An 84069-nucleotide genomic window follows, 5' to 3' on the forward strand; every position below is an offset into this window, starting at 1 on the left:
TCCTGGGTTTTTGGCTAAATATTGCTGATGGTATTCTTCAGCATAATAAAATTCAGGTGCATCTAAAATTTCTGTGGTAATTTTACCATAACCTGCGCTACTGAGGGCAGCTTGATAGGTGTTACGTGATGCTTGTGCTAGTTGTTTTTGATTTTCGGAATAGACGTAAATTCCTGAACGGTATTGAGTCCCGGTATCATTACCTTGACGCATTCCTTGGGTAGGGTTGTGACTTTCCCAGAAAACTTTCAACAGTTGGGAATAAGGGATGATTTTGGGATCAAACACCACTAATACCACTTCATTGTGACCTGTTAAGCCGCTACAAACTTCTTGATAAGTAGGGTTAGGTGTGTAACCAGCAGCATAACCTACCGCAGTGGTATAAACCCCTTCGAGTTGCCAGAATTTGCGTTCTGCTCCCCAAAAACAGCCTAAACCAAACATGGCAGTTTCCAAGCCTTCGGGAAAAGGTGCTTTCAGAGGATTTTTGTTAACGTAATGATGTGCTGGTACTCGCATTACTTCTGCCCGTCCTGATAAAGCTTCCTCTGGTTTAGGCATAGCTGACTTTTTACCAAATCCGAATATTCCCATGGGTTTAAATTTGTATTATGTATGATTGCTATTCTTTTCTATTGTAAAGATTTTTATCAGATTTTTAGAGGGACATAAGAGTGTTTTGGGCGGTTGGATCTTGAATTATTATTGAGTGAGTAAGGAAACAAACATAGATCCCCAGATCCCGGACTTCTTGAAGAAGTCCGGGATCTAAAGCACGAAGGAAAAATACAGATGAATGTCTCTTTAGAAGTTCTGATCACTAGCGCGAAAGCGGGAAAACTGATTAGTTTTCCTACGGATACAGTCCCCGCACTGGCAACAATACCAACACAAGCGGAATTAATTTATGTTGCTAAACAACGGAGTTTAGACAAACCATTAATTTTAATGGCGGCTACTGCTGAAGATTTATGGGATTATGTTCAGGGTAGTGAATTAGAATATCAGATTTGGCAAGAAGTTGTGAATCAATATTGGCCAGGGGCGTTAACTTTAGTTTTACCAGCTAGTGGAAAAATTCCTCCAGTTATGAATCCTAGGGATCCAAACACGATTGGTATTAGAGTTCCTAATCACGCAGTAACTCAAAGTATTTTAGCCCAAACTGGTCCCATGGCGACAACTAGTGTTAATTTATCAGGTCAACCTGCTTTAGAGAAAAAAGCAGAAATAGAAGCTCAATTTCCAGAAGTTTTAACTTTAGAATCAATAGAATATCAAGGTTTGGGTATACCTTCCACTGTTGCAAAATGGACTGGTAGTAATTGGCAGATTTTAAGACAAGGTAGTATTAAATTGTAAGTAAGAATTCAGGTAAAGCAAAAAGATCCCCGACTTCTATGAGCAATTTATCAATATTAAGAGTTTCAGGATTAAAAAAGTGAATTAGGTGCAAGGATTAAAAGCATATAACTTTCTCAGATTCGAGACTATTCTTATTTCCTCCTAATTCTTCCTCCTAATTCTTCCTCCTGACTCCTAGCCCTCACGAAAAGACTTTTTCAGCAAACCCTAATTAACTGCAATTTTTGTAAATATGAATTTTAACAACTGGTTGTATTTAGGAACGGGAATAGGATTAGGCATAGGTTTTTATAGATTGTTCCTACAGTCTACTAAATCTGCGTTGATTCCTCCTCAAAATTCTCCACAACATGAAGAAAGTCAACTTTTGCAAGAATTGAAACAAACTCAATTAGCTTATTATCAATCGCGAGAAATGAGTCAATTTAAGGCTGGTTTTTTAGCGAGAACTAGCCATGAATTGCGATCGCCATTAGGTGCTGTAATCGGATTACATCAATTAATTTTAGAAGATTTATGTGAAAATCCTGAAGAAGAGAGAGAGTTTATTGAACAAGCTCATGAGAAATCCTTAAAATTACTAAAACTCATTGATGAAATTTTGCATATTTCTAAATTAGAATCTGGGAGAAATAAATTAGATATTGAGACTTTACAATTATCAGAATTTTTACAGGATATTTATGATTTAACTTATTTACTGGCAGCTAATCGCAATTATCCTTTTACTTTATCATTACCAGATCCAGAAATTCATATTTTAGCAGATTCCCGATGGTTGAAACAAGTATTAATAAATTTAATAGATACGACGATTAAGGAAATGGAAGAAGGTAATATTTATCTCTCTAGTAATTTACCTACAGGTAATCATGTAAATATTTGGTTAGATGTCCCAACTGTTGCTGTAGTTACAAGTGAATCTCTAGATTTAATCACAACTGAAAATCCAGAACTTCAGGAAAATATAGATTTATCTCCAGGAATGAAACTTTTACTAAATCAAAGTTTAGTAGAATTGATGGGAGGAAAATTAGAAATTTTGCCTTTACCCACCAATGACGAAAAAGCACAGCAGTTAAGCAGATTGCAAATATCTATACCTATAGAGACTCTTGAAAAGAAATCTCTTCAGTCATGAAAGCATCATAATTAAAGTGATTACGTAAAACCATTGTGGTTGTGTTATTGACTTGAAACCCAATCTTTTCATAAAATTCCTGTTGGTTAGTCGTCATCAAGTATACACGCTCTACTTTTTGCATTCGTGGATGACTTAAAACAGTTTCTACTAACTTACTTCCTAACCCATTACCTTGATAGTCTGGATGAATCACAACATCCCAGATTGTAGCGCGATAGATACCATCAGAAGTCGCTCTAGCAAAGCCAATTAATAATTCCCTATCCCAGATAGAAATAACAGGTTCGCTGTTAACAATAGCTATACCCCAATCCTTAATACTGCGTCCTTTTGCCCAAAAAGCAGTCAGGTTAAAAAGTTCTTGAAGTTGATAAAGATCAATATCCGCATGACTTTGGCTAAACTGAATCTGAGAGTATTTCATTTATAGACACCTAATGATTCTAGTATCTTTGCTTCTGTTATGACATATTTTCAGGAAAATTACCCAAGTTGTATAGATGTATGCGACATTTTATTTAAAAATTCAACTTATACTTAATTGGGAAAATCCTCACCGATTTTTAAAGTCTTCCCAACTAGAACCATTTGTAGGATTTTTTTTGGTAAGCGATCGCTACTAAACTGTTACGCAGCTAAATCAGATAATCCTAATATTTTTAAGTTTTGTGGTGCGCGTATCTTGCCCGCTAGAATTATACAGATATTGAAATAACAACCGATTTTTATTTACAAATCCACTTCCATAGGGGATGGGAAGATCCTTGTTGACGAATACGATAAACTTGCTTTTGTAAATGTTGTTGTTCTTCTAATGGTAATCCCCAAATAATATTCCGACTTTGCCAAACTAAAACAGAAGTTGTCATAGCAATACAAAAACTCAATCCCAGGCTAGATAGCGGATGAAAAATGATTGTATATCGTAATCCTACCCAAGTGAAATATTCATGTAACAAAGAAATTTCTGTCCGCAAGTTCCAGAGGCAAAAAGGCGCAATACATATCCACAAACAGACAACAAGCAACCATCTGCCATATAGTATCAGTCTATGTAGCTTTTGGATTTGTTGAGCAAAATTAGGGTCTAAAACTAATTCTTCTGGTTGAATTTGTGGTTCTTGGGGCTTATCCATAGAAGAGGAAAAAAAGGGTATAAAAGGCAAAGATTATGCAAACAATAAGGCTTGATACTTTTAAAAATCAAACACTTATTGAGATTCGAGACTATTCCTACATCCCTCTAATTCTTACCAAAAAACTTCTGCCCATCATCTATTAATGAATTTAACTTTCCGGCGAATTTGCAGGGTCTTCAACTGGGTAATTTTCGCTGCGTTCTCGCCACCATATCAGTAGTGTACTAGCAATGAAAATACTAGAATAAGCTCCCATAATAAAGCCAACAATTAAGGCTAAGGAGAAATAATGGAGAGTTTCACCTCCAAATAAGAAGATGGCAGTTAATGTCAGTAGAGTTGTTAAAGTAGTGTTAATTGACCTACTTAAAGTTTGGTTAACAGCATCATCAACGACATCAGCAATTGGTTGTTGGGGATGAAGTTTAATAGTTTCCCGAATGCGGTCATAAATAACAACCGTATCATTGACGGAGAAACCCGTGATAGTTAGCAAGGCAACTATAAAGAGGCTATCTACTTCTACACCGAAAACTAAGCCTAAAATTGAGAAAACGCCAGTTGTGATCAGAATATCGTGAAATAAAGCCACTATGGCAAATACGGCATAATCCCACTGAAATCTCACAGCCATGTAGATAGTAATCCCAATAAAGGAAACTATTAAAGCTAACACCCCAGAAGTAAATAACTCTTTACCTAAAGTTGCACCAACAGAGTCAATTTGATTTTTTTCGGGGTCAAAAGCACCAATTTTTTCGCTTAAAGCAGTTTGTAAATTTGTCCGCTGTTCTGTCTCCAAGTTTTTTGTGCGAATAGTAATGCCATTTTCTACATTCTTATCGCCTATTTTTTCAGAGATTAATTGAATGCTACTATCTCCCATGCCTTGAGATTTAGCAACTTCGCGCACAACGTTAATATCTATGGGTTGGTCGCAGTTACCAGGTTTGCTACAGTCCCGGACAAATTGTAACCTTGTGCCGCCGATAAAATCCAAACTGGGACGTAGAGGCGCTTTAATACTGGGGTTCATGTAGGATATCACCATCGAGATAATTCCAGCCAGAATAATACTAGAGGAAATAATCCACCACAGACCCCGTGCTTTGTTAATCTGTAATTTCATTGTGCCACTCCTGTCTTATTTGCTACTGGCACATTAGGAGCATAAAGTTCTGTTTTCCGTAATGAGGGAATAGAAATGACTAAAAACATCAACGTGCGACTACAAGTAATTGCGGTAAACATACTTACCCCTACACCTAAAGCTAAGGTCAGCGCGAAGCCTTTGACTAAACCTGAACCCAGCCAAAATAATGCGGCACAAGCAATCCAGGTAGTAACATTACTATCTAAAATACTAGAAAAAGCGCGATAAAAACCAGATTCCACAGAACGGTATAAAGATTTACCTGCTTGTAGTTCTTCTCTTGTACGTTCAAAAATTAAGACGTTGGCATCAACCGCCATACCAATACTGAGGATAAAACCAGCAATTCCTGGTAATGTGAGGGTGATACTCAATAAACAAAAGGCAGCCCAAGTCAGAATGGAGTAAATCAGTAGTGAAACATTGGCGATCATTCCTGGTAGTCTATAGTACAATACCATAAATATTACTACCAAAGTTAGACCACCGATACCAGCATAGATACTTCTTTGAATACTGTCTTTTCCTAAAGTAGCGCCTACGGTTCTTCTTTCCGCAATTTCTACAGGTACAGGTAATGCACCGCCACGCAACTGTACCCCTAAATCATTGGCTTCTTGGGCTTGAAAATTACCTGTAATGATTGCTGAACCACCAGTAATGCCAGTTTGTGCGTGTTCTACGCCTACTGTGGGTGAACTAATCAATTCATTATCAAGAAAAATTCCGATACTACGGCCAGTCCCAGCCAGGTCTTTTGTTAGTCCAGCAAAGAGTTCACCACCTGTTTGATCAAATCGGATGGCTACATTCCAGTTAGTGCCTTGATTGGGTTCACCGTAGGCATCCTTGAGATATTTACCGGTGAGAGGTGGATTGGTGCTTTCAAATAATTCGGCAATTGCTTGATTATTTTTATCAAACTCTTCTTTATTTTTATCAATCGTTGCTTGGTCTTTGGACTTTCTCGCTTCTTCCCGCTTCTGTTTCAAGTCGTTTCTTGTTACCTGGAAGGCGAAAAGCTGAGTTTCTGTATTCTTTTTCTGGACACGGAACTCTAACTGGGCTGTTCCGCCTAATATCCGTTCTGCTTGTTCTGGGTCGTTGACACCAGGTAATTGTACTAAAATTTTATCAGTACCTACAGTTTGAATTAAGGGTTCGGAAACACCAAGACCATTAATTCGCCCTTCTACAACTCTTTTCACAGCTTCCAATTCTCTTTCAGTGATTTGCTTGATTTCTGCTGTTGGTTTCACCTGAATGGTAAGCTGTGAACCGCCCCGTAAGTCTAGTCCCAAGGGTACGGGATTTGTGGCAATCACCGCTATAGCGGCGATTACCAAAACTATAATTAACGCTAATAGCGATCGCTGTTTTTGCATACCATCACTCACAACTGACAAAGGTTATAATAACGTTCTTTTTGCCAGTTGTGAGTAGAAAATTTCAGAGGCAGGAGGCAGTTGTATAGCTAACGCCACCCTTTGCGAAGGAAGTACAACCGTCACCCATAACCTAAACCCGCAAAGCCACCATTTTCTGCACTGCTTCGATGATTTGCTCTGGTTGGATAATGGTTAACCGTTCCAGATTACCGTTATAAGGCGTGGGGATATCTTGGGAAGAAAGACGCAATACAGGGGCATCCAATTCATCAAATAAGCGGTCATTAATGGAGGCGGTTAATTCTGCACCAATACCGCCTGTTCTCATACACTCTTCCACGACAATGACGCGGTGAGTTTTGCGTATTGATGCGCCAATGGTATCAAAATCTAAAGGTTTGAGAGAAATTAAATCAATCACTTCTGGATCATAACCCTGCTTTTCCAAGAGTTTCACAGCTTGCAGTACATGATATCGCATCCGAGAGTAAGTGAGAATTGTCACGTCCTTACCTTGGCGTACTACTTCCGCTTTATCTAGGGGTAGTACATATTCTGTTTCTGGTAGGTCTTCTTTTAAGTTATAAAGTAAAACGTGTTCAAAAAATAACACAGGGTTATCATCACGGATGGCAGCTTTCAAAAGTCCTTTAGCGTTATATGGCGTAGAGCAAGCTACAATTTTTAAGCCGGGAACAGCCTGGAAATAAGCTTCTAGACGTTGGGAATGTTCTGCTCCTAATTGTCTACCCACACCACCAGGCCCACGAATCACCATAGGGATTTTAAAGTTACCGCCAGAAGTGTAGCGTAACATACCCGCATTATTAGAAATTTGGTTGAAGGCGAGGAGCAAAAAGCCCATATTCATCCCTTCAATAATCGGTCTTAACCCAGTCATAGCCGCACCTACAGCTATCCCAGTAAAGCTGTTTTCGGCAATAGGAGTATCTACAACTCGCAGATCACCATATTTTTGGTGTAAATCTTTAGTAACTTTATAAGAACCGCCGTAGTGTCCTACGTCTTCACCAAGAACGAATACGCTGGAATCGCGTGCCATTTCCTCGTCAATAGCTTCCCGCAGGGCGTTGAAAAATAGTGTTTCTGCCATTTAGACCTTTATTGCAATTTATCGTTATAAAATTTTATCCTGCCATTGTCCCAAATACCGTCAACCGTAGCACTAGATTAGTAATGGAGAATTAGCGAACTGCTTACAGCACAGCTAGTTACCTCTGGGACGCTTTGCGAACGCGATCGCCATTCCCCATTTTCAGTTATCCTTAATCTTAGTCAGAAGACGGTTAAAATCTCCGTACAGTAGATGCAACTAAGTTACAGTGTGGCGAACCCAGACTATATAATATCACTAAAATCCTGACTGTGAAAACAATTTTAAACTCAATTCCCAATGAAGTGAATTGGCAAGATATCGTACAATTTAAAAAATTAGATCAGCGTGTTGCGATAGCTAATGAAATTTGTGCAAATCTCATTGGTGTGAATGAAGGTTATATCGAATGGTGTCCTGATAATGAGCCACCAACGCAGTTAGAAACCTTGCTTTGGTGGTGGGTTATCCGTCCTGATTTGGGAGCGGCTATTGCAAGTGAAGCACCGCAAGAACTAAAGGAAATTATCAGTCAATACATCCTTAATTTATGATCTTATCAGTCCAAGATGCAGAAACTATTATTCTCGATGCTGTCCAACCTTTAAACCAAAAACATGATCTAGAAATTGTTGATTTATCCACAGCATTTCACCGAATTTTAGCAACTCCTGTAATTAGTAATTTAGATTTTCCCCATTGGGATAATTCGGCAATGGATGGTTTTGCAGTGCGTTATGAAGATGTGCAAAATTCCAGTCCTGAAAATCCCACAAGTTTAGAAATTGTTGTAGAAATTCCCGCCGGATATCAACCCCAAATTACTATTAAACCAGGACAAGCAGCACGAATTTTTACTGGTGCAATTATGCCACAGGGTGCGGATACTGTAGTCATGCAGGAAAAAACTAATTTCCAGGAAAATAAAGTTTTTATTCTTGCTGCACCCCAACCCCAAGAATTTGTCAGACATCAAGGAGATTTTTACCAAGCGGGAAAAGAACTTTTACCAGCAGGAATTAAACTAAATGCAACAGAAATTGCCATTTTAGCCGCAGCACAATTATCTAAAATCAGTGTTTTCCGCCGTCCACGGGTGGCAATTTTTTCTAGCGGTGATGAGTTAGTAACACCAGAACAAACCCTAAAACCTGGACAAATTGTAGATTCTAACCAATATGCTTTGGCTGCTTTAGTTAAAGAATTAGGTGCAGAAGTGTTAATGTTAGGAATTGTTAAGGATAATCTCACTGCTTTAACCGAAACTATAAATTATGCTATTAATAATGCAGATATAGTTCTTTCCTCCGGTGGAGTGTCTGTAGGTGATTATGATTATATTGATAAAATCTTAGCATCTCTGGGGGCAAAAATTCATTTTCGGGCTGTGCAAATGCGTCCAGGAAAACCTTTAACTTTTGCCACCTTTCCCAATTCTCTATACTTTGGGTTACCTGGAAATCCGGTTTCTGCTTTGGTGACTTTTTGGCGATTTGTGCAACCTGCAATTAAAAAACTTTCGGGTATTAATAGAGGTTGGGAAGCAAGATTTGTCAATGTAAAATCCCAGAGTGAGTTAAAATCTCAAGGCAAGATGGAAACTTATATTTGGGGTAATTTGACCTTAAATAAGAATATTTATGAATTTCTCCCAACTGATGGTAATTTAAGTTCTGGTAATTTAATTAATTTAGCCCAAACTAATGCTTTAGCCGTTTTACCTGTGGGAAAAACTTTTATTTCTCCAGGTGAGGATGTTTTAGTTTTGCCAGTTGGGTAATTATATCATGTTCAGTATTCAGCTATAGCACTTGTTTCCAGATCCCCGACTTCTTTGATTGATTGTATTCGGAAAGGATAAATCTATCAAAGAAGTCGGGGATCTTATCACCTCACCTGAATTCTGACTCTAGTTGTAGAGACGTTCCGGCAGAACGTCTTTACCAAAGTTATTTGCCACAGCCTCAGTTGAAACTAATAGTTATTTGATATCGTAACCAAATAAGTTAGGATCAACTTCTCCTAATTGCAAATCCGCTAAACCATATTCAGCCCAACGTTTATCTACCATAGCGGCAACATCGGTATCTGATTTTAATGGTTCACCCCATTCATGTTCTGTTTCTGGGGGAATTTTGGTAGTTGCATCTATGCCCATTCTCCCGCCTAAACCCAGTTTTTCACTAGCAAAATCTAAGGTGTCGAAGGGAGTATTCGGTAATATAAATACGTCTCTTGTGGGGTCAACTTTGGAACTAATTGCCCACACGACTTGACGCGGATCACGAACATTGATATCCTTATCAACCACGATCACAAATTTAGTATAGGTGAATTGTGGTAAGGCACTCCAAAATGCTAAAGCTGCCCTTCTGGCTTGTCCAGGATAGGCTTTATCTATGGAAATAATTGCCGCTTTGTAGCTGAGTGCTTCCATGGGCAGGAAGAAATCAACAATTTCGGATACCTGTTGGCGTAAAATCGGGGTATATATGCGGTTGAGTGCGATCGCCATCATCGCTTCTTCTTTGGGTGGTAAGCCGCTAAATGTGGTCAGATAAATGGGATCTTTGCGGTGGGTCATGCACTGAAACCGCACCAAAGGCGAGTCTTCTACACCGCCATAATATCCCATGTGGTCACCAAAGGGGCCATCTGGTAAAACTTCTCCTGGGGTAATTGTTCCTTCTAACACAATTTCTGCATCTGCGGGAACTTCTAAATCTACGGTTTTACATCTGGCTAAATTGACACCAGAACCGCCATATAATCCCGCAAATAACCATTCTGACAAATCTACAGGAATGGGTGTGGCGGCGGCCATGATAATTAAAGGATCAATTCCCAGAGCGATCGCTATTTCTAATTTTTTACCACGTTCTGCCGCCTTGCGTAAATGTCTCGCACCGCCCCGCACCGATAGCCAATGTACGGTCATGGTGTTGTGTGATTGCAGTTGCAAGCGGTACACGCCCACATTGGGGATGCCTGTCTCACAATCTTTAGTAATTACTAATCCTAGTGTGATAATCTTGCCCGCATCTCCCGGATAAGGACGTATTAAAGGTAACTTATTTAAGTCTAAATCATTACCCTCTATCACCACCTGTTGACAAGCGGGGAAAAAGTCCCTTCCTGGTTTGGCTTTAACCACATCAAACAAGACTTTGCCAAAATCTATGGCTTGGGAAATCTTTTTCGGTGGTTTGGGTTGCTGAAGCATACTCAGTTTTTTACCCAGGGTTTCTAACTCCTCTGGGCGTTCCATATTCATTGCCCAGCATATCCTTTCCACAGTTCCCATCAAATTTACCGCGACGGGGAAAGATGCACCTTTAACATTTTCAAACAGCAAGCCTGGGCCACCTTTTTGCAGCATCCGGTTAGAAATCTCTGCAATTTCCATATCTGGATCGACTAAAGCAGAAATTCGCTTTAATTGTCCTCTTTCTTCTAGAATTTTAATAAATCCCCGTAAGTCTCTGGCCATTTTCCCTAAAAATTAAGAACTGTAAAGCTATTTCTCATCTTAGCCTTGAACACGGAAAAATCAGTGCCATCATTCCCTGGCGGGTTATGATTACTATAAAAACCGATACTCCCAATTATAAACCGCTCAGTACAAGCCGCCCAATAACCACCTGATTCTGACAATTGTAAGGGCAAAGGAAAAAGAGTATGAAAGGCTACAACTTCCACGCAGCACCACACAAAACCTGAAAACCGTAGTAGCCCAAGTTGCTAGTTATAGGGAACAGCGATCGCATTGGGTGAATAAAGAATTATCGTAACACTAACTTCACTCAACCTATTGATATAGGATTATATCTATCAATAGATATAAAACCTAATTGTAAGAAAAATATAACCTTTACTTATTCACAAATGGCTCGATATTATCCATTTTTAATTAGAGAGGAATTATGTCAAATACCGATATTAAAAACACTGCTATTAATCAAGAACTTTTGATGGATTTAAATATGCATTTAGGGATTCTCAAGTTGGCATCTACCTTGATGATGTTGGAGCAGCGTGGCAATAATCCTACTAGTTTGGCACAGTCTAGCCAACCCCTTGCAGCAGTGATTTCCAATCACTCGTTTCGCTCAATAATTTGGTAGTGGCGATCGCCTACAGCAAATCCCATCGCTCTTTTTCCCTCAATAACAGTTAAAATCAACTATCTGGTTGTATCCATCCTTTAATAATTGCCTTAACAACTCTCAAATATTTATTTTCAAGAACAAACTCATCAATTGCGGTTTCACCACCAGCTTTAAGAGCACTAGCCGCACGGCGTTGGAATGCAGGAGTAGTGTTATCTTTAATATGATCAATTTGTTCTTTTTCAGTAGGTCTAGGATTGGTTTGTTCTAACTGTTTAAGAAGGTTTTGAATCTCTTCTGCTGCTTTTGCAAGATTTTGTCTTTGTTCTGATGTATAATTATTTTGATTAAATGTAACATTACTACCTGATTCTGCTGTATCTACAAATTGGTTATTTGCCTTACTTTGGTTATATTTTGACATTGTAGTATCTCCTTCATTTTGATAGTTTACAAATAAATATTCTACAAATAATAATATTGGTAAAAATACTTTATCGCTTTGTTTGTGTGAATGTTGCAATTTATTAACTTTTTTATTAAGCACATCTAAAATTTTTCCGTTTATTATTGCGGGAGTAAGCTTGTTCAAAAAAAGCAGTATGGAGAAAGCAAGCAATATACTCACAGCGACAATTTTTATTAAAAATCCCGAATCATAATAATTAAGTTCATCAAGCTTCTCTAAAAAATTATTTTGAGTATCATCTAGATGGTTATTTTTTCTTAATTGTTTAGCTTTTTTTTCTACCAAAAATGCATTTAAGTCACCTAAAAGACTGTGATTTTTAGACGACTTATTATAAATAATCATTCCGTATGCCTCGTGGCTTAATGGTTTAGAATAAGGCACAATAGAATATTGTTGGCTTTTACCTGGATTTTGATTTTTGAGATCTTTTAACATACCTTCTAAAATAATTTCATCAGAGGCATATGCCTTAATATTACCAGAATCTAATTTTTCAAAGGCATCTTTTCTGTCAACTTGTATAATTTCTTGTGCTGATGTATAAATTGAACCTATTAGAGAATTTGTAGTTGTAGTCATCCCATAAACTCCGATTACTTCTCCTTTAAAAGGCTCTAGCTGATAAAAAGATGCTTTGTGTATGTTTTTAAGCAAAAGCTTGGCTCCTGTCCAAGCGAAAGAACCAGAAAAACTAGCATCCCTTTTTTCTAGTGAATCTTGACGTTCATTAGTTATGGTGTTAGGTCCACACTCTCCATCTAAACTTGTCCCATCATCTCCATTACCGGAAAATCTCTTATTAACAGATACTTGTCTGTACTCTATACTTATTTCATCTTTATTCTTTTGTTTCATCCATGTTTCTAAATCTTTTAGTAATTCAGGACAGTAACCATTCCACCCCGAAGATTGATCTCGATAACTTACAGGAGGAGAATCAGTTCTAAGTCCAAATATTACTACTTGATTAGTATTATTGTTTGGAGTCTGGGCAAAATCAGGATAGCTGAGGAACAAAATACTGACTATTACCATAGTACTAAGCAAATAATTTAGTTTCATTTTACGTTTTCAAATATCAATAAAAGTCCTATTGATTTAAAAAGCTGTTTGTTAAAGATTATGAATAAACAGATTAAGATTTTGTAAGTCTTTTTAAGATAAAAAGTTTTAGCTTCTTTGGGTTTTGCTGGTTGTTTTTTTTGGCATGATCAAAAATGTCTACATTTATATTTTGTAATACTGACTTCTAATTAATTAAATACTTCCCTAACAATTCCTTGCCTTGTTCTTCCCATTCCCCAAGCCTCTGCTCAGTCTTATCCATAGCCATAGGTGAAAGTTGCGATTCCTACGAAGAGCTTCGCTATCGCTCAGTTTCCCAACGGTTAATAGTGGCATAGGTTACATCTAGATACACTGCAAACCGTTCTTGAGTCAGTCCAGTTAACAGGCGAAACCCCCAAATTAGCCCCCCAATTTCGGGTTATTTGACCACTAATGGTCTTTTTAACATTTGGTTTATTGCCTAGATGTAACAAGTATCATATTTTTTGATATTATAGGCACATTCAAAAATAAAAGCAATAGCAAAAACCGCTAATTTTCCGAAAATTACCTAGTTTTTTAGTTTTCTTTGATGTTTGAATTGAATAAAGTCGAAATATGCACCAAGTAAATCTATTTTCATCTATCAAAAGTTAGATATTAAATAATGCCTACAGCAATTTCTACACACTGATAGGGGATGGTTTTAGAGGGAACTAGCGTTACTGCAACTAATTCGCTCTTGATGATATCTTCTTTTTTATAGATATTTATATATTTATATATGTATATATGTATATATGCACTAACAGGAATAATGATAAAACCTAATAAAATTAGTATAGGTATTACCCCTAAGATCCAATCATTTTTTTTGTCTCATATATAAATTTCAATTGTCCAGTTTTCTAACTTGTTTCACATCAAGAATGAATTAATTCCTCAATTCATGAAAGTGGATTATGAGGTGAAAATAGTCTAAAATCTCTATCCATCTTCGTTTTGTGCTTATTTAGCCCCCTAAATCCCTCAAGTTTGGGGGACTTTGAAATTCTTATTCCCCCAGAATTGGGGGTTAGGGGGCATTTGGGTAGAAACCTTTACTTTTACCCGAATTTACCCCAATTTTACCCCAAAAAACTTGGGACGAGTATTAAACCCGTCCCTAAGTTACATAAAACCTTGAATTAATCGGTTTTTGTAGATTTTTGTTAAAGGCGACACCCGGATTTGAACCGGGGGATGGAGGTTTTGCAGACCTCTGCCTTACCACTTGGCTATGTCGCCATACTCACATCTACTCATATTAGCACCTTTTTTTCCAAATTGCACCCCTTGGGAAAAATTTTTTAGTAATTGGTAATGGGTAATTGGGAAATATAAATATTAATTACCCAGTCCCCTATTCAGGACAATTTCACCTCATCGGCAAAGTTACCCCAACGGACAAAGTAAAATGGACCGGCGACAGAACCCCAAATATGCTGATCTGTGTCCGGATCTCTACCTCGATCACGGCTGATGAATTTTTCGCCATCAATTTCAAAATCACTATCTAGGTAGGTTGTTTGTCCTTTGCGGACGACAATACAACCCTTACCTGGTTCAACAGTGCCTTTAAAGCATTTACCACTCCACTCAACAATCATGTTACAACCGCAGAGTTTTTCTAGGCGATCGCTTGTTAAAGTCTGCAATCTTCCTACATCACGAGATGCACCGTAAAAATCCTTTTCATCTTTGACTGTGTAGTTTTCAATGACAATCTTTTCATTCTCTATCACTAACTTCAACACCCGCACCCGATAGGGATCTTTGAGATCATAATCATACGCCTGTTCTACAAAAAAACCCACCGCAGACAGCAGCGAATAGGGCAGGGGACGCATACATACACGAATATGGGCATAAAAAGCCGGATTTTCAAACACTTGGGCTTGATTACTAAAATCAGCCGCCATCCACTGCGCTAAAGTGGCAATATCTGTAGAATGAGTCATAGGAATTTGGGATTTTCTTAGTCAATAGCCTGGACACACATTAGCTCATTTTAAACCTTGGTGTGTCATGTCGCTTTGATCCAAAATCTAAAATCCAAAATCCAAAATCCTATTAACCGAACCTGCCAGAAACATAGTCATGGGTGCGGGTATCAAGAGGGTTACGGAAAATTTGGCCAGTATCCCCAAATTCCACCATTTGACCAATGCGACTTTCATCCGTGCTAAAAAAGGCCGTAAAATCAGAAACACGGGTGGCTTGCTGCATATTGTGGGTGACAATCACAATTGTAAATTCTGAGCGCAACTGATGAATTAACTCTTCTACTTTCATAGTTGCGATAGGATCAAGGGCTGAACAAGGTTCATCCATTAATAACACTTTAGGTTTAACAGCTAAAGCTCTCGCTATACATAAACGCTGTTGTTGTCCTCCAGAAAGACCTAAAGCAGATTGGTGAAGCTTACCTTTGACTTCATCCCACAGTGCTGCACCTTTAAGCGCGGATTCGACAATTTCATCTAATTCTACTCTGGGACATCTGCCAGCAATTCTTACACCATAAGCCACATTTTCATAAATACTCATAGGAAAAGGATTCGGTTTTTGAAATACCATGCCAATTTCCCGCCGCAGACGATTGATATTAATGCGAGGATCGTAGATATTTTGACCAAAAAATTCTATTTTACCTTCTACCTTGACCTTGCCTTCTAATTCACTGATCCGATTAATGGTTTTAATAAATGTAGATTTACCGCAACCACTCGGACCAATTAAAGCTGTGACTTTGTTTTTATAGATATCTAATGATATACCTTCAATGGCTTTATAATTTCCGTAGTAGAAGCTGAGATTTTTGACTTTGATGGCAGTAGTTAGATTATTCATGATTGACTAAAGATAAAATTGTAGGAGTTCTGTAGGGGCAAACGGCCGTTTACCTGTTCAGGAGTTCAGAATAAATAAGAAAGAAGTAACTTATTTTTTCCTGGCAATAAAGCGTGATAACAAACTAAAAAACAACACGATAGTCAGAAGAATAATGGCAGTAGTCCAAACCAATTTATTTACTTCTGGATCAGGATTATTGTAAAGATTAAAAATTAATACTGGTAGAGAAGCAGTGGGACTTAATAGACTATCTGACCAATTTTGACTAAATAAGGCGGTAAATAGTAATGGCGCTGTTTCACCCGCAGCACGAGCGATCGCTAAGGAAATACCAGTAGTAATTCCGGGAATAGCAGCATTAACAATAACACGAAAAGTAGTTTGGAATCGAGTACCCCCCAAAGCTGCTGATGCCAAACGTTGAGGAACGGGAATTAGCTTTAAGGCTTCCTCCGTGGTTAAAGTTATTACTGGTAGCATAATTACAGATAAGGCAAAACCGCCAGCAATCGCACTAAACTGTTTGGTAACTAAAACTACTGCCCCATAGGCAAATATCCCGACCACAATGGAAGGAACACCCGTGAGAATAGTGGCAATAAAGCGAACATACTGGGTGAAAGGGTTCGTTTGACTAAATTCTGCTAAAAAAATGCCTGTCATTACCCCTACAGGAATACTGAGTAATGCCCCAATACTCACCATAATTATAGTCCCCAGAATGGCATTAGCGAAGCCATTTTCAATCAAAGGACTAAATAACATCTCTAGCTTAAAACCGGCAATTCCTCGTGAGAGAATTTCCCATAATATAGATAACAATGGTAGCAGTGCTAAAATACTCAAGATGAAGGCAAGGCCATTCATTAAATATGTAAATACTTGCCTAGTTATGGGTAAAGATTGAGATAAATCAGCAGCGATTAATTGATCTATTTCGGAATTGGAATACTCACGCATATTAGTTTTTAAATTTTCAAGTTTTGATTATCTATGCTTTTTACCAACCCACTGTACTAAAAGCACAGCAGCAATGTTGATGGCTAGAGTTAAGGCGAATAAAATTAAGCCTAAATAACTTAATGAACCAATATGTAATCCTTGTTCAGCTTCAGCAAATTCATTCGCTAAAATAGCGGGAATAGTATAAGCTGGATTAAGTAAAGATAGACTAATTTGGGCATAGTTACCAATTACCATGGTTACTGCCATGGTTTCGCCTAAAGCTCGCCCTAGAGATAACATAGCCGCACTAACAATACCAGAAAAAGCTGCTGGTAATAAGACTCGAAACACCGTTTCCCAACGAGTTCCTCCTAAAGCCATGGAACTACTACGCAACTCTTTAGGAATAGCTAATAAGACATCACGAGAAATAGCAGCCATTGATGGCAAAATCATAATCGCCAGAATAATTCCGGCGGTTAACATATTATTGCCGACTGGGTCTTGGGTGTTAAATAGGGGTATAAATCCCAAGTTATTACCTAACCACTTTTCCAACGGTTCGAGAACAGGAATAAAGGTAAAAATTCCCCATAAACCGATAATTACGCTGGGAATGGCAGCAATTAATTCTACAACAAAAGCGATAGTAGTTTTAACCGGATTGGGTAAAAAATCTTCACTGGTGACTAACGCCACAGATAGCCCTACAGGAACAGTTAAAAAAATAGCGATCGCACTCGTTACTACAGTTCCGTAAATATAAGGTAATGCCCCAAAAATCTGATTACCTGTATCCCAATCTTGACCCCAGAGAAAACCTAACCCAAATTTACTAACTGCTGGTTGTGCTTCCTTAAAAATTACCCAAGTCATCAGCAACAAAATACTGACAGTTAACCCAGCAAAAATATAAACTAACCATGTAAATCCCCGATCAAAAGTGAAAGCAATCCCACCTCTAGAGGTTAAATCAACATTCACATCTTCGGAAGGGTTATAATTATTATCTTCTGGTTGCAATCCAAATATATTAGCCATGATCAATACAAAAAATATTAAATCTCATTTACAGTAGATTACCAGTGAACTAAGACAGAAAAATGAATTATCAAACTATTGTGGTGCGGGCATCTTACCCGCTAATTGTCTAAATTGTCTCAAGACGTTCCGCCGGAACGTCTCTACAACAATGTTTAATTAATCGCCCAGATATGAAAAATTACTTCACTGAACTATTAACTGTTTGTAAAACCCGATTGACAACATCACCAGGAATCTTTGTATAGTTGAGGTCATCATTATATTGTTGACCATCTTTAAGAACCCAGTTAATCCATTTTTTAACAGCGTCAGCTTTAGCGGGAGTAGGATACTTTTTGTAAACCATCATCCAAGTTAAACCCACAATAGGATAACCCTGTCCTGGATCTCCCACAAAAACGCGGTAGTTATCAGGGAATTTTACTGTTGATAAAGCTGCATTAGCTCCTGCTAAGGAAGGAGCGACAAATTCGCCTTTTTTGTTTTGTACTTCTGCGGATTTGAGCTTATTTTTAGTTGCATAATCATATTCAACATAACCAATAGCCCCAGGAGTACGAGCTACTAAAGCCGCTACCCCAGGGTTTCCCTTACCTCTGAGAGCATTTGGTAAAGTCCATTTGGGTGCAGTATTCGCGCCAATTCTTCCCTTAAAATAGGGGTCAATAGAGCTTAAATGATTAGTGAAAATGAATGTTGTACCGCTGCCATCAGCGCGAACTGCAAATTTAATGGGTTGGTTGGGAAGATTCACTCCTGGGTTATCTGCTTTAATTTGTGCGTCATCCCAGTTGGTAATTTTTCCTGAAAAAATTGCGGGTAATGTCTTCCGGGATAATCTCAGTTTGTTAACACCAGGCAAGTTATAAACAACGGAAACAGCACCACCAGCAGTGGGGACTAAAATCACACCATTCTTAACTTTAGCGATTTCATCATCTTTCATCGCCGCATCACTAGCACCAAAGTCAACAGTTCCATTAATGGTTTGACGAATACCACCGCCGCTACCAATTGCTTGATAATTAACTTTTAAGTCGGGGTGTTTTTTCTTCACTTCACGCGCATAACGTTCGTAAAGAGGAGCAGGAAAGGTCGCTCCAGCACCGTTTAAAGTTTCAGCTTGTGCAATCACTGTTAAAACCGGACTCAATGCAACAGCCCCGGTGATAAATGAAGTGGCAACAACACGATTCAAAATGGTGGAGAAAAAAGCCATACTGCCTCTTAAGTGTTAAGGAATACTTACATGGGGAATTACATCCTCAGATAAGTATGATTGCTGATGGTTAATAATAAATTAATAACAAGTAAAAAGAAAATTAAACTATGTTTAAATTTATGAAGATAGGTTAATAATTAAGTTTACTTAGTAATCAGGTTGACGGTTGACTGTCACCTCTTCCCCCTGCTCCCTCTTGTATATTACTATAAAATATCCCAGCAGAATCATATCAATAAAGAATCTGCTAGGAGTACTTGACGCCATGCTTAAACAAGTTAAATTTGAATTACATAAGCATAAATAGTTACTTATTACCAACTAGAATAGACAAAAAAAGATGTATAAATTGGTTAAGATTGCTTATTTAATAGATTAACTTGTGATTAAAATAAAGCTTGCTAACTACTAAGATAATGTGTTGTTTTTGAGAGCAATTCCCATCTCAGCCAGGATCGGTAGTTAGATCATACTGACATTTTAGTAATGTAAAATAATTAATTGTCACTTCTGGACTCCTGATGTTTATAGCAGCCTAGACAGTGACAAAATAAGCGATTGAAGAGAATTTTATGGCGCTGATAGTTCAAAAATACGGTGGTACGTCTGTTGGTTCAGTGGAACGCATTCAAGCTGTTGCCCAAAGAGTCGCAACAACGGTGAAAGCAGGAAATTCTGTGGTAGTGGTGGTTTCCGCTATGGGAAAAACCACAGATGGGTTAGTGAAACTAGCTAATGATATCTCTAAAAGCCCCAGCCGTCGGGAAATGGATATGCTGCTTTCCACAGGAGAGCAAGTCACCATTGCTTTATTAAGTATGGCATTACAGGAAATTGGGCAACCAGCGATTTCTATGACTGGCGCTCAGGTAGGCATTGTTACCGAAGCAGAACACACCCGCGCTCGGATTTTACATATTGAAACAGAGCGCTTGATGCGGCAGATAAATCAAGGTAAAGTCGTTGTTGTGGCAGGATTTCAAGGAATTAGCCACACCGAAGAATTAGAAATTACTACTTTAGGTCGTGGTGGTTCTGATACTTCCGCCGTGGCATTAGCCGCCGCCATCGGTGCTGATTTTTGTGAAATTTATACCGATGTACCAGGTATTTTAACTACAGATCCTCGCTTAGTTCCCGAAGCCCAATTAATGTCAGAAATTACCAGCGATGAAATGTTGGAATTGGCTAGTTTAGGGGCGAAAGTGTTACATCCTAGGGCGGTAGAAATTGCCCGTAATTATGGCGTTCCCTTGGTGGTGCGTTCTAGTTGGACAGATCAACCGGGAACTTGGGTGACAACACCGCAAAGACAAGATCGGCCGTTAGTAAATTTAGAATTAGCTCGGCCTGTGGATGCGGTAGAATTTGATATGCAACAAGCCAAGGTGGCTTTATTGCGTGTTCCTGATAGACCTGGGGTAGCAGCCCAATTATTTGGGGAAATTGCTCAACAAGATGTTGATGTGGACTTAATAATTCAGTCTATTCATGAAGGTAATAGTAACGACATTGCTTTTACAGTAAATACATCAATATTAAAACGGGCAGAGTCAGTATCATCAGCTATAGCACCAGCTTTGAGAAAAAATCATGATTCTGATGAAGCCGAAGTATTAGTAGATAAAGATACTGCTAAAGTGAGTATTGTGGGGGCGGGGATGATTGGCCGTCCAGGGGTAGCAGCACAGATGTTTCAAACCTTAGCCGCTGCTGGTGTCAATATTCAGATGATTTCTACCAGTGAAGTTAAGGTAAGTTGTGTAGTTGATGCGGAAGATTGCGATCGCGCTATAGCTGCCCTGTGCAACACCTTTGAAATTAGCTGTTCTTCTACTACCCTAAGTTATGCCAGTGCTAAAGCTCCGGCTGTACGTGGTGTGGCTTTAGACGTGAACCAAGCCCAGATCGCTATTCGCCAATTACCAAACCGTCCTGGTATAGCAGCAAAATTATTCGGATTTTTGGCAGAATCTAACATCAGCGTGGATATGATCATTCAATCCCAACGCTGTCGCATAGTTAATGGTGTCCCCCATCGGGATATTGCCTTTACTGTTGCTCGCATGGACGCAGAAAACGCTCAACAGAAATTGAAACAAGCTGCACAGGAGTTTGGATGGGGTGAAGTAATTTTAGATAGTGCGATCGCTAAGGTGAGTATAGTTGGTTCAGGGATGTTAGGACAACCCGGTATTGCCGCTAAAATGTTTACAGCTTTAGCTCAAAATCACATTAATATTCAAATGATTGCCACATCAGAAATTAAAATTAGTTGTGTTGTCTCACAGGATGAAGGTGTTAAAGCTTTGCAAGTTATTCATACAGCTTTTGAATTAGCTGGAACTGAAAAATTTGTCGTCCCCGCGTGAAGATATAGCAGGGGAGCAGGGGAGAAAATTCTTTTGCTTCTTGCCTATTCCCTAAATTTAAAATATCCAAGTTAAATGTCTCAAAGCTTATCCAACTTTGTTTTTTTCATAATTGCAGCACTCCGAGAAATTTCCGGGTGTTACAGTTTCTGGGCATGGTTAAGATTAGGCAAAAGCATCCTTTGGGTAATTCCCGGAATTTTGACTTTGATGATCTATGCTACTGCCCTAACTAAAATAGATGCAGATTATGCCGGTAGAGTGTATGCTGCTTATGGGGGAATTTATATCCTTTCATCACTATTATGGTTCTGGTTAGTGGAAGGGGTAAAACCCGATAGATGGGATTTATTAGGCGTAATTGTTTCTTTAATAGGGACAATAATTATTATATTTGGTTCACACAGATAATTGTAAGTATTCAGCTATAGCACTTGTTCATGCCCAGATCCCCGACTTCTTTTATTGATTGTGTCCATAAATGATAAATTGCTCATAGAAGTCGGGGATCTTTTTGCCTCACCTGAATTCTTAGAGATAATTCAATAATCAAACGCGGATGGACGCAGATAAACACAGATGAGATCCCCGACTTCTCAGATTAATTTATAATTGACATACCAGATAAAAACAGAAGTCGGGGATCTGAGTTTTTCAACTACCTTCTATACTCATCCCCACAGTCACCAATTAACTGATATAAATCTTTTGACTCTTGAGAAACAGTATCTATTTTCCCTATATCTTCAGCATCCAAACTAAACCCAAACACCCGCGCATTGTCTGACAAATGTTCCGCAATTCCCAACCTGGCACCGACAATTACACCGCCGACTGCTGGCTGATTTAAAATGTAATTTACAGCCACATTTGCAATACTTACTTGATGTTTATCGGCAATGGTTTTTAAAGTATTTAGTAACTCTTGAAATAATCCCCAACCGCCCCAAGCGTCAACCATTTGTTTATATTTTCTCAAGCTGGTGGTGTTAATTTCCAAGCTTTTTGGCTCTGGTTTACCTAAATATTTTTCTGATAATAAACCACCACAAACACTACCATAAGTAAACAATTTAATATCATGCTGTTGACAAAATTTAACCATATTTACTTGGGGTCTTCTGTCAACTAATGAAAACTGCACTTGATTAGAAACAATTTTGATTCCTGCTGCGGTGATAATTTGCAAATGTTCCGTATCAAAATTAGTTAAAGCTAAATGTTTGATTTTTCCTTCAGTTTGCAATTCTGCCATATACTTGAGAGCATCTAAATAATTAGAATCTCGATATTCCCACCAATGAAACTGCATTAAATCTAAGGATTTAACATCCATTCTTCGCAACGATATATCAATATTTTCCTCAACCAGTTTTTTCGTCATCTTTCCAGGACGAGGAACCCATTTTGTAAAAGCTTGAATATTATTTACCGCTTCTTCTCCACGAGTCGCTATGATTTGACGACGAAACTCCCCAATAAAATCCTCCGCAGGTCCATAATGGTCTGCTAAATCCCAAGTTGTAAAACCAGCATCCACATATTGAAACATAGACTCAATCGCAGTTTTCGGGTTAATGCGTCCATGTCCCCCAGAAACTTGCCACATTCCATTTAAAATGCGGCAAATTTTTAAATCAGGAGTAAATTGTAAATAGCTTGATTGAGGTAAAGTCATATTTTTTGTATTATTTCCAATCTTTTTCTGCTTGTTCCAAAACATAAGCGGCAACGGTTTGAATTTCCTCTGTTGTTAAACGATCTTTATAAGCTGACATATTACTTTTACCGTTAGTGACGATATTTGTAATTGCTTCTAAAGAATCCATTCTATATTTTTTTAAGGCATTCTTTTTTAAGTTTTTACCTCGTCTAATTATATTACCGCCATTGATATGACAACCAGCACAATGGAAACTGAAAATTTCTGCACCTTTGGCTGTATCTAAAGCCTTAGCGGGTAAGTTGAAATTAATTGTCCATAAGGAAAATGTACATATTATGAAAATAATTAGTTTTTTCATCAGGTTTAATTTAGTCATTTTATAAGGATTCAAAATCAGCCATAAAACCAGGAAATTTCGCGCTTTTTTCTTGAAATTCCTCTGCGTCACTCACATCTTCTATTTTATATATCATGATGCGTGTACCATCAGGCATTTTTTTAGAACCAATTAATTCTGTTTGATAATTGTCTGCCATTTTCTTAAATTCAGCCCCGCTAACTTTCCAATCTTCGGCTGAACAGGTGATATTAACGCGCCACATAGTTATAGTTTCTTGAGTTTTGACTAATGTTGGTATTTACCTACACTTTATCACAAAAAGCTGTTCAATCTGTGAGGAGGTGTTGTCATAGTATACATTATTAATATCCTATTTTTGCAAAGTTCTCTAGCTGAGGGACATAAAGAAGTAAAACAGGCAATTGAGTCAATAGTGGATAAGAAAGAAGATGAATAAACTCAAGTACCAAATGATTATCCAATGGTCTGACGAAGATAATTGCTTCTTAGTAGGATTCCCTGATTTTCCAGGACAAAAATGGCGCACTCATGGGGATACTTACGAGTTAGCAGTAACGAATGGAATAGAAGCCTTAGACTCTCTAATTATTGGTTACGAAGCTGTGGGTGATCCACTTCCAGAACCTACAGTTTGTAATGCAGCATAGGTAAAGAATTGAAGTAAAATAACCCAACAACGCTGGTTGGATTTTCTGGCCTGGTTTTTGGGTTGATTAAATCATATTATTACGTATAATTACTGTATGTTATTAAGCTAATAGTTTATATATTATATAGCGGTATGCACTTGAATGAGATACAGAATTTACCTAAAAAACTATACACTCTCATGACTTTCAACTCTGTTCCCTGTTCCCTGTTCCCTGCTATAGTCACAGCGTTTGTCTGAAATACAAAATCTGGCGATCATTGGTTACAGAATCCTTAGAGAATAGGACTTACGCACTGTACAAATTCACCATGATGTGCGTGAACGAAAATCCGTCGTTTCAGGCTTTTGGCGATTAACTTCCGATCAATAGCGAACTGCTTGCAGCAGCGCTTCGCTATCGCCCAAAAATAATTAAAAAATCACGTTGAAATGCCCGAAACCCATACCTCATATTTGGTTGATCCTGTCAATGCGTAAGTCCTAGAGAAATAGCAGTTTGGTAGCAATATTGAGGTAATTTACGCTCAGAGTTTAGGAACGGATATTTGATAAAATAAATCAGAACGCATTCTAGTAAGTAGAAAAATTATGGATGAAGTAGTTAGAAAAGTTGCCGCTTTAGGCTTGCCTGGTGTGTTACTTGTAGTTACAATGGCTACTACTGGTCTTGTAGGGGCTGCTGCTATCACAACAGCTTTAGCAACACTGGGTGGTCCATTTGGTATGTTAGGTGGTATTGGTTTACTGGGAATAGCCGCATTAGTTTCTGATTCTCTAGGTAAATATGGTATAGAAGCAATACTTGTTGCAGTTTATAATGAGCGCTGCAAACAAGAGTCTAGAGAAAAGCTGTGTAGAGAAATTGATGGTTTAGCTATTTCTAGTGACTTAGAACGCAGGCTAAAAGAAATTGTTGGTTGTAATTAATTTAAGAGGGAGTGCAATAGTTAAATATGATAAATCCAGGAGTTGCAAATATTCCAAGACGTAGAATTGCAAGAACTAGATTATCAAGAAATATTCAACAATATGAAGAGTTTATGAGTGATGGCTACAACTACATCCTTAATCCAGTAAGCAAAGAATTACATATAGTGGGTCTAAGTAATTTTTTTGGTTCTCACAATCTTACATCCGCAAATTTAGAAGAATACTTGGGTATTTATAATCTAGACAATAATACTCCAATTCACCTTTTTTCCAATGGGACAGAAATCCTACTCTACTGGCATGATACCAATAAGTTAATCGGAAATTATATCCTGAATAAATGGAAATACTGTTTTCCACACTAAATTCGTAGAGCGTGTTAGGGAGCGATACGAATCATCAATTTATAATTAAGATAGAGCAGATGGTACAAAACATGACTGAAATTGCAGAAAAACTCAAAATTGAACTTTCTCAACTCTCTATACAAGATCGTGCAGAACTTGCCTACTTTTTAATTCATTCTCTAGAAGAAAGTAAAGATGATGATATAGAGGTTGCTTGGGATAGAGAATTAACTAGAAGATTAGACGAAATCATAAGCGGAAAAGCTATTGGTGAATCATCGAATCAAGTATTTTCTAAGTTGCGAGAGAAGTATTCGTGAAGCCAATTATTATTCACACCGAAGCTATCAGGGAGTTTGATAGCGCGATCGCTTACTATGAAGATCAAAAGATAGGATTGGGGCTGGATTTACTATCTCAAGTAGAAGAAGCTCTGGGAAAAATCCAACAAAATCCCAATTTAGGAACGCAACACACTATTGCAGGGGTACTTCGTTACGTGATCCAAGGGTTTCCATATCTCATTTTCTACGTAGAATTAGAGGAGTTTATTTGGGTAATTGCGATCGCCCATGGAAAGCGAAGACCAAACTATTGGAAAAAAAGACAACTTGAATAAATATTGTGATGTGGGCAAAATGCCCACCCAAATTACAACTTCAGATATAGAAAAACACATCAATGATGATGAAAATGAACACCTATGAAAACATCATAAATAAACTCAAAGAAATCCTTTTTCTGCAATAATCCTGAAGTTTGGGGACTGCCTTTTTCATCCAATAATGGCTTCATCAAATAATAAGTCGGTTGGTAATTATACCAAGGAATTGAAGGCCAAAGATGATGAATTAAATGATAATTCTGACCCATAATCAGGATATTCAGAACTTTACCAGGATAGACACGAGCATTTTTCCAACGATTTCGTTCCACAAAGGGACGGTGGGGTAAATAATCAAAAAATAACCCCAATGCTATCCCCACTATAAAAGCAGGAATAAACCAAAAGTTAAGAATATAGCCCAAAAAATGATACTGGATAGAGATATAAAAAATACTAACGATAATTAAGCGACTAATGAACCATTCCATTAGTTCATAGTTACGCCATAACCGTCTTTGAAAGAAAAATACTTCATGGTACAAGAATCTTACCGCAATCAACCACAGTGGACCACCCGTAGAAACGTAGTGATCAGGGTCATCTTTAGGGTGATTAACATTACCATGATGTTGTAAATGTACTCGTGTAAATACTGGAAAAGCAAAGGCTAAAATCAAGGCGCTGCAATGTCCTAACACCGCGTTAACAATGGGATTACGATGGGCGGACTGGTGACAAGCATCATGAATTATCGTTCCTGAACAATGTAGCGCTAGAGTATTGATACTAAAACATAACCAATGGGGCCATTCCCACAGCCAGTACCCAAAGTTAGACAAAACTAACATCATCACTACTATGAAAAACATGAGTAGTGTAGGGTTGAAATCACCAGGAGGTGATAAAAGTTCTTTGGGGGGAATTGTCAGTGGCTTTTGTGCCTCCGACGTGAGCATTACTAACTCCTTTCATAATCAATCTCTAGGCATCATACTATTAATCTGAGTCAAGAGTAAAGTTATGTAAAGCAAGATTTATCTATAATCGTGCCTCAGAATCCATAAATGAAGCTATCATTCTTGGCTAAATGAGTGTTTAGACAAAAAAACTCCTGTTTGAGGAAGGTGGCCGATCAGATTAGTGTACGATATCAAATCTATACCATAATCAACTCTTTAACTGCTTATAACATTGATATGGCAGTTCGTTTAATTCATACTATTTGAGCCAAAATCTCAAATTTCAAATGGTATGACAAAACATTACGATTAATTCCCAGGTAGACCAAAAAATCTTGAACCCACCCAGCCCATGACCCAATTAAGAGATTCTCAGCGCCGAACTAAAATTGTTGCTACCATTGGACCTGCTACTAGCAGTCCAGAAATGCTGAAAGCGATTATTCAAGCAGGTGCAACAACCCTGCGGCTCAACTTTTCCCATGGAACTCATGCTGATCATCAGCGTAGTATTCGGCTAATTCGGCAAACCGCTTTTGAACTCAATACACCAGTAGCAATTCTGCAAGACTTACAGGGTCCAAAAATTCGTTTGGGGCGGTTTGAAAATGGTTCTATAATTTTGGCTAAGGGCGATCGCTTCACCTTGACAAATCGCCCAGTAGACGGGACACAGGAAATAAGCTGCGTTACCTACGACTACTTAGCAGAAGAAGTCCCCGTTGGTTCAAACATCCTCCTCGATGATGGCAAAGTCGAAATGGTTGTAGAGGAAATTAACCGCGAAAAAGGCGATTTACATTGTCGGGTTACAGTTCCAGGCAAACTTTCTAATAACAAAGGCGTTAACTTTCCGGGAGTTTACTTATCCATCAAACCCATGACCGACAAAGACCGAGAGGATTTGATGTTTGGTCTAGACCAAGGTGTAGATTGGGTAGCACTTTCCTTTGTCCGTAATCCCCAGGATATTATTGAAATTAAAGAGCTAATTTCCAGCACTGGTAAGAATGTGCCTGTGGTTGCCAAAATCGAAAAGCACGAGGCAATTGAACAAATGGAAGCAGTTCTATCTTTGTGCGATGGGGTCATGGTAGCTAGAGGTGATTTAGGAGTAGAACTACCAGCAGAAGATGTACCCGTACTGCAAAAACGACTCATTGCTACAGCCAACCGTTTGGGTATTCCCATCATTACCGCCACCCAAATGCTAGATAGCATGGTCAATAACCCCCGTCCTACCCGTGCGGAAGTATCCGATGTTGCTAACGCTATTTTAGATGGTACGGACGCGGTAATGCTTTCCAATGAAACCGCCGTTGGTAGTTTCCCGGTGGAAGCTGTAGCCACAATGGCTAGAATTGCCGAACGCATTGAACAGGAAGACGCACAAAATCAAAACTCCCGTCAGTCAAGAGATAACAGGCGTTCTATCCCCAATGCTATCAGCCAGGCCGTTGGTCAAATTGCCGAAAATTTAGGCGCGTCCGCAATTATGACCTTGACGCAAACCGGCGCGACAGCCCGCAACGTCTCTAAATTCCGTCCCAAAACCCCAATTTTAGCCATTACACCCCATGTTAACGTGGCCCGACAATTGCAAATGGTCTGGGGAGTTAGACCGCTATTGGTGCTAGAATTACCATCCACAGGTCAAACATTCCAAGCGGCGATAAATGTAGCCCAGGAGAAAAAGTTGTTAACCGAAGGTGATTTAGTAGTGATGACTGCTGGTACACTTCAGGGCGTTTCCGGGTCAACAGACTTGATTAAAGTGGAAGTGGTGACAGCGATACTAGGCCAGGGAATTGGACTGGGACAAGGTTCTATCAGTGGTCGCGCCCGTGTAGCCCATACAGGCATGGATGTAAGTAATTTTAATAATGGTGATATTTTGGTTGCTTCCCGCACTGGTGTGGATTATGTCGAAGCAATTCGCAAGGCTGGCGGTATTATCACAGAAGATGAAAGTCTCACCAGTCACGCCGCAGTTATCGGTTTACGTCTCGGTGTTCCAGTCATTGTCGGCGTGAAAGATGCCACACAGGTAATTAAAGATGGGGCAATTTTGACTTTAGATATGCAACGGGGCTTAATTTACTCTGGTGCTGTGGGAACTTAAACTATTAAAAGTTCAAAAAAATATTTTGGATTTTTAATTTTTGGGTTTTGAAAACAAGCTACGGTGCAGACTTCTGAAATGGTGTAAAGGGGTTTTTTCACGCAGAGACGCAAAAGGCGCAAAAGGCGTTTTCTGCGTCTTGTTTTTGTGAGAAATCAACCACGTTCGCGTAGCGTCCCGAAGGGATAGAAGCAAAGGACACGAAGGAAGAAGAGGAAGAAGAAGGTTATTTATTCTGCAAACATTTCCGTCAAGATATCCAAAACTGCTTTTTGTTCTTCTGTGGTAATTTGACCGATAAGTTTGACTAATCGGGTTTTATCCCACATTCCGCAGATAAAATCCAATTCTGAATAATTATCACGAAAGATTCAGGGTTGTACAAACTTTACTCCAAAAATATTCTCAATAAATGAGATAAATTCCTAATAAACATTTTATAGTTCCTTTGAACTAAAATCCTGAAAACCCTTACCAAACAATGTTTTTGGAGATAATTATTTTTTTATTCTCCGCTTATGCGGAATGTGAGTTTTATCTATTGTACGAATTTGGTCAAGTACGATTTGCCCCTCTTTTCCTTGAAATTCACAGGTCACTCTTGTAGGGTATAACTGCCCTTTTGTTGTCATTGGTGCAACTATTACGGTAGAAATGTGATGGTTGATTTCGTTGGGTGAGATTATTAAACATGGGCGGGTTTTTTTAATTTCACTACCAATGGTAGGGTCAAGATTAACTAGGAAAACATCAAATCTGTTAACTACCATTGCCATTCATTTTCATCCCATGCTGTTGTGTTGATATCATCTGATAAGATATCATCGCCTTTTTCTGCCATTTCTATAAATGCTTTTTCCCAACCTTTTCTGACTTGTTCAACTGGGCGAATAATGAGATGATTTCCTTGAACTTCTATTTCTACTTCTGAGTTAATTCCACTTTGTTCTAATAGGGTTTTTGGGATGCGTAACCCTTGGGAGTTGCCGATTTTGACTATTCGGGTTTTAATTGCTGTACCCATTTTTGGTGTTTGGGGATAGGGTGGTGTTTACATTGTAATTACAACGATAAAAATAGTCAAGTAGAGGAAGATATGTTTATTTAGTCCTATTAAGATGAGATATGTAAACAGGTTTTTGAGTATAATGAAGTAATGAATAACAAATATTGTTCTATATGAGTAAATTTGCGAGTTCGATTAATTTACAATTATCACCTGATTCTTTAAGTCAGGGTGAGTCGGCTATTCGTCAGGAATTAGCTTTACAGTTATATGCACAGAATATTTTTACTTTTGGTCAAGCGCGACGTTTGGCTAATTTATCTGTTTGGGAATTTCAGCAGCTTTTAGGAGAAAGGAAAATTGAACGACATTATAATGAAGTTGATTTATTGGAAGATGTTAAGACTATTCAAGAAGGTTTTTAATAATTGTGACTGTTATTTGCAATGCTACACCTCTAATTAATTTTGCGGCTATCAATCGTCTAGATATTTTAAAGGAGGTATTTGGACAAGTTATAATTCCTCAAGCTGTTTATATAAACAAAAGATTTTGTACTACAGTCCTGATAAAATATGCTAGATTTAGCATATAAAGGGTGCAAATAAAGCAATTGGAAACAGAACAGATAAAACCCCTGGAATGGGTAGGAAGTTCCCTAGAAGACCTCAAAGACTTTCCTGAAGACGTACAAGGGGAAATAGGATATGCTCTGTATTTAGCTCAAATTGGTGACAAACATCCTAATACCAAACCTTTGAAGGGATTTAAAGGAGCGAGTGTATTAGAGGTTGTAGAGGATTTTGATGGAGACACCTATCGAGCTATTTATACTGTGAAATTACCAAAAGCAGTTTATGTGCTTCATGTCTTCCAGAAAAAATCAAAACATGGTATTGCTACACCCAAGCAAGACATTGACTTAATTGAAGCAAGAGTTGAAAGAGCAAAGCAGCATTATAAACAAGTTTATCAGTAAGAGAAAAGGAAATAATTATGACAGAAAAAATTGAAATAAAAACCAGTAGCGGTAACGTATTTGCTGATTTAGATTTACCCAACCCAGAGGAAATGCTAGTCAAAGCAGAACTAGCACGAAAAATTAGTAACGCTATTACTGCACGTCATATCACCCAAGCAGAAGCGGCTGAATTATTAGGAATTGATCAACCAAAAGTTTCTGCTTTAATGAGAGGAAGACTTACAGGTTTTTCTCTAGAAAGAATGTTTAGATTTCTGAATACTTTGGGAATTGATGTAGAAATTACAGTCAAACCTAAATTGAGAGACAATGCACGGATAACAGTAGTTTAATTATAATCTAATTTTAGTTACACGCAATGCTTATTTTCAGAAAGTTGAAAATTTACAAACAGTTTCTTGGAGATAGTACGCAAATTAGAAGATTAGGACTTACGAAAAACCCTCTCAAACTCTCATTCCTCTGCGATCTCTGTGTTCTCTGTGGTTCGTTTTTAGTAACTTGTGCGTAAGTCCTAAAGATAATAGGACTTACGCATTTTAACGAAACGTAGGGGTTTGAGATTGCTTCCTTACGTCGCAATGACAGTATTTGAAGTAGGTTTTGCGTAAGTCCTAAAGATAAAAATAAATTGCCTTAGACATCTCCGGAAATTAAATGTGCGTTTTCCAGAACCTTTGTAGAGACGTTCCATGGAACGTCTCTACAATCTTTTTCGGAGATGTCTCTTTAAGTCAATTCAATTTGCGAATCATCACCAATTAAAAACCGTAATGCTTTAGGACGACGAGGGGCGATACTTAACTGGGCGCGTTGTCCAATTAAACTATCAATAATTCGTTGTTGAATGCCCGTAATTTTTGCACCTTCTAACACCACACTATGTTCTAAATCTGTTTCTATGAGTGTGGAGTTATCAGCAATACTGCTATAGGGACCGATAAAACAGTTTTCTAAATAACAGTTATGACCAATTACCACCGGACCACGAATTGTACAATTGATAATTTTAGATTCAGCGCCAATTTGCACTCTACCAGTAATTTGGGTTTTACTATCAATATCACCTAAAATTGATTTCTTTAAATAGGTATCCAGAATTAAACGGTTAGCTTCTAATAAATCATCTTTTTTACCTGTATCTAACCACCAACCATCAAGATTACAAGCTGAAACCTGTTTTTCTTGATCTATTAAACACTGAATAGCATCAGTTATTTCTAATTCTCCTCTTAGTGAAGGTTTAATTAAAGAAATAGCATCATGAATAACAGGTGAAAAGAAATAAACCCCTACCAAGGCTAAATTTGAAGGAGGAATTTTAGGCTTTTCAACTAACTGTAATACTCTACCTTGTTCATCAACTGTCGCCACACCAAAAGCACTAGGATTATCTACTTCTCTTAATAAAATTAATGCTTCTGGTTGTTGTTGGGTAAATTTATCTAAAAATGAACTTAAATCACCTTGTTGAATCAAGTTATCTCCTAAATACATGACAAATGGCGAATCCTTTAAAAAAGGCCGCGCCACTTGCACAGCATGGGCTAATCCTGCCGGTTGTTGTTGTAAAATATAGGTGATATTCACACCAAATTTGTCACCATTTCCCGTTTTATTTTTGACTTCTTCCCCGGTTTCTGGGCTGATAATAATTCCAATATCAGTAATTCCAGCATCAGCCATTTCTTGGATGCCGTACCATAAAATTGGTTTGTTGGCAACTGAGACAAGTTGTTTTGCTCCTGTATAGGTTAAAGGGCGTAATCTTGTACCTTTTCCACCAGATAAAATCAATGCTTTCATAGGGATTTCTCTTTTAATTCTTTTAACATTAATATGAGTCTTTGTCGCCAATGTGGAGGGTAAGTTCCCAAAAGTTGCGATATTTTTCTACAAGCGAGAACGGAATAAGCAGGACGTTTTGCTGGTGTGGGATATTCGGGGGTGGTAATGGGAATAACTTGGTTAATTTGCACCGGGAAACCGAGTTTTTGCGCTTCTTCAAAAATAGCTATAGCAAAATCATACCAACTAGCGACACCACTATTTGTATAGTGATAAATTCCCGAAATTTCTGATGTTAATTGGGGGATAATTTTACTAATTGTGTCAGCGATATCATGCGCCCAAGTAGGACTACCAATTTGATCTGCAACTACTCTCACTTCTGGTCTATCTTTACCAACTCGTAACATAGTTTTGACAAAGTTACCTTTACCATACGTTCCATAAACCCAAGCTGTGCGTAAAATTATATAATCAGCACAAGCTTGTTGAATTGCCATTTCTCCCGCTAATTTTGTTTGACCATACATACTCAATGGATTGGTAATATCATTTTCTTGATAGGGATAATTACTATTGCCATCAAATACGTAATCTGTGGAAATGTGAATTAAGAAACTGCCTAGTTTTTGACCTTCTTCAGCGATAATTTGTGGAACGATAGCATTAACCTTATGAGCTATTTCTGCTTCACTTTCAGCTTTATCTACTGCTATATAAGCAGCCGCGTTAATAATTATTTCGGGTTTAACTGCTTGGATAATTTGGCGTAAGTTATGACCTTGAGTTAAATCTATTTCGGGACGTGCTAACCCAATAACTTGATAGTCAGATGAAAGGATCTTTTGTAGTTCTGTACCAACTTGTCCGTTATTACCGATTAATAATATTGATTTATTCATAAACTTCGGCGGTTTTAAATTTCTGCGCGTTGCTGTCTTTAGCTGATAAAATTGGGGCTGTTTTGAGAGGCCAATCTATTGCTAAATCCGGGTCATTCCATAAAATAGAGCGATCGCCTTCTGGTGCATAATAATCTGTAGCTTTATACATAACTTCGGCAACTTCTGAAAGTACCAGAAACCCATGGGCAAAACCTGGCGGTATCCACAATTGGCGTTTGTTTTCCGCGTTGAGTTCACAACCTACCCACTGGCCAAATGTCGGGGATTTTTTTCTAATATCTACAGCAATATCATAAATTGCCCCCACAATGGTGCGAACTAATTTACCTTGAGGTTGGATAATTTGATAATGTAATCCTCTGAGCACATTATATTCAGATTTCGAGTGATTATCTTGGACAAAGTTCGGTGTAATTCCTAGTTTTTCTGTGAATGTTTTTTGGTTGTAAGATTCTAAAAAAAATCCCCGTGAGTCTTGAAAAACTTTCGGTTCAATGATGATAACATCGGGAATAGACGTAGGAATAATGTTCATTATCTAGGGAATTTCTTATAAAAACTACTGAGATAATACTATAAAATGTCCATCCCATAATTTCAGATTACAAGGACTTGTGTTGAATTTAGGGATACAATAGCGATCGCATTCGCTACTAAAAATATTTGCCAAAAAACTCTCTTATGATAGAGATAGCTATCCCCAACCCCAATATTCGCCAACTTCCCACATTCAACTCCATCCCCGAAGAAAGATTACACCGTCAACAGCGACTTGCAGCAGCTTTTCGCCTGTTTTCCCGTTTCGGTTTTGATGAAGGTATTGCTGGACATATTACAGTCCGTGATCCTGAAAACCCTGACAATTTTTGGGTTAACCCCTTGGGAATGCACTTTGGTTTAATTCGTGTTAGCGACCTCCTACTGGTTAATCATAAAGGTGATATAATTTACGGCAATCGTTCAGTAAATGGCGCAGCTTTTGCTATTCATTCTCAAGTTCATGCCGCCCGTCCTGACGTAGTAGCCGCAGCCCACGCCCATTCTATCTACGGTAAAAGCTGGTCTAGTCTGGGACGTTTGCTTGACCCCATCACCCAAGATGCCTGTAGTTTTTACGAAAATCACAGTATATTTACTGAATATACAGGTGTGGTTTTCGACCCATCAGAAGGTAAACGCATTGCCCAAACTCTGGGTAAAAATAAAGCCATCATTCTCCAAAATCACGGCTTATTGACAGTAGGTGAAACCATTGATGCGGCCGCATGGTGGTTCATCACAATGGAGCGTTCCTGTCAAGCCCAATTATTGGCACAAGCAGCCGGAAAACCCCACCTAATTAAACCAGAATATGCCAAAATAGCCTATGGCCAAGTTGGCACTCCTGAAATGGGTTGGTTTAGCTTTCAACCTTTGTATGAGATGATTGTCCAGCAAGAACCAGATTTGCTGAATTAATGGTTTTGCGTTTAATTATTCCTGTCCCACCTAAAGCAGCAATTCCTAACAACCCAACATAAGTAGAGGGTTCAGGAATTGATTTTTCCATCTCCTTCGCTATTAGGATATAGAAAGTAGGGGTAATACTCATCCGGAAGCAAGCTACATGAATTACCCCTACAAAAGAATCAGGTTTTTGATTACTTCGCGCGTAAGTCCTAAAGAAGTTAGAGATATAAATCTTACCCATACCCATTGTTAAATGATACACAAGGACTATCAATTTCTACTGCTGGAGTGAAGGAATTACAGAAAATGATGGTAGCATAATTAACTTCTGATTCGTCAGGGTGAGTACATTCCAAATTAATATAAAAAGCACAGTCTTGACAAATAGTTCTAGATGATACTGGTGTTAATTCCATAGTGTCTAGTTGATATTTAATAAAAATAAATAAAACCCACTACTTTGGATTTTACGTAGTGGGAGATAACAGTAATAAACAATGTCATGTCTATAATGTGTGGTTTTTGTAACAAATTCAATTGTTTAATGTAAAAAACGGATAATTATCTTGCGTTTATAGTAATTTAACAACTAACAGCTAGTCAATAAACTAGATTGTGTTGACTGATATTATTTGAATGAGTTTGTAGTAAACCTATAAATTAATAGTACATTATCCCATACTTGATATCAAATCAACGTGAGTGCTAAACGTCTGCCAGAAACTACTGCCCATGTGAGAGTTACCCGCCAATCTTGGCAACAAGGCTTTCTTGAAGGTGAAGTTAGCGCTGGTAATTTTCAGTGGCATTTCCAGTGGCATTTCCTGCGGGGAGAACTTTCTGTTAAGCCTTCTCAGGGTCGTGCTTTGATTAAAGAACCTCTAGGCCGCTTTTTAGAACAACAAGATTATCAGTTAGAACCTGGAGGAGATTATGCTTTTACAATTCGGGCTGAACTTTAAATTAGTTGTCAGTAAGTCGGTTCAGATATCTTTCAATTAAGAGAATGGCCACAATATCATCTATTGGCCGTGGGGGTTGACGCATACCCTTGGGTAATATTTTAGTAATACCTTGGGGTGGATACATCTCCCAATAGCGATCGCGTGCTTCTAAAGTCGTGTAACGTTCATCAACTAAAATAATATTAATCGGCTGATTTAATTCTTGATGTAATCGTTGTTTCCACTGTTTAGCGGTGGTCTGATCCCCCATCACCATTAAGGATACAGGGAATTGTTGCAGTTGTCTTTCAATATTAGCGATCGCTTCATTCGCTAATACAACTTCATGATATAACAATTGCCGATCTAGTCCCATCACCCCAATCCCACATTTATCACGACCGGGATCAAATCCTAAAATTACAGGTTGTGTATTAGTCATTTGTTAGTTGTCCGTTGACAGTAGAAAAAAATCTTATCCTCTTCTCCCTTGCCTCTTGCCTCTGGTTACCGAGCGAAGTCGTTAGCGTAGCCTGGCGTTTAGCCATAGTATTACTCCTTGCCTCTTGCCTATTATGTAATAAAAAGAATTTTCCCATTTAAAATAGCCACTAATTTAACTCTCAACGGACCTACAGTATAAGTATCTTCTGCGGCTATAGCTTTAACCTCCACTTCTTGTTGTATTTGCTGTAATTGGTTAACAAACCGCAAAAAAGTTCCTTCTATTTGTACATCTTCAACTATTCCAGCATTGCGGGCTCGAAATTGAGACGCAGAAATTACCAACTCTAGGCGTTGACGCACTTGTTCAGATGTCATATTTTTTGAATCGGCTGTGGTCGTGGCCAATACCTCCCTAGCAGAAAATACCAATTGATTTCGGGCTGCATCTGCAAAAAATTCTATTTGCTTTTCTCCTCTGACATAATTACCTGCGGAGAAAATTCGCACCACATATTCTCGACCATCTTTAATTTGTGCAATTAGTTGCCGAATTTGATCTTTAGTGACACGCAAAATTTCTTTATTTGTGGGAGTAGCATCAGGTTCAGACAAGAGAATATTCGCATTGCGGTTAGCTTCCTGGAGAATTTGGATAATTACCGCCTGTGCCGCATTAGGGTTTTCTACAGTAACTAACCCAGCAGCGATGACTTGACCTCTAACTAAAGCTAATTTACCCAATCGCAGATCACGATAGGACTGATAATATTTTTCTAGTCTGGCTACTTCCTGCTCTAAAAATTCTTGTTGTTTCTCTAATTCTTGCAACCGAGATTCTCTCACAGCAATAATTTCCTCTCGCTGTTTAATTTCTAAATTACGATTTTGAATTAACTTATCTAACTTAGCAATTTTGCGATCGCGTTTTTCAATCGCCGTCTTAGCTTGCTCCATTACTACTTTAGCTTCAGTATATAATCTTTCCCGTTCTGCTTTTAAACTGGTTACCGCCTTTTGTAATATCTGGCGCTGATTATATAAAGTTTGTAATTCCGTTCTTGCTTGTTGATACTGAATCACTACATCACCCAAACGTTTTTGATTTTCATTCAATCGTGTTTGGGTTCGAGCTTGTTGGCTCAAAGTTTTATTTAACTGACTTTGGGTGGTTTTTTGTTTAATATTTACTGCTTGTAAAGATTTATTAATAGCTTGTAATTCTTTTTGTGCCTGATTTTGTCGTTCTTTGGCTTGATTTAACTCTATCTCTACCTGACTTTTTTGGCTTTCAGCGATTTTCAGTTGTTCTCGCTTTTGTCCCAAGTCCCGTTGAATATCCTCCAACTCAAATAGGCCCTGGCGTAAACCCTCATCAGCCGCAAATAGAATGGCTAAAGTTGACGCTGAAATTAGACCACCTGTAAAAATAGTGACAATAACAGCAGTTTTTTTCGGGCGTAAGTTGAAAAGTGAGAGGCGTGCCTTACCGACTCGTGTGCCAATGCGATCGCCCACGGTAGCAATTACGCCCCCCAAAATTAAAATTGCTGCAATTAGGATATACCCAGTGGTCATTGTTAGCTATAGCAATGCTTTCAGATCCAGCCTACTACGTTACACCATTTCCTGGGATAAATGGAATTAGGGTGACATACTTCACACACTCCCTTATGCCTTGGGGCACGCTTGCGCTAACAGGTTAGTGTGGGCTTCTCAGGGACTCTTCTTTGAAGACATTAACTGAGCTTTAAAGCCCTATGCCCTAGGGAATTTTGGAGATAATTTTTAACTTTTGTAACAGGCTGCTTTTAGTGCATTTAATTTGGATTACACCTATAACTGAGAATTATATCAGATATTTGGACAAAAACAAAAAAAGTGTTCGTTCCTCTTCGACTAACATTGATGACTTCGCTATGCTTAATTCTTTACTCACGCGTATTGTATTTATCTCATCACCTTCCTATCGGGTAGGTGAGAGGCTTCTACTGTTTAAGCTAAAAGATAACTGAGGTAATTTTTGAGATTTTTCTGTTTGATCATCAAACAGAATACAGGAGTCAGGAGTCGGAAAACAGAAATTCTAGAACTCCTAACGTCATGTACCTTGTTTTTTAAGTAAATTGCTTGCTTAAAGCAATAGGTTTATGCACAGTAATCTTCTTTTTATGAATGGAAATCATTTTTTTCTCGCGCAAATCTCCCAGTAAGCGGGTAACAGTAACGCGAGTAGAACCAATGGCTTCCGCGATCGCCTGATGAGATAACTTCAAATCAATGGTAATGCCATCGGCGCAAGGTACGCCAAAATCTCGACAGAGAATTAATAGAAAACTGATTAACCTTGAACCCATATCGCGGTGAGCCAGAGTTTCAATCATCATCTCCGTCTGAAGAATGCGCGAAGACAGACCTCGCAGCATTAACATTGATAATTCTGGATTATCCTTCAGTGCTTGCTCTACCTGTTCAATCGGCGCGGAAAGCAATTCCACAGTGGTAAAGGCCACTGCATGGTAAAATCGATCAGATTTATTTCCTGTCAGCAATGACAGCACACCAAAAACGCTATTTTCCCGGAGCAGAGCTACCGTTATTTCTTCTCCTGCCTCATACACCCTAGACAGTTTCACCGCACCCTTGAGAAGAAAATAAACTCGTTCAGCAGGATCTCCTGGAAAAAAGATCGTCTTATTGCGTTCAAACGTTTCTACAACCGGAGGAAATGCCCCGGTTGCCATCTGACGAAACACATTTGCTAGGGCTTTGTCTTGTGTCACGATCATCTCCCTTCCCCTACCCAATGCCAGAAAAACAAAAACTAATTACCTAAGAATACACCTGAAAAATCAATAAAGCACCGTCAAGCTTTCTGTTTTTCCTATACTCAAATTTATAATTGCATCTGCTTCGTTTATAATGATACCCAATTATTGTTCCGTTTAGCTAGTAATTATTTATAAGTAGTTTCACAGATAATAGTCAACAGGTTTTGCGCCGAAAATTTATAAATTTTTTGGGAATTTTTGCAAACACCATGATCTTTTTTAGGGTAGTTATTGCACCCTATTCCAGCATCTTGGAAAATCTCTAGCCCAACAAAGTCAAACTAGGGTCAGATTCTAGTATGCTCCTAATGATGAATTAAATTAGCAATTTCTATGCTGGATCTATCTGGAAAAAATGCCCTAGTTACAGGTATTGCCAATAACCGTTCCATTGCTTGGGGAATAGCCCAACAACTCCATAAAGCAGGGGCGAATTTGGGCATTACCTATTTGCCAGATGACAAGGGTAAAATGGAAAAAAAAGTTGCAGAGTTAGTAGAACCTCTTCAACCCAGCTTGTTTTTGCCCTGCAATGTCGAAAATGACGAGCAAATTCAATCCACCTTTGCAACCATCCGGCAAGAATGGGGGAAAATAGATATTTTAGTTCATTGTTTGGCCTTTGCTCAAAGAGAAGATTTGACCGGAGGCTTTAGCGAAACTTCCCGATCTGGCTTTAAAACAGCTTTAGAAGTTAGCACCTACTCACTTGTACAATTAAGCGGTGCAGCGAAACCTTTAATGACCGAAGGTGGAAGTATTATAACTCTTACATATTTAGGTGCAGTTCGTGCAATTCCTAACTATAACGTTATGGGTGTCGCAAAAGCTGGATTAGAAGCTAGTGTCCGTTACCTAGCCGCAGAGCTTGGACCACAAAACATCCGCGTTAATGGCATTTCCGCAGGTCCCATCCGTACCCTTGCCTCCTCCGCCGTCGGTGGTATTCTAGATATGATTCATCATGTCGAGGAAGTAGCCCCTCTACGTCGCACCGTTACACAATTAGAAGTAGGCAACACCGCCGCTTTTTTGTGTAGTGATTTAGCAAGCGGTATCACTGGACAAATCCTGTATGTAGATGCAGGATATGAAATTATGGGAATGTAAGTCAGAGTAGGGGAGCAGGGGAGCAGGGGAGAAGTTTTTTCTACTGACAACTAACAAATGACAACTGGCAAAAGATGACAAATAACCAAACACCTCGGATAGCCTCAGTTCACCGTACCACTGGTGAAACAGATATTCATGTGACTATCAATCTGGATGGTACAGGGATATGCAAAGTTTCTACAGGTATTCCCTTTTTAGATCATATGCTCCATCAAATAGCCTCCCATGGGCTTTTTGACTTGGATATTCAAGCTCAAGGTGACTGGGAAATTGATGATCACCATACCAATGAAGATGTTGGTATTACCTTGGGACAAGCTTTATTTCAGGCTTTGGGTAATAAAAAAGGAATTGTCCGCTTTGGTAATTTTCTTGCTCCTTTGGATGAAGCCTTAGTTCAGGTAGCATTAGACTTTTCTGGACGACCTCACCTGAGTTATGGTTTAGAAATTCCCACACAACGAGTAGGAAATTATGACACACAATTAGTGCGGGAGTTTTTTGTCGCCTTGGTCAATCACAGTCAAATGACATTACACATCCGCCAATTAGATGGCATTAATTCCCATCATATTATTGAAGCGACATTTAAAGCCTTTGCTAGAGCCATGCGAATAGCTGTAGAAATTGATCCTCGTCGTGCAGAAACCATTCCTAGTTCTAAAGGTGTCTTATAAAAATTCTCGGTATGGGTTAAATTGGAGTTAGTTCTAAATAGTCAGTAGTTGGTAGTTTTACGGCCATGAATTCTGTTGTAGATAACCTCGATACTCAACAAAATCCCATAGATAAACAACCAGTAGTTCTGACTTCTGAATTACGCAAGGTCTATCTGACTGGATTTTGGCTCAATCAAAAAGTTGTATCTCTCAAAAATTGTTCTTTACAGGTTTACCAAGGTGAAACCTTTGGTCTGTTGGGTCCTAATGGTGCGGGTAAAACCACATTGTTAAAATTATTGCTGGGAATTATTCGCCCTACATCTGGACGGGGATTATTGTTAGGGAAACCCATAGGTGATGCTAAAGTTAAGCAACATATTGGTTATCTCCCAGAAAATCCCTATTTATACGACTATCTCACTGGTTGGGAATTTTTGCAGTTGGCCGCAGGGCTGTTTCAAATACCACAAAAGTTACAACGTCAACGCATCCCCCAATTATTAGAATTAGTCGGTTTGTCTCAAGCTGATGCGCGGAAAAAGCAAATGCGCCGTTACTCTAAGGGTATGCTGCAACGTGTAGGCATGGCGCAAGCGTTAATTAATGAGCCAGATTTGATTTTTTTAGATGAACCTATGTCTGGACTTGATCCCCTAGGCCGTTATCAAATGCGAGAAATTATTCTCTCTTTGAAAGCATCGGGGAAAACCATATTTTTTAATAGTCATGTGTTGAGTGAAGTGGAACAAATTTGCGATCGCGTGGCTATTCTAGCTAAAGGAGAATTAATCTGTTCTGGTTCTTTAAATGAACTATTAGGTAATAAAAATACATATCATGTCAAAGGTCAAGGAGGAGACGGAGAAATATTGAAAAAATGGATTAGTAATTTAGAATTTGGGGCCGATGGTTATTGGCAAGGTATCCTCCAAGAAGATTACTATGATTTTTTAGCTAGTCTAAGATTGATGGGTGGAAAAATCATCACCATGAATTTATCACGTCAGTCTCTAGAAGACTTTTTTATTCAACAGATTCAAAGCCGAAATCATCCTCTAAATTAGTAAAAATCTAGTAATTTTACAGCATACGTTCATTATCTCAGGAGAAAAATTACATAAAATACACATATACTAGAAGGCAAAAGGCAAGAGTGAAACCCCTGTTATGATTAGGTTTTAATGATCAATAATATCCTAATCAAAAATAGCTACAGCTATAATCAAATCATTATGTATTGGGAAAATTAACCAGGATAAAATTAGTTAAAATTTGGACTAACTTCATAGAAAATTAAAAATCAATATCCTAAATCAAGAAATAATTTATGTCCGGAAAACTAAATATTTATGAGAAAATAAAATTGTTGACCCACTTCGTTGGGCGGCTTTGCTGACTTAAAGCAAATAGCGTGATCTACCGCAATGCTGAACTAGACCCACCGTCAACCACCCATCACTTCCCTTCGGGTAAGTGAGGGCTTGTAAAAGCCTAGTTGATCAGACTCAGTTCTTAACGGAACTACGTTAGAGGTAAGAGTTAAAGACCTACCAGGGAATGCGTAGCTAGTTCCCTGCTCTAGAACTTCAAAGTTAAACAGGCTTAAGGGTTAAACCAGTGCTTTTAAGATAGTTACCGACCTCTAACATTGTCAAAGCTAACATTACCCCAGAAATGGGAGGCTCTTCGGAGCAAAATATTCTGTCCAAAGTATTTGTTTTAGACACTGAAAAAAGACTACTCTTTCCTAATTAATCCAGTAAATCAATTCACAAAGACCGTTACGAATCGAATCGAATATGGAAAATCAAAGATTTGTTAATTGCTCAACTGTCCCTTTCATTGTTTGTGCTGGCGCACAAAATTACTCCAGGGACGTTTCACAATTAACCCTCCATTCCTCCCATCACCAAACTGAGTACAGTTTTGGTGGGGGTCTCCTGGAGGTTTAGATGAAAATGTTCTCAGAATAACTGTAAATATCCTCATCTTCAACTCTTAGGTAAATATGCTTAATAAAGATTTGTCTAAACTTCTCACCCATTCAACTCTGGGTTTAGCATTACTAACAACTATCACTATAAGTTTGCCATCTGTAAGTTTGGCACAAAAACAGCCAGCCAGAGTCAGTATGGTTACAGATTATTTATTAGGCGGTGGCGATCGCATCCGTGTCAATGTATTTGAAGTCCCAGAATACACTGGAGAATATCAAGTTCCTCCCGGTGGTGCAATTAATATGCCCTTAATTGGTAGTGTTCCTGTAGCTGGTTTAACCACAGAACAAGCTGCTGATACCATTGCTAGAAGATACGCTCGGTTTCTCAAACGTCCCCTGATTTCCGTTAACCTCTTATCACCTCGTCCCATAAATGTCTTTGTAGCTGGGGAAGTCACCAGACCAGGAGCTTACACCCTCAGTTTAGAAGGTGGCGCGGGTAATAACCCAGGTGTCCAATATCCCACAGTTTTAGCTGCCATCACCAACGCCCAGGGTGTAACCCTAGCAGCAGACGTGACTCAAGTGCAACTACGTCGCAAAGTGGGACGTTCTGCAGAAGAAAGCGTTTCTCTCAACCTCAAGCAATTGATGCAAACAGGCAGAATATCCGAAGATATCACCCTCAGAGATGGAGATACCATATTTATCCCCACGGCGGCCAGTTTAAATGTGGCTGAAGCCCGCAATTTATTTTCAGCCAATTTCGCTGCTAGCCAAACCACACCCCGTACAGTGGTAGTCATTGGTGAAGTTTATCGCCCTGGTTCTTATCTAGTCACCCCTGGGAATGGAGGAGGAGCACAGGATGGTGGTGCTGGTGGCGGTTTACCCACAGTAATGCGGAGTTTGCAATTAGCAGGGGGAATTACATCACAAGCTGATGTTCGCAAAATTAAATTACGCCGTCCTACCCGCACTGGTACACAACAAAATATAGATATCAACCTGTGGGAATTACTCCAAAATGGTGACATTAATCAAGATATCGTAGTGCAAGATGGCGATACTATCATTATTCCCACCGCTACGGAAATTTCTCCTGCTGAAGCTACCCAATTGGCAACAACCACTTTATCCCCAAATACTATTGAAATTGGTGTAGTTGGTGAGGTGAAGCGTCCAGGTGCAGTTAAGCTACAGCCTAATAGTTCGTTAAATCAGGCACTATTGGCCGCCGGTGGTTTTAATGATGGTAGAGCTAGTAGAGCTACTGTAGAATTGATTCGCCTCAATTCCAATGGTACTGTTAACAAACGTCCAGTTAAAGTGGATTTAGCCAAAGGTATTAATGAAGAAACTAATCCGATTCTACGTAATAATGATATCATTGTAGTTGATCGCAACGGTTTAGCTAAAACAGGCGATCAGGTTAATACTATAGCTGGTCCTCTGGGTACTATCTTAGGGATCGTGAGATTATTCTTTGGATTTTAGATTGATAGCAGTTGTCAGTTGTCAGTTGTTCTTTGTTTCCTGCCTTCTGCCTTCTGCTATCGATTAAAACTCTCTTCTTAAAAATATCAGGATAGCGATCGCTAATAACATAAAACTGTAAAGCAAACCATAACCAGCATTAGTAATTAATGTGATGGTGTCTGGTAGTGCTTGTAAACCATAAACAGCATCATTTTTCAAATCTAATCTGGATAAATCTGGTAATATCAAATATAACCCTTGGGTGATGCGTTCCATGCCAGGGTTACGACTTAATTTACCTAATGCTACCAAGTCTTGAGTAATATTTCCCATTAAATACACAGCAAATGTTAAGGCTGTGGCAATAAGAGAACTGGTAAAAACTCCCAGAGTAATGGCGATCGCAGTGATTAACGATAACTGTAAAAATATAAACAAACTAGCCAGAAAAATACTGCTAATTGAATAGGATACTTTGCCAAATTGCAAAAATCCTAAATAAATAATTGTCATTGCCGTAACTATCACACCTAAAACCGCCGATAATCCTAAATATTTACTAGTAATAAATTCACTGCGGGTAATGGGTTTAGCAATTAATACTAAGATGGTACGTTTTTCAATTTCTTTATTAATTAATCCCGTACCGATAAATGTAGCCACAATTAAACCAATGACGTTCATGGTGGCTAAACCAAAGTCTAAAAATATTTTATCGGATGTGGTAGTAGCAAATTCGGGAATAGCGCGGAAAGCAATAGCCAGAATAATGCCATAAAAACCAATGATGTACAGAATGCGATCGCGGATCACTTCCTGAAACACATTTTTAGCCATGAAAAAAGTTCTAATTACATTCATACCCAGGTAGAAAAATTAAATTTATTAGTGGATTTTGCAAACAGCAATTATCAGCAAATCAGATACAAATGTAAATTACAAAACTCTTATGGTGCGGGCATACTATGGCTAACACCACGCCACGCGAACGACACTCTCAGTACAAGTCTTGCCCGCTAGTTGTATACTTACCCCTGTGGTTGTGGAGGTGGTGAACCAAGGATAAATTTATTGAGGCGATCGCAGGAAATAGTTGCCACCGCGTTTTTATTTTCCGTTTGTTTACTACCACCTGATGGTTGAATTAAACAAGATTTTTTCCAATAATATCCCCGGTTATCGGCACTCGGTCCTGCCCAAATCATCAAAATATCTAGTCTATATCCAGATTTGATACTTACCACACGGGGTTCAATTCGCCAAAGTAGTTTTTCTTTCGATTCACCTAAATTATTTTCAATGCTTCTCCTACCTATATTACCTAGTTGTTCATTAACTTCTATTAACCATTTTTCGACTTCTGACCAAGGTTTTTTGGCAATTTGGCTAGTAACTAAAGGTTGGATTTTATTTAAAATCAAATCACCGTTTTTTGGCTTTTGCTTGGGTGGTTCTAACCTAATGACAAAAGCACTTTTTTGAAAGTTATCTGCGCGTAAACTGGGATATTCTTTCAACCATTTATCTATGACAAAGTAAAACTGAAGCCAACAACTAAGTAACATACACCAGGCTAATAAAACCACAACTTTTTGACGATCTTGAACTTTAGGAAGTTTGGTTTTTGCTGCTGTTCCACCTGTACCTTCAAAAAAGTTAGGGATAGCAGTAACAACTGCGGCTATGGTTGGCCAAATAACTATAGTATTTGATGTTAATACATTTTCCTTGTGTCCAAAGGCAAATACACTAACTAAAAACCCTGTAATTACTGCCCCTACTGGCATAAAAGTTCCCGGAACTCTTAAAGGATCATCGGTAGTATACCAGGCCGTTCCTGCTAATAAAAATAACCAGCCACAAAAGGCAATTACATCTTTAATATAGCCCACTGCCAAAGATGATATTGCCCAAGAAAAAAGACTCAAGTAAATAAATGTTTGCCATGAGTATGCTTTGGTTGGGGTGAAGAGTTTTTGCACAGTGGCAAATAAGCCTTGAATATATGTAAATATGCCTAATATATCCTTAAATAATGATTCCATTCAATTACCTCTAATTTATAAATTTGGTTGATCTGGATTTTTGTTTTAGCGAGATCGAATTAATATGATGACAGTAATAGCAGTGTAACTGAGGGCATTAGCAATTAATGTGGATGTGATCAGATTAGTAGTTTGTAACTTAGCTAGACTCATATAAAAGTATCTTTCTTGGGAAGAAGTAATTTCAGCTTTTTGACCTGCTTCATCCATGAATATGATCAGCAACTTCATGAGTAAGAATTTAACTAAAAAAGTGCTGATGAAAATAGTAAATGATAAGAAAATTATCAGGCTGCTAATATTGGGATCTTTGATTTTATTAAAGAATATATAATTAATCAGTTCTGATTTAATCCCAATTGGTAACATTGGCTCGACCATAAAAAATATAATCCAACCAATCACACTAGAAAAAACGTTGATGGATATAGCATAAAAAACGCTAGTTCTTTTGTCGAATTTCAGCCATTTGTTAAAAACCAAAGCTTCGATGGGAATGGTAGTGAGTAAAAATAAGATTCCAAAAAATATTGCCCCGATAGGCAAAATTATGGGTAGTGATAATTCATCTGACATAATGGTTACAGCTAAAAGACATGAGTTGGTAATTTGTAAATTATTTTTTGTACTGCTATTAGGTTCACCGATGAGCCTTACTCCTGGGGAGTAGGATAATTCTACACAGTATAACTGCAAGTATACGGATCATGGCAAATTATCTCATTGTTCTGGCATTTTCGGATCTGGGTATCTAAGATATTTTCACTAATTTTAATAATACCAGGACTTACGCAACCGGGACATTGGTAGGGTGTGGTTCGACAAGCTCACCAACCACGTCAGACTGCATAAATCCTGCAAATAAATAGATTGTTGATACCTGACGTACTCTATAACTAATAATACATCTATGATACTGCCATACTTAGGGATAAAACCAACAATCTCCAGTCTAGTTTCGCTAAGATAAAGAATTGCTACTTTATAGCTTTTCAAAATTGCAAAATATGACAAGGAACGGCATCGGTATTCGCACAGCGCAAGTGCGTTCTGAACGGCTGACGGGTCAAATTCACGTCTATGATGGTGTGGGCAAAGGTAAGTCCCAAGCGGCTTTAGGGGTGGTTTTGCGCTCGATTGGTTTGGGAATCAAAACACCAGGGGATTCTCACCGTGTGTTACTGCTGCGGTTTTTGAAAGGACCAGAACGGGATTATGATGAAGATGGGGCAATCGCTGCTTTACAACGCGGATTTCCCCATTTAATTGATCAGGTTCGCACCGGTAGGGCAGAATTTTTTAGCCATGATCAAATTACAGCTTTTGACAGAACGGAAGCTGCACGGGGTTGGGATGTGGCTAAAGGGGCGATCGCCTCTGGTTTATACTCCGTTGTCGTCCTGGATGAAATTAACCCGGTTTTGGATTTGGGTTTGCTACCAGTGGATGAAGTGGTGAAAACTTTAAAATTTAAACCCCAGGAATTGGAAATTATCACCACAGGACGCGCTGCACCCCAGGAATTATTAGATATTGCGGATTTGCATTCGGAAATGAAACCCCAACATCACCCGACGGCGGCAGCAATGTTAATTGAAGGTGTAGAAATTTATACGGGTGCTGGCAAGGGAAAATCTACCAGTGCCTTGGGTAAAGCTTTAAAAGCCATTGGTCGGGGGATTAATCATCCTGGGTCTACCCGTGTGTTAATTATGCAGTGGCTCAAGGGTGGTAGTGGATATACTGAAGATGCAGCGATCGCCGCTTTACAGCAATCCTATCCAGAGGTAGTAGATCATCAACGTTGTGGACGGGATGCCATTGTTTGGCGTAATTCTCGTCAAGATTTAGACTATATAGAAGCTCAGAGGGGTTGGGAAATTGCCAAAATAGCGATCGCTTCTGGTGTGTATAAAACCATCATCCTCGATGAACTGAATCCCACCGTTGATTTAGAATTGTTACCAGTTGATCCCATCGTTCAAGCCTTATTACGTAAACCCCGTGATACGGAAGTGATCATCACAGGTCGCTGTCAAAATCATCCCGCTTATTTTGATTTAGCAAGTATTCACTCTGAAGTTTATTGTCATAAACACTACGCTAACCAAGGAGTAGAACTCAAACGCGGCGTAGATTTTTAGAGGAGACAGGAGATAGGAGGCAAGAAAATTTTCTCCTCTGCTCCTCTGCTCCTCTGCTCCTCTGCTCCTCTGCTCCTCTGCTCCCATAATGACAACTTTTAACACCAACTTACTGAATAGATCAATAGGAATAATATGACCATAGATAATAATATTTTAGATTTAGTGGCTGGAGGATTAGCGATCGCAATTCTTTTGGGTGGAATGTTGATGATGTTTACAACTATTTTCACAACTAAAAAATAATTAAGTAGGGGCGAAGCATTCGGAGGATTAGTTATTGGTTTCTAGCAAAGATTATTTTCCGAATGCTTCGCCCTTACCCATGAGACATCGGAGGATTAGTTATTGGTTTCTAGCAAAGATTATTTTCCGAATGCTTCGCCCTTACCCATGAGACATCGGAGGATTAATTAAATGTACATGGTTTGAAACCTTTATAGAGACATTCCCCAGAAAGTCTCTACAATCTTTTTTGGAGATGTCTATTAGACCGTTATGACCATACAGCCATACTTACTACCCCAGCAACATCACCATCTGGCGTTTGACCAATAAAGTAAATATTATAACAGCAACCAATACCAAATAAATAGGTGTGTAAATTGGTTAAGTTTGACTGGAGTAAATCATCTATTCCTTGAGTAGCTTCCATGTATTCCTCCTCAAAATCATCCTCAGAGTCGGTATCTGGAGTTAATTTTTGAAAGGGAAAAGTTCTCGCAAATCCAATTGCATCTAACAAATTATTAAACATTGATTCTCTCGTTTCTCCAAATCTGAGAATAAACCCTGTATCTGTGAAACCTCCTAAAAGATTTATTTCACAAAAATCTAAATCTGCTAATAGAGGTTCTAATTTATTTAATAATTCAAAATTTGTCGCTGTTTGTGGTAGATAAATTGGCAGTAATGGTTCTCCGATGATCATGTCACCCGTGGGAGTATATTCTTCAAAATCCGCTGGTATTTGGGGAGCAATACCAATCCATTCTCCTGATTTTGTTTGTCCTAAAAGGATTTTAAATGTATCCGGTGGGTTATCTAATGATCTAATTTCTGCTACTTCTAAAGATAAAGTATTATTTTTGAGTAATTCGATAGCTTTTTGATGTTTTGGCGTTTTTTGCCAAACCTGCTTTAAATAATCTTCTAAATTTGCCGTTTTCAGAATTTTACCACCTTCTTCATAAGGTTCAAACTGAGGAGTTACTGATCTGAACAAGTTCTCTATGGTAAATTCTCCTGAAACTTCTCTTTCCCACAGAAAAGGATAGATAGGATAATCTGAATCACTCCATGGAAATTCCAAGTCTGCTGTAAATTTTGCCAGTTGCTGTAAAAGTTTGACATTATTGCTTTTCATGATCTTAGCTATTTTTTAACAAAAAATTATCAAGTTAATAGTTATCAAGTTCATCAGGATTAATTCCTAACTCACGCAACTTTTGTGATAGTTTGGCAATTTCTGTTTTTGCTTGGGCAATTTCTGTTTTTGCTTGGGCAATTTCTGTTTTTGCTTGGGTAGCTTCTTCCGTTGGTTCAGGAATTAATTCTCCTGTGAGTGTGAACCACCTTAACCACAATTTGGTAATATCTTGAAATGTACCTTGCCATAATCCTAAACTTAAACCTAATTCTGGCATAGGTAGGCGTTCCTCAATCATATTTATCGGTTCATAATGAGCACCTACTAACTGAAATGCCCGGACTTCGTTAGTGTAGCGGCTAAACACAATATAGTAAGGAATTCTTAAAATGCGTTCATAAACTTCCCATTTTGTTGGAGGTTTATCTATCTTACTTTCCCTATTTCCTAAATCTTCATCTTCTGTACCAGGAGATAATAATTCCACAACAACAAAGGGATTTGCTGGTTCTTGCCAAGTCACATAACTTAAACGCAAATCTTGGCCATTATATAATTTGGAGACTCCAACTGCACCAAACCAATCAGGGCGTTTATACCATAAAGGATGTTGCAGATCATAATAAAGATTGAGATCAGCAGCACTATAAACTAATTCTGGATTCCAGTTTATGGGCTGAAAAGTTAAATATAAAAGTAAGGGTTGTAAAAAATGAAAGTCGTCTGGCAAGCCTTTTTCCTCTGGATTTTCACTAGGTAAATCATACATTGTTGGCAAGGTTTCCCAAGGAGGAAGGGGTGGTTCTGTTTGAGGTATGAGGAAAGTCATTTGATTTGAGATTTTAGATTTTGAATTTGTAAGGATTCAGGTGAGGTGATAAGATCCCCGACTTCTTTGATTGTATTCGCAAAGGATAAATCTATCTTAGAAGTCGGGGATCTGGAAACAAGTGCTATAGCTGAATACTTACTTGAATTTTAGCTTAGGTTGGGGTGTTGCAAATTGTGGATTGTATTACTATTCTCAGATTCACTGAAATTTTTACGCCATTACAAGTAATCTTTGTGGGTCTAAATATACATACCAGGGAAAAGGACGATCTTGAAGATTTATCCACTTTTCTTTATAAATTTCCCCTTGCAAATGATAATCATAAATATCATGAGGGGGAGAATTAAGTTTAATAAATACTGTCATTCTGTGTGGTGTTTCGCTGGTGCGGACTAAATAACAGGGAAATGTATTTACTTGGTCAGGATCTTGAGTGAACATGAGATGATGAGCGCGAATACCAATATGAGATAATTCTGGCGGAATTTTTTCACCCACTTGTAAATTACAACCCCAATCAGTTGCGGTTATTTGTTGAGGTGATAAAATATTAGCACGGGAAAAGTTTTTACAGCCAGTAATTTGAGCGACATTTACAGTAGCAGGATGTTGAAAAATCTCATATTTAGAACCATGATGGGCTTCTTTTCCCTGGTTTAATACTAATAGATTGGGACATAAACGATAGGCTTCTTCCATGTTATGGGTAACGAATAAAGTTACACCACCATAATCATCGAGAATTTCTGTAACTTGTTGTTCTAATTGACTGCGGAGATGGGTATCCAGGGCGGAAAATGGCTCATCTAAAAGTAATGCTTCTGGTTTACTAGCTAAAGCCCTGGCTAATGCTACGCGCTGCTGTTGTCCTCCAGAAAGTTGGTGTGGATAGCGATCGCCAAATCCTTGTAAGTGCATGGCTATTAATTGCTTTTCTATCTCTTCTTTAATATTAACTGATTTCGGTATACCAAAGGCGATATTTTGGGCTACTGTGAGATGGGGAAATAAAGCATAGTTTTGGAATAAAAAACCGATTTTGCGTTGATGAATTGGCTGATTAATTTTCTTTTCTGAATCAAACAATACTCGATTATTTAAAATAATTTGTCCTTTATTTGGTGTTTCTATCCCCGCAATACAACGCAAAATCATACTTTTTCCTGCCCCAGAACTTCCCAATAATCCCAAGGGTTGATGATCAGTATTAAAAGCAACTTGTAGGTGAAAATTATTTAGTCTTTTTTCAATATTTAAAAGTAAGCCAGATGTATCGTAATTATCTAATAATATAGAAGATTTCTGTTCTGATTCTCGTTGCTTAATCTGAGTTTTTATAGGTTTAGATTTAGATTGAAATTCTTGCCAAAAGTTAGCCATCAGTATTCCTGAAAGGGAAATAATCATAATGGCAATTGACCAAAACCAAGCGTCATTAATTGCCCCGGCTTCCACTGCAAAATAAATAGCCATGGGAATAGTTTGTGTTTGTCCAGGAATATTTCCTGCTAACATCAAAGTTGCCCCAAATTCACCTAAAGCACGGGCAAAAGCTAGGGTAGTGGCGGCAATAATTCCGGGAAAGGCTAGGGGTAAACTAATCTGCCAAAAAATAGTTAATTCCTTCGCTCCTAACGTTCTCGCTACTCGTAAAAGATTAGCATCAATTTGACTAAAAGCTCCCAAAGCAGTTTTATACATTAATGGAAATGAAACTACTGTAGCCGCAATGGCCGCACCATACCAAGTAAATACAATTGTCAAATCAAAGGGTTCTAATAATTTACCAATTGGTCCATTTTTCCCAAAAAATATCAGCAGTAAAAACCCCACAACGGTAGGCGGTAAAATCAAAGGAGCAACAAATATACTTTCAATTAAAGCTTTGGCTTTACCCCGATATCCTAACATCCAATAGGCGGCAGATATGCCTAAAAAGAAGGTGATAAAGGTCGCTAATAATGAAGTTTTTAACGATATCCAAAGCGGTGATAAATCCTGCGGCATAGGTTGTTCATCTTTTTACTAAGCTTTCCACATTTATAAATCTGGATGAGAGAGAAAATACATTCTTGCTAATACTATAGGAATCATATTTGTAAACAATAATTGTTAACTAATAATCACAAATAGCTATCTGAGTAAATTCTAGCTTGAACAATTATGATTTTATCACTCTTGTGCCGCTGATAAAGCTTCTTGATAGAGTCGTGAACTAATGTGTTTACCTTCTGAAATTAAACTATCTAAAACATTTTTGATTGCAGGAATTAACCCTTGTTGTTTTGCTACTAATAAAATGCCAATTGTGCCAATAATCTTTAAGTTTCTAGATAAAGCAACTCGTCTAGCATCCAAGTCATCCATTAATAATTGATCAGATGCTAACTCTTCAGCAAGAATCATCGCAGCACATTCACCTGCACCTAGATTTGTTGCCTTTTTGAGATTAGATAGTTTTTCTAAATTCTTAACAGATATTATCTCTATCCAATCTGCTGATTTGACTAATTTAACGGCTGGGTGCGTACCTGTTGTTACTTCATAATAAACTTCTTGCAGAATAATTACTTTACTAAAAATATCCCGCAATAAATTGAGTTGTCCAACTTTTGCTAATTCACTCAAGGGAGTTGTATCGGAGACAATAATCACTTTTTATACTGGCTTAAAATTTCTAGTGTTTGAGTAACTTCTTGCTGTAGTTCTTCCTTTGTTTGACTGGGGAAGGGAGATATTTGGTAAATATCCATTAAATCAGAAAGTTGCCAACGTTCAATTTCTAATAATTCTGCTGCACGTCCAGCACTAATATCTCCATGACGTAATAATGTCATGATGTATGCTTCTTTGGCTTTTTTTTCTGCTTCTAAACGATGAATTTCTGGGACTTCTGGTAAGGTGAGGGTAAATTTGACTTCTGTTGCGGCCATTTTATTTTACCATTACTAAATATTGGGTTTCCTTGCGTCAGTTTAATCTACATCACTTAATTATACAATATAATAGCTGAGTGATCACATTTTGAAAGTCAGAAGTGTTGAATGTTAAGAAAATCCTGATAAAAATAGCCCAAAATATGTTAAATTTTGGGCGAAGGATTAAAATATTTTGATTAACCATAATCATAAACTCATTTCCCAAGATTGTCAAAAATATCCTGGGCGGACTACCCAAAAATTATTATCCTGTTTTAAACAGCCGTCTTTTTGTTGAGTGTTGGTTGGCTTATAGATATTTATCGTTTACAGTGGGGAGTTGAACTGTTATGGAAATTTTTAAAGATGCACTTAAAACTGGATAGATTAATTACCAAAAATGTTAATGGTATTGCCATTCAAATCTATGCTAGTCTCATCGCTTATCTGATTTTACAACTTGTATCTGTTCCGAAAGAATGGGGTGAAAAGATGTTAGATAAATTTCGCTATCTTCAAGCTTGTATGTGTCAACAAATCAGTTATGTTCATTGGATGGAATATATTATGAAATGTTGACATTTTCACTCTTGATAATACTACTATACTTAAATATGTAAAGTTTTGTAACGACATTCAACATTTCTGTTATATCAGATATAGTCATCTTGTCTTCTTAAAATTAAACGATAATTCAGTAATTGTCCCAGGGCTTGATGAAATTCAGAAATTGTGGAATCACCAAGGAAACTTTTAATTTCCACAGCTATTTTTTGATTATCTTTTTCGGCTGCAAGCATTTTTTCTGCACCTAAATCAACATATAAATCTACTCCTCCAAATTGTATAAATAATGGATCATTAGTAATCATCCACCCTTCTTTAATTAAAGCATTTTTGACAGCATCGTGAAATTTGTCTTTAGCCGTTATTTTTATTGAAATATCCAGTAAACTATGATACTTGGCGGGCAAGATGCCCACCCCACAATAGTTTAATCTTAGGCTTCTATTGCCTGTTTAATCCAGTTTTGCAAAGTATTTACAACTTCCTCAATGGCAATTTCTTGAGATTCATGGTTTACCCGTTTAACTACTTCTACTTTACCATTAGTGATGGCTCGACCGGTGACAATTCTAAAGGGAATACCGATTAAATCAGCATCTTTGAATTTAACACCTGCTCGTTCATCTCTATCATCTAATAAAGTTTCTACACCTGCTTTGTTGAGTTCGGTGTAAAGTTTTTCTGCAACTGCGATTTGTTGGGCATCTTTAATGTTAGGAATTGTCACTATGGCGTGATACGGTGCGATCGCTACTGGCCAAATTATCCCATCTTTATCATAGGATTGTTCTACGGCTGATTGTGCTAAACGAGATACACCAACACCGTAACAACCCATAACTAAAGGCTTTTCTTCCCCTTGTTCATTGGTATAGGTTGCACCCATCGCTTGAGAGTATTTTGTACCGAGTTGGAAAATGTGACCAGCTTCTATACCTCTAGCTGTTTGTAGGGTTTGGGTTGAGTCGTGAAGTGAGCGATCGCCTGGTCTAGCTTTCCGAATATCTACGGTTAATGATGGTAATTTAAACTGCTCACCCCAATTTGCCCCCACAACGTGAAAACCGCTTTCATTTGCACCAGTAACAAAGTTCTTTAACTCCACCGCAGTTTGATCAACCAACCGCACAAATTGAGAATTTACCTGTTTACTACCAGTAATATAATCATCACTAAGATCCGGTGCAATATAACCTAAAGGTAAAGATTTTGCTTGCCATGCTTCTTGTGCTTCAGCATTGGGTATAGTTAGACTAAGGATAGTTTTAGCAGCAAATTGAGGAGCTAATTTAGTTAATTCATTTTGTAATTTAACTTCATTAATTTCCTGATCTCCGCGAATATTGATCAATACCAAAACCGTTGAACCATTATCATAAACAGTTTGATATAAAACATTTTTCACAACTTGAGTAGGAGAACATTTCAAGAACTTACAAAGTTTTTCTATTGTATCAGTTCCCGGAGTTTCCCGTTTTTCAAAACTTGTAAAAGGTGAAATTTCCGCATCTGCTGGTAAAGAAACCGCCTTTTCTACGTTTGCTGCATATTTACCATCTTCAGTGTAGAGAACTTCATCTTCTCCCGCATCTGCTAACACCATAAATTCTGTCGAACCAGAACCACCAATAGCGCCAGAGTCAGCTTCCACAGCGCGAAAAGCCAAACCAGAACGCCGCAACATATTACTGTAAGCAGTGTACATATCCTGGTAAGTTTTTTTCAAACTTTCCTCATCAGCATGGAAAGAATAACCATCTTTCATAATAAATTCTCGTCCCCGCATTAAACCAAAACGGGGACGAATTTCATCACGAAATTTAGTTTGCAGTTGATATAAATGTAGAGGTAATTGACGATATGAACGAATCATATCACGGGCAACAGTTGTAATTACTTCCTCATGGGTTGGTCCTAATCCTAATTGTTGTTCCCTTCTATCCACCAGGGAAAACATAATTCCCTCAGCCTTAGTATAAGTGTCCCATCTTCCCGACTCCTGCCATAACTCAGCCGGTTGTAATTGGGGTAATAAACATTCTTGTGCGCCGGTCGCATTCATTTCTTCCCGAACAATTTGGGAAACCTTTTGCAAAACTCGCCACATCAGGGGAAGATAAGCATAAATTCCGCCACCAATACGACGAATATAACCTGCACGCAACAATAATTTATGGCTAGGAATTTCCGCATCAGCCGGATCATCCCGTAGTGTAACAAATAACATTTGTGATAATCGCATTGTTTTTTCCTTTACTTGCTAATTAATGAAAATTAACCTCTGTTAACTGTCACATCAGACCTGCTATAACTTGAAGAGATAACTACTTTGTTTGAAGCAATGTATCAAGCACAACCACCTTTAGAATTTATTCCGCCAGCTTTTAACCCTTTGTTGTTAAAATTGGTACATTTAGTCCTACCAAGCTGGATACGTTTCCAAACGCCAATTAGCAACATTGAGGCAGACAACGTTAAAATTTTAGCGGATTGTTATCAGCGATTTCAGGATGGTAAAATCCGGTTTATGATGGCCTTTCGTCATCCTCAGACAACAGATCCTCTGTGTTTAACCTACTTATTTTCCCAAATCTTGCCTAAAGTAGCACGAGTTGAGGGTAAACAGCTAAAATATCCGCTTCATGCTCATTTTATCTATGATCGGGGCATTCCTCTCTGGGCTGGTTCTCATGTGGGTTGGGTAATTTCCCATTTAGGGGGGACTCCCATTCAACGGGGTAAAGCAGACTGGACTGGGTTGCGTTCAGCGCGGGATTTGTATATTAATGGTCAGTTTCCCATGGCTGCTGCCCCAGAAGGTGCTACAAATGGTTTATCCGAAATTATCAGCCCCTTAGAACCCGGTATCGCACAGATGGGTTTTTGGTGTGCGGAAGATTTGCAAAAAGCCGGCAGAGATGAGGAAGTTTTAATTTTACCAATTGGCATTAAATATAGTTATATCAATGAACCTTGGGATAATATAGCAAATTTATTAACTGAATTAGAAGCGGCCAGTGGTTTATCTCTAAATCAAGAAAAAACAGAAGCTTCTTTTGCTAGTCTTTATCCCCGTTTATTAAGTTTAGCAGAACATTTATTATCGGTAATGGAGAAATTTTATACTAAATTTTATCATCAAACATTACCAGATCAAAAGATTACCAATAAGGAAATTACAGATAGAAATGAAGCTTTAGCTTATCGCTTACAATCTGTCATGAATGTAGCCTTATTTATTGCTGAACAATATTTTGATTTACCCTCAAGAGGCAATTGGAATGATAGATGTAGACGAGTAGAACAATCTGGGTGGAATTATATCTTTAGAGAAGATTTTAAAGATGTTAAAACATTATCATCCATTGATAAGAGTTTAGGGGATAGAGTCGCCGAAGAGGCTTATGTGCGGATGTGGCACATGAGATTAGTTGAAGATTTTGTTGCTGTTTCTGGGATGTATATTCGAGAAAAACCCACCTTAGAAAGATTTGCCGAAACAACCTTAATTTTATGGGATTTAGTGAATAAAATCAAGGGAAATGCTCCTGTAAATCGTCCACAATTGGGTAAGCAGCAAGTCAGGATAACTATAGGTGAACCAATTTCTATTTCTGAACGTTATCCAAATTATAAAAGTAGTCGAGTTGCTGCTAGACAAGCGGTAGCTGAGTTAACAACAGATTTACAGCAGGTATTGGAGGGGTTGATATCTGAGAAAATTTTGTAAAAGTAGTAAGTAGGTCAAAAAATGTATGCAGAAAAGTAAATAAGGCTAAAACCCTTTTTCCTCCTACCTTATCCCAAGGACAATTTTTAACGCCAACCTACTTATGGTTTGCTGAATAAAAGTAAAAGCTGGATAAATCAAGAGTTTAGGTGCGTTACAGCTTTACCTAAAGCACCCTACAAATACTAATATTTGATTTTGAAATATACGTAGGGTGTGTTAGCGATAGCGTAACGCACCCTACAAATACTATTTTTATAGCCATACAACTTGTGTACAACAATAATGATTGAACTATTTATTTATAGATAACATTGTAATTAAGTCAAGGTTTGAACAGCTAAACAGCCGTCATCAACCCTTACAGTCATCTAACTTTTAGGATATTTATACTATGTCTCATACATTGTTCAGTGATGTATCTATTGAACAACAAGAAACTATAGTCGGTGGGGCTAATTTATTTCTTGACCCACTCAATAATGTATTGCCCTTTGCTGGATCATTTTTACCAAATTTGCAGAACTTAAAAGATACTTTGTTACCTCAATTCTTACCTGGTTTGAACATTGGCAACTTGTTAAATAACTTCCTACTCTAATTTTCATCCATTAGAACACTTACTTTTTTATAACCACATCATAGCTATTAATCTGTAGGTTAGCATTATCTACAGATTTTTTTATTGCTTGAACTTATTAGACTTCAAAATCTAATGTTCTTATAATAGCAGAAAATTCTTAATCTATTTAAAATATTAGCCATATTGGCGTGTATTTTTCAGAAATATTTAGTCCTAAATTTGGTAATTAAGTTTGCAGAAAATGAGAATGAATTATCTAGCAATTCCTCGATATTCTATTAACAAGCGAGGGGGAAAGCGGCAAACGAGCAGCAAACAAACCCAAGTGATAATTCAAATCAAGGAGAATTCAGTCATGTCTAATCTATTTACCGCAGTATCTGTTGAGCAACAAGAAATCGTAGCTGGTGGTACCCTTTCACTAGGTCCAACAGCATTATTTGCAACTTTTTTCAAAGGAGCACAGACAGTGCAGAAAGGTGGTGCTAACTCAAACTGGGGCGGTAGCAATGCTGGAGGCGAGCAATATATTCAACGTATCAAAACTGCCGGTGTTTCTTTTTTAACCGCTTAGTATAAACATACAGGCAAGAGAACTATACCTGTGGCAGATAAGTGGTAAAGAGGAATAAAAACATAGAATTATCAAATAGTATTAGATGATTCTCATCGTTTTACTCCTGGCACTTCTATTCACAGCGTAGAAAAAGATTTATGTATCATTTTTTGTGATACATAAATCTTATTTTTTATAAAAGGAGGTCATACTATGTCTGATAATATAAAAAACGGCAACTCTAAGCTATTCATAAATTTATCAGAAAAAGAACAGGAGTCTTTATCTAGTGGGTATGGAATGTTTTATATGTTCTACCAAAATACGAACATATTAACTAGTGCAAGTAATATCATGAATATTTCTCAGGGAGACTTTAGTGGCTATTCAAATAGTCAAACTCAGTATAAACTTTCTCAAACAACCTTTATTTTAGCTTCATTGTTTGGTGAAAGTGGTGGAAGTCGTCGGAATAGGCGAAGGAGAGGTAGTAGCTTATTAGGGAAAATATTTAGTTTCTTTTAGGATAAAAGCAAAATAAACATCACATCGTTTTATATTTCAATATTTAGATCAAATTTACCAGTGTTTACTACAAATTCAAGAAATGTAAAAAATGTCAATCTAATAACAAAAAAATTGGCTTATTTTTCTGACTTTATATGGTTACTTCCTTATGAAATACCAATTTATTAAACAGCATAGCGAAGAAGATTGTGGTGCAGCTTGTTTAGCGGCGATCGCTAAATATTACGGTCAAACATTTACCCTTAACCGTGTGCGGGAAGCCGTAGGAACAGGACAATTTGGTACTACTTTATTAGGATTAAAACGAGGAGCAGAAATCCTCGGTTTTAAAGCCAGTCCTGTCAAAACTTCCCCAGAAATATTAGATAAAATTAAAGAAGCACCCTTACCAGCAATTATTCATTGGCAAGGGAATCATTGGGTTGTTTTATATGGTAAAAAAGGTAAAAAATTTCTAATTGCAGATCCCGCAGTGGGAATGCGTTATCTTTCTAAAGAAGATATAAAAGAAGCTTGGACAGATTGGTTATTATTATTAGTAGAACCAGATCCGATCCGATTTTTTACTCAAAAGCAAGATCAGATCGGTGGTTTTTGGCGTTTCTTCACACGAGTTTGGATTTATCGCGGCATTTTATTCCAAGCTTTACCTCTCAATTTAGTATTGGGTATTCTGTCTTTAGCTTCACCCTTCTTGCTGCAAATTCTCACCGATGATGTATTAGTTAGGGGTGATACAAAATTATTAACTACAGTAGTAATTACTGTAGTAGTCATGAATATTATTTCTCATAGCCTCTCATTTGTCCAATCTAACTTAATTGCCCATTTTGCTCAAAGAATGCAATTAGGATTAGTTCTGGAATTTGGGCGGCAGATTCTGCGTTTACCACTAACTTACTATGAAAGTCGTCGCAGTGGTGAAGTTGTTAGTCGTTTACAAGATATTGACCAAATTAATCAATTAATTGCTCAAGTTATTGTTGGTTTACCCAGTCAATTTTTTATTGCGATTATCTCTTTAGGTTTCATGTTTTTCTATAGCTGGAAACTGACCTCAATAGCTTTATTAATTTCTGTGGTTATGACCATATCTACTTTTATTTTCCAGCCCACATTACAACAAAAAACTAATGAACTGTTAGTTACAGAAGCGGAAACCCAAGGGGTTTTAGTGGAAACTTTTAAAGGTGCATTAACCCTCAAAACAACTGCATCAGGTAGACAATTTTGGGATGAATTACAAAATCGCTTTAATCGTCTAGCTAGGCTAACATTTCAGACTATGCAAATTGGGATTATTAATAATACCTTTTCTGGCTTTGTTTCTGGCATTGGTAGCATAATTTTGCTCTGGTTTGGTGGCTATTTAGTAATTAACCCGGCGGAAAACATTACCATTGGGCAATTACTAGCATTCAACTCAATGAATGGTAACTTTATCTCTTTAATTAGTACAGTTATTAATTTTGTTGATGAATTTACTCGTGCTAAAACTGCTACAAGACGGTTAACAGAAGTAATTGATGCTACTCCAGAAGAAAATGATGATGGTAAAAAACCTTTTGCCACAATTTCTGATAATGCTGATATTATTTGTACAAATTTAACCTTCCATTATCCTGGTCGTATTGACTTATTAGATGATTTTTCTTTAATAATTCCTGGAGGTAAAAATACTGCTTTAATTGGTAAATCTGGCTGTGGTAAAAGTACATTAGCTAAATTAATTTCTGGTTTATATCAACTGCAATCTGGTAATATTAGGATTGGGCTTTATAATCTCCAAGACCTGTCTTTAGAATCTCTGCGTCAACAGGTTGTACTTGTTCCCCAAGATGCCCATTTTTGGAATCGTTCTATTATCGAAAATTTCCGATTAGGATCACCTCATGCTACCTTTGAGGAAATTGTTAAAGCTTGTCAAATTACTGGTGCTGATGAATTTATCAGCAAACTTCCCGAAACATATCAAACTATTTTAGGTGAATTTGGTGCTAATATTTCCGGTGGACAAAAGCAAAGATTAGCATTAGCTAGAGCCATTGTGATAGATCCAGCAATTCTGATTTTAGATGAGTCTACTAGTGGTTTAGACCCCGTTAGCGAAGCCCAAGTTTTAGACCAACTATTTGAACATCGTCAAGGGAAAACAACGATTTTTATTACTCACAGACCGAAAGTAATTAATCGTGCTGATTGGATTGTTTTGATAGATCAAGGTAAGTTGAAATTAGAAGGTTCTTTAGAAGATTTATGTGGTAAATCAGGAGATCATTTAGATTTTGTTATCCCTTAATATTTTCTGATAAAAATATGCTTTACACTCATCAACAAGAATTCAATTCTGTCATTGAACATGATCATTCACTTCCTCCTATCAGTCCTTGGACATCTTTAGCAGGTGTATTTCTGGTCGGTACTGTCATCACTACTATTTCTCTATCTTCATGGGTGAAATATAATGTCACAGTTAAAACTGCCGCTATCATTCGTCCCATTGGGGAAACTCGTGTAGTGCAATCAAAGATAGAAGGAACCATTAAAAATGTTGTCGTTAAAGAAAATCAAACTGTAAAACAAGGAGAAGAAATTGCTGTCTTAGATACAGAACAATTGTTAATTAAAAAAAGCCAATTGGAAGAAAATATCAAACAAAACAAATTACAAATCATTCAAATTTATGCCCAAAATCGCACTTTAAACCATCAAATGATGGCAGAAAAAAAAGCTATAGAAAGAATAATTAATGCTGCTCAACAAGATTTATTAAGAAATCAAAGAGAATATCAAGAGCGTACAATTAATACTGAAGGTGAGTTAAAGACAGCAGAGGTAAATATTCAAAAAGAATTAGTAGATTTACAAAAAGCCCAAGCTGATTTAGAATTTGCCAAAGTAGATCGTGACCGTTATGAACAGTTAGCAAAAGTGGGTGCAGTTGGCAACCGAGAATTTGAACAAAAAAAGCTAGTTGTTGAACAAACAAACTTAACTCTACAAGCGGCACAAAAAGCTGTTGATATTGCTAAAATAAAGGTCAGATCAAATCAAGCTGCCATTAATCCAACTACGGCAATGGTGAAGATGGCAGAAGAACGCATTGCCCAAGAAATTGCTAAAGGTGAAGCAAATATAGCTGCTTTAAATAAAGAAAGAGAAGGATTAATTCAGCGCTTAGTGGAAATCCAAGCCCAAATTAAACAATCACAAAAAGAACTACAACAAGTAGAAAATCAACGCAAGAATAGTATTATTGTTGCTCCTAGTAACGGCATTATTTTTAAACTTAATTTACGCAACTCTGGTCAATTTATCCGCGCTGGAGAATCTATTGCTGAAATTGTACCTAATACCGCTTCTTTAGTCATTAAAGCCATGATTCCTGCTGGAGAAATCAAAAAAGTTGCTGTTGGTCAAAAAGTAGAATTACGGATTGATGCTTGCCCCTATCCTGATTATGGAACTGCTAAGGGTGTAGTTAAAACCATTGCTCCTGATGCCATAATCTCTCAAAATAAAGATACCAATATGCCAATTTCTTCTCCTATCAACTATTTTGAAGCTACTATTCAACCTGAAAATATTTCTTTTGGAAATAATAGTCGCAAATGTTTATTGCAAGTAGGAATGAATGCTACAGCCGAAATTATTTCTAGAGAAGAAACAGCATTACATTTTATGCTCAGAAAAGCTAGGTTAATGACTGATTTATGAAGATTAACCAGTAATATAGAACTCATATTTGATTTTTGAAAAAAATTAGGTATTGTAGGGTATGGTTCGGCAAGCTCACCCAGCATATCAGATATTACAAATCTGTTTATTGATAGAATTTACGCAGTCTGATGCACCCTACGTATCTGATTTATAAAGATTTAGCAGTAATATCGGCTCAAATTATATAGATATTGTATTGGATATCCGACTTATTAAATAAGTCGGGTATATTGTTGTTCATAATTTTTTGATAATTTTTACAAAATATCTTGATAATAACTTTAATTGATTAATATTGAGTAAACGATTCTACTCTTACAACAATTTTTTGTCAATCTGGCATTTAATTATTCGGTAATGTTTATTACTGATTAACTCGGATAATACTGGCTACTATATTTAGTCAAACTATTATTAAACCTAAGCTTTTATTAAATAAAGTAATTGTTATTGTTATAAATTAACTGAGTAATTACAGGGTTTTTGAAATAAGATTATGGGGTGAGGGGTAACACCCCCAACAGGTCATGCGCTATAAATAATGGAATGTAGAAAAAACTAATAATAGCACTAGATAACAATAAAAGTTTATTAGATCTTTAACCCTTTAAAAGTTATTAGATATGCAACAAATTTTATCTGAAAAATCACCTTTAAAATTCATGATTCTTGATGATCACGAATCAGTTTTAAACGGAACTATTGCCATTCTCAAAAAAAACTATCCTAGTGCTGAATTTAATAGTGCAACAAATGCTAGTGATGGTTTTGATAAAATTATTAATTACCAACCAGATTTGTTAATAATGGATCTTTCCGTACCAGAAAAAATGGATATGGTATCACGAGTTGATACAGGTATTCAATTGATTAAGGTTTTAATGGATAATTATTCTCATCTCAATTTATTAATTCAAAGCGCTCATCTCAAAACATTGGTGAGGATTCGACCTTATATTGATAATCATAAAGGAGGTTTTACCGTTGCAGATAAAAGTCTACCCGCATCAGAAATGTTAACTAGAGTTGATTGGGCATTACAGGGATTAACTCATACAAAAGATATTCAAGGTATCCAGTCTGGATTAGAGGTAAAGTTAGAGTGGTTAAAAGTCATAAATTTAGCCTTTGAAGAAGGATTACAAGATAAAGCAATTGCGGAAAATATGTGTATTTCTGAACGCATGGTGCGTCATTATTGGAGTAAATTACAAGACGCTTTAAATATTTATCCAGAAGCAGGTAAAAATATTCGCATTCAAACAGAAATCAAAGCCAGATCAGTAGGATTAATTGATTAAATAAAGTAAGAATTCAGGTAAGGTGATAAGATCCCTGACTTCTTAGATCAATTTATATTTTATGGACACAATACATAAAAGAAGTCGGGGATCTGGGTATCAACGATTGATTACTATAGCTGAATACTTACAGATATTGATACGGAAGTACAAACTTATGCAAACTCAATTTTGGAAAAAACTTCCTAAAGCAATTTATTGTATTTCTTGGGGAAAGTTATTAGAAGTTATCATTAGTCTGTTCTGCGTCATATTAATCACTAATCTCTTATTAACTTGGAGTTTATCAACTATTAGTCTAGTTATAAATTTTCTGATTTTAATAGTTTTATATCAATATAGTCAAACTATTAAATCTAGAGATGAAACTCGTAAAATTATGATGGAAACAACCTTAGAAACAATTCATAACGGACCATTGCAAAGTTTAGCTAAAGTTTTACGTCTAGTTAAAGGGCAAGATTTACCAAGCCATAAACTACTGCCTTTAATTGAACAAGAACTAGAAGAATTAAACCAAGAATTACGGGGAATGTACGATTTTTGGCAACAAGAAAATCTGAATCAAGATACTAGTCTTTACTTGGGTAATAATATACTTATAGATTTGCAAAATCCTTTACATGAAATTCTGTATCAAGTTTATAACCATACACTAGAACGAGATTTTCCTTGTTTTCAAACACTTAAATTAAAAATCCACAATTTTGAACCTATAGAAGAAACTAGTTTAAGTATTGAACATAAACGGGGAATTTGCCGATTTTTAGAAGAATCTTTATGTAATGTTGGTAAACACGCTATAGGTATCACTTGTTTACAAGTTAGTTATTCGATATCCCAAGGTGAATATATGCTGAGTATTATAGATAATGGTTTAGGAATTTGTTCATCACAAGAAGGTTGGGGAACAAAACAATTGAAAAATTTAGCCCAACAAATCCAAGGTAAATTTAGGCGGGTTTCCCTCTATCCTCAAGGTACTTTATGTGAGTTATCTTGGTCTTTAACAAGTTCTGTTTGGTGGCAACAAAAACCAATCAAATTCTGATAAAACCGATCACAGATCCCATTTTGCTCAATAATTGTACCAAGATAGACAATCAGGACTTACGCAACTGACACATTGGTAGGATGCGTCAGATATCAACAATCTGTTTATTTACATGATTTATGCAGTCTGACGTGGTTGGTGAGCTTGTCGAACCACACCCTACAACAGATTTTTGCTGTGACACTTGCGTAACTCCTAACAATAAAGGAGTATACTGAGCAAAAGGAAAATTAAAAAACGCTGTGCAGATCACATTTTTAGGAACGAGTTCCGGTGTACCTACAAGATCACGCAATGTTTCCAGCGTGGCACTGAGATTGCCCCAAAGGGCAGAATTGTGGTTATTGGATTGTGGAGAGGGAACTCAGCATCAAATTTTACGAAGTGACTTAAAAATTAGCCAGTTATCCCGAATTTTTGTCACCCACATGCACGGTGATCACATTTTTGGTTTAATGGGATTGTTAGCCAGTTGTGGTTTAGCTGGCAACGTAGAAAAAATTGATATTTATGGTCCATCAGGTTTAAACGAATACTTACAAGCCGCCTCCCGCTACTCCCATACCCATTTCTCTTACCCCATCAAAGTTCATACTGTGCAGCCAGGGGTAATTTATGAAGATGATGAATTTACTGTTACATGTGGTCTTTTACATCACCGTATTACCGCTTTTGGCTACCGAGTAGCCGAAAAAGATAGAAGTGGGCGCTTTGATATAGAAAAAGCTAAAGCCTTAGAAATTCCAGCCGGCCCAATTTACGGACAGCTCAAACGCAAAGAAACAGTCACCCTAGAAGATGGCAGAGTCATTAATGGTGCTGAATTATGTGGACCAACAGAAATTGGTCGCAAAATTGCCTATTGTACAGATACGGTTTATTGTGATAGTGCGGTGCAACTAGCCAAAGATGCAGATGTATTAATTCATGAAGCAACTTTTGCTCATCAAGATGCAAAAATGGCATTTCAAAGACTACATTCTACCACTACAATGGCCGCGCAAACAGCTTATGGTGCAGGAGTTCGCAAACTGATCATGACTCATTTTAGTCCTCGTTATGCTCCAGGAAATAGTATTGAATTAAAAGATTTACTTAAAGAAGCAAAGGCGATTTTTCCCCAAACAATTATGGCTCATGATTTTATGGTTTACGATGTCCCTAGACGACGGGAAAATGAATTAAGTAGTCAGGTGTAAATAAATTAAAGTTTGTAGTTAGGACTTTATTCCTGATCATCTTTATTTTGAGCGATAGATCGCTCACTACAAACTAGAATCTTATTTTATCAAAACAATCGGATCTAAAACTTAATCTCTGTTACAAAACTGCCTCCCGCCTTCTACTCTACCAATGTTTCTACTAAGTTAATTATGAGCAATATTCCCCAAATTGGACAACCTGCCCCTGATTTTTCCATCCCAGATCAAAACAATAATATAGTCAAACTTGCTGATGTAAATGAGTGGATAGTTCTCTATTTTTATCCTAAAGATAATACGCCTGGTTGCACTACTGAAGCTCTAGATTTTACAGAATTATCCACAGAATTTGCCAATCTAGGAACAAAAATCATCGGTGTTAGTCCTGACTCTGCCGCTTCCCATTGCAAATTTATCGCTAAACATAATTTATCAATTACTCTATTAACTGATCCCGAACATCAATTAATAGAAGCCTATGGTGCATGGCGGTTAAAAAAGTTTATGGGTAAAGAATATATGGGAGTTGCTCGTTCAACTTTCCTAATTTCACCTCATAAAAGCATCGCCTATGCTTGGCCAAATGTCAAAACAAAAGGTCATGCTGAAGCTGTATTCAAGAAAATTAAGGAATTAACAGCTATTTAAACTTTTATAGTCCGAAAAATCGGACTATCTTGATATAAATGTTAATTAATTTAAAGTTTGCTTTACCGATTCCTCTTAATGAAATAAGATTACAATTCTGAACTGATATAATAGGTAAGAATTCAGTATAAAAAATTCACCAATTCAGAATGAATTAGAGTTTGCAAGTTATTGGTTGTTGATGAAAAAGCTTTCTACTGTAAATTCCTACTACAAACAAAGATTCTGACTCCTGAATTCTTACCATAATAGAAATATTAATTCTATTATTTGTATTATGTTTCAATTTATCCAAGCCAAAAATATAGGCATTGCCTATTTAGAAGAAAGATTTGGTTTAGCCCCAACCGACAATGAAGCCTTATTTACCGAATGCTGGCTAATCCTAATCCGATAAAACCCGTGTTTGCATTGGTAATGAATGGAAGTGATTTTGTTTTTCTCAAACTTTCCCAAACTAATCAACCCCAATATGCTTTGTCTGATCAATTTACACTATTAAAGCGGGAAAACGAACTTTATCAGGTTTTTCGCATCTTAAAAAAATTAGGTCAAATTTTGAATTAACTCTGAATTAATTATGTCCAGTCGTCCTATCTACCTCGATTGTCATGCTACTACCCCCGTTGATGAAAGGGTAATGGCTACTATGATTCCCTATTTTACAGAAAAGTTTGGTAATGCGGCTAGTATTAGCCATATTTACGGTTGGGAATCGGAAACTGCTGTTAAACAAACACGGGAAATTTTAGCCCAGGCAATTAATGCGACACCAGAAGAAATTGTTTTTACCAGTGGTGCAACGGAAGCGAATAATTTAGCCATTAAAGGTATTGCCGAAGCTTATTTTTCCAAAGGTCAACATATTATTACTATTGCCACGGAACATAAAGCGGTTTTAGACCCTTGTGAATATTTAAATAGTCTCGGTTTTGAAATCACAGTTTTACCAGTTGAAAAAGATGGATTAATTGACTTAAATCAGTTAGAAAAAGCTTTGCGTCATGATACAATTTTAGTATCTGTGATGGCTGCCAATAATGAAATTGGGGTTTTACAACCTTTAGCAGAAATTGGGGAAATGTGCCATCAACGGGAAATTATTTTTCATACAGATGCAGCCCAAGCTATTGGTAAAATACCTTTAGATGTAGCAGCAATGAATATTGATTTAATGTCTTTAACTGCCCATAAAGTCTATGGTCCTAAAGGAATTGGGGCTTTATATGTCCGCCGTCGTAACCCGAAAGTGAAACTTGCAGCCCAACAACATGGGGGAGGACATGAACGAGGAATGCGTTCTGGGACTTTATATACACCGCAAATTGTTGGTTTTGGGAAAGCTGTAGAAATTGCAATAGCCGAACAAGAAACCGAAAATCAACGGTTGATAGAATTAAGAGAAAAACTCTGGCAACAGTTATCAAATATAGGCGGAATTCACCTCAATGGACATTCTCAAAAACGATTAGCAGGAAACTTAAATATTAGTGTTGAAGGTGTAGATGGTGCGGCTCTTTCTTTAGGTTTACAATCAGTGGTAGCTGTATCCTCTGGTTCTGCTTGTTCTTCTAATAGTATCGCCCCTTCCTATGTATTAAAAGCCTTGGGACATTCGGATAAATTAGCCTATGCTTCGGTGCGTCTTGGCATTGGCAGATTTAACACAGTCGCGGAAATTGATTTTGTTGCTAAACACATAATTTCTACTGTTCAAGGATTAAGAAGTGCTGCTGTAGTTAGTCGCTAATAGTAATTATTTTCTACCAAATTTGACTTAAATCTAATACAAATCCTGGCAACACATTTTCACCACTAAGTGTGAGAGGATGATCTAATTCTTCAACGGTAAGCTGAAGACGATAAATAAAAACTTTCCGTTGTTTTCTATCAATTAACCAGCCAAGTTCTGTACCATTATCTATATATTCTTGCATTTTGTCTTGCAAAAGTTTTAAATTATCAGTTTCCAAACGTAATTCAATCACAAATTCAGGACAAATTGGCGCAAATTTTTTGCGTTGTTCTGATGGTATTGCTTCCCAATGACTGCGTTTTATCCAATTCCTCTATTTTATACAAGTGATAGGCTTTTTTATCAATCTGATTTTTGATTTCTATTTGTCTCAGTAACACAGTTTCTAAATCTGCTCTATCTACTTCCTGGATAACTCTATTTGCAATAACTTCCAAAGTGCGAAGATTACTAAATCTATCTTGATTAAAAAAATTTACAACCTTCCTAATTGCTGCCTTGCGGCTGCTAAAATTAATCTTTGTTCAGCACGAGCGATCGCTTGATAAGTCCTTTCTACAGCTTCCGGTTCTACAGAAATAGAACTAATCCCCCATTCTATTAATTTATCAATTATTTCTGGATAAATTACCGGTGCTTGACCACAGATAGAACAGGGAATACCTCCATCTTGAGACATTTTAATTAATTGAGATATTGCACCCATCACTGCTGGATGATTTGCATCCAGATATTTTGCACCTACCACAAATTTTCCCTGTTCCCGATCTAGACCTAATATTAACTGAGTTAAATCATTCGTACCAATAGAAATTCCTGCCACACCAGCTTTAATATATTCAGGTAATAGAAATAGAATACTCGGAACTTCTGCCATAATCCATAATTGAAACTGGGATTTTTGCATTAACCCAGCTTGTTCAACTTTTTGACGACAAAATATAAATTCTTCCACAGTGCGGACAAAAGGTAAAAGCAAATTCAGATTTTTGTACCCAGATGCTTGAACTATGGCTAAAGCTTGTAATTCTAATTCAAAAACACCGGGATTTTCCATATAATTAATAATACCTCTTTCCCCAAACAGCGATGAATGTTTTGGGGTATCTTCAGATAATGATGGTAAATCACGGAAGTGCCAATCTAAAGACCGATAAAAAATAGGTTTAGGTGAAAAAGCACGGGCAAATTGAATAATCTGCTCCGATAATAACTCCAATAATTCGGCCTTTTTTCCTTCTAATAACCATTGTTTTGGGTGTTTACCCTCCAGAATATTTAACATCATCAATTCTGAACGTAATAATCCCACCCCATCCACAGGTAAAATTTGTACTTGTTCAATTAATCGTGGTTGACTTAAATTTATGAATAATTTAGTCCCAATTATCGGTAAACTTGTAGGCTGATAATGAGCAATTTTTTCCTGGTTCATTAATCTTTCCATTTCTTGACTAGGAAACTTGTCTCCATCTTGTGTAAACCGATATACCTCTCCCCTATCCCCATCCAGTAGCAATTTTTCACCCGCTTGTAAAATCGTCATTGCACCAGTTGCATTCACCACCGCAGGAATACCCAACTCCCTGGCTAAAATCGCTCCGTGGCTAGTTAATCCCCCTTTTTCTGTAATAATTCCCACAACATTTTGTAATAAAGGCAACCAATCAGGACTAACAACTGGTGCAACAAGAATTACTCCCCGGGGAACTTCTGCGGGTTTTTGTGGTGAATTTAAAATATAGGCATTAGCAACAATTTTACCTCTGGCAGCCCCAAAACCTTGAATAAACTGAATACTTTTATTTGCAGATACAGGGACAATCACTTCTGTAATGTAAACTTTAGATGTTAGGCTTTCAGCACCAGATGCTTCACTAATTGTCCACTTCATTGTTAAAGTCGTACCTAATTCACTAACTAATTGATTTCCTAAACTAATTAACTCTTGTAAATATGCTTCTGGTAAAGCATATTCCTGTTGTTGAGATTCTGTCAGCAGATAAGGCAATAAACAATTATTATTTAATGTTGGCTGCAATTGTTCACCAGAAAAAGAAGTTCTATCACCCAAACTATAGGCTAACATCTTATTACCCAATTGCCGTTCTATTACTACCCCAGTTTTTGGTTCTAGATAGTAAATATCTGGTAATACTTCACCATTGGTAATGGCTAAACAATCGCCCCAGGTAGATTCAATATCCCATGCTGAGGGGTTAGTATTCAGGATACCAGAGGCGATCGCATTTTCCACTGGTTGTACTAATACCCCTAAATTAATGTTTGGCAAACTAATCTCCACACTTCGCCAATATACTAAACTTCTTGCTCGGAATAACTGACTCCACAACCGCTTTAAACCCGTCTCAATTTCTTCTTCTTCACAGCGACAAAATACCGACTCCAATAACCCAGATACATTTTTCATTTCTTGGTTAGTAGATATTGCCAAACTCGGACGCAAAATTAAACTGCTACTTTGCCATTGTTTCGCAGCTTCCAAAATTGTCCTCACCCAATCAGATGGTATTTGTGCTGACATAATTTCCTGACGCAAGCGGCCAGCTACCTGCTGAAGTTGCCGCCAATTACCTACATCTAAATGTAAAGAAGAATGAGGTAAATCAGCAATTAACGACTCTGAACTATGGAGATTTTCTAGAAATTGCCGCCAAACATCCCCCCCGACTACAAAACCTGGGACAACAGGATAGCCTCGTTGTTTGATTTTGCTTAAATAAAACGCCTCAACGCCAACCCGGGCGCGGTCTTGTAGTTCAATTTGGTCAAGCCAATAGAGTTTATCCACTCAATTCATCAGGTGTCAATTTTTAGTTGGTAGTTGGTTTTTAGATTAAAGTTGTTAAAAAAATCAAAATTCAAAATAGTTTTTTGTTACTATATTACCAATATGTACCAACAATACATTCCATTCTAACACCAACAGAACTTGACAAATATTTATTACATTGCCAGCAGTGATTGGGTGAACTACCCACACTGACTTGGAGTACCAAGTACAGTGTTGGCTTCCGTACTCACAGGGGAGTGCCGCAACTTAGACTTTCGCCCAAGTTTTGGTCTTATCTCCCCTCCTACAGCAGAGACGGCTGAACCTTCCGCCTTTATCCCTTCGACTTCGCTCAGGGCAAGCATTCTGATACCCTCTGTCCTAATATTTATCGCTGCATTTCCATCTCTATCATGATGAGTACCACAATGAGGACAAGTCCATTCACGGACATCCAATGGCATATCACCAATTTGATAAAAACAATTAGAACAGAGTTTAGAACTGGGAAACCATCTATCAATCTCTACCAACTTTCCACCTTTGCGTTCTAGCTTATAGGCTAAAAAATTGGTGAATGTTTCCCATCCTGCATCAGATATTGACTTTGCCAAATTGTGATTGCGTACCATGCCTTTGACATGAAGATTCTCTACTATGACAGCTTGGCTATCGCTGACCAACTTATAACTAAGTTTATGAAGAAAATCTTGCCGAGAATTGCTAACTCGTTCGTACACCTTGGCAACAACTTTTCTATATCTATTTCTGGATTTACTTCCCTTTTGTTTACGTGCTAATTTTTTCTGCTTGCGTTTAAGGTTTTTCTCATGCTTGGCAAGGTGTTTAGGGTTATCGTATTTAGAAACTTTTTCGCCATCAGTAACAACAGCAAAATGTTTTAATCCTAAGTCAATACCATAAATCTTCCCTTGGGAAATAGTTTGATTTTTCCTTGTGTTTAGCGGAGTTGAAACACCTTCTACTTCCGTCAGGATAGATGCAAAATATTTACCTGATGGTGTTTTACTAATAGTGACAGTCTTAATTTTCCCCTCAATTGGTCTATGTATTTTGGCTTTAACTATCCCAATATTGCCAGGAAGTTTAACATTACCATCTACAAACTTGACGTTTTGAGGATACTGAATAGACTGTTTTCCATGTTTAGATTTGAACTTAGGAAACCCCGCACGTTTATCAAAAAAGTTTTTATACGCTGTAGTTAAATTTAGTGTTGTAGCCTGTAAAACTTGGCTATAGCAATCACCTAACCAAATAGTATCTTCTGCTTTTTTGAGAAGAGGAAGAAATGCGTTGAGTGCAGCACGGCTAAGTCCTTTACCCGTCTCTTTGTAAGTCTCAATTGACTTATTTAGAGCATAATTCCACCACCATCTAGCACATCCAAAAGCTTGCGCTAGTTGTGTTTCTTGTTCTTTAGATGGGTATATACGAACTTGAACAGCCTTGTGTAGCACTCAAATCACCTCCTTGATAAATTTATTTTAGCATGATATATTATTTTTGAAAAGGGCGTAATACATAATATTGGAAAAACCTCAAATGTTCTTTGCTCTTACTTGGCTATGCCTCGTATTGATTGAGAACGATTTCGGTTTTTCCCGCCTTATATCCCGCCACTGATTAGGAGTACCAAATTCAGTGGGGGACTTACGGCGTAGTAGTTAAATACCGGGCTTCGTCTTTGTTTTGCCATGTTAATTGGAGCTATAATTGGCTTGGAAAGACAAATTAAAAACAAACCGGCAGGTTTAAGAAATCATATGTTAGTAAGTTTGGGTTCAGCCGTGTTTACTCTCGTCACTATCCAAATAAACGGTTTACAAGTTAGTCCTGACTCTCTCAGTCGCGTTGTCCAAGGTATTACCGCAGGAGTAGGTTTTTTAGGAGCTGGAGAAATTTTACGGGAATCTTCCCAATCATCAAAATCACCAGAAATTCATGGCTTGACTTCCGCAGCCGCTATTTGGGTAGCTGCGGCTTTAGGAATTGCTGCTGGCTGTGGTTTATGGCAATTGGGATTAATGGGAGCTATTTTAACTGTCACTATTCTACACATTTTTAAAAGATTAGAAAAATTTTCTTAGTTAGTTGTCAGTTGTTCGTTGCTCTTTATAAACTCTAAAATAAGGCTAATGCGTTGACAAAAATTTCTTCATCTTTTCTAGTTTGGAGAATTGATTTAACTAAATCAATAAATTCTCTATCTGAATCACTATCATTTTCTAAAGTTTTACTAGCTGAATAAAAACTGACATCATCAATATTTAATTCATTAGTAATACCAGTTTTAAATATAGGTGTATTGATAGACCAAGATAATGATTTACCACGTAATGTAAATTGAAACCAAGTTATTTCATAATCATGATTTAATTCCAAAAACAAATCAAAATAAGGCTCTCCCCCTTGATACCAAATTCTGATTGTACCTTCTTGTGAGCTTGGTTTTAGTAATTTCGGGGCAATTTCTCTTAATGATGCACCTAAAGATGCAATCTCATTTTTATCTAACATATAATTTATATGATTCATGCTTGGAAGGAGTTCGGGGGCGGGGGATCAGTGGTATGGCTAACGCCATGCTTTGCGAACGGCTACGGTCAGCAACCGGGAGCAGGGGAGCAGTCAACCGTCAACAATCACCATTTTTTAAAATTTTTCCTGAATTTACATATAAAATTTGCGAAGATTTTAACCATTGAGCATCAAAAGCACTTAAATGAGTGGTAGTAATTAAAGTTTGAAATCGGTCTTGAATAGCATCAAGTAATTGATTTTGGCGAGATGGATCTAATTCAGCTAAGACATCATCTAATAATAATAAAGGTGGTTCATTGACAACTTCTTCAATTAATTGTAATTCTGCTAATTTTAAAGCTAAAACTAAAGTTCTTTGTTGACCTTGGGAACCATATTGACGGGCGGGAGTTTGATTAATAATTAATTCTACTTCATCGCGGTGGGGTCCAACTAAAGTTATGCCTCGATGTAGTTCTGCGATCGCTCGTTGTTGTAGTTTAGCAAAAAAAGCTGATTGTAATTCTTGAGTTGAGGTTTTTTCCAAGGGAACATTAGGAGCATAATTGATTTCTAGAACTTCGGCTGCCCCACTAATACTCGTATGCCATGCAGAAGCCAAACGCGATAATCTTTTAATAGCTCTATCTCTTCTAATAATTACTCTTGTCCCCGCAGTGACCAATTGTGCATCCCAGATAGCTAGTTCTGATTGTAGAGATTTTTCGGCGGCATTGACATAACGTTTTAGAAAAGCATTGCGTTGACGTAAAACTTGATGATATTGGTGCAATATATGAGCATAAACAGGTTCTAACTGAATTAATAGTGTATCGAGCCAGTTACGACGACCTTCCGGGCTACCACGTACCAATTCTAAATCCAAACTAGAAAACTCCACCGCATTGAGAACACCGAGAAAGTCCATTTGTCTAGGGACTATTTGCCCATTGATAGCGACGGTACGCCGCGCTTGACGACGGAGGGTGAGAGTTAAATCACTATGACTATGAACCCGATTTAAAGTGGCATTAATTTGGGCAATCGCCTCACCATCCTTAATTAAATCACGATCGCGTGACCTCCGGTGCGATCGCAATGTTGCCAATAACTCCACAGCCTCCAACAAATTCGATTTTCCTTGAGCATTGTTACCAACTAAAATTGTTTTAGCTGCATTAAATTCAACTTTTTGGTTTTGGTAATTACGAAATTGTTTGAGGTGTAAAATTTTTAAGTACATAATGATTCCCAAATCAAGATCCCCAACTTCTATAATAAGTTATTCTCGAGATGAGAAAATTATTTTTAGAACTTCGGGATCTGTTGGTCATTTCTCCTCAGATGAGAAAATTATTTTAAGATTCTGTTATCAAATCTAATTGATACTCTTGAGAATCACTTTCAATACGGATAAATTCATTTAATGGGTTATAGGTATCAAAATTTCTCAGATTTTCCTCTTTATTTATAGCATTCTCCAAATAAGCCAAGGCTAATGTTGAAGTAACATAAATATTGCCATGTTGTTTGAATGCTTGTACTAGTTCAGATTCATTCGGATAATCTTTTACTAAATGTTCGGCTAGATATCCTCTGACAATTATTCCTCTCAAGCCCGTTTCTTTATACCCTTCTTTAGCTATCATCAACGATATGCCATCAGCATCGAGATGAGATAAATTATCGTAATCCTCAAAAAATGGGCAAAAAACTTTCATGAGGTTTTTGACAGGGTTTTTAACTTTTCCATAGTTGGGGTCTTGCTGTTTTCTTCGTTTAGATTCACCCATAATAGCCATCTCCTAATTAATATTAGAATTGTACCCGCATCGAAATCCTAGTGTAATGTGAGGCGATCGCAATGTTGCCAATAACTCCACAGTCTCCAACAAACAAATTCGATTTTCCTTGAGCATTATTACCAACTAAAATTGTTTTTGCTTGTAGTAATTACGAAATTATTGGATGTATAAGGTTTGGAGGTAGATAAGTACGTTAGCAAAATCAAATCGAACTGTGTCAAGAAATCTAAATAGGAGTTAGGAGTCAGTAAAGACGTTTCGTAGAAACGTCTTTACACAATTCAGGGGAACAACACTGATCCTACCTTTGAAATTTTGCCTTTTGCCTCTTATTCGTCAACCGTCAATCATGAACCATCAAACATTCTTTTTACCCATGAAGCGGAAGAATATCTTTTCTCCTTCAATCCAAACAAACATTAAAGCACTGAAGCCGATACAAATTCCCAATTCTGAAAGACTGAGTTCATGAGTACCAAAGAAACTTTGCAGGGGTGGAACATAAATTAACATCAACTGCAAAATGGTGGTAACAACCACAGCGCCTAATACAAAGATGTTAGAGAAAGGATTCATCTCAATAGTTAATTGATTATTAGAGCGAATAGCGATCGCATGACCCATTTGCGCCAAACATAGAGAAGTAAATACCATTGTCTTCCAAGTATCTGGATGTCCTTGATAACCAGGGGCATGGGAATGTTCGTAAGCCCATTTCATGAGAATTATCGTAATAATGGCGAAAATAATCCCAATACGGATCATATAAGAACCCAGACCCCTAGCGAAAATACTTTCACGGGGACTAAAGGGCGGACGCTGCATCACATCAGGTTCAGGGGGTTCTACAGCCAAAGCTAAAGCCGGTAAACCATCTGTCACCAAATTCATCCAGAGAATTTGTAAAGGAGTCAGAGGCACACCTCCCAGTCCCAACAAAGGCGCGGCCGCAATGGTGAGAACTTCCCCAATATTACTACCCAAGATGTATTTAATAAACCTGCGAATATTGGTGTAAACAACTCTACCTTCTTTAGTAGCTGCAACAATAGTTGCAAAGTTGTCATCTAGCAGCACCATGTCGCTGGCTTCTTTACTCACATCTGTGCCTGTAATGCCCATGGCAATACCTATATCAGCTTGTTTGAGGGCGGGAGCATCATTCACCCCATCACCCGTCATAGCCACAAATCGCCCGCGACGTTGCAATGCTTGGACAATTCTTAATTTATGTTCAGGGGAGACTCTAGCATAAATACTCACTAAGTCCACCTGTTCCTCTAACTCTTGGTCACTGAGGAGTTGCAGTTCTTTTCCAGTCAGGACTCTATCACCTGCTTGGGCAATTCCCAAATCAACAGCGATCGCTTGAGCAGTTAATTGATGGTCGCCAGTAATCATCACCGGACGAATACCCGCTTGACGACATTCTTCCACCGCCACCCTGACCTCTGGTCTTGGCGCGTCTAGCATTCCCACCAATCCCAACCATACCAAATCGGCTTCTGATGTGTCATGAGAACCATCTGGGGGAACTTCAGCCAGAGGTTTATAGGCAAAACCTAAAACTCGCAGACCCTTACCCGCCATTTGGTCATTAGCTACCAAAATTTGGCTGCGGTGTTCTTCATTAATAGCAACTGCATGATTACCTAAATGGATTTTTGAACACCTTTCCAAAGTTAACTCCGGTGAACCCTTGGTAAACATTAGGTATTGTTCTGATGTCACAAAACCAGCAATAGCCGGGTCAATGGCTGAGATAGAAGATTCACCAGTGGCTACAGCTTCTAGTTGACAAATTACACTCATGCGTTTCCGTTCTGAGGAAAAGGGAAATTCCGAGACACGAGGTAATTTACTGTTCCATTGGTCTTGTTCAATGCCTCCTTTGCCAGCCAAAGTGACTAAAGCCCCTTCGGTGGGGTCGCCTAAAATTGTCCATTCTCCTTGTTGTTGTTGCAATACCGCATCATTACAAACAGCACAGGAAACCAGGAAAGCGGAAATTTCAGGACATTCATCCAAACTGGCTTTTTTACCATTTAATTCAAAATCACCCGTAGGAGTATAGCCTTCTCCTGTGACTCGAAAGGTAGAATTATTGGTGTAGATAGACTGCACCACCATTTTATTTTGAGTCAATGTCCCGGTTTTATCAGAACAAATGGTAGTGACCGAACCAAGAGTTTCTACCGCAGGGAGTTTACGAATTAAAGCATGATGTTGTACCATGCGCTGAGTTCCCAAAGCGAGAGTAACGGTGATTACTGCCGGTAAACCTTCAGGAACTACAGCCACGGCCATACTTAAAGAAACTTCCACCAGTTCTTGTAGATTCTTCCAACCTATTCCCTGAATCAAATCATGGATAAGTCCGCCACCCACAACGATGGCCACAAGAATTAAAGAACCACTCACCAGCACGTTACCCAGTTGGGTCATCCGCTGCTGTAGAGGAGTGGGTTCACTGTCCACAGACTGCAACATGGCGGCAATTTTGCCTAGTTCCGTTCGCATTCCGGTGTTAGTCACCAGCACCTTTCCCCGTCCTTGAAGAACTTCAGTTCCTTGAAAAACTGAATTGAGGCGATCGCCTAAGGACGTATCTTCTGGTAATGTAAGTATGGCTTGTTTATTGACAGCTTCGGCTTCACCAGTGAGAGCAGATTCGCGCACCTGCAAATTAGACTGTTCTATCAAGCGACCATCCGCAGCTATTTGCACCCCAGATTCCAGTAGCATCACATCTCCGGGGACTAACTCCTTAGCCGCTACTTCTGATAATTTACCGTCACGAAGGACTCGTACTAAGGGAGAAGAAAGTTTTTTTAAAGCTGCTAGGGCTTGTTCAGCACGGCTTTCTTGGACATAACCCAAAATCCCATTCAGGATGACTATGGCCATAATGGCGATCGTATCTTTAAATGGTACTTCACCATCTTTTAGAGTACCCCCAGACAAAGCCATCAAATCCAAAAAACCAGAAATGAAGGCCACTGCAATCAGCATCAATAACATAATATTAGTGAATTGATCAAGCAGAATTTGCCAAGGACTACGACCGCCATTTTCTTCTAATTCATTGAGTCCATATTTCTGTGAACGCTGTTCAACTTCTTGGATGGTTAGGCCGCTATTTGCATCACTATCCAGCATTTCTAAGGCTTTATCAACTTCTAATGTATGCCAGAGGTTGGTAGTTTCAGGTAAGGAATGAGCAGACATTTTGTAGGTTACAGGAAATGGTTACAAAACTCGATCATAATTTAGTGATGTCCGAAAATGTAGAATTGGTCATTTGTCATTTGTCATTTGTCAGTGATCCATTGATTGTTGACGGTTGACGGTTGCCCCTCTGCACCCCTGCCCCCTGTTCCCTAAATAGTAATTGACGTTAAAAAGTAATCATTTATGACTAATGACTAATATACTTAATGATATGAGTTTTCCACTACCGAGTTTGACAGTGAGCCAGATGTTTGGGCAAAAAATAATCAGACCGATTACTGCGGCTACTATCTATGGTATTGCTTTTGTTAAAGAACGACTGATTGCTATTGATACCGTCAAAGGTCATCTCCTAGAAATTGATCCGCTAAATGATAACAGTACAATCATTAATCCCCACCAAGTCCGCGAATTTAAAGATGTGACTGGTCTAGCTGTGTGGGAAGATTCTCTGTGGGTGACTCGTGGTAATAGTGTCTATTTATGCAAACTAGCATCTTTAGGTTTAGAGCATTTTGTCACTTTACCTTATACTGCTGATGGTATCGCCGTTTGGGAATCTACCGTTTATATCAGTTGTCAAAAACTCGGTTATATTTTAGTTTTTGATGCCCAGACCCGCAAAGAAATTACTAGATTTTATGCCCCTGGTGTTGGTATAGAAAATTTAGCAGTTAGCAAGGAAACTCTTTGGGTATGCGATCGCACTGAACAAACAGTTTACTCTATGGATCGCGCCACTGGAGAAGTCCGTTTCAGTGTTCTCACTGCTTTTGATTCTCCCACTGGTATCGCTGTTCACGGACAAGATGACGCAGGGAAGGATCAGCTTTATTTAGCTTATGCCAGCGAAGAGCCTTATATTCGAGACAATCCTAACGCTGATCCATGTCATGAATTAACCTACCGCGATCGCACATTCATTCATCCCCTATATTATCATTACGAGCCAGATAAACGCTATGCACTCTCCAACGGCTATCTGATAGAAATGTCCTATCTTGAGGAAATTTCCCCCCTAGATGAAGTTTATTTACCTAACATAGAATGGCGCATTGCCCTCCCCTCAGAAACCCAACGGCAAAAAGTCAAACAAGTTGAAGCTATTGGCTTACCTTTCACAGAAGAAATTATTGACGGACAAAAAGTAGCTGTTTTTAAATTTGATGCTCTCACCCCTGGTGAACGCCATATTTTTGGCTGGAAAGCACTTGTAGAAGTCCGGGGGATTAAATATCGCATTACCCCTAAAGATGTGGAAAATTTACCAGAACTTTCACCAGAACTCAAAACCCGCTATCTAGTAGATGATGATGATTTAGCTATGGATACCGATATTGTTATCCGTGCTGCCCGTACAGCAGTTAGTTCAGAAACTAACTTGTTACGGAAAATGTACAGTATCCGCAACTACGTATATGATCAATTATCCTATGGCATCAAACCCTATATTGACACCCCAGATATAGTTCTAGACCGGGGCATTGGTTCTTGTGGAGAATATGTCGGTGTATTACTAGCACTATGTCGCCTCAATGGTATTCCTTGTCGCACCGTCGGTAGATATAAATGCCCAGTCTATGCCGAACATCAAGGAGTTCCCCTCCAACCAGATTTTAATCACGTTTGGTTAGAATTTTATATTCCTGGTTTTGGTTGGTTGCCAATGGAATCTAATCCTGATGATATTGGCGAAGGTGGCCCCTATCCCACAAGGTTTTTTATGGGATTATGTTGGTATCATATCGAAATCGGCAAAGGCATATCCTTTGAAACCCTCACCAGTAATGGTATCCGCTTAACTAAAGAAGATATTGCCCTTGGTGATTTAGCTATTAATCATATCCGATTCACGATTCTCAAAGAATTACCACCCTTCTAGGGATAAACGGCGTGAGATAAGTAAAATGAATGGAGAATACAGCAGGAGGCAGAAGGTAGGAGGTGAAACACTATTGCTGTTGAACAGCGCAGCGTGGTGTAACCCATGTTTAGGTTTTCAGTTTGTACCGTCAACGCTCACGGAAGCCACCTTGACTAAATCCCTATCCATGATTTACATCACGCTACGCTATCATCAATAACTTTTGATTGGTGATTACAGTCACAACAGTTTTTTCTTAGAAAATTTAAACTTATATTATAAGAATTTAGGACTTACGCACTGTACAAATTAACCATCATGTGCATGAACGATATTTGCTCGTTTCAGGCTTTGCGGATGAAGTCTAGATAAATAGCGAACTGCTTGCAGCAGCGCTTCGCTATCGCTAAAAAATCATCGAAAAATCGGGTTTAAATCCCTGAAAGTCATACCCCCTATTTGGTATTTCCTGTCAATGCGTAAGTCCTAGAATTCATCTGTTCTTCATTATTAACACTCAGTATGGTTCTATGTATCAATATATTATAGTAAGATAGTGATATACAGAATATCGGATAAATTGTATCAATTAGATTAAAATATCTTAAAGAACACTGAGTTTTTACCGATTAAAAAATAGATAGATCGAAAAAACTACATTGATATATGGCTGTAGGTAATAAAAGTGAGAAAACATACAGGTGATAACTCAGAAAAAACAGTGGTGCAAGGACATTCGGCGAAAATAATCGGCGGTAGATTGGACTATGCCTACAACTCTCATGATTGTTATCATCAAGAACAGTTAATCTATCAGCATTTATTGCACTTGGTAGAAAAAGAATCTCCCCAACAAATGATTGATAGATTTCGAGCGCTCTTTATTGAAAGAGCTAATTATCCTGAACCAGAAATATTGATAAGTTTAGACAAAATCACCGCCTCCAAAACTGCACCAGACGACTTTAAGTTTTTCCTCAATCGCTGTTGCCATATTCTCATCAACCGTTGGCACATGAAACCCCAATTGCACTATGCAATTGCTGAATTAATTCATTTATTTGATTCTATCCCTAATAGTTGTAGAGTTACTAATTTGCGTTCCCGTGAAATTAATCGTCTACGGGAATTAGTTAAAGATTTTATTAATAGTGATCAATATCTAATTTTAAAAAGATTTATCCAGGTAGTAAATCAGCCTCTAATATTACCACCAAGCCAAGAAACCCAACCCTTAATGAATTTGATTAGTCGTTATCCTTATTTATATGAACATTGTTTAATTAGTGAAGATGCAACTTTTGAACAAAAAGAAACAGTGAGATATTTTCAGTCACAAATTCAAAGAAAATTTGAAATTGATTTATCACAATATGTAACTTATAAATTGCGTCGAATTCAGATGTTAAAAAATACTTCACCTGCTGAAGCTAATCGAATTTTGCGCCCTGTGAATAATCCTACATTATTAAGTGATAGTGAACTATATACCACCTTAAAACACTTTGTTGGTAAAGTAGAACATGGTAATACATATCATGAATCAGCCGAAAAATTTATCAAATATGGTGGACAAGCTAGAAATTTTCGTGATTTTAAAGATGATTTATATGAATATTTAGTATCTTCTGTAGACACACAATATGGAAAAAAACAATTTAATCAAAAATTATATAAACATTTACAAAATACTTTGTCTCAGGCCGATGAGCAAAAAGTTAATGATATACTCTTAGTTAGGACTTGTAGTAGTTTATTAAACTTTTTAGTTGTTCAGAATCAATCATCACCCCAACATTTTGTATTCTTGGATTTAATTAGTAATCAAGGAACAGTCCCCACTATGGGGCTATTATTAAAAATAGTTCTCATTTGTCGTAAAGTTAAACCATATTTAGAAAGAAAATTTGCAATTTTATTTAATCACTATGAAACATCTACCACTAGCACTGTTAGCTGGTTAGTAGGAACTTTAGAACAATTAAATATTGCTTTTAGTCTTAATTTTGGCAACATGGATTTATCTTTCTTTAAGAGATTTTGTTAACAAGAATAAAGCAAAGGTAAGCTATTGCACAATACTACAAATTAAAGCAATTTCTATTCCCTCTGCTGAACTATAAGTAGTGAAAGTATTGAGACAGAATTAATTACAAAATGTCATTGCGTTAATTCCCTATTCCCTATTCCCTGCCATAGCAGGTGACAGTGTGAAAAGTCTTTTACTATCTAGGGTTTGCTGAAAAAGTTGTCTGTGAGGAGAGGGAACTCTTAACTGGG

At 37.7% G+C, this 84069-nt stretch carries 85 protein-coding genes, 1 tRNA gene and 2 pseudogenes; 41 read left to right on the plus strand and 47 right to left on the minus strand.

Annotated features, from left to right (window positions below):
- Positions 1 to 597: peptide-methionine (S)-S-oxide reductase MsrA (gene msrA, locus CUN59_RS03060; protein ID WP_104386549.1), on the minus strand; the 597-nt coding region annotated here is incomplete at its 3' end.
- A gap of 198 nt (positions 598 to 795) precedes the next feature.
- Here msrA and CUN59_RS03065 point away from each other — a divergent pair.
- Together CUN59_RS03065 and CUN59_RS03070 are read left to right on the plus strand one after the other, a co-directional pair.
- On the plus strand, positions 796 to 1365 hold the full coding sequence (locus CUN59_RS03065; RefSeq protein ID WP_104386448.1) for an L-threonylcarbamoyladenylate synthase: 570 nt from the start codon (positions 796 to 798) through the stop codon (positions 1363 to 1365).
- Positions 1366 to 1600: 235 nt separating this feature from the next.
- The gene (locus CUN59_RS03070) at positions 1601 to 2509 is read left to right on the plus strand and encodes a sensor histidine kinase (protein WP_104386449.1); all 909 of its coding nucleotides are present in this window, start codon (positions 1601 to 1603) and stop codon (positions 2507 to 2509) included.
- Here CUN59_RS03070 and CUN59_RS03075 read toward each other — a convergent pair.
- The gene (locus CUN59_RS03075; RefSeq protein WP_104386450.1) at positions 2472 to 2936 is read right to left on the minus strand and encodes a GNAT family N-acetyltransferase; all 465 of its coding nucleotides are present in this window, start codon (positions 2934 to 2936) and stop codon (positions 2472 to 2474) included. The two genes, CUN59_RS03070 and CUN59_RS03075, sit on opposite strands and share 38 nt — an antisense overlap.
- 76 nt (positions 2937 to 3012) lie before the next feature.
- Here CUN59_RS03075 and CUN59_RS22275 point away from each other — a divergent pair, with 76 nt between their 5' ends.
- The gene (locus CUN59_RS22275; RefSeq protein WP_279327285.1) at positions 3013 to 3135 is read left to right on the plus strand and encodes a hypothetical protein; all 123 of its coding nucleotides are present in this window, start codon (positions 3013 to 3015) and stop codon (positions 3133 to 3135) included.
- A 102-nt stretch (positions 3136 to 3237) separates the two neighbouring features.
- Here the strand turns inward: CUN59_RS22275 and CUN59_RS03080 are convergent, their stop codons facing one another.
- The 4 genes from CUN59_RS03080 to CUN59_RS03095 all read right to left on the minus strand — a co-directional run bounded on the left by CUN59_RS03080 (position 3238) and on the right by CUN59_RS03095 (position 7306).
- Positions 3238 to 3648 carry a hypothetical protein gene (locus CUN59_RS03080; RefSeq protein ID WP_104386451.1) on the minus strand — a complete coding sequence of 137 codons (411 nt, stop codon included), beginning with the start codon at positions 3646 to 3648 and terminating at the stop codon, positions 3238 to 3240.
- Between the two features lie 151 nt (positions 3649 to 3799).
- Positions 3800 to 4780 carry a protein translocase subunit SecF gene (secF, locus tag CUN59_RS03085; RefSeq protein ID WP_104386452.1) on the minus strand — a complete coding sequence of 327 codons (981 nt, stop codon included), beginning with the start codon at positions 4778 to 4780 and terminating at the stop codon, positions 3800 to 3802.
- On the minus strand, positions 4777 to 6189 hold the full coding sequence (secD, locus tag CUN59_RS03090; RefSeq protein WP_104386550.1) for a protein translocase subunit SecD: 1413 nt from the start codon (positions 6187 to 6189) through the stop codon (positions 4777 to 4779). The genes secF and secD overlap by 4 nt, the downstream gene beginning before the upstream one ends.
- A gap of 133 nt (positions 6190 to 6322) precedes the next feature.
- Positions 6323 to 7306: an alpha-ketoacid dehydrogenase subunit beta gene (locus CUN59_RS03095; RefSeq protein ID WP_104386453.1), complete on the minus strand. Its 984-nt coding sequence runs from the start codon at positions 7304 to 7306 to the stop codon at positions 6323 to 6325.
- A gap of 272 nt (positions 7307 to 7578) precedes the next feature.
- On the opposite strand from CUN59_RS03095, the gene CUN59_RS03100 reads away from it, so the two are divergent.
- Positions 7579 to 7860 carry a hypothetical protein gene (locus tag CUN59_RS03100; RefSeq protein WP_243406856.1) on the plus strand — a complete coding sequence of 94 codons (282 nt, stop codon included), beginning with the start codon at positions 7579 to 7581 and terminating at the stop codon, positions 7858 to 7860.
- Entirely contained in the window at positions 7860 to 9086 is a 1227-nt protein-coding gene (locus tag CUN59_RS03105; RefSeq protein ID WP_104386551.1) for a molybdopterin molybdotransferase MoeA, read from the plus strand. The genes CUN59_RS03100 and CUN59_RS03105 overlap by 1 nt, the downstream gene beginning before the upstream one ends.
- Positions 9087 to 9287: 201 nt before the next feature.
- Here the strand turns inward: CUN59_RS03105 and CUN59_RS03110 are convergent, their stop codons facing one another.
- Positions 9288 to 10796, minus strand: coding sequence for a UbiD family decarboxylase (locus tag CUN59_RS03110; protein WP_104386455.1), 1509 nt, complete (start codon positions 10794 to 10796; stop codon positions 9288 to 9290).
- Positions 10797 to 11229: 433 nt separating this feature from the next.
- Here CUN59_RS03110 and CUN59_RS03120 point away from each other — a divergent pair, with 433 nt between their 5' ends.
- Complete coding sequence (locus CUN59_RS03120; RefSeq protein WP_104386457.1) at positions 11230 to 11430, plus strand: hypothetical protein; 201 nt, start codon at positions 11230 to 11232, stop codon at positions 11428 to 11430.
- A gap of 55 nt (positions 11431 to 11485) precedes the next feature.
- Here the strand turns inward: CUN59_RS03120 and CUN59_RS03125 are convergent, their stop codons facing one another.
- The 8 genes from CUN59_RS03125 to pstS form a co-directional block, all read right to left on the minus strand.
- Positions 11486 to 12922 (minus strand): type 2 periplasmic-binding domain-containing protein, encoded by a 1437-nt coding sequence (locus CUN59_RS03125; RefSeq protein ID WP_165790148.1) that lies wholly within the window; start codon positions 12920 to 12922, stop codon positions 11486 to 11488.
- 331 nt (positions 12923 to 13253) lie between these two features.
- On the minus strand, positions 13254 to 13367 hold the full coding sequence (locus CUN59_RS22280) for a helix-turn-helix domain-containing protein (RefSeq protein WP_306460498.1): 114 nt from the start codon (positions 13365 to 13367) through the stop codon (positions 13254 to 13256).
- Between the two features lie 782 nt (positions 13368 to 14149).
- Positions 14150 to 14221 (minus strand) — tRNA-Cys (locus CUN59_RS03135).
- 119 nt (positions 14222 to 14340) lie between these two features.
- Positions 14341 to 14934 (minus strand): chromophore lyase CpcT/CpeT, encoded by a 594-nt coding sequence (locus tag CUN59_RS03140; RefSeq protein ID WP_104386459.1) that lies wholly within the window; start codon positions 14932 to 14934, stop codon positions 14341 to 14343.
- Between the two features lie 112 nt (positions 14935 to 15046).
- Positions 15047 to 15826 carry a phosphate ABC transporter ATP-binding protein PstB gene (pstB, locus tag CUN59_RS03145; RefSeq protein WP_104386460.1) on the minus strand — a complete coding sequence of 260 codons (780 nt, stop codon included), beginning with the start codon at positions 15824 to 15826 and terminating at the stop codon, positions 15047 to 15049.
- A gap of 90 nt (positions 15827 to 15916) precedes the next feature.
- A complete protein-coding gene (gene pstA / locus CUN59_RS03150) occupies positions 15917 to 16789 on the minus strand; it encodes a phosphate ABC transporter permease PstA (RefSeq protein ID WP_104386461.1) in 873 nt (290 codons plus the stop codon).
- A 27-nt stretch (positions 16790 to 16816) separates the two neighbouring features.
- Positions 16817 to 17815: a phosphate ABC transporter permease subunit PstC gene (pstC, locus tag CUN59_RS03155; protein WP_104386462.1), complete on the minus strand. Its 999-nt coding sequence runs from the start codon at positions 17813 to 17815 to the stop codon at positions 16817 to 16819.
- A gap of 181 nt (positions 17816 to 17996) precedes the next feature.
- Positions 17997 to 19037 carry a phosphate ABC transporter substrate-binding protein PstS gene (pstS, locus tag CUN59_RS03160; protein ID WP_104386463.1) on the minus strand — a complete coding sequence of 347 codons (1041 nt, stop codon included), beginning with the start codon at positions 19035 to 19037 and terminating at the stop codon, positions 17997 to 17999.
- 575 nt (positions 19038 to 19612) lie between these two features.
- Between pstS and CUN59_RS03165 the strand changes: the two genes are divergently transcribed.
- Together CUN59_RS03165 and CUN59_RS03170 are read left to right on the plus strand one after the other, a co-directional pair.
- Positions 19613 to 21412 (plus strand): aspartate kinase, encoded by a 1800-nt coding sequence (locus CUN59_RS03165; RefSeq protein ID WP_104386464.1) that lies wholly within the window; start codon positions 19613 to 19615, stop codon positions 21410 to 21412.
- A gap of 75 nt (positions 21413 to 21487) precedes the next feature.
- Positions 21488 to 21823: a YnfA family protein gene (locus CUN59_RS03170; RefSeq protein ID WP_104386465.1), complete on the plus strand. Its 336-nt coding sequence runs from the start codon at positions 21488 to 21490 to the stop codon at positions 21821 to 21823.
- Between the two features lie 247 nt (positions 21824 to 22070).
- On the opposite strand, the gene CUN59_RS03175 is transcribed toward CUN59_RS03170, so the two are convergent.
- Genes CUN59_RS03175 through CUN59_RS03185 form a run of 3 tightly spaced genes read right to left on the minus strand, consistent with a single transcriptional unit; the run spans position 22071 to position 23680 of the window.
- Entirely contained in the window at positions 22071 to 23090 is a 1020-nt protein-coding gene (locus CUN59_RS03175; RefSeq protein WP_104386552.1) for an aldo/keto reductase, read from the minus strand.
- 10 nt (positions 23091 to 23100) lie between these two features.
- Positions 23101 to 23436: a cytochrome c6 PetJ gene (gene petJ, locus CUN59_RS03180; protein WP_104386553.1), complete on the minus strand. Its 336-nt coding sequence runs from the start codon at positions 23434 to 23436 to the stop codon at positions 23101 to 23103.
- Positions 23437 to 23455: 19 nt separating this feature from the next.
- Entirely contained in the window at positions 23456 to 23680 is a 225-nt protein-coding gene (locus CUN59_RS03185) for a hypothetical protein (protein ID WP_104386466.1), read from the minus strand.
- 187 nt (positions 23681 to 23867) lie between these two features.
- On the opposite strand from CUN59_RS03185, the gene CUN59_RS03190 reads away from it, so the two are divergent.
- From CUN59_RS03190 to CUN59_RS03210, 5 genes are all read left to right on the plus strand, one after another.
- Entirely contained in the window at positions 23868 to 24086 is a 219-nt protein-coding gene (locus CUN59_RS03190; protein WP_104386467.1) for a type II toxin-antitoxin system HicB family antitoxin, read from the plus strand.
- Between the two features lie 593 nt (positions 24087 to 24679).
- Positions 24680 to 25018: a hypothetical protein gene (locus CUN59_RS03195; RefSeq protein ID WP_104386468.1), complete on the plus strand. Its 339-nt coding sequence runs from the start codon at positions 24680 to 24682 to the stop codon at positions 25016 to 25018.
- Between the two features lie 26 nt (positions 25019 to 25044).
- Positions 25045 to 25386: a hypothetical protein gene (locus CUN59_RS03200; protein WP_104386469.1), complete on the plus strand. Its 342-nt coding sequence runs from the start codon at positions 25045 to 25047 to the stop codon at positions 25384 to 25386.
- Between the two features lie 71 nt (positions 25387 to 25457).
- On the plus strand, positions 25458 to 25688 hold the full coding sequence (locus tag CUN59_RS03205; RefSeq protein ID WP_104386470.1) for an addiction module protein: 231 nt from the start codon (positions 25458 to 25460) through the stop codon (positions 25686 to 25688).
- The gene (locus CUN59_RS03210; RefSeq protein ID WP_104386471.1) at positions 25685 to 25987 is read left to right on the plus strand and encodes a type II toxin-antitoxin system RelE/ParE family toxin; all 303 of its coding nucleotides are present in this window, start codon (positions 25685 to 25687) and stop codon (positions 25985 to 25987) included. Before CUN59_RS03205 ends, CUN59_RS03210 begins: the two co-directional genes overlap by 4 nt.
- Before the next feature lie 59 nt (positions 25988 to 26046).
- Here CUN59_RS03210 and crtR read toward each other — a convergent pair whose 3' ends face one another.
- Complete coding sequence (crtR, locus tag CUN59_RS03215; RefSeq protein WP_104386472.1) at positions 26047 to 26931, minus strand: beta-carotene hydroxylase; 885 nt, start codon at positions 26929 to 26931, stop codon at positions 26047 to 26049.
- A gap of 355 nt (positions 26932 to 27286) precedes the next feature.
- Between crtR and pyk the strand changes: the two genes are divergently transcribed.
- Positions 27287 to 29056, plus strand: a complete 1770-nt coding sequence (pyk, locus tag CUN59_RS03220) for a pyruvate kinase (RefSeq protein ID WP_104386473.1) — start codon at positions 27287 to 27289, stop codon at positions 29054 to 29056.
- 497 nt (positions 29057 to 29553) lie between these two features.
- Here pyk and CUN59_RS03225 read toward each other — a convergent pair whose 3' ends face one another.
- Both CUN59_RS03225 and CUN59_RS03230 read right to left on the minus strand, forming a co-directional pair.
- Positions 29554 to 29832, minus strand: a complete 279-nt coding sequence (locus CUN59_RS03225) for a type II toxin-antitoxin system PemK/MazF family toxin (RefSeq protein ID WP_104386474.1) — start codon at positions 29830 to 29832, stop codon at positions 29554 to 29556.
- Positions 29820 to 30080, minus strand: coding sequence for an AbrB/MazE/SpoVT family DNA-binding domain-containing protein (locus CUN59_RS03230; RefSeq protein WP_104386475.1), 261 nt, complete (start codon positions 30078 to 30080; stop codon positions 29820 to 29822). Before CUN59_RS03230 ends, CUN59_RS03225 begins: the two co-directional genes overlap by 13 nt.
- Positions 30081 to 30235: 155 nt before the next feature.
- Here CUN59_RS03230 and CUN59_RS03235 point away from each other — a divergent pair, with 155 nt between their 5' ends.
- From CUN59_RS03235 to CUN59_RS03250, 4 genes are read left to right on the plus strand one after another with little or no spacing between them, the layout of a single operon-like run.
- A complete protein-coding gene (locus CUN59_RS03235; protein WP_104386476.1) occupies positions 30236 to 30487 on the plus strand; it encodes a UPF0175 family protein in 252 nt (83 codons plus the stop codon).
- A 5-nt stretch (positions 30488 to 30492) separates the two neighbouring features.
- Entirely contained in the window at positions 30493 to 30657 is a 165-nt protein-coding gene (locus CUN59_RS22755) for a PIN domain-containing protein (protein ID WP_497706902.1), read from the plus strand.
- Positions 30658 to 30660: 3 nt separating this feature from the next.
- On the plus strand, positions 30661 to 31041 hold the full coding sequence (locus CUN59_RS03245; protein ID WP_243406857.1) for a type II toxin-antitoxin system RelE/ParE family toxin: 381 nt from the start codon (positions 30661 to 30663) through the stop codon (positions 31039 to 31041).
- A 17-nt stretch (positions 31042 to 31058) separates the two neighbouring features.
- Positions 31059 to 31376 carry a helix-turn-helix domain-containing protein gene (locus tag CUN59_RS03250; protein WP_104386477.1) on the plus strand — a complete coding sequence of 106 codons (318 nt, stop codon included), beginning with the start codon at positions 31059 to 31061 and terminating at the stop codon, positions 31374 to 31376.
- A gap of 397 nt (positions 31377 to 31773) precedes the next feature.
- Here the strand turns inward: CUN59_RS03250 and CUN59_RS03255 are convergent, their stop codons facing one another.
- The 3 genes from CUN59_RS03255 to rfbC are packed head-to-tail and all read right to left on the minus strand — an operon-like array spanning position 31774 to position 34272.
- Positions 31774 to 32850, minus strand: a complete 1077-nt coding sequence (locus CUN59_RS03255) for a glucose-1-phosphate thymidylyltransferase (RefSeq protein ID WP_104386478.1) — start codon at positions 32848 to 32850, stop codon at positions 31774 to 31776.
- Entirely contained in the window at positions 32847 to 33734 is an 888-nt protein-coding gene (gene rfbD / locus CUN59_RS03260; RefSeq protein WP_104386479.1) for a dTDP-4-dehydrorhamnose reductase, read from the minus strand. Before rfbD ends, CUN59_RS03255 begins: the two co-directional genes overlap by 4 nt.
- Positions 33727 to 34272, minus strand: a complete 546-nt coding sequence (gene rfbC, locus CUN59_RS03265) for a dTDP-4-dehydrorhamnose 3,5-epimerase (protein ID WP_104386480.1) — start codon at positions 34270 to 34272, stop codon at positions 33727 to 33729. Before rfbC ends, rfbD begins: the two co-directional genes overlap by 8 nt.
- A 146-nt stretch (positions 34273 to 34418) precedes the next feature.
- Here rfbC and CUN59_RS03270 point away from each other — a divergent pair, with 146 nt between their 5' ends.
- Positions 34419 to 35195, plus strand: a complete 777-nt coding sequence (locus CUN59_RS03270; protein WP_104386481.1) for a class II aldolase/adducin family protein — start codon at positions 34419 to 34421, stop codon at positions 35193 to 35195.
- On the opposite strand, the gene CUN59_RS22455 is transcribed toward CUN59_RS03270, so the two are convergent.
- Positions 35137 to 35433 carry a PEP-CTERM sorting domain-containing protein gene (locus CUN59_RS22455; RefSeq protein ID WP_104386482.1) on the minus strand — a complete coding sequence of 99 codons (297 nt, stop codon included), beginning with the start codon at positions 35431 to 35433 and terminating at the stop codon, positions 35137 to 35139. The two genes, CUN59_RS03270 and CUN59_RS22455, sit on opposite strands and share 59 nt — an antisense overlap.
- Complete coding sequence (locus CUN59_RS03280) at positions 35420 to 35602, minus strand: hypothetical protein (RefSeq protein ID WP_104386483.1); 183 nt, start codon at positions 35600 to 35602, stop codon at positions 35420 to 35422. The genes CUN59_RS22455 and CUN59_RS03280 overlap by 14 nt, the downstream gene beginning before the upstream one ends.
- Before the next feature lie 282 nt (positions 35603 to 35884).
- Here CUN59_RS03280 and CUN59_RS03285 point away from each other — a divergent pair, with 282 nt between their 5' ends.
- On the plus strand, positions 35885 to 36148 hold the full coding sequence (locus CUN59_RS03285) for a DUF3146 family protein (protein ID WP_104386484.1): 264 nt from the start codon (positions 35885 to 35887) through the stop codon (positions 36146 to 36148).
- A 1-nt stretch (position 36149) separates the two neighbouring features.
- On the opposite strand, the gene CUN59_RS03290 is transcribed toward CUN59_RS03285, so the two are convergent.
- The 3 genes from CUN59_RS03290 to ntcA all read right to left on the minus strand — a co-directional run bounded on the left by CUN59_RS03290 (position 36150) and on the right by ntcA (position 39363).
- Positions 36150 to 36572 carry a pre-16S rRNA-processing nuclease YqgF gene (locus CUN59_RS03290; protein ID WP_104386485.1) on the minus strand — a complete coding sequence of 141 codons (423 nt, stop codon included), beginning with the start codon at positions 36570 to 36572 and terminating at the stop codon, positions 36150 to 36152.
- Positions 36573 to 36703: 131 nt separating this feature from the next.
- Complete coding sequence (locus CUN59_RS03295) at positions 36704 to 38152, minus strand: DUF3084 family protein (RefSeq protein ID WP_104386486.1); 1449 nt, start codon at positions 38150 to 38152, stop codon at positions 36704 to 36706.
- Positions 38153 to 38691: 539 nt separating this feature from the next.
- The gene (gene ntcA / locus CUN59_RS03300) at positions 38692 to 39363 is read right to left on the minus strand and encodes a global nitrogen regulator NtcA (protein ID WP_104386487.1); all 672 of its coding nucleotides are present in this window, start codon (positions 39361 to 39363) and stop codon (positions 38692 to 38694) included.
- A 375-nt stretch (positions 39364 to 39738) separates the two neighbouring features.
- On the opposite strand from ntcA, the gene fabI reads away from it, so the two are divergent.
- The 4 genes from fabI (at position 39739) to CUN59_RS03320 (ending at position 44616) form a co-directional block, all read left to right on the plus strand.
- Positions 39739 to 40515 (plus strand): enoyl-ACP reductase FabI, encoded by a 777-nt coding sequence (gene fabI / locus CUN59_RS03305; protein WP_104386488.1) that lies wholly within the window; start codon positions 39739 to 39741, stop codon positions 40513 to 40515.
- A gap of 74 nt (positions 40516 to 40589) precedes the next feature.
- The gene (gene hisB, locus CUN59_RS03310) at positions 40590 to 41195 is read left to right on the plus strand and encodes an imidazoleglycerol-phosphate dehydratase HisB (RefSeq protein ID WP_104386489.1); all 606 of its coding nucleotides are present in this window, start codon (positions 40590 to 40592) and stop codon (positions 41193 to 41195) included.
- A gap of 65 nt (positions 41196 to 41260) precedes the next feature.
- Positions 41261 to 42244, plus strand: a complete 984-nt coding sequence (locus CUN59_RS03315; RefSeq protein WP_104386490.1) for an ABC transporter ATP-binding protein — start codon at positions 41261 to 41263, stop codon at positions 42242 to 42244.
- A gap of 944 nt (positions 42245 to 43188) precedes the next feature.
- Positions 43189 to 44616 (plus strand): polysaccharide biosynthesis/export family protein, encoded by a 1428-nt coding sequence (locus CUN59_RS03320; protein WP_104386491.1) that lies wholly within the window; start codon positions 43189 to 43191, stop codon positions 44614 to 44616.
- Positions 44617 to 44679: 63 nt separating this feature from the next.
- Here the strand turns inward: CUN59_RS03320 and CUN59_RS03325 are convergent, their stop codons facing one another.
- The 3 genes from CUN59_RS03325 to fraC all read right to left on the minus strand — a co-directional run bounded on the left by CUN59_RS03325 (position 44680) and on the right by fraC (position 47219).
- Positions 44680 to 45459, minus strand: a complete 780-nt coding sequence (locus CUN59_RS03325; RefSeq protein WP_104386492.1) for an ABC transporter permease — start codon at positions 45457 to 45459, stop codon at positions 44680 to 44682.
- 167 nt (positions 45460 to 45626) lie between these two features.
- A complete protein-coding gene (gene fraD, locus CUN59_RS03330; RefSeq protein WP_104386493.1) occupies positions 45627 to 46643 on the minus strand; it encodes a septal junction protein FraD in 1017 nt (338 codons plus the stop codon).
- 45 nt (positions 46644 to 46688) lie between these two features.
- Positions 46689 to 47219: a filament integrity protein FraC gene (gene fraC / locus CUN59_RS03335; protein WP_104386494.1), complete on the minus strand. Its 531-nt coding sequence runs from the start codon at positions 47217 to 47219 to the stop codon at positions 46689 to 46691.
- 431 nt (positions 47220 to 47650) lie between these two features.
- On the opposite strand from fraC, the gene CUN59_RS03340 reads away from it, so the two are divergent.
- Positions 47651 to 48787: a cob(I)yrinic acid a,c-diamide adenosyltransferase gene (locus tag CUN59_RS03340; RefSeq protein ID WP_104386495.1), complete on the plus strand. Its 1137-nt coding sequence runs from the start codon at positions 47651 to 47653 to the stop codon at positions 48785 to 48787.
- A gap of 496 nt (positions 48788 to 49283) precedes the next feature.
- Here CUN59_RS03340 and CUN59_RS03345 read toward each other — a convergent pair whose 3' ends face one another.
- The 5 genes from CUN59_RS03345 to CUN59_RS03365 all read right to left on the minus strand — a co-directional run bounded on the left by CUN59_RS03345 (position 49284) and on the right by CUN59_RS03365 (position 53921).
- Entirely contained in the window at positions 49284 to 50153 is an 870-nt protein-coding gene (locus CUN59_RS03345; RefSeq protein WP_104386496.1) for a nuclease A inhibitor family protein, read from the minus strand.
- A gap of 34 nt (positions 50154 to 50187) precedes the next feature.
- Positions 50188 to 50985, minus strand: a complete 798-nt coding sequence (locus CUN59_RS03350) for a Uma2 family endonuclease (RefSeq protein WP_104386497.1) — start codon at positions 50983 to 50985, stop codon at positions 50188 to 50190.
- A gap of 213 nt (positions 50986 to 51198) precedes the next feature.
- Positions 51199 to 52995, minus strand: a complete 1797-nt coding sequence (gene modB / locus CUN59_RS03355; protein WP_104386498.1) for a molybdate ABC transporter permease subunit — start codon at positions 52993 to 52995, stop codon at positions 51199 to 51201.
- Positions 52996 to 53160: 165 nt separating this feature from the next.
- Entirely contained in the window at positions 53161 to 53643 is a 483-nt protein-coding gene (locus CUN59_RS03360; protein ID WP_104386499.1) for a PIN domain-containing protein, read from the minus strand.
- Positions 53640 to 53921 (minus strand): UPF0175 family protein, encoded by a 282-nt coding sequence (locus tag CUN59_RS03365; RefSeq protein WP_104386500.1) that lies wholly within the window; start codon positions 53919 to 53921, stop codon positions 53640 to 53642. The genes CUN59_RS03360 and CUN59_RS03365 overlap by 4 nt, the downstream gene beginning before the upstream one ends.
- 276 nt (positions 53922 to 54197) lie before the next feature.
- On the opposite strand from CUN59_RS03365, the gene CUN59_RS03370 reads away from it, so the two are divergent.
- On the plus strand, positions 54198 to 54485 hold the full coding sequence (locus tag CUN59_RS03370) for a transposase (RefSeq protein WP_438501799.1): 288 nt from the start codon (positions 54198 to 54200) through the stop codon (positions 54483 to 54485).
- A gap of 86 nt (positions 54486 to 54571) precedes the next feature.
- Here the strand turns inward: CUN59_RS03370 and CUN59_RS03375 are convergent.
- A pseudogene (locus CUN59_RS03375) lies at positions 54572 to 54838 on the minus strand (element excision factor XisH family protein); the annotation flags it as partial.
- A 68-nt stretch (positions 54839 to 54906) separates the two neighbouring features.
- Positions 54907 to 56715, minus strand: a complete 1809-nt coding sequence (locus tag CUN59_RS03380) for a proline--tRNA ligase (protein ID WP_104386501.1) — start codon at positions 56713 to 56715, stop codon at positions 54907 to 54909.
- Between the two features lie 99 nt (positions 56716 to 56814).
- Here CUN59_RS03380 and CUN59_RS03385 point away from each other — a divergent pair, with 99 nt between their 5' ends.
- From CUN59_RS03385 to CUN59_RS03440, 12 genes are all read left to right on the plus strand, one after another.
- Positions 56815 to 58203 (plus strand): 1-acyl-sn-glycerol-3-phosphate acyltransferase, encoded by a 1389-nt coding sequence (locus CUN59_RS03385; RefSeq protein ID WP_207765359.1) that lies wholly within the window; start codon positions 56815 to 56817, stop codon positions 58201 to 58203.
- Positions 58204 to 58597: 394 nt separating this feature from the next.
- Entirely contained in the window at positions 58598 to 58804 is a 207-nt protein-coding gene (locus tag CUN59_RS03390) for a hypothetical protein (protein ID WP_104386503.1), read from the plus strand.
- Positions 58805 to 59141: 337 nt separating this feature from the next.
- Complete coding sequence (locus CUN59_RS03395; RefSeq protein WP_133163994.1) at positions 59142 to 59360, plus strand: CTB family bacteriocin; 219 nt, start codon at positions 59142 to 59144, stop codon at positions 59358 to 59360.
- 195 nt (positions 59361 to 59555) lie between these two features.
- Positions 59556 to 59867: a hypothetical protein gene (locus CUN59_RS03400; RefSeq protein WP_104386505.1), complete on the plus strand. Its 312-nt coding sequence runs from the start codon at positions 59556 to 59558 to the stop codon at positions 59865 to 59867.
- 151 nt (positions 59868 to 60018) lie between these two features.
- Positions 60019 to 62169, plus strand: a complete 2151-nt coding sequence (locus tag CUN59_RS03405) for a peptidase domain-containing ABC transporter (RefSeq protein WP_104386506.1) — start codon at positions 60019 to 60021, stop codon at positions 62167 to 62169.
- 17 nt (positions 62170 to 62186) lie between these two features.
- The gene (locus CUN59_RS03410) at positions 62187 to 63587 is read left to right on the plus strand and encodes an HlyD family secretion protein (RefSeq protein ID WP_104386507.1); all 1401 of its coding nucleotides are present in this window, start codon (positions 62187 to 62189) and stop codon (positions 63585 to 63587) included.
- A 626-nt stretch (positions 63588 to 64213) separates the two neighbouring features.
- Positions 64214 to 64891: a response regulator gene (locus CUN59_RS03415; protein WP_104386508.1), complete on the plus strand. Its 678-nt coding sequence runs from the start codon at positions 64214 to 64216 to the stop codon at positions 64889 to 64891.
- A 157-nt stretch (positions 64892 to 65048) separates the two neighbouring features.
- On the plus strand, positions 65049 to 65942 hold the full coding sequence (locus tag CUN59_RS03420; protein ID WP_104386509.1) for a sensor histidine kinase: 894 nt from the start codon (positions 65049 to 65051) through the stop codon (positions 65940 to 65942).
- A gap of 245 nt (positions 65943 to 66187) precedes the next feature.
- Positions 66188 to 67144 carry a ribonuclease Z gene (locus CUN59_RS03425; RefSeq protein ID WP_104386510.1) on the plus strand — a complete coding sequence of 319 codons (957 nt, stop codon included), beginning with the start codon at positions 66188 to 66190 and terminating at the stop codon, positions 67142 to 67144.
- A gap of 174 nt (positions 67145 to 67318) precedes the next feature.
- Complete coding sequence (locus tag CUN59_RS03430) at positions 67319 to 67795, plus strand: peroxiredoxin (RefSeq protein ID WP_104386511.1); 477 nt, start codon at positions 67319 to 67321, stop codon at positions 67793 to 67795.
- 372 nt (positions 67796 to 68167) lie between these two features.
- Positions 68168 to 68362, plus strand: a complete 195-nt coding sequence (locus CUN59_RS03435; RefSeq protein WP_207765356.1) for a hypothetical protein — start codon at positions 68168 to 68170, stop codon at positions 68360 to 68362.
- A 13-nt stretch (positions 68363 to 68375) separates the two neighbouring features.
- Positions 68376 to 69545 (plus strand): IscS subfamily cysteine desulfurase, encoded by a 1170-nt coding sequence (locus CUN59_RS03440; RefSeq protein ID WP_104386512.1) that lies wholly within the window; start codon positions 68376 to 68378, stop codon positions 69543 to 69545.
- 13 nt (positions 69546 to 69558) lie between these two features.
- Here CUN59_RS03440 and CUN59_RS03445 read toward each other — a convergent pair.
- The 4 genes and pseudogenes from CUN59_RS03445 to CUN59_RS03460 all read right to left on the minus strand — a co-directional run.
- Positions 69559 to 69858, minus strand: a pseudogene (locus tag CUN59_RS03445) (Uma2 family endonuclease); the annotation flags it as partial.
- Positions 69788 to 69988: a hypothetical protein gene (locus tag CUN59_RS03450; RefSeq protein ID WP_104386514.1), complete on the minus strand. Its 201-nt coding sequence runs from the start codon at positions 69986 to 69988 to the stop codon at positions 69788 to 69790. The gene CUN59_RS03450 and the pseudogene CUN59_RS03445, both read right to left, overlap by 71 nt.
- 38 nt (positions 69989 to 70026) lie before the next feature.
- A complete protein-coding gene (locus tag CUN59_RS03455; RefSeq protein WP_104386515.1) occupies positions 70027 to 72363 on the minus strand; it encodes a putative PEP-binding protein in 2337 nt (778 codons plus the stop codon).
- A gap of 182 nt (positions 72364 to 72545) precedes the next feature.
- Positions 72546 to 73826 (minus strand): RNA-guided endonuclease InsQ/TnpB family protein, encoded by a 1281-nt coding sequence (locus tag CUN59_RS03460; RefSeq protein ID WP_104386516.1) that lies wholly within the window; start codon positions 73824 to 73826, stop codon positions 72546 to 72548.
- A 237-nt stretch (positions 73827 to 74063) separates the two neighbouring features.
- Between CUN59_RS03460 and CUN59_RS03465 the strand changes: the two genes are divergently transcribed.
- Entirely contained in the window at positions 74064 to 74456 is a 393-nt protein-coding gene (locus tag CUN59_RS03465) for an MgtC/SapB family protein (RefSeq protein WP_104386517.1), read from the plus strand.
- A 34-nt stretch (positions 74457 to 74490) separates the two neighbouring features.
- Here the strand turns inward: CUN59_RS03465 and CUN59_RS03470 are convergent, their stop codons facing one another.
- The 4 genes from CUN59_RS03470 to CUN59_RS03485 all read right to left on the minus strand — a co-directional run bounded on the left by CUN59_RS03470 (position 74491) and on the right by CUN59_RS03485 (position 79922).
- Positions 74491 to 74904, minus strand: coding sequence for a hypothetical protein (locus CUN59_RS03470; protein ID WP_104386518.1), 414 nt, complete (start codon positions 74902 to 74904; stop codon positions 74491 to 74493).
- Between the two features lie 100 nt (positions 74905 to 75004).
- Positions 75005 to 76132: a DNA replication/repair protein RecF gene (recF, locus tag CUN59_RS03475; protein WP_104386519.1), complete on the minus strand. Its 1128-nt coding sequence runs from the start codon at positions 76130 to 76132 to the stop codon at positions 75005 to 75007.
- 115 nt (positions 76133 to 76247) lie between these two features.
- Positions 76248 to 76682, minus strand: a complete 435-nt coding sequence (locus CUN59_RS03480) for a hypothetical protein (protein ID WP_104386556.1) — start codon at positions 76680 to 76682, stop codon at positions 76248 to 76250.
- A gap of 369 nt (positions 76683 to 77051) precedes the next feature.
- Entirely contained in the window at positions 77052 to 79922 is a 2871-nt protein-coding gene (locus CUN59_RS03485) for a cation-translocating P-type ATPase (RefSeq protein WP_104386520.1), read from the minus strand.
- 214 nt (positions 79923 to 80136) lie between these two features.
- Here CUN59_RS03485 and CUN59_RS03490 point away from each other — a divergent pair, with 214 nt between their 5' ends.
- Complete coding sequence (locus tag CUN59_RS03490; RefSeq protein ID WP_104386521.1) at positions 80137 to 81807, plus strand: transglutaminase domain-containing protein; 1671 nt, start codon at positions 80137 to 80139, stop codon at positions 81805 to 81807.
- 667 nt (positions 81808 to 82474) lie between these two features.
- The gene (locus CUN59_RS03495; protein WP_243406858.1) at positions 82475 to 83836 is read left to right on the plus strand and encodes a Sll1247 family protein; all 1362 of its coding nucleotides are present in this window, start codon (positions 82475 to 82477) and stop codon (positions 83834 to 83836) included.
- Positions 83837 to 84069: the final 233 nt, after the last annotated feature.

The organism is Cuspidothrix issatschenkoi CHARLIE-1 (genome assembly GCF_002934005.1).
GTDB classification, from domain to species: Bacteria; Cyanobacteriota; Cyanobacteriia; order Cyanobacteriales; family Nostocaceae; genus Cuspidothrix; species Cuspidothrix issatschenkoi.

Bases quoted from the DNA above. Each gene is read 5' to 3' on its own strand.
- CUN59_RS03065 (WP_104386448.1), top strand. From the start codon at position 796: ATGAATGTCTCTTTAGAAGTTCTGATCACTAGCGCGAAAGCGGGAAAA.
- CUN59_RS03070 (WP_104386449.1), top strand. From the start codon at position 1,601: ATGAATTTTAACAACTGGTTGTATTTAGGAACGGGAATAGGATTAGGC.
- CUN59_RS03075 (WP_104386450.1), bottom strand. From the start codon at position 2,936: ATGAAATACTCTCAGATTCAGTTTAGCCAAAGTCATGCGGATATTGAT.
- CUN59_RS22275 (WP_279327285.1), top strand. From the start codon at position 3,013: ATGTATGCGACATTTTATTTAAAAATTCAACTTATACTTAATTGGGAA.
- CUN59_RS03080 (WP_104386451.1), bottom strand. From the start codon at position 3,648: ATGGATAAGCCCCAAGAACCACAAATTCAACCAGAAGAATTAGTTTTA.
- secF (WP_104386452.1), bottom strand. From the start codon at position 4,780: ATGAAATTACAGATTAACAAAGCACGGGGTCTGTGGTGGATTATTTCC.
- secD (WP_104386550.1), bottom strand. From the start codon at position 6,189: ATGCAAAAACAGCGATCGCTATTAGCGTTAATTATAGTTTTGGTAATC.
- CUN59_RS03095 (WP_104386453.1), bottom strand. From the start codon at position 7,306: ATGGCAGAAACACTATTTTTCAACGCCCTGCGGGAAGCTATTGACGAG.
- CUN59_RS03110 (WP_104386455.1), bottom strand. From the start codon at position 10,796: ATGGCCAGAGACTTACGGGGATTTATTAAAATTCTAGAAGAAAGAGGA.
- CUN59_RS03120 (WP_104386457.1), top strand. From the start codon at position 11,230: ATGTCAAATACCGATATTAAAAACACTGCTATTAATCAAGAACTTTTG.
- CUN59_RS03125 (WP_165790148.1), bottom strand. From the start codon at position 12,922: ATGGTAATAGTCAGTATTTTGTTCCTCAGCTATCCTGATTTTGCCCAG.
- CUN59_RS03140 (WP_104386459.1), bottom strand. From the start codon at position 14,934: ATGACTCATTCTACAGATATTGCCACTTTAGCGCAGTGGATGGCGGCT.
- pstB (WP_104386460.1), bottom strand. From the start codon at position 15,826: ATGAATAATCTAACTACTGCCATCAAAGTCAAAAATCTCAGCTTCTAC.
- pstA (WP_104386461.1), bottom strand. From the start codon at position 16,789: ATGCGTGAGTATTCCAATTCCGAAATAGATCAATTAATCGCTGCTGAT.
- pstC (WP_104386462.1), bottom strand. From the start codon at position 17,815: ATGGCTAATATATTTGGATTGCAACCAGAAGATAATAATTATAACCCT.
- pstS (WP_104386463.1), bottom strand. From the start codon at position 19,037: ATGGCTTTTTTCTCCACCATTTTGAATCGTGTTGTTGCCACTTCATTT.
- CUN59_RS03165 (WP_104386464.1), top strand. From the start codon at position 19,613: ATGGCGCTGATAGTTCAAAAATACGGTGGTACGTCTGTTGGTTCAGTG.
- CUN59_RS03170 (WP_104386465.1), top strand. From the start codon at position 21,488: ATGTCTCAAAGCTTATCCAACTTTGTTTTTTTCATAATTGCAGCACTC.
- CUN59_RS03175 (WP_104386552.1), bottom strand. From the start codon at position 23,090: ATGACTTTACCTCAATCAAGCTATTTACAATTTACTCCTGATTTAAAA.
- petJ (WP_104386553.1), bottom strand. From the start codon at position 23,436: ATGAAAAAACTAATTATTTTCATAATATGTACATTTTCCTTATGGACA.
- CUN59_RS03185 (WP_104386466.1), bottom strand. From the start codon at position 23,680: ATGTGGCGCGTTAATATCACCTGTTCAGCCGAAGATTGGAAAGTTAGC.
- CUN59_RS03190 (WP_104386467.1), top strand. From the start codon at position 23,868: ATGAATAAACTCAAGTACCAAATGATTATCCAATGGTCTGACGAAGAT.
- CUN59_RS03195 (WP_104386468.1), top strand. From the start codon at position 24,680: ATGGATGAAGTAGTTAGAAAAGTTGCCGCTTTAGGCTTGCCTGGTGTG.
- CUN59_RS03200 (WP_104386469.1), top strand. From the start codon at position 25,045: ATGATAAATCCAGGAGTTGCAAATATTCCAAGACGTAGAATTGCAAGA.
- CUN59_RS03205 (WP_104386470.1), top strand. From the start codon at position 25,458: ATGACTGAAATTGCAGAAAAACTCAAAATTGAACTTTCTCAACTCTCT.
- crtR (WP_104386472.1), bottom strand. From the start codon at position 26,931: ATGCTCACGTCGGAGGCACAAAAGCCACTGACAATTCCCCCCAAAGAA.
- pyk (WP_104386473.1), top strand. From the start codon at position 27,287: ATGACCCAATTAAGAGATTCTCAGCGCCGAACTAAAATTGTTGCTACC.
- CUN59_RS03225 (WP_104386474.1), bottom strand. From the start codon at position 29,832: ATGGCAATGGTAGTTAACAGATTTGATGTTTTCCTAGTTAATCTTGAC.
- CUN59_RS03230 (WP_104386475.1), bottom strand. From the start codon at position 30,080: ATGGGTACAGCAATTAAAACCCGAATAGTCAAAATCGGCAACTCCCAA.
- CUN59_RS03235 (WP_104386476.1), top strand. From the start codon at position 30,236: ATGAGTAAATTTGCGAGTTCGATTAATTTACAATTATCACCTGATTCT.
- CUN59_RS03250 (WP_104386477.1), top strand. From the start codon at position 31,059: ATGACAGAAAAAATTGAAATAAAAACCAGTAGCGGTAACGTATTTGCT.
- CUN59_RS03255 (WP_104386478.1), bottom strand. From the start codon at position 32,850: ATGAAAGCATTGATTTTATCTGGTGGAAAAGGTACAAGATTACGCCCT.
- rfbD (WP_104386479.1), bottom strand. From the start codon at position 33,734: ATGAATAAATCAATATTATTAATCGGTAATAACGGACAAGTTGGTACA.
- rfbC (WP_104386480.1), bottom strand. From the start codon at position 34,272: ATGAACATTATTCCTACGTCTATTCCCGATGTTATCATCATTGAACCG.
- CUN59_RS03270 (WP_104386481.1), top strand. From the start codon at position 34,419: ATGATAGAGATAGCTATCCCCAACCCCAATATTCGCCAACTTCCCACA.
- CUN59_RS22455 (WP_104386482.1), bottom strand. From the start codon at position 35,433: ATGGGTATGGGTAAGATTTATATCTCTAACTTCTTTAGGACTTACGCG.
- CUN59_RS03280 (WP_104386483.1), bottom strand. From the start codon at position 35,602: ATGGAATTAACACCAGTATCATCTAGAACTATTTGTCAAGACTGTGCT.
- CUN59_RS03290 (WP_104386485.1), bottom strand. From the start codon at position 36,572: ATGACTAATACACAACCTGTAATTTTAGGATTTGATCCCGGTCGTGAT.
- CUN59_RS03295 (WP_104386486.1), bottom strand. From the start codon at position 38,152: ATGACCACTGGGTATATCCTAATTGCAGCAATTTTAATTTTGGGGGGC.
- ntcA (WP_104386487.1), bottom strand. From the start codon at position 39,363: ATGATCGTGACACAAGACAAAGCCCTAGCAAATGTGTTTCGTCAGATG.
- fabI (WP_104386488.1), top strand. From the start codon at position 39,739: ATGCTGGATCTATCTGGAAAAAATGCCCTAGTTACAGGTATTGCCAAT.
- hisB (WP_104386489.1), top strand. From the start codon at position 40,590: ATGACAAATAACCAAACACCTCGGATAGCCTCAGTTCACCGTACCACT.
- CUN59_RS03315 (WP_104386490.1), top strand. From the start codon at position 41,261: ATGAATTCTGTTGTAGATAACCTCGATACTCAACAAAATCCCATAGAT.
- CUN59_RS03320 (WP_104386491.1), top strand. From the start codon at position 43,189: ATGCTTAATAAAGATTTGTCTAAACTTCTCACCCATTCAACTCTGGGT.
- CUN59_RS03325 (WP_104386492.1), bottom strand. From the start codon at position 45,459: ATGAATGTAATTAGAACTTTTTTCATGGCTAAAAATGTGTTTCAGGAA.
- fraD (WP_104386493.1), bottom strand. From the start codon at position 46,643: ATGGAATCATTATTTAAGGATATATTAGGCATATTTACATATATTCAA.
- fraC (WP_104386494.1), bottom strand. From the start codon at position 47,219: ATGTCAGATGAATTATCACTACCCATAATTTTGCCTATCGGGGCAATA.
- CUN59_RS03340 (WP_104386495.1), top strand. From the start codon at position 47,651: ATGACAAGGAACGGCATCGGTATTCGCACAGCGCAAGTGCGTTCTGAA.
- CUN59_RS03345 (WP_104386496.1), bottom strand. From the start codon at position 50,153: ATGAAAAGCAATAATGTCAAACTTTTACAGCAACTGGCAAAATTTACA.
- CUN59_RS03350 (WP_104386497.1), bottom strand. From the start codon at position 50,985: ATGACTTTCCTCATACCTCAAACAGAACCACCCCTTCCTCCTTGGGAA.
- modB (WP_104386498.1), bottom strand. From the start codon at position 52,995: ATGCCGCAGGATTTATCACCGCTTTGGATATCGTTAAAAACTTCATTA.
- CUN59_RS03365 (WP_104386500.1), bottom strand. From the start codon at position 53,921: ATGGCCGCAACAGAAGTCAAATTTACCCTCACCTTACCAGAAGTCCCA.
- CUN59_RS03380 (WP_104386501.1), bottom strand. From the start codon at position 56,715: ATGCGATTATCACAAATGTTATTTGTTACACTACGGGATGATCCGGCT.
- CUN59_RS03385 (WP_207765359.1), top strand. From the start codon at position 56,815: ATGTATCAAGCACAACCACCTTTAGAATTTATTCCGCCAGCTTTTAAC.
- CUN59_RS03390 (WP_104386503.1), top strand. From the start codon at position 58,598: ATGTCTCATACATTGTTCAGTGATGTATCTATTGAACAACAAGAAACT.
- CUN59_RS03395 (WP_133163994.1), top strand. From the start codon at position 59,142: ATGTCTAATCTATTTACCGCAGTATCTGTTGAGCAACAAGAAATCGTA.
- CUN59_RS03400 (WP_104386505.1), top strand. From the start codon at position 59,556: ATGTCTGATAATATAAAAAACGGCAACTCTAAGCTATTCATAAATTTA.
- CUN59_RS03405 (WP_104386506.1), top strand. From the start codon at position 60,019: ATGAAATACCAATTTATTAAACAGCATAGCGAAGAAGATTGTGGTGCA.
- CUN59_RS03410 (WP_104386507.1), top strand. From the start codon at position 62,187: ATGCTTTACACTCATCAACAAGAATTCAATTCTGTCATTGAACATGAT.
- CUN59_RS03415 (WP_104386508.1), top strand. From the start codon at position 64,214: ATGCAACAAATTTTATCTGAAAAATCACCTTTAAAATTCATGATTCTT.
- CUN59_RS03420 (WP_104386509.1), top strand. From the start codon at position 65,049: ATGCAAACTCAATTTTGGAAAAAACTTCCTAAAGCAATTTATTGTATT.
- CUN59_RS03430 (WP_104386511.1), top strand. From the start codon at position 67,319: ATGAGCAATATTCCCCAAATTGGACAACCTGCCCCTGATTTTTCCATC.
- CUN59_RS03435 (WP_207765356.1), top strand. From the start codon at position 68,168: ATGCTGGCTAATCCTAATCCGATAAAACCCGTGTTTGCATTGGTAATG.
- CUN59_RS03440 (WP_104386512.1), top strand. From the start codon at position 68,376: ATGTCCAGTCGTCCTATCTACCTCGATTGTCATGCTACTACCCCCGTT.
- CUN59_RS03465 (WP_104386517.1), top strand. From the start codon at position 74,064: ATGTTAATTGGAGCTATAATTGGCTTGGAAAGACAAATTAAAAACAAA.
- CUN59_RS03470 (WP_104386518.1), bottom strand. From the start codon at position 74,904: ATGAATCATATAAATTATATGTTAGATAAAAATGAGATTGCATCTTTA.
- recF (WP_104386519.1), bottom strand. From the start codon at position 76,132: ATGTACTTAAAAATTTTACACCTCAAACAATTTCGTAATTACCAAAAC.
- CUN59_RS03480 (WP_104386556.1), bottom strand. From the start codon at position 76,682: ATGGGTGAATCTAAACGAAGAAAACAGCAAGACCCCAACTATGGAAAA.
- CUN59_RS03485 (WP_104386520.1), bottom strand. From the start codon at position 79,922: ATGTCTGCTCATTCCTTACCTGAAACTACCAACCTCTGGCATACATTA.
- CUN59_RS03490 (WP_104386521.1), top strand. From the start codon at position 80,137: ATGAGTTTTCCACTACCGAGTTTGACAGTGAGCCAGATGTTTGGGCAA.